This is a genomic window from Pseudomonas sp. Pse1 (genome assembly GCF_024519635.1).
GTDB lineage: Bacteria > Pseudomonadota > Gammaproteobacteria > Pseudomonadales > Pseudomonadaceae > Aquipseudomonas.
In genome coordinates this window covers 57,672-173,014 of the sequence record NZ_JALJRO010000001.1, presented here as the reverse complement: position 1 = coordinate 173,014, position 115,343 = coordinate 57,672, and the positions used below count along the sequence as shown (strand labels likewise).

98 protein-coding genes and 1 pseudogene (1 of these 99 only partly in view) are annotated in these 115,343 nt (G+C 62.6%); 49 read left to right on the top strand and 50 right to left on the bottom strand.

What is annotated here, in order from left to right; all coding sequences use genetic code 11:
* The 3 genes from NR126_RS00740 to NR126_RS00730 form a co-directional block, all read left to right on the top strand.
* Positions 1-1,060, top strand: the 3' portion of a protein-coding gene (locus NR126_RS00740) for a UDP-glucose/GDP-mannose dehydrogenase family protein (protein WP_105754221.1). The gene continues 317 nt to the left of window position 1, outside the view; 1,060 of the gene's 1,377 nt are visible here — the last part of the coding sequence; the start codon falls outside the window, past its left edge; it ends in the stop codon at positions 1,058-1,060.
* Positions 1,061-1,069: 9 nt separating this feature from the next.
* Positions 1,070-2,704 (top strand): phospholipid carrier-dependent glycosyltransferase, encoded by a 1,635-nt coding sequence (locus tag NR126_RS00735; RefSeq protein WP_256829446.1) that lies wholly within the window; start codon positions 1,070-1,072, stop codon positions 2,702-2,704.
* Between the two features lie 140 nt (positions 2,705-2,844).
* Positions 2,845-3,546 carry an HPP family protein gene (locus tag NR126_RS00730; RefSeq protein ID WP_027618901.1) on the top strand — a complete coding sequence of 234 codons (702 nt, stop codon included), beginning with the start codon at positions 2,845-2,847 and terminating at the stop codon, positions 3,544-3,546.
* 9 nt (positions 3,547-3,555) lie between these two features.
* Here NR126_RS00730 and NR126_RS00725 read toward each other — a convergent pair whose 3' ends face one another.
* A complete protein-coding gene (locus tag NR126_RS00725) occupies positions 3,556-4,032 on the bottom strand; it encodes an Lrp/AsnC family transcriptional regulator (RefSeq protein ID WP_027618902.1) in 477 nt (158 codons plus the stop codon).
* 395 nt (positions 4,033-4,427) lie between these two features.
* On the opposite strand from NR126_RS00725, the gene NR126_RS00720 reads away from it, so the two are divergent.
* Together NR126_RS00720 and NR126_RS00715 are read left to right on the top strand one after the other, a co-directional pair.
* Positions 4,428-5,534: an enoyl-CoA hydratase/isomerase family protein gene (locus NR126_RS00720; RefSeq protein WP_256829445.1), complete on the top strand. Its 1,107-nt coding sequence runs from the start codon at positions 4,428-4,430 to the stop codon at positions 5,532-5,534.
* Positions 5,535-5,537: 3 nt separating this feature from the next.
* Entirely contained in the window at positions 5,538-6,689 is a 1,152-nt protein-coding gene (locus NR126_RS00715; protein ID WP_256829444.1) for an acyl-CoA dehydrogenase family protein, read from the top strand.
* A gap of 70 nt (positions 6,690-6,759) precedes the next feature.
* Here the strand turns inward: NR126_RS00715 and NR126_RS00710 are convergent, their stop codons facing one another.
* The 6 genes from NR126_RS00710 to NR126_RS00685 all read right to left on the bottom strand — a co-directional run bounded on the left by NR126_RS00710 (position 6,760) and on the right by NR126_RS00685 (position 13,531).
* On the bottom strand, positions 6,760-7,533 hold the full coding sequence (locus NR126_RS00710) for an enoyl-CoA hydratase (protein ID WP_027618905.1): 774 nt from the start codon (positions 7,531-7,533) through the stop codon (positions 6,760-6,762).
* 15 nt (positions 7,534-7,548) lie between these two features.
* Positions 7,549-8,676: an acyl-CoA dehydrogenase gene (locus NR126_RS00705; RefSeq protein ID WP_105754230.1), complete on the bottom strand. Its 1,128-nt coding sequence runs from the start codon at positions 8,674-8,676 to the stop codon at positions 7,549-7,551.
* A 21-nt stretch (positions 8,677-8,697) separates the two neighbouring features.
* Entirely contained in the window at positions 8,698-9,891 is a 1,194-nt protein-coding gene (locus tag NR126_RS00700) for an acetyl-CoA C-acyltransferase (RefSeq protein WP_027618907.1), read from the bottom strand.
* A gap of 12 nt (positions 9,892-9,903) precedes the next feature.
* On the bottom strand, positions 9,904-10,665 hold the full coding sequence (locus tag NR126_RS00695; RefSeq protein ID WP_027618908.1) for an SDR family NAD(P)-dependent oxidoreductase: 762 nt from the start codon (positions 10,663-10,665) through the stop codon (positions 9,904-9,906).
* 15 nt (positions 10,666-10,680) lie between these two features.
* Positions 10,681-12,345: an AMP-binding protein gene (locus NR126_RS00690; protein WP_105754232.1), complete on the bottom strand. Its 1,665-nt coding sequence runs from the start codon at positions 12,343-12,345 to the stop codon at positions 10,681-10,683.
* Positions 12,346-12,517: 172 nt separating this feature from the next.
* A complete protein-coding gene (locus NR126_RS00685) occupies positions 12,518-13,531 on the bottom strand; it encodes an AraC family transcriptional regulator (RefSeq protein WP_027618910.1) in 1,014 nt (337 codons plus the stop codon).
* Positions 13,532-13,737: 206 nt separating this feature from the next.
* Between NR126_RS00685 and efeU the strand changes: the two genes are divergently transcribed.
* The 5 genes from efeU (at position 13,738) to NR126_RS00660 (ending at position 19,327) form a co-directional block, all read left to right on the top strand.
* On the top strand, positions 13,738-14,601 hold the full coding sequence (gene efeU, locus NR126_RS00680; protein WP_256829443.1) for an iron uptake transporter permease EfeU: 864 nt from the start codon (positions 13,738-13,740) through the stop codon (positions 14,599-14,601).
* Positions 14,598-15,797 carry an iron uptake system protein EfeO gene (gene efeO, locus NR126_RS00675; protein WP_105754234.1) on the top strand — a complete coding sequence of 400 codons (1,200 nt, stop codon included), beginning with the start codon at positions 14,598-14,600 and terminating at the stop codon, positions 15,795-15,797. The genes efeU and efeO (NR126_RS00675) overlap by 4 nt, the downstream gene beginning before the upstream one ends.
* A 16-nt stretch (positions 15,798-15,813) precedes the next feature.
* On the top strand, positions 15,814-17,112 hold the full coding sequence (efeB, locus tag NR126_RS00670; RefSeq protein WP_256829442.1) for an iron uptake transporter deferrochelatase/peroxidase subunit: 1,299 nt from the start codon (positions 15,814-15,816) through the stop codon (positions 17,110-17,112).
* Positions 17,113-17,177: 65 nt separating this feature from the next.
* Positions 17,178-18,002 carry an iron uptake system protein EfeO gene (gene efeO / locus NR126_RS00665; protein WP_256829441.1) on the top strand — a complete coding sequence of 275 codons (825 nt, stop codon included), beginning with the start codon at positions 17,178-17,180 and terminating at the stop codon, positions 18,000-18,002.
* A gap of 134 nt (positions 18,003-18,136) precedes the next feature.
* Positions 18,137-19,327 (top strand): MFS transporter, encoded by a 1,191-nt coding sequence (locus tag NR126_RS00660; protein ID WP_027618915.1) that lies wholly within the window; start codon positions 18,137-18,139, stop codon positions 19,325-19,327.
* A 15-nt stretch (positions 19,328-19,342) separates the two neighbouring features.
* Here the strand turns inward: NR126_RS00660 and NR126_RS00655 are convergent, their stop codons facing one another.
* Together NR126_RS00655 and NR126_RS00650 are read right to left on the bottom strand one after the other, a co-directional pair.
* Positions 19,343-21,259: a PAS domain-containing sensor histidine kinase gene (locus NR126_RS00655; protein WP_256829440.1), complete on the bottom strand. Its 1,917-nt coding sequence runs from the start codon at positions 21,257-21,259 to the stop codon at positions 19,343-19,345.
* A gap of 52 nt (positions 21,260-21,311) precedes the next feature.
* Positions 21,312-21,586, bottom strand: a pseudogene (locus NR126_RS00650) (SDR family oxidoreductase); the annotation flags it as partial.
* A gap of 171 nt (positions 21,587-21,757) precedes the next feature.
* On the opposite strand from NR126_RS00650, the gene NR126_RS00645 reads away from it, so the two are divergent.
* The 4 genes from NR126_RS00645 to NR126_RS00630 are packed head-to-tail and all read left to right on the top strand — an operon-like array spanning position 21,758 to position 24,808.
* On the top strand, positions 21,758-22,795 hold the full coding sequence (locus NR126_RS00645; protein ID WP_155953811.1) for an acyl-CoA dehydrogenase: 1,038 nt from the start codon (positions 21,758-21,760) through the stop codon (positions 22,793-22,795).
* Positions 22,792-23,559 carry a PIG-L deacetylase family protein gene (locus tag NR126_RS00640; protein WP_256829439.1) on the top strand — a complete coding sequence of 256 codons (768 nt, stop codon included), beginning with the start codon at positions 22,792-22,794 and terminating at the stop codon, positions 23,557-23,559. The genes NR126_RS00645 and NR126_RS00640 overlap by 4 nt, the downstream gene beginning before the upstream one ends.
* On the top strand, positions 23,556-24,155 hold the full coding sequence (locus NR126_RS00635) for a class I SAM-dependent methyltransferase (protein WP_256829438.1): 600 nt from the start codon (positions 23,556-23,558) through the stop codon (positions 24,153-24,155). Before NR126_RS00640 ends, NR126_RS00635 begins: the two co-directional genes overlap by 4 nt.
* A complete protein-coding gene (locus tag NR126_RS00630) occupies positions 24,152-24,808 on the top strand; it encodes a glycosyltransferase family 2 protein (RefSeq protein ID WP_105754241.1) in 657 nt (218 codons plus the stop codon). The genes NR126_RS00635 and NR126_RS00630 overlap by 4 nt, the downstream gene beginning before the upstream one ends.
* Before the next feature lie 14 nt (positions 24,809-24,822).
* Here NR126_RS00630 and NR126_RS00625 read toward each other — a convergent pair whose 3' ends face one another.
* From NR126_RS00625 to NR126_RS00585, 9 genes are all read right to left on the bottom strand, one after another.
* Entirely contained in the window at positions 24,823-25,449 is a 627-nt protein-coding gene (locus NR126_RS00625; protein ID WP_256829437.1) for a DUF5074 domain-containing protein, read from the bottom strand.
* Positions 25,450-25,481: 32 nt separating this feature from the next.
* A complete protein-coding gene (locus tag NR126_RS00620; RefSeq protein ID WP_256829436.1) occupies positions 25,482-26,702 on the bottom strand; it encodes a helix-turn-helix domain-containing protein in 1,221 nt (406 codons plus the stop codon).
* Between the two features lie 68 nt (positions 26,703-26,770).
* Positions 26,771-28,183 carry an amino acid permease gene (locus NR126_RS00615; RefSeq protein WP_027618924.1) on the bottom strand — a complete coding sequence of 471 codons (1,413 nt, stop codon included), beginning with the start codon at positions 28,181-28,183 and terminating at the stop codon, positions 26,771-26,773.
* A gap of 151 nt (positions 28,184-28,334) precedes the next feature.
* A complete protein-coding gene (locus NR126_RS00610; RefSeq protein WP_105754244.1) occupies positions 28,335-30,590 on the bottom strand; it encodes an ATP-binding protein in 2,256 nt (751 codons plus the stop codon).
* Complete coding sequence (locus tag NR126_RS00605) at positions 30,587-31,360, bottom strand: ABC transporter substrate-binding protein (RefSeq protein WP_027618926.1); 774 nt, start codon at positions 31,358-31,360, stop codon at positions 30,587-30,589. The genes NR126_RS00610 and NR126_RS00605 overlap by 4 nt, the downstream gene beginning before the upstream one ends.
* 5 nt (positions 31,361-31,365) lie before the next feature.
* Positions 31,366-32,082 carry a response regulator gene (locus NR126_RS00600; RefSeq protein ID WP_027618927.1) on the bottom strand — a complete coding sequence of 239 codons (717 nt, stop codon included), beginning with the start codon at positions 32,080-32,082 and terminating at the stop codon, positions 31,366-31,368.
* A 90-nt stretch (positions 32,083-32,172) separates the two neighbouring features.
* Entirely contained in the window at positions 32,173-32,820 is a 648-nt protein-coding gene (gene betI, locus NR126_RS00595; RefSeq protein WP_027618928.1) for a transcriptional regulator BetI, read from the bottom strand.
* 206 nt (positions 32,821-33,026) lie between these two features.
* A complete protein-coding gene (locus tag NR126_RS00590) occupies positions 33,027-33,788 on the bottom strand; it encodes a class II aldolase/adducin family protein (protein WP_256829435.1) in 762 nt (253 codons plus the stop codon).
* Positions 33,789-33,858: 70 nt separating this feature from the next.
* Positions 33,859-34,908, bottom strand: coding sequence for an ABC transporter substrate-binding protein (locus NR126_RS00585; RefSeq protein WP_105754246.1), 1,050 nt, complete (start codon positions 34,906-34,908; stop codon positions 33,859-33,861).
* 335 nt (positions 34,909-35,243) lie between these two features.
* Between NR126_RS00585 and NR126_RS00580 the strand changes: the two genes are divergently transcribed.
* Positions 35,244-37,199 carry an FAD-dependent oxidoreductase gene (locus NR126_RS00580; protein WP_033866197.1) on the top strand — a complete coding sequence of 652 codons (1,956 nt, stop codon included), beginning with the start codon at positions 35,244-35,246 and terminating at the stop codon, positions 37,197-37,199.
* Between the two features lie 120 nt (positions 37,200-37,319).
* Positions 37,320-37,916 carry a cupin domain-containing protein gene (locus NR126_RS00575; protein WP_105754248.1) on the top strand — a complete coding sequence of 199 codons (597 nt, stop codon included), beginning with the start codon at positions 37,320-37,322 and terminating at the stop codon, positions 37,914-37,916.
* On the opposite strand, the gene NR126_RS00570 is transcribed toward NR126_RS00575, so the two are convergent.
* A complete protein-coding gene (locus NR126_RS00570; RefSeq protein WP_256829434.1) occupies positions 37,913-38,845 on the bottom strand; it encodes a helix-turn-helix domain-containing protein in 933 nt (310 codons plus the stop codon). The genes NR126_RS00575 and NR126_RS00570 overlap by 4 nt on opposite strands.
* Positions 38,846-39,007: 162 nt before the next feature.
* Here NR126_RS00570 and NR126_RS00565 point away from each other — a divergent pair, with 162 nt between their 5' ends.
* From NR126_RS00565 to NR126_RS00555, 3 genes are all read left to right on the top strand, one after another.
* Positions 39,008-40,366, top strand: coding sequence for a glutamine synthetase family protein (locus NR126_RS00565; RefSeq protein WP_027618933.1), 1,359 nt, complete (start codon positions 39,008-39,010; stop codon positions 40,364-40,366).
* Positions 40,367-40,518: 152 nt separating this feature from the next.
* Positions 40,519-41,607 carry a polyamine ABC transporter substrate-binding protein gene (locus NR126_RS00560; RefSeq protein WP_027618934.1) on the top strand — a complete coding sequence of 363 codons (1,089 nt, stop codon included), beginning with the start codon at positions 40,519-40,521 and terminating at the stop codon, positions 41,605-41,607.
* Positions 41,604-42,917, top strand: a complete 1,314-nt coding sequence (locus NR126_RS00555; RefSeq protein ID WP_256829433.1) for an FAD-binding oxidoreductase — start codon at positions 41,604-41,606, stop codon at positions 42,915-42,917. Before NR126_RS00560 ends, NR126_RS00555 begins: the two co-directional genes overlap by 4 nt.
* Positions 42,918-42,974: 57 nt before the next feature.
* Here NR126_RS00555 and NR126_RS00550 read toward each other — a convergent pair whose 3' ends face one another.
* Positions 42,975-45,236, bottom strand: coding sequence for an ATP-dependent DNA helicase (locus tag NR126_RS00550; protein WP_256829432.1), 2,262 nt, complete (start codon positions 45,234-45,236; stop codon positions 42,975-42,977).
* The gene (locus NR126_RS00545; protein ID WP_372825449.1) at positions 45,233-46,885 is read right to left on the bottom strand and encodes a VRR-NUC domain-containing protein; all 1,653 of its coding nucleotides are present in this window, start codon (positions 46,883-46,885) and stop codon (positions 45,233-45,235) included. Before NR126_RS00545 ends, NR126_RS00550 begins: the two co-directional genes overlap by 4 nt.
* A gap of 185 nt (positions 46,886-47,070) precedes the next feature.
* Between NR126_RS00545 and NR126_RS00540 the strand changes: the two genes are divergently transcribed.
* Positions 47,071-47,295 (top strand): YgdI/YgdR family lipoprotein, encoded by a 225-nt coding sequence (locus tag NR126_RS00540; protein ID WP_027618938.1) that lies wholly within the window; start codon positions 47,071-47,073, stop codon positions 47,293-47,295.
* A gap of 7 nt (positions 47,296-47,302) precedes the next feature.
* On the opposite strand, the gene NR126_RS00535 is transcribed toward NR126_RS00540, so the two are convergent.
* The 4 genes from NR126_RS00535 to NR126_RS00520 are packed head-to-tail and all read right to left on the bottom strand — an operon-like array spanning position 47,303 to position 51,093.
* Positions 47,303-48,397, bottom strand: a complete 1,095-nt coding sequence (locus NR126_RS00535) for a polyamine ABC transporter substrate-binding protein (RefSeq protein WP_027618939.1) — start codon at positions 48,395-48,397, stop codon at positions 47,303-47,305.
* 52 nt (positions 48,398-48,449) lie between these two features.
* Positions 48,450-48,791, bottom strand: coding sequence for a cupin domain-containing protein (locus NR126_RS00530; RefSeq protein ID WP_105754250.1), 342 nt, complete (start codon positions 48,789-48,791; stop codon positions 48,450-48,452).
* Between the two features lie 29 nt (positions 48,792-48,820).
* Positions 48,821-50,227, bottom strand: a complete 1,407-nt coding sequence (locus NR126_RS00525; RefSeq protein WP_256829430.1) for an FAD-binding oxidoreductase — start codon at positions 50,225-50,227, stop codon at positions 48,821-48,823.
* Positions 50,228-50,277: 50 nt separating this feature from the next.
* Entirely contained in the window at positions 50,278-51,093 is an 816-nt protein-coding gene (locus tag NR126_RS00520) for an AraC family transcriptional regulator (protein WP_105754252.1), read from the bottom strand.
* 220 nt (positions 51,094-51,313) lie between these two features.
* Between NR126_RS00520 and NR126_RS00515 the strand changes: the two genes are divergently transcribed.
* The gene (locus NR126_RS00515) at positions 51,314-51,589 is read left to right on the top strand and encodes a DUF1652 domain-containing protein (RefSeq protein WP_027618943.1); all 276 of its coding nucleotides are present in this window, start codon (positions 51,314-51,316) and stop codon (positions 51,587-51,589) included.
* Between the two features lie 3 nt (positions 51,590-51,592).
* Here the strand turns inward: NR126_RS00515 and NR126_RS00510 are convergent, their stop codons facing one another.
* The gene (locus NR126_RS00510) at positions 51,593-54,088 is read right to left on the bottom strand and encodes a UvrD-helicase domain-containing protein (protein ID WP_256829429.1); all 2,496 of its coding nucleotides are present in this window, start codon (positions 54,086-54,088) and stop codon (positions 51,593-51,595) included.
* A gap of 254 nt (positions 54,089-54,342) precedes the next feature.
* Here NR126_RS00510 and NR126_RS00505 point away from each other — a divergent pair, with 254 nt between their 5' ends.
* Complete coding sequence (locus tag NR126_RS00505; protein WP_027618945.1) at positions 54,343-55,038, top strand: pirin family protein; 696 nt, start codon at positions 54,343-54,345, stop codon at positions 55,036-55,038.
* Between the two features lie 111 nt (positions 55,039-55,149).
* Here NR126_RS00505 and NR126_RS00500 read toward each other — a convergent pair whose 3' ends face one another.
* The 6 genes from NR126_RS00500 to tpx all read right to left on the bottom strand — a co-directional run bounded on the left by NR126_RS00500 (position 55,150) and on the right by tpx (position 67,160).
* Positions 55,150-57,231: a bifunctional diguanylate cyclase/phosphodiesterase gene (locus NR126_RS00500; protein WP_256829428.1), complete on the bottom strand. Its 2,082-nt coding sequence runs from the start codon at positions 57,229-57,231 to the stop codon at positions 55,150-55,152.
* 260 nt (positions 57,232-57,491) lie between these two features.
* Positions 57,492-58,964 carry an efflux transporter outer membrane subunit gene (locus NR126_RS00495; protein WP_256829427.1) on the bottom strand — a complete coding sequence of 491 codons (1,473 nt, stop codon included), beginning with the start codon at positions 58,962-58,964 and terminating at the stop codon, positions 57,492-57,494.
* On the bottom strand, positions 58,961-62,068 hold the full coding sequence (locus tag NR126_RS00490; protein ID WP_256829426.1) for an efflux RND transporter permease subunit: 3,108 nt from the start codon (positions 62,066-62,068) through the stop codon (positions 58,961-58,963). Before NR126_RS00490 ends, NR126_RS00495 begins: the two co-directional genes overlap by 4 nt.
* Positions 62,065-65,169, bottom strand: coding sequence for an MdtB/MuxB family multidrug efflux RND transporter permease subunit (locus NR126_RS00485; protein WP_027618949.1), 3,105 nt, complete (start codon positions 65,167-65,169; stop codon positions 62,065-62,067). The genes NR126_RS00490 and NR126_RS00485 overlap by 4 nt, the downstream gene beginning before the upstream one ends.
* Complete coding sequence (locus NR126_RS00480; protein ID WP_105754256.1) at positions 65,166-66,482, bottom strand: MdtA/MuxA family multidrug efflux RND transporter periplasmic adaptor subunit; 1,317 nt, start codon at positions 66,480-66,482, stop codon at positions 65,166-65,168. Before NR126_RS00480 ends, NR126_RS00485 begins: the two co-directional genes overlap by 4 nt.
* Positions 66,483-66,659: 177 nt before the next feature.
* Positions 66,660-67,160 (bottom strand): thiol peroxidase, encoded by a 501-nt coding sequence (gene tpx, locus NR126_RS00475; protein ID WP_027618951.1) that lies wholly within the window; start codon positions 67,158-67,160, stop codon positions 66,660-66,662.
* A gap of 276 nt (positions 67,161-67,436) precedes the next feature.
* Between tpx and NR126_RS00470 the strand changes: the two genes are divergently transcribed.
* The 10 genes from NR126_RS00470 (at position 67,437) to NR126_RS00425 (ending at position 81,456) form a co-directional block, all read left to right on the top strand.
* Positions 67,437-68,840 carry a DUF1254 domain-containing protein gene (locus NR126_RS00470; protein ID WP_256829425.1) on the top strand — a complete coding sequence of 468 codons (1,404 nt, stop codon included), beginning with the start codon at positions 67,437-67,439 and terminating at the stop codon, positions 68,838-68,840.
* A gap of 26 nt (positions 68,841-68,866) precedes the next feature.
* On the top strand, positions 68,867-69,847 hold the full coding sequence (locus NR126_RS00465; protein WP_105754258.1) for a MoxR family ATPase: 981 nt from the start codon (positions 68,867-68,869) through the stop codon (positions 69,845-69,847).
* Between the two features lie 10 nt (positions 69,848-69,857).
* Positions 69,858-70,802 (top strand): DUF58 domain-containing protein, encoded by a 945-nt coding sequence (locus tag NR126_RS00460; protein ID WP_256829424.1) that lies wholly within the window; start codon positions 69,858-69,860, stop codon positions 70,800-70,802.
* Positions 70,799-71,455: a DUF4381 domain-containing protein gene (locus NR126_RS00455; RefSeq protein WP_256829423.1), complete on the top strand. Its 657-nt coding sequence runs from the start codon at positions 70,799-70,801 to the stop codon at positions 71,453-71,455. Before NR126_RS00460 ends, NR126_RS00455 begins: the two co-directional genes overlap by 4 nt.
* Positions 71,442-72,434: a VWA domain-containing protein gene (locus NR126_RS00450; protein WP_105754261.1), complete on the top strand. Its 993-nt coding sequence runs from the start codon at positions 71,442-71,444 to the stop codon at positions 72,432-72,434. The genes NR126_RS00455 and NR126_RS00450 overlap by 14 nt, the downstream gene beginning before the upstream one ends.
* 1 nt (position 72,435) lies before the next feature.
* On the top strand, positions 72,436-74,013 hold the full coding sequence (locus NR126_RS00445; protein WP_256829422.1) for a VWA domain-containing protein: 1,578 nt from the start codon (positions 72,436-72,438) through the stop codon (positions 74,011-74,013).
* Positions 74,010-75,326 carry a BatD family protein gene (locus NR126_RS00440; protein ID WP_256829421.1) on the top strand — a complete coding sequence of 439 codons (1,317 nt, stop codon included), beginning with the start codon at positions 74,010-74,012 and terminating at the stop codon, positions 75,324-75,326. Before NR126_RS00445 ends, NR126_RS00440 begins: the two co-directional genes overlap by 4 nt.
* A complete protein-coding gene (locus NR126_RS00435) occupies positions 75,323-76,342 on the top strand; it encodes an HAD family phosphatase (protein ID WP_256829420.1) in 1,020 nt (339 codons plus the stop codon). Before NR126_RS00440 ends, NR126_RS00435 begins: the two co-directional genes overlap by 4 nt.
* A gap of 54 nt (positions 76,343-76,396) precedes the next feature.
* The gene (locus NR126_RS00430) at positions 76,397-78,916 is read left to right on the top strand and encodes a fused MFS/spermidine synthase (RefSeq protein WP_027618958.1); all 2,520 of its coding nucleotides are present in this window, start codon (positions 76,397-76,399) and stop codon (positions 78,914-78,916) included.
* 179 nt (positions 78,917-79,095) lie between these two features.
* The gene (locus tag NR126_RS00425) at positions 79,096-81,456 is read left to right on the top strand and encodes a tetratricopeptide repeat protein (protein ID WP_256829419.1); all 2,361 of its coding nucleotides are present in this window, start codon (positions 79,096-79,098) and stop codon (positions 81,454-81,456) included.
* 108 nt (positions 81,457-81,564) lie between these two features.
* On the opposite strand, the gene NR126_RS00420 is transcribed toward NR126_RS00425, so the two are convergent.
* Positions 81,565-82,068 (bottom strand): DUF934 domain-containing protein, encoded by a 504-nt coding sequence (locus tag NR126_RS00420; protein ID WP_256829418.1) that lies wholly within the window; start codon positions 82,066-82,068, stop codon positions 81,565-81,567.
* A complete protein-coding gene (locus tag NR126_RS00415; RefSeq protein WP_256829417.1) occupies positions 82,065-83,738 on the bottom strand; it encodes a nitrite/sulfite reductase in 1,674 nt (557 codons plus the stop codon). The genes NR126_RS00420 and NR126_RS00415 overlap by 4 nt, the downstream gene beginning before the upstream one ends.
* A 264-nt stretch (positions 83,739-84,002) precedes the next feature.
* On the opposite strand from NR126_RS00415, the gene ccoN reads away from it, so the two are divergent.
* The 3 genes from ccoN (at position 84,003) to NR126_RS00400 (ending at position 86,426) form a co-directional block, all read left to right on the top strand.
* On the top strand, positions 84,003-85,430 hold the full coding sequence (gene ccoN, locus NR126_RS00410) for a cytochrome-c oxidase, cbb3-type subunit I (RefSeq protein ID WP_105754269.1): 1,428 nt from the start codon (positions 84,003-84,005) through the stop codon (positions 85,428-85,430).
* 15 nt (positions 85,431-85,445) lie between these two features.
* Positions 85,446-85,655 (top strand): hypothetical protein, encoded by a 210-nt coding sequence (locus NR126_RS00405; RefSeq protein ID WP_027618963.1) that lies wholly within the window; start codon positions 85,446-85,448, stop codon positions 85,653-85,655.
* A 78-nt stretch (positions 85,656-85,733) separates the two neighbouring features.
* The gene (locus NR126_RS00400) at positions 85,734-86,426 is read left to right on the top strand and encodes an aspartate/glutamate racemase family protein (protein WP_256829416.1); all 693 of its coding nucleotides are present in this window, start codon (positions 85,734-85,736) and stop codon (positions 86,424-86,426) included.
* Position 86,427: 1 nt separating this feature from the next.
* Here the strand turns inward: NR126_RS00400 and NR126_RS00395 are convergent, their stop codons facing one another.
* Positions 86,428-86,949, bottom strand: a complete 522-nt coding sequence (locus NR126_RS00395; RefSeq protein WP_256829415.1) for a GNAT family N-acetyltransferase — start codon at positions 86,947-86,949, stop codon at positions 86,428-86,430.
* A gap of 150 nt (positions 86,950-87,099) precedes the next feature.
* Here NR126_RS00395 and NR126_RS00390 point away from each other — a divergent pair, with 150 nt between their 5' ends.
* The 5 genes from NR126_RS00390 (at position 87,100) to NR126_RS00370 (ending at position 91,406) form a co-directional block, all read left to right on the top strand.
* The gene (locus tag NR126_RS00390) at positions 87,100-88,533 is read left to right on the top strand and encodes a PLP-dependent aminotransferase family protein (RefSeq protein ID WP_256829414.1); all 1,434 of its coding nucleotides are present in this window, start codon (positions 87,100-87,102) and stop codon (positions 88,531-88,533) included.
* 132 nt (positions 88,534-88,665) lie between these two features.
* The gene (locus NR126_RS00385; protein ID WP_105754274.1) at positions 88,666-89,085 is read left to right on the top strand and encodes a cupin domain-containing protein; all 420 of its coding nucleotides are present in this window, start codon (positions 88,666-88,668) and stop codon (positions 89,083-89,085) included.
* Positions 89,086-89,180: 95 nt separating this feature from the next.
* Positions 89,181-89,630, top strand: a complete 450-nt coding sequence (locus NR126_RS00380; RefSeq protein WP_027618968.1) for a hypothetical protein — start codon at positions 89,181-89,183, stop codon at positions 89,628-89,630.
* Positions 89,631-89,632: 2 nt separating this feature from the next.
* Positions 89,633-90,316 carry a bifunctional 2-polyprenyl-6-hydroxyphenol methylase/3-demethylubiquinol 3-O-methyltransferase UbiG gene (locus NR126_RS00375; RefSeq protein ID WP_256829413.1) on the top strand — a complete coding sequence of 228 codons (684 nt, stop codon included), beginning with the start codon at positions 89,633-89,635 and terminating at the stop codon, positions 90,314-90,316.
* 58 nt (positions 90,317-90,374) lie between these two features.
* Positions 90,375-91,406 carry an NAD(P)-dependent alcohol dehydrogenase gene (locus tag NR126_RS00370; RefSeq protein WP_105754276.1) on the top strand — a complete coding sequence of 344 codons (1,032 nt, stop codon included), beginning with the start codon at positions 90,375-90,377 and terminating at the stop codon, positions 91,404-91,406.
* Positions 91,407-91,420: 14 nt separating this feature from the next.
* Here the strand turns inward: NR126_RS00370 and NR126_RS00365 are convergent, their stop codons facing one another.
* Complete coding sequence (locus NR126_RS00365; RefSeq protein ID WP_256829412.1) at positions 91,421-91,813, bottom strand: GFA family protein; 393 nt, start codon at positions 91,811-91,813, stop codon at positions 91,421-91,423.
* Between the two features lie 145 nt (positions 91,814-91,958).
* Here NR126_RS00365 and NR126_RS00360 point away from each other — a divergent pair, with 145 nt between their 5' ends.
* Positions 91,959-92,852: a LysR family transcriptional regulator gene (locus NR126_RS00360; RefSeq protein WP_256829411.1), complete on the top strand. Its 894-nt coding sequence runs from the start codon at positions 91,959-91,961 to the stop codon at positions 92,850-92,852.
* Between the two features lie 7 nt (positions 92,853-92,859).
* On the opposite strand, the gene NR126_RS00355 is transcribed toward NR126_RS00360, so the two are convergent.
* Complete coding sequence (locus NR126_RS00355) at positions 92,860-94,005, bottom strand: carboxymuconolactone decarboxylase family protein (protein ID WP_256829410.1); 1,146 nt, start codon at positions 94,003-94,005, stop codon at positions 92,860-92,862.
* Between the two features lie 231 nt (positions 94,006-94,236).
* Here NR126_RS00355 and NR126_RS00350 point away from each other — a divergent pair, with 231 nt between their 5' ends.
* Both NR126_RS00350 and yghX read left to right on the top strand, forming a co-directional pair.
* Positions 94,237-95,817, top strand: a complete 1,581-nt coding sequence (locus tag NR126_RS00350; protein WP_372825604.1) for a mechanosensitive ion channel family protein — start codon at positions 94,237-94,239, stop codon at positions 95,815-95,817.
* Between the two features lie 91 nt (positions 95,818-95,908).
* On the top strand, positions 95,909-96,796 hold the full coding sequence (yghX, locus tag NR126_RS00345; RefSeq protein WP_027618975.1) for a YghX family hydrolase: 888 nt from the start codon (positions 95,909-95,911) through the stop codon (positions 96,794-96,796).
* A 422-nt stretch (positions 96,797-97,218) separates the two neighbouring features.
* On the opposite strand, the gene mqo is transcribed toward yghX, so the two are convergent.
* Together mqo and NR126_RS00335 are read right to left on the bottom strand one after the other, a co-directional pair.
* Entirely contained in the window at positions 97,219-98,865 is a 1,647-nt protein-coding gene (gene mqo, locus NR126_RS00340; protein WP_027618976.1) for a malate dehydrogenase (quinone), read from the bottom strand.
* Positions 98,866-99,217: 352 nt separating this feature from the next.
* Positions 99,218-99,838, bottom strand: coding sequence for a cell wall hydrolase (locus NR126_RS00335; protein WP_027618977.1), 621 nt, complete (start codon positions 99,836-99,838; stop codon positions 99,218-99,220).
* A gap of 197 nt (positions 99,839-100,035) precedes the next feature.
* Between NR126_RS00335 and NR126_RS00330 the strand changes: the two genes are divergently transcribed.
* Positions 100,036-100,890, top strand: coding sequence for a CAP domain-containing protein (locus NR126_RS00330; protein WP_256829408.1), 855 nt, complete (start codon positions 100,036-100,038; stop codon positions 100,888-100,890).
* Positions 100,891-100,895: 5 nt separating this feature from the next.
* Here the strand turns inward: NR126_RS00330 and NR126_RS00325 are convergent, their stop codons facing one another.
* Positions 100,896-101,099 carry a hypothetical protein gene (locus NR126_RS00325; RefSeq protein WP_033866201.1) on the bottom strand — a complete coding sequence of 68 codons (204 nt, stop codon included), beginning with the start codon at positions 101,097-101,099 and terminating at the stop codon, positions 100,896-100,898.
* A gap of 67 nt (positions 101,100-101,166) precedes the next feature.
* The gene (locus NR126_RS00320; protein ID WP_105754283.1) at positions 101,167-101,379 is read right to left on the bottom strand and encodes a hypothetical protein; all 213 of its coding nucleotides are present in this window, start codon (positions 101,377-101,379) and stop codon (positions 101,167-101,169) included.
* Between the two features lie 182 nt (positions 101,380-101,561).
* On the opposite strand from NR126_RS00320, the gene NR126_RS00315 reads away from it, so the two are divergent.
* From NR126_RS00315 to NR126_RS00305, 3 genes are all read left to right on the top strand, one after another.
* Positions 101,562-102,119, top strand: coding sequence for an ATP-dependent Clp protease proteolytic subunit (locus NR126_RS00315; protein WP_027618981.1), 558 nt, complete (start codon positions 101,562-101,564; stop codon positions 102,117-102,119).
* 114 nt (positions 102,120-102,233) lie between these two features.
* Positions 102,234-102,416 carry a general stress protein gene (locus tag NR126_RS00310; protein ID WP_027618982.1) on the top strand — a complete coding sequence of 61 codons (183 nt, stop codon included), beginning with the start codon at positions 102,234-102,236 and terminating at the stop codon, positions 102,414-102,416.
* 120 nt (positions 102,417-102,536) lie between these two features.
* Entirely contained in the window at positions 102,537-103,190 is a 654-nt protein-coding gene (locus tag NR126_RS00305) for a peroxiredoxin (protein WP_256829407.1), read from the top strand.
* 51 nt (positions 103,191-103,241) lie between these two features.
* Here the strand turns inward: NR126_RS00305 and NR126_RS00300 are convergent, their stop codons facing one another.
* The 5 genes from NR126_RS00300 to NR126_RS00280 form a co-directional block, all read right to left on the bottom strand.
* Positions 103,242-104,600, bottom strand: coding sequence for an MATE family efflux transporter (locus NR126_RS00300; RefSeq protein WP_256829406.1), 1,359 nt, complete (start codon positions 104,598-104,600; stop codon positions 103,242-103,244).
* Positions 104,601-104,817: 217 nt separating this feature from the next.
* Positions 104,818-105,270, bottom strand: coding sequence for an N-acetyltransferase (locus tag NR126_RS00295; RefSeq protein WP_256829405.1), 453 nt, complete (start codon positions 105,268-105,270; stop codon positions 104,818-104,820).
* Between the two features lie 211 nt (positions 105,271-105,481).
* Positions 105,482-106,270, bottom strand: coding sequence for a type I methionyl aminopeptidase (gene map, locus NR126_RS00290; RefSeq protein WP_256829404.1), 789 nt, complete (start codon positions 106,268-106,270; stop codon positions 105,482-105,484).
* Positions 106,267-106,506 carry a ParD-like family protein gene (locus NR126_RS00285; protein ID WP_027618296.1) on the bottom strand — a complete coding sequence of 80 codons (240 nt, stop codon included), beginning with the start codon at positions 106,504-106,506 and terminating at the stop codon, positions 106,267-106,269. The genes map and NR126_RS00285 overlap by 4 nt, the downstream gene beginning before the upstream one ends.
* Positions 106,507-106,579: 73 nt before the next feature.
* On the bottom strand, positions 106,580-107,011 hold the full coding sequence (locus tag NR126_RS00280) for an HIT family protein (RefSeq protein ID WP_027618295.1): 432 nt from the start codon (positions 107,009-107,011) through the stop codon (positions 106,580-106,582).
* A 275-nt stretch (positions 107,012-107,286) separates the two neighbouring features.
* Between NR126_RS00280 and NR126_RS00275 the strand changes: the two genes are divergently transcribed.
* Positions 107,287-109,008: an amidase gene (locus NR126_RS00275; RefSeq protein ID WP_027618294.1), complete on the top strand. Its 1,722-nt coding sequence runs from the start codon at positions 107,287-107,289 to the stop codon at positions 109,006-109,008.
* Positions 109,009-109,058: 50 nt separating this feature from the next.
* Here the strand turns inward: NR126_RS00275 and NR126_RS00270 are convergent, their stop codons facing one another.
* The 4 genes from NR126_RS00270 to NR126_RS00255 form a co-directional block, all read right to left on the bottom strand.
* Entirely contained in the window at positions 109,059-110,312 is a 1,254-nt protein-coding gene (locus NR126_RS00270; protein WP_027618293.1) for an OprD family porin, read from the bottom strand.
* A gap of 92 nt (positions 110,313-110,404) precedes the next feature.
* On the bottom strand, positions 110,405-111,709 hold the full coding sequence (locus NR126_RS00265; RefSeq protein WP_256829403.1) for a CitMHS family transporter: 1,305 nt from the start codon (positions 111,707-111,709) through the stop codon (positions 110,405-110,407).
* A 125-nt stretch (positions 111,710-111,834) separates the two neighbouring features.
* The gene (locus NR126_RS00260; RefSeq protein WP_256829402.1) at positions 111,835-113,169 is read right to left on the bottom strand and encodes a dicarboxylate/amino acid:cation symporter; all 1,335 of its coding nucleotides are present in this window, start codon (positions 113,167-113,169) and stop codon (positions 111,835-111,837) included.
* Between the two features lie 41 nt (positions 113,170-113,210).
* Positions 113,211-114,293, bottom strand: coding sequence for a 4-oxalomesaconate tautomerase (locus NR126_RS00255; protein ID WP_105755468.1), 1,083 nt, complete (start codon positions 114,291-114,293; stop codon positions 113,211-113,213).
* 159 nt (positions 114,294-114,452) lie between these two features.
* Here NR126_RS00255 and NR126_RS00250 point away from each other — a divergent pair, with 159 nt between their 5' ends.
* Complete coding sequence (locus NR126_RS00250) at positions 114,453-115,343, top strand: LysR family transcriptional regulator (RefSeq protein ID WP_027618290.1); 891 nt, start codon at positions 114,453-114,455, stop codon at positions 115,341-115,343.

Sequence of the window (115,343 nt, the reverse complement as noted above, 5' to 3'; positions counted from 1 at the left end):
GGCTCGTTATCGCGAGCAGCCGCTGATTCTCGCGGAAAAATCCACGGTCCCGGTGGGTACCGGCGACACCTTGCGCGCTCATATCGACGGCAAGCTGCAAGCGGCTGGCCGTAGCCTGCAATTCGACATTGTCTCGAACCCGGAATTTCTCAAGGAAGGTTCCGCGGTAGCCGACTGCCGGCGTCCTGACCGGATTATCATCGGTTGCGAAAATGAAGAAGTGCGCGAGGTCATGCGTGACCTGTACGCGCCCTTCAACCGCAACCACGACCGCATCCTGTACATGGACCTGCGCAGCGCCGAGCTGACCAAGTACGCCGCCAACTGCATGCTCGCAACCAAGATCAGCTTCATCAATCAGATATCCGAGCTGGCCGAGCACCTGGGGGCCGACATCGAATCGGTGCGCCTGGGCATCGGCGCCGACCAGCGCATCGGCTATCACTTCATCTATCCCGGCTGCGGCTACGGCGGCTCGTGCTTCCCCAAAGATATGCGGGCGTTGATCCACAGCGCCGAGCAGGCCAACTGCTCCAGCGATCTGTTGCAGGCGGTTGAGGCAATCAACGAGCGGCAGAAACACAAGCTGTTCGAGCGGATCAAGGCGTTCTACAACGGTGACCTCAAGGGCCGCACCTTCGCCCTGTGGGGCCTGGCGTTCAAACCCAACACCGATGACATGCGCGACGCACCGAGCCGGGTGCTGCTGGAATCGCTGTGGGCGGCCGGTGCGTCGGTCAGCGCGTTTGACCCCGAGGCCATGCAGGAAACCCAGCGCCTCTACCCGGACCAAAGCCAGCTGCTGCTGATGGGCACGCCAGAGTCGGTGCTCAAGGATGCCGATGCGCTGATCATCTGCACCGAGTGGCAGCAGTTCAAGGCCCCGGATTTCGACCTGATCCGGCAACGTCTCAAGGCCCCGGTAGTCTTCGACGGGCGCAACCTGTACGACGCCGACCGCCTGGCTCGCGCGGGCTTCAAGTACTTCCCGATGGGACGTGGCGAGTCGCGCAGCCTGCCCATCTCGCAACACCCGCGCGCCAACACTGACGCCGCCTGAGTCGGCGGCGTGCCTTGCTCAACGATACGCCAACAGTCCCTGGGCCTGGGACTGTTGGCCTTGCTGCTGTTCTGCGCAGGCGTCTATCAACAGAGCGCCATTGGCTTCGATAGCCGCTTTGTGTTGTTCGCCGAAGAAATGCTGCGCCATGGGCCGGGGTTCTTCCCCACCACCTATGGCCAGCCTTACCCCGACTACTGGGCCACGTCGACGATCTTCACCTGGCTGCTGTCGCTGCCGTTCGGCCAGGTCAATGCGATGACCGCCTGGTTGCCCAGCGCCCTCGCCTCGGCCGTCATAGTCACCTTGGTCTATCGCCTGCTGGCGCCCTGCTCCCGCACCTGGGCCCTGTGCAGCATCGCCCTGTTGCTGCTGAGCAATACCTTCATCAGCGAAACCCGTGCCGTGTCCCTCGACCAGATGATCGCGGCGCTGACATTCGCGGTGTTCTACCTAGGGTACGCCCACGACCACTATCAGGCACCCCGGCGCCTGCCGCTGATACTCGGGCTGGTGCTGCTGGGGTTTGCCATTCGGGGACCGATTGGCCTGGTCGTGCCCACCGGCGTGTTGTGCAGTTACTGCCTGCTCAGCCGCCAGTGGCGGCGGATGATTGGGTTTGGCGCAATGGCCGCCGTGTTGCTGGCGCTGGGCATCGGTTTGCTGCTGTGGCTGGCCTATATCAGTGGCGGGCCGGACTTCGTCCAGGACGTGATCCGCATGCAGTTCATGGGCCGAATGGATGGCAGCGAAGGCGCCAGCGAGCCGCTGTATTACTTCACCAGTTCCCTGGGTAACTATGCGTTGGCCTATCCCCTGGCCGTGCTGGTGCTGGTTGCCCTGGTGTTTAGCCGTCGCGAGCACGGTCCGGCCCGGCGCCTGCTGATGTATTGCCTGGGAGCCGGGCTGCTGGTGATGATCGGCCTGTCGATTCCCATGGCGAAGAAAGCTCGGTACATGCTGCCCATGCTGCCGATGGCGGCGATCATTGGCGCCTATCCGTTCCAGGGCAGTTCGCTGCCGGTGTGGCGTTGGATTCGTGGCGTGATACAGGGCCTGTGGTTGATCATCCCGGGCGTGTTGATGGTCGGTGTGCTGGTGGCCAGGCGGCGCTTCCCGGAACTGCTCGGCTCGCCGGGTTGGATCCTCGGGCTACTGGCGTTCCTGCAAGTGCTTGCCCTGGTCCTGCTGTTCCAGCCGCGGGCGCGCACGGTCGGGTTGGCCTTCAGCGCAGTGCTGGCGGTGTGGTCGAGCTACATCATGGTGATCGAGCCTGCGCAGCGCTCGCTATACGACACGCGCACGTTCAGCCGCGCCGCCTTCGCGTTGATCCAGCAGGATCCTGCGCCGGTGCTGCTGCATGGCATGGGCAAGGATGCCAAGGCGATCAAGTTCATGGTCAACCTCGATCAGGACCTGTTGCCTGAATTCACCCATTCCGAGGAGCAAGTGCTGCATCGGGACGGCCCGGCCTGGCTGATGATCGACAGCAGTGATTTTGCCGCCTTGAAAGATTCCCGCCTGACGTCCCTGAAACCGGTGCTTAGCGGCACTTTCGACAAGGCCCCGTACCTGCTGCTGCGCCTTCCGGCGGCCCCCTTAATCAGCAATCACATCAAAATTAATGCACTGAAACTGCACTAATATGAATTTGTCAGCACCGATACAGGGCGGCACACTGTGCCGGTTCCTCCCCCAATATGTTGGAACCCTTGAAGGGCTTTGCGGTGCTCCGTACAAGCCCTTGTTTTTTGCCCGCCCTTTGTCACTGGACCGATCTGCCCATGCTTGCTCGCTGGATTCCCGCCGCCATCAATACCCGTCCCACCGAATGGAGCCGCGCCGCCATCGGCATGTCGCTGGGCACGCTGCTCAGTGTCTGGGTGTGCGCACAAGTATTCGGCATGCAGGTGGCCATGCATCTGATCGGCCCCTTGGGCGCTTCGGCGGTGTTGCTGTTTGCAGTGGCTTCCGGTGCCTTGGCCCAACCCTGGTCGATCATCGGTGGCTATCTCTGCGCCACCGTGGTCGCGCTGCTGGCGGCACACGTGCTCGGCCGCAGCCTGGGCAGCGCGTGCCTGGCAGCGGGCCTCGGCTTGCTGCTGATGTGCTGGCTGCGTTGCCTGCATCCGCCGGCTGGGGCCCTGGCATTGCTGATGGTGCTGGCCGACCCGGCGACCATCGCCCTCGACTGGAAAGCCCTGGGTCCGGTCATGCTCGGTGCCTCGACCCTGCTGCTGTTTGCCCTGGCCTACAACAACCTGACCCGTGTGCACTACCCCAAGCGTGCCGCCGAGCCGGTGCCCGAGGTGCTGCGTTCACCCACCGACAATCAGGCGATCAATGCCGAGGACCTGAAAGCTGCGTTGGCCGATCTTGAAGCCTTCTTCGACGTTACCCCTGAAGACCTCGAACAACTGATCCATGCCAGCGAACGTCACGCCAAACGCCGCAGCATCGGTGAGGTACTCAGCCGTAGCGCCTGACACAAGCCCTTAGCTCGAGGTTTTGACCATGGCCAGTTCCGGGTGGCTGACCAACTTGTCGATGTGCAGTTCCGGGTCGTCGAACCAGACTTCCGTCAGCACCCGGTAGTGCTCCATGTCGCGACAGCGCATGCGCACGCTGTAGTCGAAAGCCCCACTGATCAAATGACATTCGAGTACCTGGGGGCAGGCGCGCATCGTCGCCTCGAAGGCTTTTTGCGCCGCCCGCCCGCTCTGGTTGGACAAGGCCACCAACACCAGCAGAGACAAGCCCGGGGTCAGTTTCTTTTCATCGAGAATGGCCCCGTAGCCACGAATGACGCCCAACTGCTCCAGCTTGCGCACCCGCTCCAGGCACGGTCGGGGTGTCAGGTGCACCTGCTCGGAGAGTTTTTGATAGGTAATGCGCCCGTCGTGGCGCAGCACCTCGATAATCGCCTGATCGATGCGATCAAGCACAATCGTCAGATCGCGGATATCCGCCATGTATGTCCTGCCTCCCTTTCAAGCGACCCGATGGAAATGACGCCACACGTTTATGCTGTGGCCGATGGTTCATTCGAGCATTGTCACCAACGGCCCTGTAACCTTCAACCCGTATACGACACCGGATGATGTGGCCGGGAAGAATGCCAATGGATGCGAACGACGAGGTGTCGTTACCGACGTATTTAACAGCACAAACAGGCTGACATCTGCTGCCTGTCAGCCGAATCTGTCGCGAAGGGTTCGTCGACTCAAAGGTAACCGTTGGATACTGCAAAAATGCATACCAGACCTGCATTCTTCGAGGTTGTACATCGCAAATTTGCACTGTTACGATCGACCATCGCCCGCGCGCGGGTTTGTCTATAAAGAACAATAAAAGCAGGGAGTTACTGATGACTGCTCAGGTTACATCTCCGGCAACCCAGTCCATGGACGCCACGCAGAACGAAGTCCTCGCCGAGGTCCGCAACCACATCGGTCATCTGACCCTCAATCGTCCCGCCGGTCTCAATGCCTTGACCCTGGACATGGTGCGCAATCTGCACCGGCAACTCGATGCCTGGGCCGCCGATACCCAGGTGCATGCCGTGGTCCTGCGCGGCGCCGGCGAGAAAGCTTTTTGTGCCGGTGGCGATATCCGCTCGCTGCATGACAGCTTCAAGACCGGCGATACCCTGCACGAAGACTTCTTCGTCGAGGAATACGCCCTCGACCTGGCCATCCACCACTACCGCAAACCGGTGCTCGCACTGATGGACGGTTTTGTTCTCGGCGGCGGCATGGGCCTGGTCCAGGGCGCCGACTTGCGCGTGGTCACCGAGCGCAGCCGCCTGGCGATGCCGGAAGTGGGCATCGGCTACTTCCCGGATGTCGGCGGCAGCTATTTCCTGTCGCGGATTCCTGGCGAGCTGGGGATCTACCTCGGCGTCAGCGGCGTGCAGATTCGTGCCGCCGACGCGCTGTACTGCGGCCTGGCCGACTGGTGCCTGGACAGCGCCAAACTGGCTGAACTGGACCAGCGTCTCGATCAACTGCAATGGCACGACACCCCGCTCAAGGACCTGCAAGGGCTGCTCGCCCAACTGGCCGTGCAGCAGTTGCCCGATGCACCGCTGCAGGCCCTGCGCCCGGCCATCGATCATTTCTTTGCCTTGCCCGACGTCGCGAGCATCATCGAGCAGTTGCGCGCGGTCACGGTCGCTGACAGTCGCGAGTGGGCACTGGCCACCGCCGACCTGCTGCAGACCCGCTCGCCCCTGGCCATGGCCGTGACCCTGGAAATGCTCCGTCGTGGCCGTGAACTGAGCCTGGAGCAGTGTTTTGCCCTGGAGTTGCACCTGGACCGTCAGTGGTTTGAACGCGGTGACCTGATCGAAGGCGTACGCGCGCTGCTGATCGACAAAGACAAGAACCCTCGCTGGAATCCACCGACCGTGCAGGCGCTGGATGCCGCGCACGTGGCGAGTTTCTTCAGCGGTTTTGCCCAGAGCGGGAGCTGAGACATGCACGATATTGAATTGACCGAAGAACAGGTGATGATCCGCGACATGGCTCGGGACTTTGCCCGCGGCGAAATCGCCCCCCATGCCCAGGCCTGGGAAAAAGCCGGCTGGATCGATGACGCCCTGGTGGCGAAGATGGGTGAACTGGGCCTGTTGGGCATGGTGGTCCCTGAAGAATGGGGCGGCACCTACGTCGACTACGTGGCCTACGCGCTGGCGGTGGAAGAGATTTCCGCCGGCGATGGCGCCACCGGTGCGCTGATGAGCATTCACAACTCGGTGGGCTGCGGCCCGGTGCTCAACTACGGCACTGAAGAGCAGAAACAGACCTGGCTGGCCGGCCTCGCCAGCGGCCAGACCATCGGCTGCTTCTGCCTGACCGAACCCCAGGCCGGTTCCGAAGCCAACAATCTGCGCACCCGCGCCGAGTTGCGCGACGGCCAGTGGGTGATCAATGGCGCCAAGCAATTTGTCAGCAACGGCAAGCGGGCGAAACTGGCGATCGTGTTCGCCGTCACCGACCCGGAGCTGGGCAAGAAAGGTCTGTCGGCGTTCCTGGTGCCCACTGATAATCCGGGTTTCATCGTCGATCGCAGCGAGCACAAGATGGGCATCCGCGCCTCCGATACCTGCGCGGTGACCCTGAACAATTGCGTGATCCCCGAGGCGAACCTGCTGGGCGAACGCGGTAAGGGCCTGGCGATTGCTCTGTCCAACCTTGAAGGCGGGCGCATCGGCATCGCCGCCCAGTCCTTGGGCATCGCCCGCGCCGCTTTCGAAGCAGCCCTGGCCTATGCCCGCGACCGAGTGCAGTTCGACAAGCCGATCATTGAGCACCAGAGCATCGCCAACATGCTCGCCGACATGCACACCCGCCTCAACGCCGCCCGCCTGCTGATTCTCCATGCCGCCCGCCTGCGCAGTGCCGGCAAGCCGTGCCTGTCGGAAGCTTCCCAGGCCAAGCTGTTCGCCTCGGAAATGGCCGAAAAGGTTTGCTCCTCGGCGATTCAGATTCACGGGGGTTATGGGTATCTGGAAGATTATCCGGTGGAGCGCTATTACCGCGATGCGCGGATCACGCAGATCTACGAGGGGTCGAGCGAGATTCAGCGGATGGTGATTGCGCGGGAGCTGAAGAACTACCTGGTGTAAACCGATTGTGTGGGAGCTGGCTTGCCGGCAAGCCGGCTCCCACAGTTTATTTATTGCGCATCAAAAGGGTTTATTTACCCACAAACTCCGGCGCACGCTTGGCGATGAACGCGGCCATGCCTTCTTTCTGATCCTGGGTGGCGAACGCGGCGTGGAATACCCGGCGTTCGAAGCGCACGCCTTCGGACAGGCTGACTTCAAAGGCGCGGTTCACGCTTTCCTTGGTCATCATGGCAATCGGCAGCGACTTGCTGGCAATGACCGCAGCAACTTTCAGCGCTTCGTCCAGCAGTTCATCCGACGGCACGATGCGCGCGACGATGCCGCAACGCTCGGCTTCGACCGCATCGATCAAGCGCCCGCTCAGGCACATTTCCATGGCCTTGGCCTTGCCCACCGCACGGGTCAGGCGCTGGGTGCCGCCCATGCCCGGCAGTACGCCCAGGTTGATTTCCGGCTGGCCGAACTTGGCGTTGTCACCGGCCAGAATGAAGTCGCACATCAGCGCCAGTTCGCAACCACCGCCCAACGCAAAACCGTTCACCGCGGCAATAATCGGCTTGCGGCGGTTGGCCACACGGTCACTGTCACTGAACAGGTCGTCGAGGTAGATCTGCGGGTAGCTCAGCTCGGCCATTTCCTTGATGTCGGCGCCGGCGGCGAAGGCTTTCTTCGAGCCGGTGATGACGATGCAACCGATCTGCGAATCAGCTTCCAGGCCGTCCAGCGCATGGTTCAGCTCACTGACAATCTGCGCGTTCAAGGCGTTCAGCGCTTGCGGGCGATTGAGAGTGATCAGGCCGACCCGACCCTGGACGTCCAACAAAATCGTTTCGTAACTCATGCAAGGGTTCCTTGTTCAAAGATTGCGCGAAATGACCATGCGCTGAATATCGCTGGTGCCTTCATAGATCTGGCAGACCCGCACGTCGCGATAGATGCGCTCCAGCGGGAAGTCGCTCAGGTAACCGTAACCGCCGAGGGTTTGCAAGGCGGATGAGCAGACTTTCTCGGCCATTTCCGAGGCAAACAGCTTGGCCATCGAGGCTTCCACCAGCGCCGGCTGGCCGCTGTCACGCAGGGCGGCGGCGTAATGCACCATCTGCCGGGCGACGGCGATCTGCGTGGCCATGTCCGCCAGACGGAACGCCACCGCCTGGTGTTCGATGATCGGCTTGCCGAAACTGTCCCGCTCGCGGGCGTAGTCACGGGCGGCTTCGAACGCGGCGCGGGCCATGCCCACTGATTGCGAGGCAATGCCGACGCGTCCGCCTTCGAGGTTGGCCAGGGCGATCCGGTAACCTTCACCCTCCTCCCCCAGACGATTGGCCACCGGCACCTTCACATCCTCGAAGAGGATCTGGCAGGTGTCGGAGGCGTGCTGGCCGAGCTTGTCCTCGACCCGCGCGACTTTGTAGCCCGGTGAGTCGGTGGGCACGATAAACGCGCTGATACCACGCTTGCCGGCACTCGGGTCGGTCACCGCGAACACAATCACCACCCCGGCGTTCTGCCCGGAGGTGATGAACTGCTTGCAGCCATTGAGTACGTAGTGATCGCCGTTCAGCCGGGCGCGGGTTTTCAGGCCGCTGGCGTCGGAGCCGGCCTGGGGTTCGGTCAGCGCAAAGGCGCCAAGCATGGCGCCGCTGGCCAAAGGTGTAAGGAAGCGTTCTTTCTGTTCATCCGTGCCGTACTTGAGGATCGGCACGCAGCCCACCGAGTTGTGCACGCTCATGATGGTCGAGCAGGCGCCATCGCCGGCGGCGATTTCTTCCAGGGCCATGGCGTAGGCCAGGTAACCGGTGTCGCAACCGCCCCACTGTTCCGGCACCAGCATGCCGAAAAAGCCCAGCTCGGCCATTTCACCGATGGCCTCTTTGGGAAAGCGATGCTCGCGGTCCCACTCGGCGGCAAAGGGTTTCAAGCGTTCCTGGGCAAACTGCCGGGCGGCTTCGCGGATTTGCAGTTGTTCGTCATTGGGTAGCATGGACAGCTCCTGGATCGGCCGTTAGTACAGGCATTCAACGGCCATCGCCGTGGCTTCGCCGCCGCCGATGCAGATCGCCGCAACGCCGCGTTTCAGACCTTTCTGGCGCAGGGCCGAGAGCAGGGTCACGAGTATCCGCGCGCCCGATGCGCCGATCGGATGGCCGAGGGCGCAGGCGCCGCCGTGGACGTTGACCTTGTCATGGGGAATTTCCAGCTTGGTCATGGTGACCAGGCTGACCACGGCGAAGGCTTCGTTGATTTCGAACAGCTCGACGTCGTCGATGTTCCAGCCGGTTTTCTTCATCAACTTCTGAATAGCCCCCACCGGTGCCACCGGGAACAACCCCGGAGTATCCGCAAACGCCGCATGCCCGTGGATCACTGCCAGCGGTTGCAAGCCACGCTTTTGCGCCTCGCTGCGACGCATCAGCAGCAAGGCCGCGGCGCCATCGGAAATCGAACTGGAGTTGGCGGCGGTCACCGTGCCACCGTCGCGAAACGCCGGCTTCAGGCTGCTGATCTTGTCCAGCTTGGCCTTGGGCGGTTGCTCGTCATGGCTGATGGTTTTCTGCTCTTTGCCAACCATCACCTGCAACGGCACGATCTCGGCGTTGAAGCTGCCATCGGCGATCGCCTGTTGGGCGCGGGTGGTCGAGGCGATGGCAAAGGCGTCCTGGGCTTCCCGGGTGAAACCGTGCTCCTGAGCGCAATCTTCGGCAAAGGTGCCCATCAGGCGGCCCTTGTCGTAGGCATCTTCGAGGCCATCGAGGAACATGTGGTCGATCACGCTGCCGTGGCCCATGCGGTAGCCGCTGCGGGCACGGTCCAGCAGGTACGGGGCGTTGGACATGCTTTCCATGCCGCCGGCGACCACCACCTCGGCACTGCCGGCGAGCAGCATGTCGTGGGCGAGAATCGCCGCTTCCATGCCCGAACCGCACATTTTATTGAGGGTGGTGCAACGGGTCGACTTGTCCAGACCGGCGCCGAGGGCTGCCTGGCGCGCCGGCGCCTGGCCGAGGCCGGCGGGCAGTACGCAGCCGAACAGCACTTCTTCCACCGCATCGCTGGCGACACCGGCACGCTCGACTGCCGCGCGGATTGCCGCGGCGCCCAGTTGCGGCGCGGTCAGGCTTTTCAGCTCGCCCTGGAACCCGCCCATCGGCGTGCGCACCGCGCTGACAATGACAATTGGATCGTTCTGAGTGGTCATGTTCATGACTCCTTATTTGGCGGCCATGCGCAAGGCACCGTCGAGACGGATCACCTCGCCATTGAGCATGCTGTTTTCAATGATGTGGCGTGCCAGCGCCGCGTATTCGGCAGGTTTGCCCAGGCGTGGCGGGAATGGCACACCGGCGGCCAGCGAATCACGCACTTCCTGGGTCATGCCGGCCATCATCGGTGTTTCGAAAATCCCTGGGGCTATGGTCATCACGCGGATGCCGAAGCGCGCCAGTTCGCGCGCAGCCGGCAAGGTCAGGCTGGCAATCGCCCCTTTGGAGGCGGCGTAGGCCGCCTGGCCGATCTGCCCGTCAAAGGCAGCGGCCGAGGCGGTATTGATGATCACACCGCGCTCGCCATTGGCATCGGGCGCGGTTTCGGCGATGGCGGCAGCGGCCAGGCGCAGCATATTGAAGCTACCGATCAGGTTGACGTTGATCACCTGGCTGAAACTTGAAAGCAGATGCGGACCGTTTTTGCCCAGGATCTTCTCGCCACGCACGATACCGGCGCAGTTGACCAGCCCGTTGACCGCGCCGAAGGCCTCGACCGTGGCCTGTACCGCCGCCTGGGCCGCGTCTTCGTTGCTGATATCGGCCACCACACTGTGTGCTCCCAAGCGCTGGGCCTGAGCGGCAACGGCTTCGGCGTTCATGTCCACCAGCATGACCTTGGCGCCGGCGCCCACCAACAGTTCGGCGGTGGCCGCACCCAGTCCGGATGCGCCGCCGGTGACGATAAATACCTTGTTCTCGATCTGCATCATGGTTTCCTTAAATCAAGCTGTAGCCTTGTTAACCGCGGCCTCTTGAGCCTTGGCGATTTCCTGGTTGCGCAAGATAAAGCGCTGCAATTTACCGCTTGGGGTTTTCGGTAGATCGCTGACAAATTCGATTTCACGGGGGTACGAGTGCGCGGCCAAGCGCTTGCGCACGTGTTGGCGCAGCTCTTCGGCGAGCGCTGGCGAGCCCAGGTATTGGGCGCTGAGCACGACGAAGGCCTTGACCAGTTCGGTGCGCTCCGGATCGGGCTTGCCGACCACTGCCGCCTCGATCACCGCCGGGTGCTCGATCAGCGCGCTTTCGACGTCGAACGGACCGACCCGGTAGCCCGAGGTGGTGATCACGTCGTCGCTGCGTCCGACAAAGCTGATGCTGCCGTCCGGATTGAGCTCGACGGTGTCGCCGCTCAGGTAGTAATTGCCGACAAAGGCCTTGGTCGGTGCGCCTTCGTAGCCCGGGAACCAACACATCGGCGACTGGCTGCGGTCGATGGCCAGGATCCCCGGCTGGCCGACCGACAATTCATTGTAGTTGTCGTCCAGCACCACGATGCGGTGGCCCGGCGAAGCAAAGCCGGCGGCGCCGACATGCACCGGATGCTCAAGGCCATGGTGGTTGCACAGCACCATGCCCAGCTCGGTCTGGCCATAGTGGTCATGAATGACGACATCGAGGTTGTCGGCGAACCAGCGGATCACTTCCGGGTTCAGCGGCTCGCCGGCACTGCTGACGATCCGCAGCTTGCCCTTGATGCTCTTGGCGAATTCATCGCCGCCGGCGATCAGCAAGCGGTAAGCGGTCGGCGAGCCGGTCAGGTTGGTGATCCCGTACTTGTTGATCACCCGGCAGGTGCTTTCGAGGGTAAACGGACCGTCGTAGAAGGTAATCGGGTGGCCCATGTTCAAAGGACCGGTGACACCGAAGTAGATGCCGTAGGCCCAGCCCGGATCGGCGACGTTCCAGAACGCGTCTTCCGGGCGCAGGTCCACGGCGTCGCGGGTGTAGCTCTGGAACGCGACCATGGCCTTGAGCGGCACGTAGAGCGCTTTCGACGGCCCGGTGGTGCCCGAGGTGAACATCAACAGGAACGGGTCTTCGCCGTTCATCAGCAGCGGTTCACACTGATTGGAATGGTTGGCCAGTTCGGCCCAGAAACTGAAATCGCCACGCACCAGGCCCTGGCCCTTGGCGCCCGTGACGGTGACCGTGGTCGGGCAGTCCGGTACTTCGAGGAGTTTCGGCCGGTTCACCGCATCGGTGACCACCACGGCCGCGCCTGAGCTGCCGAGGCGATGTTCCAGGGCCTTGGGCCCGAAGGCGGTAAACAGCGGCTGGTACACCGCGCCGATGCGCCAGGTCGCCAGCACCACAATCAGCAGCTCGACGTTACGCGGCAGCAGGCCGGCGACCTTGTCGCCCTTCTTCACGCCCTGGGCCTGGAGGAAGTTGGCAAAGCGCGCGGCTTTGTCCTGCAAGTCACTGAAGGTGTAGGTCGCGCTGGAACCGTCGCGCCCCTCCCAGAACAGGGCGATACGCCCGGGCAACGCATGCCGGTCGCAGCATTCGACACAGGCATTGAGCGCCGTCAGCGAGCCGTGCAGCGCCGCATCGACAGTCTGTTGGTAGTTGAACTGAGAAGTTGCAGACAGGTAGTCGCGCATTAGCAGAATCCCTCTTTACTTTTTATTGGTTGGGGGAACCTCGAAAATCCACGAAATACTCGCTCTGAGCGGCGCGCGCGACAATGGTCAAAGCTTTCAAGTTGCGTGACTGCTTTGGCCAACTCCACGCCTCGCGCAAAACCTGGCGGCAGGTGTCTGGTTCGGGCCTCCCTCAGTGGGCTTCGCTGAGAATCAGGCTGCGGTAATGCCCAGGATTGGAGCCTGACCATTTGCGAAAGGCTTTATAGAACGAACTGGTATCGGCAAACCCGAGTCGCTCGGCGATCTCGGTGAAACTGATTGCCGGTTCAGCCAGCCAGGCAATGGCCAACTCCTTGCGCACACTGTCTTTCAAGCCCTGATAGGTCTGGCCCTCTTCGGCCAGGCGACGGCGCAGGGTCGAGGCGGACATGCACAGCTGCTGGGCCAGGCTCTCGGTTTCCGGCCAGCGCTCGGCGGGCAGTTGCCGCAGGTCGAGCTTGATCCGGCTGGCCAGGCTTTGCGGGTCGCGGTACTTGACCAGGATGTTGGCCGGGGCCAGGGCGAGGAAGCGTTTGAGCTCCTCGGCGCTGCGTTTGATCGGCAGGTCGAGGCAGTCGGCGGAAAAAATCATCCGCGTGCGTGGCCGGTCGAATCGCAGGTTCTGCGAGAACATCACCTGATAGTCGTCGCAAAAATCCGGCTCGGCGCAACGCAGCTCGATGGCGAGGATCGGGATCCGCCGCCCCGCCAGCCAGCACGCCACGCCGTGGACGATCATCCAATAAGTGAAATAGGTGAAAGCGCGCCGGGGCGGATGGTCGTCTTCCATCAGGACGATTTCCGCCAGGGTTTGTTGATGCACCAGTTGAGCCGGCATGCGCTCCAGCATTAACGACAGGAAACCCAATCCGGCGTTCAGGCCGGACGCCAGCGTTGGCTGGGCCATGGCGCATTGACAGAGAAAGGCCAGGCTGCCGGATTTCAACTGGCGCGGGTCCATGCCAAAGAACTCGTCGTCGCCGCGCCGCGCCAGCAGACGCCACAGCCGCGCATAGGCGCTGGCCGGGACGCGCGCGTCAGGCTGTTGCAACCCTTGCGGATCGATACCGACCTTGAGCAGGACTTCGGCGGTGGCCTCGGGCGTGCAGCTTTGCAGCAGCGCTTCGCGTACCAGTTGCATGGAGATGGTGTCTTTTTCCGACATTACGCGTGCAAGGCTCCTGTTGTTGTTTGCTCGCCATCTTAACGGATGGTCGGGGGAATCCACAGGCGGCTAAAGGCTAAGGGCTCGGGGTCATGACGATTTAGGGGCTGTTCAGCATTGGTTCAGATAAATGCCAATTATCCGTGTTTAGCAATGAGTATCATTAAGTTACAAATTTTTCTTCCTCCTGCAAGATGCGGTGCTCAATGCTGGTTCCCTTTCTGATCATGCTGCGCGAAGGCATCGAGGCGGCGCTCATCGTCGGCATCATTGCCAGTTACCTCAAGCAAACCGGGCGTGGGCAATGGCTGCCGGCGGTGTGGATCGGCGTGTTTCTCGCCGCCGCGCTGGCGCTGCTGGTGGGTGGTGGCCTGGAACTGCTCAGCGCTGAATTCCCGCAGAAACAGCAGGAGTTGTTCGAAGGAGTGATCGGGCTGGTGGCGGTGGCCATCCTCAGTTCGATGGTGTTCTGGATGCGCAAGGTCGCGCGTTCGATCAAGCATTCACTGCAGCTTTCGCTGGAAGCGGCCATGACCGGCTCGCGGCATCAGGTCACCGCGCTGATCGCCATGGTGTTTTTCGCCGTGGCCCGCGAAGGCCTGGAAACCGTGTTCTTCCTCCTGGCCGTGTTCCAGCAGAGCGAAGGCCCCGGCGCACCGATCGGCGCCCTGCTCGGCCTGCTGCTGGCGATTCTCATCGGCTGGCTGATCTACAGCGGCAGCCTGCGCCTGAATCTTTCAGCGTTCTTTCGCTGGACCGGACTGTTCATCCTGGTGGTGGCCGCCGGGATTCTCGCCAGTTCGGTCCAGGCCCTGCATGAGGCCGGGGTCTGGAACGACCTGCAGGATGTGGTGTTCGACATCAGCGCCAGCCTGCCCGTGGACGGCCCGCTGGGCTCGGTGCTGGCCGGCATGTTCGGCTATCAGGACGCGCCGACCGTCAGCACCCTGGGTGCCTACCTGATGTACCTGGTCGTGGCGTTGCTGATGTTTTTCCTGCCAGCCGGCTCTGGCGACAAACCGGTCACCACCCCGACTTCTTCCGTTTCCCGTCAACAAGGGCACTCATGACCAGTCAGCCACCGTTTTCCCCACCGCCGGCGCGTGCCTTGCGCTGGGCCCTGGCCGGCTCGGTGATCGTGATGATCGCTGCTGGCGGGTTGTTCTACTACGCCTCGAACATGGCCGCCGCCAAGCGTCAGGCCCATCTCGGCGAGATCACCGTCAACATTGACGCCCACAGCTGCGAGCCCAACGCCCTCACGGTCGCGGCGGGACACAGCAGCTTTCGCATCGTCAACCGCTCCGAACGGGCGGTGGAGTGGGAAATCCTCGACGGCGTGCTGGTGCTTGAAGAACGGGAAAATATCGCCCCAGGCTTGAGCCAGGTGATTAATGCGAATCTGCAGCCGGGTGACTACAGCATTACCTGTGGCCTGCTGAGCAACCCACGCGGCATCTTGCACGTAACCCCGACCGCTGCCTCTAATGCTGCGGCCAAGGCCCGACCGTCACTGATAGCCTTTGTGGGCCCGTTGTCGGAGTTCCGCGTTTACCTCAATGGCCAAAGCAATGCGCTGATCAAGGCGGTTGGCGCCTTGCAACAGGCCATTGATGCCGGCGATCTCAACCAGGCGCAGGCACTGTACCTGACGGCACGGGTGGCCTATCAGCGCCTGGCACCGGCGGCGCAACGCCTGTCGGAGCTGGACAACGCGATCAATGCTCGCGCCGATTACTTCGAGCAGCGCGAGCAGGATCCACAGTTTGTCGGCTTCCACCGCATCGAATACGGCCTGTTCCAGCAGCGCAGCACGACAGGCCTGAACAGCATCGCGGCGCGCTTGCTGGCTGACGTCAGCCAGCTCAAGCCACAACTGTTGGCGCAATCGCTGCCACCCGAACAACTGGTCAGCAGTGTGGTGCGCAACCTGCGCAGCCTGGCTGATGTGCGAGCAACCAGTGGCGAGGAGGAACGCTACAGCCACCTCGACCTCAACGGTTTTGCCGCCAATCTCGAGGCTGCCCGCAAAGTCTTTGAGCTGTTGCGTCCGTTGCTGAGCAAGGGCAACGGCCCGTTGCTGGAGCAGATCGATCGCAGCGCCACGGCCCTTGATGCCGAACTCGACAGCCTGCGGCTGAAGGATGGCTACCGCCATTACGACAGCGTCGACCCTGACAGGCGCAAACGCATCGCCGACCAAGCCAGGACATTGGCCGACGCACTCGACGCAATCGATCCCGCCCTTGGCCTTTCCGGCCTGTAAGCAGAAGACCCCACTGATGAACGATCCAGATCAAATCAACGCCCAACGCCGCCGCGTCTTGCTTGGCATGGGTGCCGCCGGCGTCGCACTCGCCGGCAGCAGCTTGAGTTGCCCGGCCATGGCCGCCAATCCGGCGCCCGTCACCGTGGCCCCCAGCAGTGAGAAAACCCACGAGCGCCAGGCCTTTCATGGCCTGCACCAGAGCGGCATTGTCACACCGCGACCGACCTCGGGCATGCTGGTGTCGTTCGATGTGCTGGCCACTGACCGCAAGGATCTGGAGCGCCTGTTCCGCACCCTCGATCAACGCATCGCCTTTCTCATGCACGGCGGACCGGTGGCCGAGGTCGACCCGAAACTGCCGCCCGTGGACTCCGGAATTCTTGGCCCGGTGGTGACCCCGGACAACCTGACCATCACCGTGTCGGTGGGTGAGTCGCTGTTCGACGAACGCTTCGGCCTGGCCGCGGCCAAGCCCGGACGGTTGATCCGCATGGTCGGATTTCCCAACGATGCGCTGCAGCCGGACTATTGCCATGGCGACTTGAGCCTGCAGTTTTGTGCCAACAGCATCGACACCAATATTCATGCCCTGCGCGACATCCTGAAAAACCTGCCGGACCTGCTGGCGGTGCGCTGGAAACAGGAAGGCAGTGTGCCGCCGCAGGCCCCGCGCAAGCCCGGCGAACCGGCGCAAAGTGCGCGCAATTACCTGGGTTTTCGCGACGGCTCGGCCAACCCGGACTCCAACGACCCGCCGTTGATGAATCAGCTGGTGTGGGTCCAGCCCGGCGGCGACGAACCGGCCTGGGCCAGCCATGGCAGCTATCAGGCGGTGCGGATCATCCGCAACCTGGTGGAGCGCTGGGACCGGACGCCGCTGCAGGAGCAGGAAAGTATTCTGGGCCGGGTGAAAACCAGCGGCGCACCGATTGGCGGTCAGCATGAAAGCCAGGTCCCGGATTACGCCAAAGATCCCCAGGGCAAGCTGACCAAACTCGATGCCCACATCCGCCTGGCCAACCCGCGCACCGCGCAGACCCAGGCCAACCGGATCCTGCGCCGGCCGTTCAACTACTCCAACGGCGTGAGCAAGAACGGCCAACTGGAGATGGGCCTACTGTTCATCTGTTACCAGGCTGACCTGCACAAGGGCTTTATCACCGTGCAGAACCGGCTCAATGGCGAGCCTCTGGAGGAGTACCTGAAGCCGATTGGCGGTGGGTATTTCTTCACGCTGCCTGGGGTCACCGATGACAAGGATTTCATTGGTCGTTCGCTGCTTGATGCCACGCAGCCGAAAACCTCGGTTTGATCGTCATCTCCCGCTCCTACAAAGATCGGCACTTTGATTTTCCCACCCACCCGCGGAACAGTCCCATGAAAAAGTCGTCTCTCGCTTTGCTGGTCGCCCTTGGTTTGCTGCACGCCCCCGCTTCGGTCTTCGCCGCCACCGCGCCGCTGGACCTGGTGGGGCCGATTTCTGACTACAAGATCTACGTCACCGAACAGCTTGATGAACTGGCCAGTCATACCCAGGCCTTCACCACGGCGGTGAAGCAAGGCGATCTGGCTACCGCGCAAAAGCTCTACGCGCCGACGCGGGTGTACTACGAGTCGATCGAACCGATCGCTGAGTTGTTCAGCGATCTCGACGCCTCTATCGACTCGCGGGTCGATGACCACGAGCAAGGCGTCAAGGCCGAAGATTTCACTGGTTTCCACCGTATCGAATACTCGTTGTTTTCCGAGAAAAGCACTCAGGGACTGGACGCCCTGGCCGATGGCCTGGACAAGGACGTCAAGGACCTGCAAGCACGGGTTGCCGGCCTGACCTTCCCGCCTGAGAAAGTCGTCGGCGGCGCTGCAGCGTTGCTCGAAGAAGTGGCCGCGACCAAGATCTCCGGTGAGGAAGACCGCTACAGTCACACTGACCTCTACGACTTCCAGGGCAACATCGACGGAGCGAAGAAAATCGTCGAGCTGTTCCGCCCGCAACTGGAACAGCAGGACAAGGCTTTTGTGGCCAAGGTCGACAAGAACTTTGCCAGCGTCAACACGATCCTCGCCAAGTACAAAACCGCTGACGGTGGCTTTGAGACGTACGACAAGGTCAAGCCGAACGATCGCAAGGCGCTGGTCGGACCGGTCAACACCCTGGCTGAGGATCTGTCGACGCTGCGGGGCAAGCTGGGCTTGAACTGAGTCCGGTTCATCCAGTCGAGGGCGCTGCTCCACAGCCTCTCGACTGGGCTGGTCGAAAAAACCGTTAGCCTGCTTCCTTTTGCCCCCGTCCCGCGCCATGATGCGGCTTACCGCCCGCCCGCGAATGAGCCACCATGTCTGCGCAGCAAGCCCCCCACGTCAGCTCCATGGCGATCACCCTGCAGATCGTCTCCATCGTCTTCTATACCTTCATTGCCTTCATCTGCATCGGCCTGCCGATCGCGGTGCTGCCCGGCTACGTGCATGAGCATCTGGGCTTCAGTGCCGTGGTTGCCGGTCTGACCATCGGTTCGCAATACCTGGCCACCCTCCTTAGCCGGCCCATGGCCGGACGCACCTGCGACACGGTCGGCACCAAGCGCGCCATTGTCTATGGCCTGACGGGGATTTTCCTCAGCGGACTGCTGACCCTGTTCAGCACGTTTCTGGAGAACTGGCCGTTACTGAGCCTCGGCGTACTGATCGCTGGGCGACTGCTATTGGGGGTAGCCCAGGGGCTGATTGGGGTGGGCACCATCAGTTGGTGCATGGGCAAGGTCGGCGCCGAGCACACCGCGCGTTCGATCTCCTGGAACGGCATTGCATCCTACGGCGCCATCGCCATTGGTGCGCCACTCGGCGTGGTGATGATCGATGCCTGGGGGTTTGCCAGCCTGGGGATCGCCCTTTCGGTCCTGGCGGCGGGTGCCCTGCTGTTGATCCGCAACAAACCTGCAGTGCCGGTGATTCGCGGTGAGCGGATGCCGTTCTGGTCGGTGTTCGGCCGGATAGCGCCCTTTGGTGCCAGCCTGTGCCTGGCCTCGATTGGTTACGGGACACTGACCACCTTTATCGCGCTGTATTACGTCAACCGTGGCTGGGCCGGTGCCGCTTATTGCCTGACGGTGTTTGGCGTGTGTTTCATCGTGGCGCGGCTGTTGTTTATTTCCAGCATCAATCGCTTTGGCGGTTACCGATCGGCCATTGCCTGCATGAGTATTGAGGCAGTGGGGTTGACGCTGTTGTGGTTAGCGCCCTCGACCGGCTTCGCTCTGATTGGCGCCGGGCTGACCGGTTTTGGTCTGTCGCTGGTGTATCCGGCGTTGGGCGTAGAAGCGATTAAGCAAGTGCCTGGCAGCAGCCGGGGGGCCGGCTTGAGTGCCTATGCGGTGTTTTTTGACCTGGCACTGGCCATTGCTGGGCCGTTGATGGGGGCGGTGGCGTTGAATCTGGGCTATTCGTGGATTTTCTTTTGGGCGGCGGCGTTGTCGGTGGGTGGGTTGGGCTTGACGGTGTGGTTGAAGCAGCGTGGCCAGGGAGTTTGATGAGCGCCCGGAAGTTCACCCCATCGCCTTGTTGAGGATTTCCATCAGGCCCAACTGATTGAACGGTTTGGCCAGTCGCGGCAGGTCGGCGACAAAGCCATCGAGGCGCTGGGCGAAGCCGGTGGCGAGGATGATCGGGAAGTCCGGGCGCAGTGCGCGAATCGCCTGCGCCAGTTGCGCGCCATCCACCAGCGGCATGGCCATGTCAGTAATCAGCAGGTCGATATCGTCGCGTTTCTTGAACACTTGCAACGCCTCGGTGGCAGAGGTGACACAGATCACCTGATGACCGAGGTCTTCCAGCAGCAGTGAGGTGCTGATCAGGACCAGGTTGTCGTCGTCCACCAGCAACACACACAAGCGCCTCGGTGCCGACACCTCCGGCTGGGCCGCCGGGGTGACCGCAGACGCCGCCGCAATCGCCTGCGGCAACCAGAGTTCGGCGCAGGTGCCCTGCCCCGGTTCGCTTTTGAGCACCAGGCAACCCCCCAGTTGCTCGGCCAGGCCATGCACCATCGATAAGCCCAGGCCCGTGCCCTTGCCTACCCCTTTGGTGGTGAAAAACGGATCGGTAGCCTGGGCCAGGGTGGCGTCATCCATGCCCTGGCCGTTGTCGCTGATCGACAGGCAGACATAGGGTTTGTTGGGCAAACCAGTGGGCAGGCTCTGGCCCCTTTGCGAGTCGACAGCCTGGATCAGAATCCGCCCGCCCTGGGGCATGGCATCGCGGGCATTGGTCGCCAGGTTGAGGATCGCCAGTTCCAATTGGTTGACGTCGGCCAGGATCGGCGGCAGGTCCGGCGGCAAGTCACACTGGATGGTCACCAGATGCCCGAGGGAGCTGCGCAGCAGCCCGGTGATGTTTTCCAGCAGCCGCGGCAAGGCCACTGACTCGGTCTTGAGTTCCTGGCGGCGGGCGAAGGCCAGCATGCGCTGGGTCAGGGACACGCCGCGCTGGGCGCCGAGGGCGGCATTGTCCAGCAGTTGCAGGACCTTGGGATCGTCGCCGGCACGTTTGCGCAGCAACTCCAGGTTGCCGAGAATCACCGTCAGCAGGTTGTTGAAGTCGTGGGCGATGCCGCCACTGAGTTGGCCGATGGCCTGGAGTTTCTGCGACTGGAACAGCGCTTCGCGGGCCTTTTCCAGTTCGCGCTGGGTCTGGACCGATTCGCTGATGTCGCGGGTGATCTTGGCAAAGCCGAGCAGTTTGCCGGTCTCGCCGCGAATCGGATCAATGATCACATGGGCGAGGAATCGAGTGCCGTCCTTGCGCACACGCCAGCCCTGCTTTTCGAAGCGGCCATCGCGGATCGCCACCTCCAGCGCCCGCTGCGGCTCGCCGTTCTCGCGGTCCTCGGGGGTGTAGAACAGGGAAAAATGCTGGCCGACCACCTCATGGGGCATGTAACCCTTGATCCGCTGCGCTCCCAGGTTCCAGTTGCTGACCCGGCCTTCGGGGTCAAGCATGTAGATCGCGTAGTCGGTGACGCTCTGTACCAGCAGGCGGAACTGCTGCTCGCTCTGCTTGAGGGTTTCCTCGGCAGCCTTGCGCTCGGTGAGATCGCGGGTGATCTTGGCAAATCCGAGCAAAACGCCCTCGGGACTGCGGATCGGGTCGATCACCACGTGGGACCAGAACGGCGTGCCGTCCTTGCGCAGCCGCCAGCCTTCGCCTTCGAACCGACCTTCCTCGATCGCCGTGCGCAAGGCTCGCTGCGGCAGGCCGTTGCGTCGGTCTTCGGGGGTGTAGAAGCAGGAAAAATTGGCGCCGAGGATTTCCGCCTCGGTGTAGCCCTTGATCCGTGCCGCGCCGGCGTTCCAGCTGGATACCACGCCTTGCGGGTCGATCATGTAGATGGCGTAGTCCACCACCGAGTCAATCAACAGTTTCAGGCGCGATTGTTCCAGCGGGTTTTTCGGTTCTTTGCTCATGGCAGGTCGCATGCAGGCTTCCGAGGTGTTGAGAATAGATGACAAGCCATGGCTACGGCAGCGGATTGCCCCCGGTCACACCAAATACTTCGCCGGTGATGTAACTGGACTCCTGGAGGCCAGAAACACATAGAGTGGTGCGCATTCTGCGGGCTGGCCGGGGCGCTTCATAGGGGGGTGACCGCCGAAGTCGGCGATTTTCTCCCGGGGCTGGCCGCCGCTGGGTTGCAACACGTTCCAGATCGGCCCCGGCGCCACCGCATTAACCCAAATGCCGTGTTCGATTACCTGCTTGGTCAGAGCCTTGGTCATGGCGACGATGAAAACAAAGCCTGTACAGGTAGAAAGCAAGGTCGTGTGGAAGGTTTGGAATTTTTCCTCGATGGCCGACAGACGGGGCGGCCAGCCCGCTGCAAAGAATTTGAACTCCGGAAAAAACCGTCTCTCACAATGCATATGCAGGCACAGCCGCCGCGCAGATATTGGGGGAGAAGGATGATGGACGTATCGACTGTGCAGGACTCCATGAGCCAGTTGCTCGCTGAATTCGCCGGGCGTGGGGCCCCTCTCGAACTGGACCGACGCCTGCCCGAGTTATTGCAAGCTTGCATCGAGGCAGGCCACACCGACCTGCCGCTGCCCGGTCACGGCCAGACGTTGCAACGCTGGCGCAGTCTGGCCCAGGTTGCCGGTGCCGACCTGGCGCTGCTCAAGCTGTACGAAGGCCACACCGATGCCCAGGCGATACTTGCTGAATTGCACGCGCAGGCATTGAACCAACCGGGTATCTGGGGGGTGTGGGCCGCTGAACCGCCGAATGCCAAAGTACAGATTGTTGCTCGTGAGCAAGGTCGGGTACGCCTCAGTGGGACCAAGGCCTGGTGCTCTGGCGCACTGCAAATCGAGCACGCCTTGCTCACCGCCTGGGATGAACAACAACGGCCGCAATTGGTCGCGCTGACCCTGGCGCAACCGGGTGTCAAACTGCGCAGTGACGACTGGCAGGCACGCGGCATGGCGCTGACCGCCAGCGCGAATGTCGAGCTGGATCACGTGTTAGCGGACTGCGTCGGCATCAGCGGCGCTTATGTTCAGCGCCCGGGTTTCTGGCAGGGCGGCGCGGGGATCGCCGCCTGCTGGTATGGCGCGGCCCAGGCGCTGGCCGAGCGTCTGCGCAAGCAGTGCAGCGGCCCGCGCGAGGATCCCCACGCCCAGGCCCATCTGGGTGCCGTCGATGCAGCCCTGCAGGGCGCCGCCGACAGCCTGCGCCAGTGCGCGGCATGGATTGACCAGCAGCCTGACGCCGATGTCGAGTTGATCGTGCGTCGCACCCGGGCCCAGGTCGAAGCGTCGGTGGAACAGGTGCTCTGGCATGTCGGTCGGGCATTGGGCGCCACACCTTTTTGTCGTGATCCGCAGTTCGCCCGCTTGAGCGCCGACTTGCCGGTGTTCATCCGTCAAAGCCACGCCGAGCGTGACCTGGCGGAACTGGGGCGGCAACTGGCTGCCGATGCGCGCCAGGGCTGGTGCCTATGAGCGCGGATGCGGAAAAATCTTTTCACGGCACCGGTACCACCCTCGCCCAGTGGCAAGCCTCTCGGGCCTTGCAATCAGTGCCGACGATTTCCCGCGATCTGCTACTGCCCGCCGGCCACCGGCTGGTGGTGGTGGCGCCGCACCCGGATGACGAGGTGCTGATGTGTGGCGGCCTGCTGGCCAATCTGGCGGTGGACGACAACGAGTTGCTGCTGATTTCCGTGACTGACGGCACCGGCAGTCATCCGGGCTCGACCCTGTGGCCGGTGGAACGGCTGCGCAGAGAGCGTCCTCGGGAAAGTGCCGAGGCCCTGTCGCGCCTTGGCTTCGATCCGCGCACGGTTGAATGGCGGCGCCTGGAGCTGGCCGACAGTGCCGTCGCCGACAGTCACGAAACCCTGCTTCAACAACTCTGTGCAGTCCTGCGCAGCGGCGACCGCGTGCTCACCACCTGGCGCCATGACGGCCACTGCGATCACGAAGCCGTGGGCCGCGCCTGCGCCAGTGCCTCCAGGCGATGCCAGGCGCAGTTGCTGGAGGTTCCCGTCTGGGCCTGGCACTGGGCACATCCCGAGGATCCGCGTCTGCCCTGGCTAAGGGCACGCAAGCTGGCAGTGCCGGCCCATACCCTCGAACGCAAGCGCGCTGCCCTCGCCGCCCACCGCAGCCAAGTGCTGGCCGACCCGAGTACCGGGCGTCCGGCGATTCTTTCTACGGCGACCCTGGAGCGCCTGCTGCAACCTTTCGAACTGGTATTCCTGTGAGCCTGGACGCGACCTACTTCGAGCAGCTGTTCACCGCCGCCCCCGACCCCTGGGCCTTGGGCAATCGCTGGTACGAGCAGCGCAAGCGCGCCCTGACTCTCGCGGCGCTGCCCCGGCAACGTTATACGCGGGCGTTCGAACCGGCCTGCGCCAATGGCGACCTGAGTGCCCTGCTCGCCCCCCGTTGCGAGCACTTGCTGTGCATGGACGCCAGTGCCACCGCCACGCAACTGACCTGCCAGCGCTTGCAGTGCCAGCCGCAGGTCGAAGTGCGGCAGGGGCATTTGCCCGCCGACTGGCCCGAGGGTGAGTTCGAACTGATCGTCCTCAGCGAGTTTGGCTACTACCTCGACAGCAGCGACTGGGCTCAGGTAATCGACCAGGCGCAAGCCAGCCTCAGCCCCCAGGGTTCACTGCTGGCCTGCCACTTCTTGCGGCCAATGGCCGAGTGTCCGCAAACCGGGCAACAGGTGCACGAGCAGTTGCAGGCGCGGCTGGACCTGGTGCGTGTGATGCAGCACCGGGAAGCGGATTTCCTGCTCGAACTCTGGTGCCGCGAACCTGGCGGCCTGGACCTTGAGGAGCCGTGCTTATGATCGGTGTCGTCGTTCCTGCCCATAATGAACAAGCGCTGCTCAAGGACTGCCTGGAGGCACTGCGGTGTGCGGCCGATGAGGCCGGCGAAGAGGTGCGAATCCTCGTAGTGCTCGACGCCTGCACCGACCGTTCCCGGGAAATTGCCCAAGCCTGCGGGGTGCAGACCCTGGAGATTGAGGCCGGCAATGTCGGCTATGCGCGGCGCGCCGGTGCCGCCCATCTGCTGGATCAGGGAGCGCGCTGGCTGGCCTGCACCGACGCCGACAGTCGAGTGCCAGGCAATTGGTTACGCCAGCAACTGGCGTTCAACGCCGATGCGGTGTGCGGCACGGTGAGTATCGAGGAGTGGGATCCGCTGCATTCACCCGAAGTACGCCAGCGCTACCAGAGCCTGTACCAGTCCCATGAGGGCCACCGGCACATCCACGGCGCCAACCTGGGGGTCTGCGCCGAAGCCTATCGGCGCGTGGGTGGCTTCCAACCGCTGGCGGTGCACGAGGACCGCTACTTGATCGAAGATCTGCAGCGTAGCGGCGCGAGCATCGTCTGGACCGCGCTCAACGGTGTGCGCACCAGCAGCCGTCTGGATTGCCGGGCCCAGGGTGGTTTCGGCGATTACCTGAAGGCGCTGGCGCGGGAGGGCGAAGCTTGAAGGGTTGAGCCGCGTCAACGGCGGCGTACTACCCTCACCCGGCCACTGTTGCCACCGCCACAGAAAAACCGCTCGCCGCCATCCGACTCCAGCCCCGACACGCCAATGCCGGCGGGCATGCGCAAGGTTTCGAGGACTTCTGCGGTTTGCGGATCGATCCGGCGGATCTCGCTTTCCTCACCTTCCCAAGTGCCGTGCCAGAACTCACCGTCGACCCAGGTCACCCCGGTGACAAAGCGGTTCGATTCCAGGGTGCGAAGGATCTTCCCGGTCTGCGGGTCGAGTTGGTGAATCTTGCGGCCCTGGTACTGACCGACCCACAGCGAGCCCTCGGCCCAGGTCAGCCCTGAATCGCTGTCGCCTGGCGCCGGGACAGTGCTGAGTATGTCTCCGGTCTGTGGGTCGATTTTTTGAATCGAACTCTCGGCGATCTGGTACAGGTAACGGCCATCGAAGGCGGTGCCGGCATCGGCGGGCATGGCGAAGTTGCGCTGGGTCTTGCCGTCCTGTGGGTCGAATGCAGTGAGTCCCTGATTGTTGGCGAACCACACACGCTCACCGTCCCAGGTCACGCCGTGGACACTCTGCACACCCTCGAAGGGGCCGTATTCCTGCACGATGGTTGCGGCTGACTGTTTCATCTGGACATCCTCATCTGGGCTGAGTCTGCAGCCTAATCACTGGGCAGCGTCGGCGTGAGTAACAATGCCGTCGCGAATCCGGGCAGCGGCGGAATCAGCCAGCGCGCTGCTCGACCCCGGCCGAACGCCTGTACTTTGCCGGCGCTGGCCAGGCTCTCGAGTGCGCGCTGCACGCTGCGCTGGCTGATGCCCAGGGCCAGCGCCAGAGCTGAGCTGGACCAGGCCTGGCCATCCATCAGCAAGGCCAGGACGTCACCGTAGTGAGTGTCCTGTGGCCACGCCAGTACCGCCACCCCGGGTTGACCGCGAGCGATCAAGGCATAGCCATCGGCAGTAGCGCTGACCTCGGCAAGGGGTTTAAGCAGCACCCGCAGGCGGCCGATTTCTACGCGCAGGCGGGCGCGATGGGACTCATCGCTGAGCTTGAGATTGAATGCACGGGCAATCAAGGTCGCCCGGTCCACTGCGGCCGGCCAGGCTTCGCCAAGGCTGCGCAGCAACGCCATCAACACCGGGCGCCCGGCCAGGGAGACTTGTTTATGAGCATCCTGCAGCAACTGCCGGCGGTCATCGATCACCAGCATCGGCGAATCCAGTAGCGCCTGTATCTGCTCCAGCAGCAACAGGCGTTCGTCGCCAGGACCGGTGATGCGCGCCGCCGGGGTGTCGAGCACCTGCCAGGCGTCCTGCACTTCGGCGCTGAGGGCCGGGATATGGGCCTGGTGCGCGGCATCGCTGGCATGGGTAAGCGCGCTGTGGGCGGTGGCGATGTCCAGCTTGCGGATCGCCAGGCCGGCGCGGGCCAAGCCATGAATCGCCTGCAGCGAAGCAGGTAAACGGGTGGGATCGATTTCGTTGAGTTGTGCCTCGGCCTGGTCGAGGGCACCGAGCAACGACAGTCGACGAATCGCCACGAAACGAGCATGGGCGGCATTGGCCCAGTCGCCCTGCTGTTCGAGCACGGCGCGGGCTGCTTCCAGAGGTTTGTCGGGTTGACCGAGATCCCGGGCGGCAAAGGCGATCTCCGCCTCGGCCACCACACAACGGGCCCGAGCCAGGGTCTGCCGCGGACTGAAGGCCCGGGCGGCACTGCGCAACAGTGTACGGGCACGGGCAAAATCACCCAGTTGCGCCATGGCGATGCCACGCAGGGCCAGCGCCGGTGGATCATCGCGCAAGGCCACGCGGTCCAGCGCACCCAGCGGATCGCCGGCCGCCAGTGCGCGGGCGGCGGCCGTGATCAGTGCGTCCATGTCGAACCCGGCACGGCGGGCACTCCTTGGATTGAGGGGGTGCCGTGCAGTCTAGCTGGCGTCTGCCGTCACGCCGCCGGCAGGCTCGGCGCCAACACGCCCTGGCGTTTGCGGTGGATCAGGAAGTACGCGCCGTAGCACAGGGCAATGAAGCCAAAGCCCCAGTACAACGACGGCCGCTGGGTTTCATCCAGCGCGAGGAACACGAACAGCGAGCAGCACAGGGCGATGCAGGTCAGCGGTAGCACCGGGAACCAGGGCGCACGGTATTTCAAGTCGCTGAGCTGGCCGCCATCGCGCAGATAGGCCTTGCGGAACCGGTACTGGGCCAGGGCAATGACGATCCAGGTCACGGTGCCGGACATGCCGCTGACCGCCATCAGCACCATGAACAGGGTGTCGGCGGCGATGAAGCTGGTCATTAGCGACACCAGGGCAAAGCACAGGGTAATGCTCAGGGCGCGCAAGGGAACGCCACGTTTGCTCAGCGGCGACAGGCTTTTCGGCGCCATGCCGGTTTTCGACATGGCCCAGAGGATCCGCGTCGAGGCATAGAGGCCGGAGTTGCCCACCGATAGAATCGCGGTGAGGATGACGAAGTTCATCAGGTCTGCGGCGTAGGGAATGCCAACCATGTCGAACACCTGGACGAACGGGCTTTCCATCAGGCCCGCCTGCTGCCACGGGACGATGGCCGAGAGCACGACGATCGCCAGCACGTAGAAAATCAGCACGCGGAACACCACGTTGCGCACCGCACGGGGGATGCTTTTTTCCGGCTGGTCGGTTTCACCTGCTGCCACGCCCATGATCTCGCAACCCTGGAAGGCGTAGACCACAGTCATCATCACCGCGAACACTGCCGACAGGCCGTTGGGGAACAGCGAGTCGCCGATCAGGTTGTTCATCATCGGCGCCGGTTCGCCGCTGGTCAGCGGGATTGCGCCGAAAATCACCAGTACACCGACCACGATAAAACCGAGAATCGCCGCCACCTTGATCCCCGAAAACCAGTACTCGGCTTCACCAAAGGCGCGGGTCGCCAGAGCATTGAGGCCGAACAACACCACCACGAACAGCGCCGACCAATACCAGATCGGCACCTCGGGGAACCAGCGCGTCATCAGCATGCCGGCGGCGGTGAATTCCAGGCCGACGGTGGTGGCCCAGCTCATCCAGTAGACCCAGCCGATCATGAAGCCGGTGGCCGGGCCGATGAATTGGGTGGCGTGGGTCTGGAACGAGCCGGAGACCGGCATCTGCACCGACAGTTCGCCGAGGCAGACCATCACCAGGTACATCAGGAATCCCGCCACCAGGTACGCCAGAATCGCCCCCACCGGCCCGCCCTGATTGATCGTCACCCCCGAGCCCATGAACAACCCGGTGCCAATCACACCGCCCAGGGACAACATGAAAATGTGCCGGCTTTTCAGGGCGCGGGTCAGGTGGATGCCGTTGCGTTCGTTTGCTTCGCTCATGTCGGCTTTGCGGCCATTCATTATTATTATCTCCAATAAGCTTCGAAGACCGCGCCAGGGCGGTTGCCTCGATTATTGGAAGGTCATGTAAGGTGCTGTTGACCCTGAAGATCGAAGTTGTGCGAAGTCGTAACAAAGATGTAGGGGGCGTTTACATCAACCCCTCCAACACCCCCAACGCCCGCTCCATCTGCTCATCCACCCCAACCGCCAACCCTCGAACCCGAGCCTCGGCATTGGCCAGTGCCGCTTCCTCCAGCTTGCGCAGAACCCCAGCCAACCCACGCAGCCCCAGGGAATCACTGCTACCCGCCAAACGATGGGCCAAGTGCGCGACCTCGGTGCAATCATCGGCAGCAATCGCTTCACCGAGCGCCGCGCGATGGGCAATGATCGAAGTGTGCAACACCCGCAACAGGCCCTGGACCTTCTGCTCGCCGAGCAACAGCCGATGGTTATTCAACAGCGGCCAGTCAACGGCCGAGTCAGTCGCTTCGACAATCGCTGCGCGAGACTCGCCGGCCAGTGCCCGACGCAGATCGTCCAGCCGCAAGGGCTTGGCGAGCACGCCGTCCATCCCGGCTTCCAGATAGCCACGCACCGCCGCCGGTTGCACACTGGCGGTCAGGGCGAAAATCCGCGTGGTCGCGTTCGGACCGCCGCCATCGCGGATCCGTTGACACAGCTCGACGCCACTGAGCCCCGGCAAATGCACGTCCAGCAGCATCACATCGAAGACCTGGGCGGCACACTCGGCCAAGGCCTGGACAGCCTCTTCGGCCAACCACACCTGATGCCCGTCGCGTTGCAGCAAACCACTGACCACCTCGCGATTGAGCGCGACGTCCTCGACCACCAGAATCTTTAATGACGGGCCCGGCGTAAATACCGGATGGACGTCGGCGACAGCAGCAGCCGGCTGCAACTCGAGTTCGAACCAGAAGCAACTGCCACGCCCCGGCTGGCTGTCGACGCCAATCACTCCGCCCATTTTCTCCACCAGATGTTTGCAGATCGCCAGGCCCAGCCCGGTGCCGCCAAACCGTTGCGCCACCTCCTCACTGGCCTGGGTAAAGCGCTCGAAAATCTTCGCCTGCATGTCTTCGGCAATACCTATGCCGTTGTCCGTGATGCTGATCCGCAAACGCTGCCCGCCTTGCAACGGAACAGGCGCCAACCCCTGCACCCGCACACTGACCTGCCCGCCTTCGGTGAACTTGATCGCATTGGCCAGCAGATTACTCAGCACTTGTCGCAGGAATTGCTCGGCGCCCTGATGGCGTTGGCCAACCGCTGGATCGACCTGCCAATCCAGCCGGGTGTGGTTGCTTAGGGCCCGGGGTTCGAGCAGGGTCAGCACTTCATCGAGCAACTGGCGAATCGAGAAATTCACCGGCTCGGGATGGCTTTCGCCCTCCTCCAGCCGGGCGAAGTACAGCACTTCGTTGAGAATTGCCAACAAGCCTTCGCCAGCCTTGTACAGCGCATCCAGGCGCTTGCCGTCGCGCTCGTCCAGACTGGCCCCGCGCAGCAGTTGTGCCATGCCGAGAATGCCATTGAGCGGCGTGCGCAGTTCATGGCTCATGGTTGCCAGGAACCGCGACTTCGCCAGGTTGGCCGCCTCGGCCTCCTCCTTCGCGTGCATCAGGCTGGCGGTCCGCCGCTCGACCATGCGCAGCAGTTCGTCACGTTTGTCCTGCAGGGCCAGGCGATCGGTTTCGCGGCGATCGATGTCGCTGAGAATCGCCCGGCGCATGTCATCCAGGGCATGGGCCACGGTATCGATTTCGTCGGCGACGCCGCTGCGACTCTTGTCCAGGCGCAAGGGCTCCTGCCATTCGCCGGCCGCGATGCGCCGGGCAAACTCGGCCATCACTTGCAGGTGGCGGGTGACCAGGCGATAGAACAACCCCGACAACGCTACCGCCAGGCCGCACAGAAACACACTCATCCACAGCAGGCTGGTCAGGCCGGTGGCGTACAGGCGTTGATGCACGGCCCCCAGATCCGTGCTGACTTCCAGCTCACCGAGGTGACGAATCCCACCGCTGGGAGGCTGGTAATTAAGCGCGAAGCGTTCGATACGCAGCGGACCGACCGGCGCCGGATTGCCCTGCAGCAGATCGAAGTCAGGGCTGTTCAGGCGGACCCGAGCCACATCGGAGAAATCCACCAGGCCCCGCAGTTGCACATTCAACTGCTCCTGGTTGAGGTCCCACAGACTGCGCTCGAGGCTGGCCAGGTAGCCGGCGCGGATCAGTTCCATGCGCGCATCAATGTCGCGCATCTCCCGGCGGTACTCGATATACAACTGCACACTGCTGGCGAGCACGGTGAAACACAGACTGAACAGCAGGATAAACAGCAGCAGCCGACGCAGCAGGCCACCGGGTTTGGCGCGGATCATCGGGCGTCCGCCGGCAGGCTGACCATGTCGCGGTAGGTGACCTCGCTTTCATTGAGCCAACGCTCGATATCACCGGCATCGACCATACGCTGCAGTTGCGCATCGATCCTTGGCATCTGGCTGGCCAGCGGCGAGCGGCGCGACACCGCGACCCGCAGGTAGTCCACGTTCAAGGCCTTGGGCAAGGCGACGATGTCCTGCGCCCCGGCCAGGTGCTCAACGTAGAGCTCGCCCGTACGTCGTTCCTGGGTGATGAAGTCGATGCGTCCGCGAATCAACTTGCCGAAATTTTGCCGGCTGTCCGAGACCCACTCGATGTTGTCGTGAGCCGCCACCATGCGATCGAACGCCACGCCGTAGCTTTCGCCGAACAACAGGCCGCCGCGATAACGCGTCAAATCCTCCAGGCGTTCGAACTGCACCGGGTGCTGGCGATTGATGAACAGTGCAACTTCTTCGCGCAGCACCGGCACCCTGGAAAACAGCAGGGTTTGTTCGCGTTGCGCGGTACTGTAGGCCAGCACCACGTCGACCCGGCCTTCGGCGGCGTCCAGCAGGCAACGCTTCCAATTGCCGAGCACGACAATTTCGACCTGATACCCCAGCTCGGCAAACAGCTGCTTGACCACACTGGGTGCAAGACCGCGCACCTGTTTGCCGTCGCTCCAGGAAATTGGCGGGTACACCGGGTAATCGCAATAGCGTACGGTCTGTTGCGCCACGGCATTGCCGGCCAGCAGCGCCAGCCACAGGCCAAACAGGCAACGCATGGGAATCAGGCCGCCACGCTGGCGGTAAACAGGTAGCCGGCGCCGTGGATGGTGATGATCAGTTGCGGTTCGGCCGGGTCGTCATGCAGCTTGCGCCGCAGGCGGCCAACCAGCACGTCGATCGAGCGATCGTTGGGCACCCATTCGCGGTTGCGGATCTGGTCCATCAACTGGTCGCGGCTCAGGGTGTGGCCGCTGTTGCGCAGGAACACGCTGAGCAGTTGATACTCGCCGTGGGTCAACAGCGTCTCGCCGCCGTCGGGGTCGATCAGGCGGCGGCGGTCGGTGTCCAGGGCCCAGGCGGCGAACTGCTTGACCGGCTTGATGGTGGCGACGGGCGCTTGCGGGGTTTGCGCGTGACGCACCCGGCGAATCAGGTTTTTCGCCCGAGATACCAGTTCCCGAGGGTTGAGGGGTTTGATCACGTAGTCGTCGGCACCGCATTCGAGGCCGACAATGCGGTCGATCTCGTCGTTGCGCCCGGTGATCAGAATGATCCCGACTTCCGAACGCACCCGCAGTTCGCGGGTCAGGGTCAGGCCGTCCTTGCCGGGCAGACGGATGTCGAGCATCACCAGGTCGACCGCCTGGTTCGCCAGGAAAGTCTCCGCCAGTTCCGCCGTGGCGGCGCAGTGGACGTCGTAGCCTTCCTGGGAGAGGTAGGCGTGCAGCAGTTCGCGAATCAGCGGATCGTCATCGACGATCAGTACCCGAGGAGTCATCGCCTGGTGTCCTGCGTGTGGCCGTAGGCCTGTTTCTTATTAGAGGGTGAAGCGTGCTGCGCTAGATCCTATCTATTGCTGAACAAGTGATCAACAGCTAACGATCGGCAGGCAGTAACGTTTCCTGCCTCCGGCCTGCAGACCGTCAACCCACGCCTCGCAGATCTGGATGCCCTGCTCCGGGCTGAAGGTTCCCGGATTGAGCCCGGACTCCAGCCACAAGCCATCGAGCAAGGCACTCAGGCCAATCGCCGCGAGGTCGGCGTCGAACTGCTCCCAGCCCTCTTCCTCGGCCAACTCGGTCAGGACCTTGCGCAGGATGCTGCGGTATTCGCCATAGGAGTGTTCGTGGGCCTGGTTGATCGCCTCGGCGGTTTTTACCGCGCCCCAGAAGGCCAGCCAGGCATCGATCAGTTGCGGATCGAGCAATTCGGCGGAAAACGAGCCACGGAAAAACGCCGACAGCCGTTCGCGAGCATTCGGCGCCGCCTCGGCCATGGCGTCGCGCAGCAAATTCATGACCCGTGCGGTGATCGAGCGATAGGCTTCGGCGACCAGTTCGTCCTTGCCGGAGTAGTGATGGCTGATCAGCCCCACCGACACCCCGGCCTCGGCGCAGATCTTGCGGATCGACGCGCCCTGGAAGCCGTGTTGCTGCAGGCACACCAGCGTCGCTTCGATCAGCTTGGCCTTGCGCAGCTCCGGCTCCATGCGAGAAAAACGGGCTTCCTGATTCATCCGCGACACGCTCCTGGTTGCAATCGTAGGGCTCGCGATGAGTTGGCGAGCTGAACGACTGTACAGCAGGATGAGCGGTTTGTGGGCGGTAAAAAAACTGCGCCTCACCCAAAATCTGAAGGAGCTGGCTTGCCAGCGAACCCTGCACCGCGGTGTGTCTGATACACCGCCTTCGCCGGCAATTTCAGCGCACTTCAGAATAACGGTTAATCCCGATACCCCGGCGCCACCCGATCCAGCAGCCGCAACATGGCCGCCCACGCCAGCTGCATACCATCCGGATCACTCAACTGCCCCTCTTCCAGTGGCCGCCCAGGGTCGTTGAACTGACGCTCGGTGTGGGCGCACACCTCATGGGGTGGCAGTACCAGTTCACCGGCCGCCTGAGCCGCCAATTGAATCTCGCAGGCCTTTTCAAGGTAATACATGCGCAGAAACGCCTGGCTGACCGTCTCGCCCAGTGTCAGCAGGCCATGGTTACGCAGCATCAACACCGACTTGTCGCCCAAGTCCCGCACCAGTCGCTGCTGTTCGCTCAGGTCCAGCGCCACGCCTTCATAGTCGTGGTAGGCGACGCGGCCGTAGAACTCCATGGAGATCTGGTTCACCGGCAGCAATCCACACTGCAAGGCGGCCACCGCACAACCGGCTTTGGTGTGAGTATGCAGCACGCACTGGGCATCATGCCGGGCACCGTGGATCGCGCTGTGGATCACGAAACCGGCGGGATTGACCAGGTACGGCGTCGGCTCAACCGCACGGCCTTGAAGGTCGATCTTGACCAGATTGGACGCGCTGATTTCGTCGAACATCAAACCGTAGGGGTTGATCAGGAAGTGATGTTCCGGCCCCGGCAGGCGCACCGAGATGTGGGTGAAGATCAGGTCGGTCATGCGAAAGTGCGCGATCAGGCGATAGCAGGCGGCCAATTCCTCGCGCAGTTGTTGCTCAGTTGCATTGCTATTCATTGTGCTCCCCAGGCTGAACGGTAGACGCAGACACTAAGGCTGGACGCCACACACGTCCAGCCTGGCGGGCTTACTTGCTGGCCCAGGCGTTGAAGCGCTCTTCCAGCTCTTCGCCGTGATCGACCCAGAACGCCACGTCCATCGACAACGCGCCTTTGAGATTCTGCGGCGCCGTGGGCACCCAGCGTGCGAGTTTGTCGTCCAGGCGTGCGGCGGCTTCGGTGTTGGTCGGGCCGTAGGGGATCTGCTGCACGTAGTTGACCTGGGCCTGGGGCTGGTTGGCGAAGGCAATGAAGCGCTTGGCCTGATCGACGTGTTTCGAGCCCTTGATGATCGCCCAGTAGTCCATGCCGTACAGGCTGCCCGGCCAGACCAGGCCGAGGTGACTGCCACTCTGCGCGGCGGCGGCGATCCGGCCGCTGTAGGTCGAGGTCATCACCACATCGCCGGCAGCCAGCCACTGCGCCGGTTGCGCCCCGGCTTCCCACCACTGGATATTCGGCTTGAGCTCGGTGAGTTTGGCGAAGGCGCGGTCAACGCCTTGCGGCGTGCTCAGCACCTTGTACACGTCCTCGACCTTGACCCCGTCGGCCAGTAGCGCGAATTCAAGGTTGTACACCGCACGCTTGCGCAGCCCGCGCTTGCCGGGGGTCTTCTGCACATCCCAGAAATCCGCCCAGGAAGTCGGCGCCTGGGCCAGTTTGTCGGTGTCATAGGCGATCGCCACGCTCCACACCAGCGCAGCCGAGCCGCACTCCTGCGCAGCCTCGGGAATCAGTTGCGCGGCATGGCCGAGGGCGCTCCAGTCGAGGCGCTCGTACATGCCCTCTTCGCAGCCGCGCATCAGGTCAGGACCTTCGATCTGCACCACGTCCCAATCGACGTTGCCGGTGTCGACCATCACCTTGATCCGCGCCATCTCGCCGTTGTATTCGCTCTGGATCAGCTTGCTCTGGTCTGCTGCGCTGAACGGTTGGAAAAACGCCACGTCCTGGGCTTTCTGTCCAGCTCCGCCGTAACCGACCACCACCATGTCCGGTGCTGCCTGGGCACTGCCCAGGCCCATGGCCAGGGAGACAACCAAGGGATAAAAACCGTGCTTGAGCGTATTCGATTTCATCATGGGTTCCTCGTGCAGGTGCCCGCCGGATGAATGCCGGCGTGACCCTTTTTTATTGTTGTGAGGGTGCCCCGGGGGTGGGGGCGGATTGAAAGTACTTCAGACACCAGTAAAAAAACAAGTTGATTTTTTACTGGCAGTAAATTTCTATAGGCGCAAATAACAACAACCTGATGCGTCTGCCGCTGTTGCTTTTTGTAGGAGCGAGCCTGCTCGCGATGAACGTTAACGATTACGCGTGCTGCCTGGTTAAACACGTCGTCTGGGAGTTCTTCGCGAGCAGGCTCGCTCCCACAAGGGATAGTGGGGATTAGCCTGACTGGAGTATGCGCACCATGTCGTCCACCGCCTTCGCCCACCTGTTCGAACCGCTGCAGATCCGTGGCAAGCGCCTGAAAAACCGGATCATGTCCAGCGGTCATGACACCTCGATGCCCACCGACAACCTGGTCAACGAGCAGTTGATTGCCTATCACCGGGCGCGCGCCGAGGGCGGTGTGGGGTTGATTGTGTTGCAGGTGGCCGGGGTGCATGACAGTGCGCGCTACACCTCCCATGTGCTGATGGCCACTGACGATGCGTGCATTGCCGGCTATCGCGCGCTGGCCGAGACCTGCCATGCCCACGGCACCGTGGTGCTGTCGCAGATTTTTCACCCGGGCCGGGAAATCATGGAATCCAGCGACGGCTTGCTGGCGGTCGCCTACTCGCCGTCGGCGGTGCCCAATGAGCGCTTCCGGGTGATGCCTCGTGCCCTTGACCAGGGGATGATCGATGAGATCGTTGGCGGTTACGGCGCGGCGGCGCGACGCCTGCATCAGGCCGGAATCGATGGCGTCGAAGTGGTCGCCAGCCACGGCTATCTGCCGGCGCAATTCATCAATCCACGGGTTAACCGCCGTACCGATGGCTACAACGGCGACCTCGAACAGCGTCTGCGTTTCTTGCGTGAAGTGATCGCCTGCGTGCGTGCCAACACCGACGAACAGTTCATCATCGGTCTGCGGATTTCCGCCGACGAGCGCGACCCCGAAGGCCTGACCGAAGACGAATCGCTGCTCGCCGTGCAAGCGCTGCAAGGCGAACTGGATTACGTGCACATCGTCGCCGGCACCTCGGCGTCCTTGGGTGGCGCGGTGCACATTGTGCCGCCGATGGCCATCGAAGCGGCGTACCTGGCCCGGGAAGCCGGGACTTTCAAGGCCGGTTTGTCGATTCCGCTGTTCGTCACCGGCCGCATCAATCAGCCCCAGGAGGCCGAGCTGATCCTCGCCCGTGGTCAGGCCGACGTGTGCGGGATGACCCGCGCGCTGATCTGCGATCCACAGATGCCGAACAAGACCGACGCCGGCCGCGCCGAAGATGTGCGCGCCTGCATTGCCTGCAACCAGGCGTGCATCGGCCACTTCCACAAAGGCCTGCCGATCTCCTGCATCCAGCACCCGGAGACCGGCCGCGAGCTGATCTACGCGCAACGCCAGCCGGCGCAACAGCGCAAGCGAGTCATGATTGCCGGCGGTGGTCCGGCAGGGATGAAAGCCGCCGCCGTGGCCGCTCAACGTGGGCATGAGGTGACGCTGTACGAAGCCAGCGCGCAACTCGGCGGCCAGGTGCTGCTGGCACAATTGCTGCCGCGCCGGGCCGAATTCGGTGGCGCCAGCACCAACCTCCAACGCGAGATGGAGTTGGCCGGGGTGCGTGTGGTGCGCAACACCCGGGTCGACCGCGCCCTGGTGGAACAGCAGAAACCCGATGTGTTGATCGTCGCCACCGGCGCCCAACCCTACTGGCCTCCCTTCGAACGCGGCGGTGAATTGCAGGTGGTGGATGCCTGGCAGGTGCTGCGCGACGAGGTACAGGTCGGCCGCTCGGTGGTGGTGGTCGACTGGCGTTGCGACTGGATCGGCCCCGGCATCGCCGAACGCCTGGTTCGCGCCGGGCATCAGGTGCAACTGGCGGTCAACGGCACCCATTGCGGGGAAAATTTGCCGCTGTACGTGCGCGATCACCTGGCCGGTGAGCTGCACAAGCTCGGGGTGCCAATCACCCCCTACGCCCGTCTCTATGGCTGCGACGACAACACGGTGTACCTGCAACACACCGCCAGTGGCGAGCCGATGCTGCTGGAAAACATTGACACCTTGGTACTGTGCCAGGGCCATCAGCCAGTCGACAGCCTTGGCGCTGAGGTACAGGACCTGGTGGAGATCCGCCGGATCGGCGACTGCCTGGCCCCGCGCACTGCCGAGGAAGCGATTTATGAAGGACTGAAAGTCGCCTGGGAGCTTTGAGGCTGTTTATACTCCGGGGCTTTAGGTTTTGGCGTGAGCGCAAATCCGCGATTTTAACTGTAGGAGCGAGCTTGCTCCTGCAGGGACCGCGCCCAAGCCCCTCCCGGTCTGGAATTCGCCATGAGCAACAACAACATGCCTGCGCCCGACACCGCCAGCGCCTCACCGCATTTCCTCGGCACCCGCATCCGTGGCCTGCGCAAGCGCCGGGGCATGACCCTGGCGCAGTTGGCGCAGCTGAGTGAATTGACTGCCGGCTACATCAGCCAGCTGGAGCGCAACCTCGCCTACCCGTCGATCCCGGCGTTGTTCAACATCGCCCGCAGCCTGGGCGTGACCATCCAGTGGTTTTTCGCCAGTGAAGCCAATACCGCCCCCGAAGACGACGGCGTGGTGGTGCGCAAGAACAGCCGCCTGAGCGTGCATTACGAAGACGGCATCGTCGACCAGTTGCTCACCCCGCAACCCAACCGCCAACTGGAAATGCTCCATTCACGCTTCCCGCCCGGCACCTACAGCCAGCAAAGCTACAGCCACGAAGGCGACGAAGCCGGCTACCTACTGTCCGGCACTTTCGAGTTGTGGGTCGGCGAGCGGCATTTCCAGCTCAACGAGGGCGACAGCTTCAGCTTCCCCAGCCAGCAGCCGCATCGCTACGGTAATCCCGGCGAGGTCGATGCCGTGGTGATCTGGGTGATTACGCCGCCGACGTTCTAACGCCGCCCTCGTCCCACAACCTGCACCACCGGCGCGCGCTTGAGGGTGTCGCTGGGCAGCTCCTGGAACAAGGCGCGGTAACTGCTGGAAAAGCGCCCCAAATGCCAGAACGACCAGTGCATCGCCACTTCGGCGACGGTGGTCTGCTCGGGGTCGCGGCTGAGCAAATCGCGGCGCGCGCTGTTGAGGCGGCGCAGGCGCAGCCATTGGCTCGGGGCCATGCCGGTGAACGTCTTGAAGGCGTGCTGCAACTGGCGCAGGGACACCCCGGCGACATTCGCCAGCTCCAGCAGGTTGAGGTTTTCTTCCGGGGTGTCGGCCGCCCACTCGCCGACGCGCTGCATGATCACCCGCTCCCCGGCACGACGCTGCAGCGCGCCCGGGTCGAGACGTACGCAGGCGTTGTCGAGGATGAACAGACAGTCGTCCAGCAGTTGCTCGGTGAGGGCTTCGCGGCTGGGTGGATCGAGGGTCTCGGACAATCGGGTCAGGGTGCCGCTGAGCCAACGACTGAACAGCGCGTTCTGCTGGGAATTGAGCGGCGCGAGGAACAATCCCTCAAGGCGTTCGCTGGACAACCCATGACGCTGCACGAACTCGGGACCGAACACCACGGCCACTTCCTGATAGTTCTCCGGGGTGATCCAGATGTTGCGGCTTTCACCGTTCAGCACATACAGCGCGTTATCACTGCGATCGAAACAGAACGCCAGCGCCCCCGGCGGCGCGCTGAAATTCTGCTCGACCCGGGTGTTCATGCACTCCTCGTAGATCTCCACCCCCTGCAGGTCGAGATAGCGCACCCGGCCGGCGAAATGCCCCGGCGACATCTGCTGGTAATGCTGCACCCAGCCAGGGGTGGCACGGATCTGGTCGGCGACATCGGCGGTGTTGAAAGCCTGCACGTGCAACGGGTTTGGCGCTGTCATGAGAAAGTCCGCGCACTCTTTTGGTGCGCTTTGCGGCTGCGGAAAGTGGATAGATAAGGACCATAACTGTCGCCCAAGATAGACCTCAACGCGCTTCAGGGGAAGCCTCTGTGCAAAGCCTGCCGGACCCTGGCGCGGTATAAAACCAATAACGAGGTCTTTATGAACGCCCCTTTCGATCAGCTCTCCACCTGGCTGAAAGATCACAAGATTACCGAAGTCGAATGCGTGGTCAGTGACCTGACCGGTATCGCTCGCGGCAAGATAGCGCCCACCAACAAGTTCCTGCATGAGCGAGGCATGCGCCTGCCGGAAAGTGTGCTGTTGCAAACGGTAACCGGGGATTTTGTCGACGACGACATCTACTACGACCTGCTCGACCCGGCCGACATCGACATGGTCTGCAAGCCGGTGGCGGACTCGGTGTACGTAATACCTTGGGCGATCGAACCGACCGCCATCGTGATCCACGACACCTTCGACAAGTTCGGCAACCCGATCGAGCTATCGCCGCGCAACGTGCTGAAGAAAGTCCTGCAGCTGTACACCGACAAAGGCTGGCAGCCGATTGTCGCGCCGGAAATGGAGTTCTACCTGACCCAGCGTTGCGAAGACCCGGACTTGCCGCTCAAGGCGCCGCTGGGTCGCTCGGGTCGCGCGGAAAGTGGTCGGCAGTCGTTTTCAATCGACGCTGCCAACGAATTCGATCCGCTGTTCGAAGACGTCTACGACTGGTGCGAAGCCCAGGGCCTGGACCTCGATACGCTGATCCACGAAGACGGCCCGGCGCAGATGGAAATCAACTTCCGTCACGGCGACGCCCTCGACCTCGCCGACCAAATCACCGTGTTCAAGCGCACCCTGCGCGAAGCGGCGCTCAAGCACAACGTTGCCGCGACCTTCATGGCCAAGCCGATTGGTGACGAGCCGGGCAGCGCCATGCACTTGCACCAGAGCGTGGTGGACATCGTCACCGGCAAGCCGATCTTCGCCAATGCCGACGGCAGCATGAGCGAGCTGTTCCTGCACCACATCGGCGGCCTGCAAAAATACATTCCGAAACTGCTGCCGATGTTCGCCCCTAACGTGAACTCGTTCCGCCGCTTCCTGCCGGACACCTCGGCCCCGGTCAACGTCGAATGGGGCATGGAAAACCGCACCGTCGGCCTGCGGGTCCCGACCTCCAGCCCGGAAGCGATGCGCGTGGAGAACCGCCTGCCCGGTGCTGACGCCAACCCGTACCTGGCCATCGCCGCCAGCCTGCTCTGCGGCTACCTGGGGATGATCGAACAGATCGAACCGAGCGCGGCCGTCGAAGGCCGCGCCTACGAACGCCGCAACCTGCGCCTGCCGATCACCATCGAGGACGCCCTGGCGCATATGGAAGATTGCGCAACCATCGAGCGCTACCTGGGCAGCAAATTCGTGCGCGGCTACGTCGCCGTCAAACGCGCCGAGCATGAGAACTTCAAGCGGGTGATCAGTTCGTGGGAGCGTGAGTTCCTGATGCTCAGCGTCTAAGTCCTGCAGCGGCCTTATTACCGTTTTCGCGAGCAGGCTCGCTCCCACAGGGCCAGATGCAAAACCTGTGGGAGCGAGCCTGCTCGCGAAGACGGCCGATCAAACACCAGAGATCCACCTGAATAAATTCAATAATTCCAAGAGGTGTCGTTATGCGTCTATTGAAAACCCTGGTTCCCGCCACCCTCGCGCTGTTGTGCAGCGCAATGGCCCAGGCCCAGCCCAGTGTCAGCGTGTACAACTGGACCGATTACATTGGTGAAACCACCCTCGCCGACTTCACCGCGAAAACCGGGGTCAAGGTGATTTATGACGTGTTCGACTCCAATGAAACCCTGGAAGGCAAGCTGCTCGCCGGCCGCACCGGATATGACGTGGTGGTGCCTTCCAACCACTTCCTCGCGCGCCAAGTGAAGGCCGGGGCGTTCCTCAAGCTCGACCGCGAACAGTTGCCGAACTGGAAGAACCTCGACCCGAAACTGCTGACCCTGCTGGAAAAAAACGACCCGGGCAACGCACACTCGGTGCCGTACCTGTGGGGCACCAATGGCATCGGCTACAACGTCGACAAGATCAAGCAGGTGCTGGGGGTTGACCATATCGACTCGTGGGCGGTGATGTTCGAGCCGGAAAACCTGAAGAAACTCAGCCAGTGCGGCGTGTCGATGATGGACTCGGCCGACGAGGTCTACCCGGCGATCCTCAACTACATGGGCATGGACCCGCGCAGCGAGAAGGTCGAAGACTATAAGAAAGCCGAAGCCAAGCTGTTGACCCTGCGCCCATACATCACCTACTTCCACTCCTCCAAGTACGTCTCGGACCTGGCCAACGGTGATATCTGCATCGCCTTCGGTTACTCGGGCGATGTGTTCCAGGCCGCCAACCGCGCCAAGGAAGCCAAGAACGGGGTGAACATCGCCTACGCAATTCCCAAGGAAGGCAGCAACCTGTGGTTCGACCTGCTGGCGGTCCCGGCCGACGCCGGCAACCCACAGCAGGCCTATCAGTTCATCAACTACCTGCTCGAACCTGAGGTGATCGCCAAGGTCAGCGCCACGGTCGGCTACGCCAACCCGAACCCGGCGGCCAAGCCGTTCATGGATCAGGAGCTGGTGAACAACCCCGAGGTCTATCCGCCCCAGGCCGTGCTCGACAAACTCTACATCTCGACCACCCCGACTCCGGAAATCATGCGGCTGATGACCCGTTCCTGGAGCAAAGTGAAGTCCAACAAATGAATCAGTTCACTGACCTCAACCCGGCCCAGGAGCACGCCCGCTCCTACTACGCCGCAACCGCCAACGGCTTGCAGTCGCGCCCGGCGCTGAGCGGCGATCTGGATGCCGATGTCTGCGTGATTGGCGGCGGTTTTACCGGCGTCAACACCGCCATTGAATTGGCCCAGCGCGGGCTCTCGGTGATCCTGCTGGAAGCCAGGCGCATCGGCTGGGGCGCCAGTGGACGCAACGGTGGGCAGTTGATCCGCGGAATCGGCCATGACGTCTCGGGCTTCAGCCGCTATGTCGGTGACGAGGGCGTGCGCTATCTGGAGCGCGCCGGCATCGAGTCGGTGCAAGTGGTGGCCGATCGTATCAATGCCCACGACATCGATTGCGACTTGCGCTGGGGTTTCTGCGAGCTGGCCAACACCCCTGCCCAGTTCGCCGCCTTCAAGGACGAACAGGACAGCCTGCAGGCCCAGGGTTATGCCCACGAAACCCGCCTGGTAGCCCCGCAGGATATGCGCCAGGTGGTGAATTCGTCGGTGTATGCCGGCGGCCTGGTGGACATGGGCTCGGGGCATCTGCATCCGCTCAATCTGGTGTTGGCTGAAGCCCAGGTGGCCGAAGCGCTGGGCGTGCGGATCTTCGAGCAGAGCCCGGTGCTGGAGATTATCCATGGCACTGCGGTGCAGGTGCGTTGTGCCGCGGGGACGGTGCGCGCCGGGCATTTGGTGCTGGCTTGCAACGCGCATTTGGAAGAGCTGGAGCCAAAGCTCAGCGGCAAGGTGCTGCCGGCCGGCAGTTACATCATCGCCACCGAGCCGCTGTCGCAGCAGCAAGCCGATGAGTTGATCCCGCAGAATCTGGCGCTGTGCGACCAGAAAGTCGGCCTTGATTATTACCGGCTCTCGGCGGACCGGCGCTTGCTGTTCGGCGGCGCTTGCCACTATTCCGGTCGCGATCCGGCGGATATCGCTGCGTACATGCGTCCGCAGATGCTCAAGGTCTTCCCGCAGTTGGCCAATACGCGGATCGACTACCAATGGGGCGGACGCATCGGCATTTCCGCCAACCGTTTTCCTCAGGTCGGACGCCTGCAGGCGCACCCCAATGTGTATTACGCCCAGGGCTATTCCGGCCACGGCCTGAACGTCACCCACTGGTGCGCACGCCTGCTCGGCGAGGCCATCCACGCCGGCCACAGCCAGGGCCTGGATGTGTTCAGCGCGGTGCCGCACCTGACCTTTCCTGGCGGGCGGGCGTTGCGTACACCGCTGTTGGCGTTGGGTATGGCCTGGTATCGGGTGAAGGAGATGTTGGGCTGATTGCAGACTCAAAGAACAACCCGCAGGAGCTGGCTTGCCGGCGATGGTGGCATCCCGTCAACCACCGCTAACCGACCACCACCCCGGCAACAGCCGCTGCACCTTCGGCTCGGCAAAACGATCATCGATCAACATCACCACGCCTTGGTCCTGCTGGGTGCGGATCACCCGCCCGGCGGCCTGCACCACTTTCTGCAGGCCCGGGTAGAGGTAGGTGTAGTCATAGCCAGCACCGAACATCGTCGCCATGCGCTGCTTGAGCTGTTCGTTGACCGGGTTCAGTTGCGCCAGCCCGAGGGTCGCAATAAACGCACCAATCAGCCGCGCCCCAGGCAAATCGATACCCTCGCCAAACGCCCCGCCGAGCACGGCAAAACCGATGCCCTGACTGGAGTCGGTGAATTGATCGAGAAACACCTGGCGACTGCCTTCATCCATACCCCGCGACTGCGGCCACAGGCGGATGTGCGGATAACGCTGGGCGAACAGCTGCGCCACTTGCTGCAGGTAATCGAAGCTGCTGAAGAACGCCAGGTAGTTGCCCGCACGTTCCTCGAACTGCCGCGCCATCAACTCGACGATCGGCGCCAGCGACGCCTGGCGATGGACGAAGCGCGTGGAGATCTGACTGACCACCTGGACCTGCAGTTGCTCGGCACGAAACGGCGACTCGACGTCAATCCATACCGTTTCCGCCGGCAGCCCCAGCAGGTCGGCGTAGTAGCGTTGCGGATTGAGGGTCGCGGAAAACATCACCACGCTGCGCGCTGCCGTCAGCCGTGGGCGGATGAAGCCGGCCGGGATCACATTACGCAGGCACAGCTGCGACAGGCTGCGACCGGCCTTTAGCTCGCGCTTGCTGATATCGAACAGAAACTGCTGGTCGAACAACTCGGCGACCCGGCTGAACTGCAGCGCATCGAAGTAGAAGCGCTGCACTTCGCCGTCCAGGCCCTGGGGGTGATCGTTGAGGTAATCACCGATGGCTGCGGTGCACAGCGACAGGGCCTGCAGCAGCTTGTCCGGTAATTTGGCGTAGGCCTGATACGCCGCAACCTGCTCCTTGTGCACGGCATTCCATTCGCGATTGAGCCGTTGCAGGCTCTTTTTCAACGCTTCGGGAGCGAGCTTGCGCATGCCATTGAAACTGCCTTGATCGAGGCTCGCGCTGTACATCTGCCGCCCGCGCTCCACCAGGTTGTGGGCTTCATCCACCAGCACCGCGACCTTCCACTGGTTGGCCTGGCCGAGGCCGAACAGCAGCGCACTGAAATCGAAGTAATAGTTGTAGTCGGCGACCACCAGGTCGACCCAGCGGGCCATTTCCTGGCTCAGGTAATACGGACAGACCTGATGCGCCAGGGCGATCTCGCGCAGCGCCGCCTGATTCAGCAGCGTGACCTGGCTGGCGGCTTGGCGGGCGGCGGGCAAGCGGTCGTAGAAGCCCTTGGCCAATGGACAGGATTCGCCGTGACAGGCCTTGTCCAGGTGCTCGCAGCTTTTGTCCCGGGCAACCATTTCCAGCACCCGCAACGGTAGCGTCTCGGCGCTGTCGATCAGCACCTGGGCGGCGTCCAGGGCCAATTTGCGCCCCGGGGTCTTGGCCGTGAGAAACCACAGCTTGTCCAGTTGCTGCGGCGCCAGGGCCTTGAGCATTGGAAACAGGGTACCGAGGGTTTTGCCGATGCCGGTGGTGGCCTGGGCCATCAGGCAGCGCCCGGTGCTGACCGCCTTGAATACCGATTCCGCCAGGTGACGCTGACCGCGCCGGAAGTCCGGGTGCGGAAAGCGCAAGCCCTGCGCCGCCTGGTCGCGCGCCGTACGGTGGGCCATTTCCTGCGTAGCCCAGCTCAGGAACAGCTCACATTGTTGCTGGAAAAATGCCTGCAGGTCGGCGGCGCTCCAGGTCTCGACCAGGCTGGTTTCCTTTTCACTGACGATGTCGAAGTACACCAACGCCAGATTGACCGCCGGTAACTGCAGGGTCTGGCACAGCAGAGCACCGTAAATCTTCGCCTGGGCCCAGTGCAGGTGGCGGTGGTTGGCCGGCATGCGCTGCAGGTCGCCACGGTAGGTCTTGATTTCCTCCAGGCGATTTTGCTCAGGGTCGTAGCCATCCGCCCTGCCCTTGACCGTCAGCTCGCGGTACTCACCCTGCAAGGGCATTTCGCTCTGATAACTGGCGCTGCGCCGCGAGGCCACCGTGCGATGCCCGGCGATGCCCTCCAGGGCGGTGGGCGACGGGGTGAAGCGCAGGTCGAGGTCGCCGGCCTTGGCGGTGAACTCGCAGAGCGCCCGCACGGCGATGCGGTACGTCACGCGGCGAGTTCCGCCCACTGCACGTAGCACACGGCAATCGGCATCTGATGCTCCTGGCAGAACTCCAGCCAGCGCAACTGGTTGTCCTGCAGGCGATCGCCCGGGCCTTTGACCTCAATCATCCGGTAGCGGCGTTGCTCGGGCCAGAACTGGATCAGGTCGGGCATTCCGGCGCGATTGGCCTTGATGTCCAGCAGCAGGCGCTCGAACCAGTGTTTGAGGTGTTCGGCGGGCAGGCAAAGCATCGCCTGCTCCAGCAGTTCTTCGGTCAATACGCCCCAGAACACGAAAGGCGATTGCACCCCGGCTTTTTCACGAAAGCGCTGGCGCAGGGTGTCGCGGTAGCGGCCATCGTCCAGCTCCGCCAGGCACACCTGGAACAGCTCGCTGCGGCGGGTCTGGAAATCCTCGCTCAACAGGTCCACCGGACCGCGCTGGAACGGGTGGAAAAAGGCCCCGGGCAACGGGGCGAAGATCGCCGGCCAGCACAACAGGCCGAACAGCGAGTTGATCAGGCTGTTCTCGACGTAGTGCACCGGGGCATCCGGCTGATGAAGGTGCGCCTGCACATGAAACTCCACCGACAGCGCCGGATCGGCCCGCAGCAGCTCGAGATCCAGGCGTTCCATTTGCCGGGCCTTGGGCCGTGGTGTGGGCGGTCCGCCGAGCTTGCGCCGCAAGCGCGGCAACACGCGCGCCAACTGTTGCAGCTCGGCGGCGCTCTGCGGCGCCCGCTCGGCCTCGGTCGCCAGCTCCAGCGCCAATTCGTATTCGGCGCAACGCTCCAGCACCCGGATCAACCGCCCCCGCGCGCCGGGGTAACCACTCTGGCGATAGAGGCCCAGCGCCCCAGGCCAATCGGCCACCCGCTCACAATGCTGGCCCAGCTGGAACAGCAGTTTGCCGCGACGCCGCTCCAGCCAGGGGTTGGCGGTGTCCAGCGCAATAATCTGCGCCACCACCTCTTCCAGCGCCTCGCCGGCCTCGAAAGCCTGCTGGCATTGATGCAGATAGAGGAACGCGTCGACGTCATCGCGACTGCGCAAGCCCCGGGACTCGCTGCAGATCTCGACCTTTTCGTAGGTGAAGATACCGAGGTCGGCCAGCACGAACTCCGACCAATCCTGGTAGAGGTTGCCGAAGAACATCAGCCGCAGGCGATCGCACAGCGCCATGATGGTCAGGCTGAACAAGCGATCGTCCAGTTCCGGGTACCAGGCTTTCAGCGCCTGCGGCGGATCCAGGCGCAAACGCAGCGCTTCCAACCATTGGCTTTTCTTCGCCTTGGGTTGCTCGATGGCCGTGCCGAAGCAAGCGAGAATTTCCGCCTTCAACAGCACTTCGAACACCTGATCGAGGCTCAATAGCGCCTGTTCGTCGACCCAGCCCAGCGCCATCAAGGGTTCGACTGCCAATGCTGGATCGCCGATTTCCGTGTACTGCAGCTTGCCCAGGCGAAAATGCTCGCCCTTGCGCATGACCATCCGCACCAGCAGCGCCTGGGAGGCGCGTGGCAACTCGGCAAAACTGTCGATGAAGGCTTGTTCCTGCGGACTCAGCACGTCGGCATAGCGCTGCTCCAGCCAGGCAAGCACCTGCCGGAAGTTATTCAGGTAGTAGAACGGATCTTCGAGCGGATTGGCGGTCACAAGTAGAAAGGGCCATGGCGAAAATGGATACTGGTTATGCATACAGATATCAGTTTTGCCACGGCGCTGGCAACCGTAAAGGGATCAATGGCGGTTTCACCCGCATTTTCAGGGGCTAAGCGAACTTTTCTGGATAACACAGGACCAACCCGTCAGAAACTTTTCAGGCAACGAGAGATGACGACATGACCATCCGCACACTCAGCATGCCCCTGGCCATCACCGCCCTGCTGGCGCTGGCAGGTTGCTCGACACCCACGGTGGTGACCCTGCAGAACGGCACCCAATACCTCACCGAGGACATGCCCAAGACCAGCGACGATACGGGCTTCGTCGAGTTCCGGGACATATCCGGGGCGAAGGTCAAGGTCAAGGCGGATGATGTCGCCACCGTCCGCAAGGAGGACTGATCCTGACTTAGCTGCCGGTACGGATCTTGTTCCACAAGCGCGTCCGAATCCGGTCGATATTCAGCGGCATAGCCTCCAGGGCAAACAACTTGCCCATCATCTCCGGGCTTGGGTAGACCTTGGTGTCATGCTTGATCGCCGGATCGACCAGGCTGTCAGCGGCCTGATTGCCATTGGCGTAATGCACGTGATTGCTGATGCTGGCCATCACGTCCGGGCGCAATAGGTAGTTCATGAAGGCATAACCGGCCTTCTCGTCAGGCGCGTCTGCCGGCATTGCCACCATGTCGAACCAGATCGCCGCGCCTTCCTTGGGAATGGCGTAGCCGATGTCGACGCCGTTGTTGGCCTCTTTGGCGCGGCTTTCAGCTTGCAGGATGTCACCGGAGAAACCTACAGCGACGCAGATATCGCCATTGGCCAAGTCGCTGGTGTACTTGGATGAATGGAAATAGCTGACATACGGCCGCACCTTCATCAGCAAGGCTTCGGCTTTTTTGTAGTCCGCGGGGTCCTTGCTGTGATGCGGCAGCCCCAGGTAATTCAACGCTGCCGGTAACAGTTCAGGACCGTTGTCGAGAATCGCCACCCCGCATTTCTGCAACTTCTGCATATTCTCCGGCTTGAAGATCAGGTCCCAGGAGTCCACGGGCGCATTGTCCCCCAGTACCGCCTTGACCTTGGCCACGTTGTAGCCAATCCCGGTGCTGCCCCACAGGTACGGGAAGCCATGTTCGTTGCCCGGGTCGTTGTTTTGCAGGGCCTTGAGCAGCACCGGGTTTAGGTTCTGCCAATTCGGCAACTGGCTCTTGTCGAGTTTCTTCAACGCCCCGCCGGCAATCTGCCGCGCCATGAAGTGGTTGGAGGGAAACACCACGTCATAGCCCGACTTACCTGTCATGAGCTTGCCATCCAGGGTTTCGTTGCTGTCGTAGACGTCGTAGCTGAAACCGACTCCGGTTTCTTTCTGGAAGTTTTTCATCGTGTCTGGCGCGATGTAGTCCGACCAGTTGTAGACCTTCACGGTCTCGGCCGCCTGGCTGAAAGTGGCGGCCAGGGTCAAGGGCGCAAGGAACAAGGCTGCGTAGGGCAAGCGGATCATGATTCGAGTCCTGTATGGCGTTGTTATTGGCAGGTTTCGGGTGATCAGAGGATCAGAAAATCAAGACGTAGGTCTTGCGCACGGTTTCCTGGATGTCCCAGATACCGGTGCTGTTGGCGGGCAACATCAGTGCATCGCCCGCTTCTATATGCAGGGTTTCGCCGTTATCCGGGGTGAAGGTGCAGCGACCCTGGATAAAATGGCAGAACTCCTGGGCGACGATCTGCCGCCGCCAACGGCCCGGGGTGCACTCCCAGATGCCGGTTTCGACGCCATCGCTGCGTTCGACACTGGTGCTCGAGGTCATGGCGACCGGCTCGCCCAGCGGCACGGCAACCGGCGCCGATTCATCCAGGCTAACGTGGGAGGTGTTCTTGAACTGGGTAATACTCATGCTGATACCTGTCGGTGATTTGAACGCGTTTAGTGCATGAAACCTTCCATAAACCCCGCCACCTGCATCGCCAACTTGCGCCGCCACGGCGCACTGTCGGGATTGGCCAGCACTTGGTCTTCATGGATGAAGCTGCGGATGATTGCGTTGTAGCCCAGCCAGCGCAGCGGCTCGGGCTCCCAGGCACGTAGTGCGTCAAGACCTCCCTGAGGAATGACCCACGGCTGGCGGATCAAGTCGCTGTCGCGGCCAAGGATCAGATCGGCCAGGGTGCGCCCGCCGAGGTTACTGGCGCCGACACCCTCACCCCCATACCCGCCCGACAGCGCAATGCCAGTGCGTTGGTCACACAACATGTGCGGCTTGAAGCGCCGCGACATGCCCAGGTTGCCGCCCCAGGAATGGGTGATTTGAACATCCTTCAACTGCGGGAACAGCTCACCAAACAAATAGCGGCGTAACTCGACTTCGCTGCGCGTCAGGTCGAAGTCGTGGCGCAATTTGCCGCCAAACTGGTACCCCCCGCGCGCACCAAACACCAGGCGATTGTCGGCAGTGCGTTGGCCGTAGGTGACCTGGCGGCTGCTCTCGCTGAACGCCTGGCCTCGCTCGAGGCCGATGCTTTCCCAAGTCGCCGCCGAGAGCGGCTCGGTGGCCACCAACAGGCTTTGCACCGGCAACTGATAGCGCCCCAAGGGCGCCAAGGTGGCCGCATAGCCCTCCACCGCCGGCACCAGCCAACGGCTGCGCACGCTGGCCTTGGCCGTGCTCAGACTGCCCGACTGCCAGGCCGTCACCGGACTGTTTTCATAGATTTTCACCCCCATGCGCTCGACCGTGCGGGCCAGGCCGCGTACCAGTTTCGCCGGGTGAATGGTCGCGCAATGGGGGGCATAGATGGCGCCGTAGGGCCTGGCGAGGCGAATCTGCTGATTCAGTTGCTCGGGGCTCAGCCAGCGGTAATCAGCTTCATTCAGTCCTTGGGCATAAAGACCGTCCAGATACCTGCGCAGGCTGTGCTCCTGCTCCGGGTAGCGCGCTGCGCAATACAGCACCCCACCCTTGCGGTAATCACAGTCAATGCCTTCACGTTCGATGACGATCTCTACTTCATCGGGAATGCTGTGCAGCAAGTCGAAGGACCCGCGGCGCTGTTCGGCAGGCAGGCCGGCCAGCAGGCGGTCTTCGCCCAGCAGGTTACCCATCAGCCAGCCGCCGTTGCGTCCCGAGGCGCCGAAGCCGGCCATTTGTGCCTCGATGATGGCGATGCTCAGCTCAGGTGCCTGACGCTTGAGGTAATAGGCGGTCCAGAGCCCGGTGTAACCGGCGCCAATGATCGCCACATCGACGTCCAGGTCGTGCTCCAGCGCCGGGCGCGGCAGCAGTGGCTCTTCGAGCTGGTCCATCCATAAACTGATCGTGCGCCACGCTGGCATGCAAGTCTCCGCCACTCAAGTTTCGATGGCGTCGATCCTAGTGCCTGGCCTCAGGGCGTGTCTTGCGCGCGTGCACGCAAGGAAATTTGCCGCACGTAAGCCTTGGGCGACAGACCGGTGTGCTGACGGAAACAGCTGTAGAACGCTGACAACGAGTTAAAGCCCGCAGCGAACGCCAATTCATCGGTACGCACCGGCGGGATAGCCCGTTCCAGCGCCGCCAGCAAATGGCGCAAGCGCGCCTGATTGACGTAGCGGTAGAAACTCTGACCCAGCACCTGGTTGAGCAGGTAGGAGATCTGGTTGCGGCTGTAACCGCACTCCTCGGCCACCCGCTGCAGGTCCAGTTGCGGATCGAGATAGGGCTGCTGGCGCTCGAAGTACTGCTGCAGGTCCTGGGCCATGAAGCTCAGTTGCCGTGGCGACAGCCCAAGGCGACTGGCTGCCGGACGACTGCCGGCCTGAGTCTGGCACCCTGGCTGCTCATGGACCAGCGAGGCGTATTCATTGACCCGCCAGATCAGCCCGTCGCGCACGGTAATGGCTTCACTCGAACGAAACGACACCAGACCCTCGCCACCGCGCAGGGTCATGCGGTACTGGATAAAGGCGGTGTCGCCATCGAGGCGAATCCGGTCCGAGTGTTCCAGCGCCTCTTCGGGATCGCGCGGCATGCTGCTGCGCACGTACTCGCGCAACTCGCTCAGACCCAGGACGCGGTTCTGGAAAAAGTCGTGGTACTGGATATCCGGGTGATACAGCGCCATGACGCCGTCCAGATCGCGGTGCTTCCAGCACAGGTGATAGCGCAGCACGGTTTCGCCGGTGGCCTGGGTCAATAACGGGCCGTCGTCAGGGACAGACATGGGGTTCTCGGAAGTAGTGGCAAGCGCGCCGGGGCTCAATGACATCACGGAACGTGATGCAGCGCAAAAAACTGCAATCTATCGCCAATCGGCCTGAAAAACCCGGTAACCGGATTAAAATTGAATGCTATTTTTAATCACTCAAACGGTTGGGCCATTGACGGCACTACTCTCCTCCCATGAGCTGACGGAACGGCTCGATGTCGAAGGTGGGCAACACATGAACAGGGCTTCGTTCAGCAAGGTTACATTTCCCAATGCCTGCCAGCTGATGCGCTGGCATTTTCATCCGATGGGCTTTGAAGGCCACATGGATGCACCGAGCAGCATGATCGCCCGGCTATTCGACCGTGTCAGCGGTGAAACCCTGATTGCCATCGCCGGCATCCCCTGCGCCACGGTGATGAATGCCGCCGATGTCGAGCGCATCATCGAGGCCGTCGAGGACGAACTGGAAGCCTTCATCCCCTCTGTGGCGCTCCGGCATATTGCCTGAGCGCTAGCGTTGCCGCCCCTGCCGCGCCGGCTCACTGCCAGCATTGCGTAGATCAGCAAAAAACGGTTTGCCGGCAGGGATTCGATCAGAGGCCCTCGGCATGTTCACTGCTGTGCCCTCCTGAGCGTCAACGTACCAATGGCAATGTTTCACTGCCCGGGTGATCCCGACATAGGCCAGGCGCAGGATCTCGTCTTTCTGTGCGCTGTCGTATGGCTCGGCATCACCGTCCTTGCCCAATCCCGCCATGCGATAGACCTGGTTTTTGTAGGGCGAACTGGTCAGGTGCTGGCAATCCCCCAGCAGGAACACCGCATCGGCCTGCAGGCCCTTGGCGCTGTGATAGGTCAACTGCTTGAGGCGGCGCTGCGGGTACGGCAAGCTAGAATCAACATTAACTACAGATGAAATATGTTTTTCTATCAATAGCTTATCGCTGCTTTTTCGATACAACATCAAGATTGAATCGCCATTTCGGTAGTGCTCGGCCAGGCGCTTGCCCAGGGCTTCCTCGTCCCTGTCGTGAATGTTGACCGGCCACAGCTCACTGAAGTCGCCGCACGCCTTGGCTTTCTTGCCGGAGATCGCCGGCGCAGCGCGCACGATGTGTTCGGCGGCGTCAATGATGTGCTGGTGACTACGGTAGTTATCGCTGAGCATCACCCGGGTGGTGCTCGGTGACGGGAATTCCTTGTTGAACTCCATGAAGTACTTCGGCGAGCTGCCGCGCCAGCCGTAGATCGATTGCCAGTCATCGCCGACGCATAGGAGGGATGAGCGCTGGGCCCCGCGGCCGACATGCATGGACGGCCCGCGCCGGCGGATCTCGCTCAGGGTGGCGCGGATCCAGGAAACGATTTGCGGCGAAACGTCCTGGAATTCGTCGATCATCAAGTGCGCCATCGGCCGCAGCAGGTCGTCCGACAGCAGTTTGAGGTTTTCCGGCGAGTGCTCGCTGAACAGCGCGAACATGCGGTTATAAGTCATGACTGGCGGCGACTGGTCTAGCAGATGATCCTCGAAGGCACGCCAGAACAGACTCAACGCCTCGAAGAAAAACCGGTCCGGATCGTCCTTGGCGAAGGCCATCTGGCCGACTGCCGCGGGCACATCCAGGCCGAGGTTCTCGATAAAGCTTGCCGCCGCGACAAAACAATCGAGCAACGGCGCGCTGGCCAGCTCACCCTTGACCTTGTAATCGAAGCCCGGACCGGCGCTGGCATCTGCGGCCAGTGTACCGAGAACTCGCTTCGACGAATCGTAACTATCCAGCCATATCAATGGCTTACGACAGAAAGCTTGAAACAGGGTGCGCTTGACCGCCCATTCTGCGCGCACGGTCAGCTTGGCATTGGGACGGCTGAGCTGGGGGTTTTCCCTTGGATCAAAACCCAGCACTACCCAGGCATCCAGGGTGGGGATGTAGCCGTGGCAATGGAAGGTCGCACCATTGATCTCGAAGGTCTGGCGGTTCGGCTCGATGCCCTTGATCGGCCAGGCACCGGCACGCAGCCATAGATCCTCGACGGTATCGCAGAGTTCTTCGTCACGCTTGGCCGCCAACTCGGTCACCGCCATGCGCTTTTGCACGTCCGGGTGGTCGCGCTCCAGCTCCTTGAGTTGCAGGGCATGGCGCGATAACGGGGTGATCAGCTCCCGAAAGCGCTGATTGTCGGTAAACAAGCGATGAAAGCAGGCGTTAAGTCGCCGACGCTGGGCGTCGTTGATGCGCAGGTCAAAGGGGTTGCTGTCACCTTCGGCATCGTCGAACAAGGTACGCTCGCTAAGGTTTTCGAAGGCTTGCAGGCGCTCGAAACCCGGCAGGCTGCGGACCATCGGCAGGATCCGCGAATGGAAGGTGCGCACCAGTTCCCGCGCTGCTTTCTGGTCCAGCGGGCGCTGCCACAGGGCAAACAGATCGATCAGCTTATTGATGAAATCCTTGCGCGATTCGCGGGTGAACGTCACCACGGTCAGCGAGTCCAGCTCGAAACCGAGGTAGTGCACCAGTAATACAATGCGTAGCGCCAGCGTGGTGGACTTGCCCGCGCCTGCTCCGGCGATCACCGAGGTTGACGGGGTATCGCTGAAGATCATCTTCCATTGCGCCGCACTCGGCTGCCCGTTCGCTGGCAGCAGGCGCGCCACGTCGGCTTTCATTCGCTTCTTGATGTCGGCCGTCAATGGCAACCGCCAATCGTCGAAGAGGTGTTCATCGACCTTGGGCGCCGGGTGCTCGGTGCAACGGCTGTCGCGAATCAGTAGCACCTGCCGCCCTTCTTCCAGACCTTCGGCCTTGCCTTCCTTGAATCCGTAATCGACGCCGGCGGTATGCCCGCTGCGGAAACCGTCGGCCTGGCCATGCAGCCACGACGCGCGGTGCTGGGCGCGCAGGCGTGTCAGGCCATGACCGAAGAAACGCGCGGCCAGGCGCTTGAACCAGGGCATCTCGGACAGGGGCAAAAGCTCGGGAGGAAGATCGGGGATGTGACGCGGCACGCTGACTCCAGGGTGTGAGGCTGTTGTTGGCTATGGTGTCTGCATTTGCCATTGAGTTCTAGTCAAATGCTTGTCGATCATTGGTTTAAGGGATGAAGTGAAAGTGTATTGCCATATTGACGGCGGCGTTATAAATCGAACAATTTGATTGGATTGACGCAGTTTTTACGCTTTTTATCGATCATTTGTTGATAGATGATGCTCGCCATCAACCACGGTTCTCGATTAGTGACGAACCTTTTCAGGAGACGATCATGCTTGAACTCAGGCCCTTTGCTTCCCTGGGCGGCGCCAACCACGGCTGGCTGGATGCCCACCACCACTTTTCGTTCGCCGAGTACTACGACCCAAAACGCATGAACTGGGGCAACCTGCGGGTGTGGAACGACGACGTGATCGCCCCCGGCACCGGTTTTCCAACCCACCCCCACCGCGACATGGAAATCATTACCTATGTTCGCGAAGGGGCCATCAGCCATGCCGACAACCTCGGCAACAAGGGTCGTACCGAGGCTGGCGACGTACAGGTGATGAGTGCCGGCACCGGGATTGCCCACAGCGAGTACAACCTGGAATCGACAGCGACGCGAATTTTCCAGATCTGGATTGTGCCGAACGAGTCTGGCCTGGCGCCTTCCTGGGGTGCGAAACCCTTTCCAAAAGGCCAGCGCGAGGGTTTTGTGACCCTGGCCAGCGGTAAGGCCGGCGATGACCAGAGCCTGCGGATCCGCGCCGACGCCCGTTTGGTGGCGGCCAATCTGAAGGCAGGGGAAACCGCCGAGTATTCACTGGATGCCGGACGGCGCGCCTACCTGGTGCCTGCCACCGGGGTGATCGAGGTCAACGGCCTGCGGGCGGAGGCTCGGGATGGGGTGGCGGTGGCTGAAGAGCGGCTGCTGCGGGTGACGGCGATTGAGGACAGTGAGATTGTCCTGGTGGATTTGGCATAAATCACAGTAGGAGCGAGCCTGCTCGCGATGGCGGCCGAATATTCAGCAGTGAATCTTCTGACCCCATCGCGAGCAGGCTCGCTCCTACAAAATTCGCTGTCCTACAGTGTTCTATCCAACCAGCGACGGCTGCACACGATTGATATTGGCCATAAAGCCCTCTGCCGGCAACGGATGCCCCAACAGATAACCCTGCAGCGAATCGCAGCCCAGTTTCGTCAGAAAATCCTGCTGCACCCCGGTTTCCACACCTTCGGCCACAATCCGCAAGCCCAATGCCTGACCGAGGGCGACGATGGCAGAGACGATCGCCGCGTCATCGCTGTCGCGTTCCAGGTCACGAACGAAACCACGATCAATCTTCAGTTCGTTGGCTGGCAAGCGCTTGAGGTACATCAGGCTGGAATAGCCGGTACCGAAGTCATCAATCGACAAGTCCACGCCCATATCCGACAACTGCTGCAACACCGCCATACTGGCATCGGCATCGCTCATGGCAGTGGTTTCGGTGATTTCCAGGGTCAGGCTGTTGGCCGGTAGACCATGGGTGGCCAGGGCCATGGCCACGCTCTGTACCAGTCCCGCATGGCAGAACTGCAAGGCCGACAGGTTCACCGCAATTCGCCAGTGGCTGAAACCCTGCTGGTGCCAGATGCGCATCTGCCGACAGGCTTCGTTGAGTACCCATTCGCCCATCGGGATGATCAACCCGGTTTTTTCCGCCAGTTCAATGAACTTGTCCGGCATCAGCAGCCCCTGAATCGGGTGTTCCCAGCGTAGCAAGGCCTCGGCTCCGACCGGCTGGCCGTTGCTGGCATCGAACTTGGGCTGGTAATGCAGGCGGAACTGCTGCTGCTCGACCGCGCTGCGCAGGTCCTGCAGCAACTGCAGGTGACGCCGCGCATCCGTGTTCATCGACGCATCGAAGAAACGATAGCCGTTCTTGCCGGTGCCCTTGGCGTGGTACATCGCCGCGTCGGCGTTCATCAGCAGTTCTTGCGGAGTCAGGCCGTTGCCCGGGAAAACCGCAATGCCGATGCTCGCGGAAATCTGCAGGTCATGTTCGCCGACCCGGAATGCCTGGGAGATCAAGCCGACCTGGCGCGCCGCCAGGCGCAAGGCATCGGTGGGCTCATTGAGCTGCACCAGCAGCACGAACTCGTCACCGCCGATCCGCGCCAGGGTGTCGTGGCTGCGCAGGTCCTCGCGCAGGCGCAGGCTGACTTCGCGCAGCAACTGGTCGCCCATGTGGTGGCCAAAGGCATCGTTGACCGGCTTGAAACCATCCAGATCGATGAACATCAGCGCGAAGCAACCGCCCTGCTCCTGGGTCAGGTGCATCGCCTGGTCGATGCGGTCAGCCAGCAAGATGCGGTTCGGCAGCCCGGTGAGGGTGTCGTGCAGGGCCAATTGGGTCAGTTCGCGGTTGGCCAGGGTCAGGGAATTGGCCAGCTCGGCGGTACGCGCTTCGAGGCGCGCGTCGAGAATCGAGGTCAGCAAGGCAATGCTCAATACCGCCAGGGTGGTGACCAGTACCAAGTTGTCCAGGCCCTTGCCGCTCAAGCCATTGAGCGCCGCGCCACAGAAGCTGCCATCGGCAAAGCGCGCCGCGGCCATCCCGGTGTAGTGCATGCCGACGATCGCGATGCCCATGATCACCGCCGCGCCGCCTCGGGCGAAACGTACGTAGGGGGTGTTTTGCCGCAGGCGGAAGGCGATCCACAGCGCCGCAGCCGAGGCGCCGACGGCGATCAGCAGCGAGGCGCCGAACAGGCTCGGGTCGTAGTCGATCCCCGGGGTCATGCGCATCGCGGCCATGCCGGTGTAGTGCATGGCGCTGATGCCCGCGCCCATGACCAAGGCGCCAAAGCCCAATTGCCACGCCGGCAACTCGGGCTGGCTGACCAGCCACAGGGCAAAGCCGCAGGAACCGATAGCGATCAGCAGCGACAAGGCGGTGATGCCGAAGTCGTAGCCCAGGTCGATGGGCAGGCTGAAGGCCAGCATGCCGATAAAGTGCATGGACCAGACGCCAACGCCCATGGCCAAGGCGCCGCCGGCCGTCCATACATGCACCGCCCGCCCCTTGGCAGTGGCGATGCGCCCGGTCAGGTCCAGAGCTGTGTAGGAGGCGAGGATGGCCACGCAGAGCGAAATCAAAACCAGGGCGGGTGAATAGTTACCGATGAGCATCAAACTTCTCGACTATGCCTTGCCGTACTGCGTCCGTGCGGGTGGGCGAAAGCCGTCGATTGTACTGATTCCAATGGCGAACGCACCTGCTAACTGAGCAAAAGGCCATTAGTGCGTGGGAAAGATGTAACAGGGCGGTGGACTGGCACCCACCGCAAACCCTGTAGGAGCCAGCTTGCTGGCGAAGGCGCAGGGACAGCCGACATCATCGCTAGCAGCGGAGCGCCGCCCGGGCAGCGCCTACAGAGGCGAGGTCGGTCCTACAGGTCCGCAGGTTCCAGCTTGCCATCCCAGCCACCACCCAAGGCCGCAATCAGATTGACGCTGGCAATCAGCCGGCTTTGTTGCAGGCTCAGCACGCTGCGTTCGTTGCTCAAGGCCGTGGCCTGGACCACCACCACGTCGAGGTAGGCAATCAGCCCGGCCTTGTACTGGTTCTGGATCAGCCGCAGGGATTCGCGGGCGGCGTCCAGGGCCTGTTGGCGAACGACGGCTTCGTCGCCCAGCACCTTGAGCTGCACCAGATAGTTCTCCACTTCACGGAAACCATCGAGCACAGTCTGACGATAGGTGGCGACGGTCTGGTCATACAACGCTTCGTTGCGGTCAACTTCCGCCGAACGCTGGCCGCCGTCGAACAGCGGCAGGTTGAGTTTGGGTCCCACCGACCAGAAGCGGTTGGGCAGGCTGATCAAGTCGGTCGAGGTACTGCTGCTGTAGCCGCCGGACATGCTCAGGGTCAGGTCCGGGTAATACGCGGCCTTGGCGACGCCTATGTTGGCATTGGCGGCGATCACCGAACGCTCCGCCGAAGCGATGTCCGGACGGCGCTCCAACAGTTGCGACGGCAGACTCACCGGCACTTCAGGCAATACCGGAATGTCCTGGGTTTCCGCCAGGTTGAATGCAGCCGGGGCCTGCCCCATGAGCACGGCAATCGCGTTTTCGAACTGCGCACGCTGCCAGATCAGGTCGATCATGTCGGCCTGGGTGCTTTTCAGCTGGGTCTGCGCCTGGGCCACCGCATCCTTGCCCGAGACACCGGCGCGGTACTGGTTCTCGGTCATTTTCAGCGAGCGCTGGTAGTTCTCCACGGTGGCTTGCAGCAGGCGCTTCTGCTGGTCGATCACCCGCAGTTGCAGGTAGTTCTGCACCAACTCCGATTGCTGGCTCAGGCGCATCGCCGCGAGGTCGGCAAAACTTGCTTCGGCACTGGCTTCGTTAGCCTCCAGGCCACGGCGCAACTTGCCCCAGATGTCCGCCTCCCAGCTCACCCCGAGCTGTGCGTTATAGGTGTCGCGAATACCGCTGCTGGAACTGCTCAGGCTCGAACTGCTGCTGCCGGTGCCTTGGCTGGATCGGGTCTTGCCGACGCTCAGGTCCACCGATGGATAGAACGCCCCGCGCGCGCTGGCCACCAGCGCCTGGGCCTGACGGTACTGGGCCTCGGCCTGGGCGACAGACTGGTTGGAGCTGTTCAGTTGCTCCACCAGGGCATTCAGCTGACGATCACCATACAACTCCCACCAGGCACCGCGGGCCAGGGAGTCGCTGGGGTTGGCCTGGCGCCAGCCTTCGGCCTGCTTGTACTGCGCCGGTTCTGCCACCGTTGGCCGCTGGTAATCCGGGCCGACCGCGCAGGCGCTGAGCAGCAACGCGCTGAGGGACAGGCTCAGCAGCCGCGAACCACGGGCCGCGAGCACTCGCTGGTTGAGGGGATAACGGTCAGTCATAGCGCAGTTTCCAGAGCAGCATCGGTACGAACCCCACGCCAGCGGTTGACCCGATGGCGCAGACGGTCGAGATAGAGGTAAACCACCGGGGTGGTGTAAAGCGTCAGCACCTGGCTGAAGATCAGCCCGCCGATAATGGTCAGTCCCAGTGGCTGGCGCATTTCCGCGCCTTCAGCACTGCCGAGCAGCAACGGCAAGGCACCGAGGATCGCCGCCAGGGTGGTCATCAGGATCGGCCGCAGACGCAACAGGCAGGCGCTGCGGATCGACTCCAGCGGCGCCATGCCCTGGTGCCGTTCCAGCTCCAGCGCCAGGTCGATCATCAAGATGGCGTTTTTCTTCACCACGCCGATCAGCAGGAACAGACCGAGCAAGGAAATCAGGCTGAACTCACCGCCCAGGGCATAGATCGACAGCAAGGCACCGACCCCGGCCGAGGGCAAGGTCGAGAGGATGGTCAGCGGGTGCACGTAGCTTTCATACAACACCCCGAGCACCAGGTACACCGCGAGCAAGGCGCCGAGAATCATGAACGGTTGGCTCTTTTGAGTCGCGGCAAACGCATCGGCAGTGCCGGCCATCTTGGCGATCACTTCCTCGGGCAGGCCGAGCTTGGCAATCGCCCGCTCGATGGCCGCACCGCCCTGCTCCACCGTCACCCCTTCGGCCATGTCGAAGGAAATACTCTCCGAAGCGAACTGCCCTTCGTGGCTGACCCGGTCGTTTTCCAGGCTGTTTTCGTAATGGGCGATGGTCGACAGCGGCACCCGCGCGCCATCGGCGGTGATGACCTGCACCTGATTGAGGGTGATCGGGTCGCGGGCGTATTTCGGATTGACCTCCATCACCACCTGATACTGGTTGAGGCTGTCGTAGATGGTGGAAATCTGCCGTTGGCTGTAGGCGTTGTTCAGCACCGACGTGACCATCGCCATGTCGATCCCCAGGCGCTTGGCCTGGTCGCGGTCGACCACCAGCGTCACTTGCGCCGCGCCGCTGCCTTCGCGGGCATCGATGGCAGTCAGCTCCGGCAGTGCCTTGAGTGCGGTGACCACCTTCGGGTACCACTCGCGCAGCGCCGATAGATCGCCACTTTGCAGAATGTAGCTGTACTGCGACGACTGCTGCTCGCGACCGCCGCCAAACTGCAGGTCCTGGTCAGCCATCAGCATCAGTTGCGCGCCGGGCACCTTGGGCATTTCCTTGCGCAGGCGCTCGATCACTTTCTGCGCAGAAATGTTGCGCTCCTTGATCGGTTTGAGGCGTACCAGCATGAAGGCGTTGTTGGTGCCGTTACTGCCGCCGATAAAGCCGGCGACGCTTTCCACGGCCGCATCCTTCAGCACCGCTCGGCGGAAGGTTTCCATTTTCGGTTGCATCACACTGAACGAAAGGCCGTCGTCACCGCGCACGAAGCCGATCAACTGGCCGGTGTCCTGCTGCGGCAGGAAGGTCTTGGGCACGACCACGTACAGCGCGACGTTGACGCCAATGGTGATGAACAGGCTGAACAGGGTCAGGCGCGGATGGCGCAGCACCCAGTCGAGGCTGCTGGAGTAATGCTTGACCATCCAGTCGTTGGCCTTGCGGCTGCCGCGTTGCAGGCGGTTTTCCTGGCCCGGGACATGGGGTTTCAGCCAGCGTGCGCAGAGCATCGGGGTCAGGGTCAGGGACACCACCAGCGACACCACGATCGACGCCGCGAGGGTGATGGAGAACTCGCGGAACAGGCTCTCGATGATCCCGCCCATGAACAGGATCGACAGGAACACCGCCACCAGCGAGACGTTCATCGACAGCAACGTAAAGCCGACCTCCTTGGCCCCCAGGTACGCCGCCTTCATCGGCGCGATGCCTTCGTCGATATGCCGGGAGATGTTCTCCAGCACCACGATGGCATCGTCCACCACCAAACCGGTGGCGAGAATCAGCGCCATCAGCGACAGGTTATTCAGCGAGAACCCGTAGAGGTACATCACCGCGAAAGTACCGACCAGCGACACCGGCACCGCCAGAGTCGGAATCAGCGAAGCACGGAAGTTGCCGAGGAACAGGAACACCACCAGGATCACCAGGGCCACGGCAATCAGCAGGGTCATTTCCGCTTCGTGCAAGGTGGCCTTGATCACCGGCGAGCGGTCCATGGCCAGGTTGAGCTTGACGCTGGCCGGCAGCACCGCCTGCAACGCCGGTAACTGCGCCTTGATCTCGTTGACCGTCTCAATGATGTTGGCGCCGGCCTGGCGGTTGATCACCAGCAGCACCGCCGAGTCGTCGTTGAAGAAGCCGCTGTTGTAGCGATCCTCGACGCCGTCGCTGACCTTGGCCACGTCACTCAGGCGCAACGCCGAGCCGTTCTGGTAGCGAATGATCAGCGGTTCGTAGTCCTTGGCCTTTTCCAACTGATCGTTGGCCTGCACCTGCCACATCCGCTGATCGTCCTCGATCGAGCCCTTGGGCCGGCGCACGTTGGCGTTGGCAATGGTGGTGCGCACTTCATCGAGGGCCACGCCGTACTGGTTGAGCAGTTGCGGTTCAAGCTCGATGCGCACCGCCGGCAGGGAGCTGCCGCCGATCTGCACTTCACCCACGCCCGGCACCTGAGACAGGCTTTGGGACAGGATGGTCGAGGCCAGGTCATAGAGCTGACCCTTTTCCAACACATCGGAGGTCAGCGACAGCACCATGATCGGCGCCTGGGACGGGTTGACCTTCTTGTAAGTGGGCATGCTGCGCATGCCGCTGGGCAGCAGATTGCGCGAGGCGTTGATCGCCGCCTGCACTTCCCGCGCCGCACCGTTGATGTCGCGATCGAGGTCGAACTGCAGGATCACCCGGGTCGATCCCTGGCTGGAACGGCTGCTCATGGTGTTGACCCCGGCGATCGCACCGAAGGACCGCTCCAGAGGCGTCGCCACGGTGGACGCCATGACCTCGGGGCTGGCGCCGGGCAAGCTGGCCTGGACCACGATCACCGGAAAATCCATCTGCGGCAGCGGCGACACTGGCAGCAAGCCAAAGCTCACCCCGCCCAGCAACATGATCGCCAGGCTCAGCAGCATGGTGGCTACCGGGCGCTTGATAAAGGGTCCGGAGAGGTTCATGGCTGTTCTACCGACTCCAGCGTCCGCGGCGCAGGCCGCCAGCGCCGTCCCAACCGATCAAAGTACAGATAGATCACCGGTGTAGTGAACAAGGTCAGCACCTGGCTGACCAGCAGCCCGCCGACCATTACCAGGCCCAGCGGCTGGCGCAGCTCGGCGCCGGAGCCGCTGGCGAGCATCAATGGCACCGCACCGAACAGCGCCGCCAGAGTGGTCATCAGGATCGGTCGGAAGCGCAGCAAGGCCGCCTGGTAGATCGCCGTCGCCGGGTCCATGCCCTGGTTGCGCTCGGCTTCAAGGGCGAAGTCGATCATCATGATCGCGTTCTTCTTAACGATGCCGATCAGCAGGATGATGCCGATGATCGCAATCATCCCCAGGTCATTGCCGCTGAGCAGCAACGCCAGCAAGGCGCCGACCGCTGCCGAGGGCAAGGTTGAGAGAATGGTGATTGGGTGGATGTAACTCTCGTAGAGCACCCCGAGCACGATGTACATGGTCACCACTGCCGCCAGGATCAGCAGCAAGGTGCTCGACAGCGACGCCTGGAACGCCTGGGCCGCGCCCTGGAACTGGGTTTGCACGCCCACCGGCATGCCGATGTCTTTCTGCACCTGTTCGATCAGTTCCACCGCGTGCCCCAGGGCAACGCCGGGGGCCAGGTTGAACGACATCATCACCGCCGGGAACTGGCCGATATGGGCAATCGACAGCTGTGCCTGACGCTCTTCGATGCGCGCCAGACTCGACAGCCGCACCTGGCCGCCATCGGTGGTCTTGACGTAGATCTGCTGCAGCGCCTGCGGACCGATCTTCTCACCGTCCTTGGCCTGCAGCACCACCCGATACTGGCTGGCCTGGGTGTAGATGGTGGAGATCTGCCGCTGGCCGAAGGCGTCGTACAGGGCGTCGGTGATATTGGCCACCGACACGCCGATGCGCGAGGCAGCGTCACGGTCGATCACCAGGTACACTTGCAGGCCCTTGTCCTGCAGGTCGCTGGCGACGTCGGTGAGTTGCGGTTGCTGCTGCAGGGCCTCGACCAGACGACCGCTCCACTCGCTGAGCAAGGCGGCATCCGGCGAGGACATGCTGAACTGGTACTGGGTGCGACTGACCCGGTCTTCGATGGTCAAGTCCTGCACCGGCTGCATGAACAGGCGGATGCCCACCAGTTTGTCCAGTTGCGGCTGCAGGCGTGCGATCACCTCGGCGGCGCTCAGGTCGCGCTCTTTGTGGGGCTTGAGGTTGATCAGCAAGCGGCCGCTGTTGAGCGTGGCGTTGTCGCCGTCGACGCCGATGTAGGACGACAGGCTTTGCACCGCCGGGTCCTGCAGGATGATGCTCGCCAGTTCCTGCTGGCGCTGGCTCATGGCGGCGAAGGACACCGATTGCGGTGCCTCGGAAATACCCTGGATGACCCCGGTGTCCTGCACCGGGAAGAAACCCTTGGGCACGATCATGTAGAGGAACACGGTGAGGCCGAGGGTGGCGATGGCCACCATCAGGGTCAGCGGCTGGTGCTTGAGCACCCACTGCAACTGACGCCCGTAGGCCGCGATCAACCAGTCGATCCAGGCGCCGCTGGCCCGATAGAAACGCCCCTGCTCTTGCGCCTTTGGCTCGCGCTTGAGCAAGCGCGCGCACATCATCGGCGTCAGGGTCAGCGAGACCACCAGGGAAATCAGGATCGCCACCGCCAGGGTAATGGCGAATTCGCGGAACAGCCGCCCCACCACATCAGCCATGAACAGCAGTGGAATCAATACCGCGATCAACGACAGGGTCAGGGAAATCAGGGTGAAACCGATCTGCTTGGCGCCCTTGAGTGCCGCCTGCAACGGACTGTCGCCCTCCTCGATGTAGCGCGAGATGTTCTCCAGCATGACGATGGCGTCGTCGACCACAAAGCCGGTGGCGATGGTCAGGGCCATCAGGGTCAGGTTGTTGACCGAGAAGCCGGCCAGGTACATCACGCCGAAGGTGCCGATCAGCGACAGCGGCACGGCAATCGACGGGATGATGGTGGCGCTGGCCCGGCGCAGGAACAGGAACGTCACCATCACCACCAGGGCAATGGCGATCAGCAGTTCGTGCTGCACATCGGTGACCGAGGCGCGGATGGTCTGGGTGCGGTCGGTGAGGACCGTGACGTCGAGGCCGGCTGGCAAGTTGTCGGTGATGCTCGGCAACAGTGCCTTGATCCGGTCGACCACTTCGATCACGTTGGCCCCGGGCTGGCGCTGGATGTTCAGCAGCACCGCCTGGTTTTCATTGGCCCAGGCCGCCAGCCGCTCGTTCTCGGCGCCGTCGACGATGGTCGCGACGTCCTTGAGCCGCAGCGGCGCGCCGTTGTTGTAGGCGAGGATCAGTTCGGCGTAGTCCTTGGGCGAGGTCAACTGGTCGTTGGCGTCGAGCATCGAGACCCGGGTCGGGCCGTCGAAGTTGCCCTTGGGCTGGTTGACGTTGGACGCGGCAATCAGGGTGCGCACGTCCGCCAGGTTCAAGCCGTTGGCTGCCAGGGCCTCCGGGTTAACCTTGATCCGCACTGCCTGGCGCTGCCCGCCAGCGATGCTGACCATGCCGACGCCGCTGATCTGGGCGATTTTCTGCGCCATGCGTGTGTCGACCAGGTCATTGAGCTTGGGCAGCAGCATGGTTTTCGAGGTGATCGCCAGGGTCAGGACTGGGGTGTCCGCCGGATTGACCTTGTTGTACACCGGCGGTGCCGGCAGGTCGCTGGGCAGCAGGTTGCTGGCGGCGTTGATCGCGGCCTGCACCTGCTGTTCGGCGACGTCCATATTGATGTCGAGGTTGAAACGCAGGGTCAGTACCGAAGCGCCGCCGGAACTGGTGGAGGCCATCTGGGTCAAGCCGGGCATCTGCCCGAACTGGCGTTCCAACGGCGCGGTGACCGCGCTGGTCATCACGTCCGGACTGGCACCGGGGTACAGGGTCATGACCCGGATGGTCGGGTAGTCCACCTGCGGCAGTGCCGAGACCGGCAACAAGCGATAGGCAATCAGGCCGGCCAGGACAATGGCCAGCATACTCAGGGTGGTCGCGACCGGTCGCAGGATGAACAGGCGGGAGATGTTCATGCGCCGCCCTTATGCGCCTTGCCGTTGGCCTTGGCCGCAGGGTCGGTATCGCCGGCCTGGCTGTGCAAGTTGTCGGCCGGGGTGGCCGGGACCTGGTTGCTGTCGTTGACCACTTCGACTTCACTGCCCTCCTTCAGGCGATCGGTGCCTTCCAGCACCACGCGGTCGCCGGGCTTGAGGCCTTCGGTGATCACCGTGTTGTCACCGTCGCTGGCGCCGATTTTCAGCGGGCGGATGGTGACTTTCTTGTCACCGTCCATGGCGTAGACGAAGGTGCCGTTGGTGCCGAACTGAATCGCCGCCGATGGCGCGAGGATCACCGATTTCAGGGTGTCGGCCAGCAAGCGCACGTTGACGAACTGATTGGGGAACAGCGCCTGGTCGCGGTTGTCGTAGCGGGCCTTGAATTTCAGGGTCCCGGTGGTGGTGTCGATCTGGTTGTCGAGGCTTTGCAGGACCCCGTTGGCTTGCAGCTTGGTATCGCCACGGTCCCAGGCTTCGACCGGTAATTTAGCGCCGCTGCGATAACGGGCGAGGACTACATCCAGGCTGTTTTCCGGCAGGGTGAAGGCCACGCTGATCGGCTGGGTCTGAGTGATGATCGCCAGGGCGGTGGTGTCGTTGGCTGCTACCAGGTTGCCGATGTCCAATTGGCGCAGGCCGACGCGGCCGGTGATCGGCGCGCGGATTTTGGTGAACTCAAGGTTGAGCTTGGCGTCGTTGACCGCCGCCTGATTGGTTTTCACCGTGCCCTGGTATTGCCCTACCAGCGCTGCGGCGGTGTCCAGGGTCTGCTTGGCGATGCTGTCTTCGGCGTAAAGGCCGCGATAACGCTCAAGGTCGACGAGGGCGTTTTTCAGTTGCGCCTGATTTTGCAGCAGGGTGCCTTCGGCCTGGAGCAAGGCGTTCTGATACGGACGCGGGTCGATCTCGGCCAGCAGGTCGCCGGCCTTGACCATCTGCCCTTCTTCAAAACTGATCTTCATCAGTTCACCGCCGACCCGGCTGCGCACATTGATGGTGTTCAACGCCGTTACGGTGCCGAGGGCCTTGTAGTACAGCGGGAAGTCCCCCACGACCGCCGGCGCCACACGCACCGGCACCGCGCCCGCCGCGCCACCGAAACCGGGGCGCATGCTCCCCGAACGGCCGACGTGACCGCTCGCCGCCTTTTGTGCGGGAGCGTCCTTGCTGGCGCTGCCGGCCGGCCAAAATTTCCAGCACAGGCCAGCAATGATCAACAGGACCAGCAGGCCGAACAGCCAGCGACGAGAGTGACGGGAAGCGGAAGATTGCATGGAGTGATTAACCATTGGGCGCGTGGGCATCTTTATACGGGAGGCTGAACGATAAGCACTGACGGTCAATTAGCAAAGCGCCTTTACCGGCAATTTACCTTCAGCCTGTTTTTCGCGAGTGATTGCTAAATGACTGAAGCACAAATGAAAACGGCCTGGACAGAGCCAGGCCGTTAATAATTGTAATGCCTGTTACTTGAGCACGGCCAACGCTGCTTCGTAGTTCGGCTCCTCAGCGATTTCCGCGACCAGCTCGCTGTGCAGCACTTTGTCGTTTTCGTCCAGTACGACGACCGCGCGAGCGGTCAGGCCCTTGAGTGGACCGTCGGCAATGGCCACGCCGTAGTTCTCGAGGAACTCGGTGCCACGCAGGGTCGACAGGTTCTGGACGTTTTCCAGGCCTTCGGCGCCGCAGAAACGCGCCTGGGCGAATGGCAGGTCGGCGGAAATGCACAGCACCACGGTGTTGGCGATGTCATTGGCCTGGGCGTTGAACTTGCGAACCGAAGTGGCGCAGGTCGGGGTATCGACGCTTGGGAAGATGTTCAGGACTTTGCGCTTGCCAGCGAAGTCTTTCAGGGTAACGTCGGACAGGTTGCCTGCGACCAGGGAAAAGGCTGGCGCCTGGGAACCGGCTTTAGGCAGTTCGCCGTTGACTTGAACCGGACCGCCTTTAAGAGTGACTTGAGCCATGATCAGTGTCCTTATTAGTAGTGGGTGTAATGAACCATCGAAGGATCTCGCAAGGAGGCGAAGTTAACCACGAATGGGCGGTCGAGCCTATCTCGACGTATCGATAGATTTTTCCGAATCCATTGAAATAATTAACCTTCTGACTGGCCGTAACCGTGCTGACTGCTAACTTGCTTAGTTGAACCTTACAGCGCAGAGGGGTATATCCCACAGCGCATTCGTCGATTTCTGACGATCAGTTCACGCCATACCCACGCTCACCCACAGGATTGTGCAATGACCCGATTGACCCCGACTCGCCTGCTACTGGGCGGCCTTTGCCTGTTATTGAGCGCCACCAGCTGGGCGGACTTTACCGCCAGCCCCGCAGAAGCCCGCAGCATCGCCAAGGAAGCCTACCTGTACGGTTATCCGGTCGTTGAGATGTACAAGACCCTGTATGCACAAACCGTGGACAAAGGCGGACCGAACTTCAAGGCGCCGTTCAACCATATCGGCAATACCGCCAGGGTGTTCACGCCCAAGGACACGGCGATCATCACGCCCAATTCCGACACGCCCTACTCCTTCGTCTGGATGGACTTGCGCGCCGAGCCGGTAGTGTTGACCCTGCCGCAGATTGCCGAGGAACGTTACTACTCGGTGCAGTTGATTGACCTCTACACGCAGAATTTCGCCTATCTGGGCACCCGCAGCACCGGTAATAAAGGTGGGCGGTTCATGATCGTCGGTCCGGACTGGAAAGGTCAGCAGCCGGTCAATATCGATCGCCTGGTGCGCAGCGAAAGTAACATCGCCTACGCGCTGTATCGCACCCAACTGTTCGACGACAAGGACCTGGAGAAGGTCAAACGCATCCAGAACGGCTACAAGGTCCAGCCCCTCAGCCAGTACCTCAAGCAACCGCCAGCGCCGGCGGCGGCGAAGATCAACTGGCCCAAGCCCAGCGCCCATATGAGCGACAGCCCGGAGCTGTTCAAGTACCTGAACTTCATGCTGGCCTTCGCCCCGGCCGTTGATTCGGAGCGGGAGGCCCTCGCGCGCTTCGGCAAAATCGGGGTCGTCGCCGGCCAGCCGTTCGAACTCAAGACCCTGAGCAACGAACAGCGCCAGGCCCTGGAAGACGGGATCAGCGATGCCCAGGCCGAGTTTGCGGCGCTCAAGAAGGAAAAAATCGATACCCACCAGCTCAGCAGCGGTGACTTCTTCGGCACCCGTGAGCACCTGCAGAACAATTACCTGTACCGCTACGCCGGCGCCAACATCGGGATTTTCGGCAACTCTGCCGATGAAGCTGCGTACATGGGCTATTTCGTCGACAGCACCGGCAAGCCACTGAATGGCGCCAAGCGCAGCTACAGCCTGCACTTCGCCAAGGACCAGTTGCCACCGGCGGAGGCGTTCTGGTCGCTGACGATGTACGACGGCAAGACCAAACTGTTGGTGCCCAATCACCAGAATCGCTACCTTATTAATTCCCGAATGTTGCCTAAGCTCAAACGCGACGCCGATGGCGGACTGACCCTGTACCTGCAGCACTCGGTGCCGATCAAGGACCAGCGCAGCAACTGGCTGCCAGCGCCCCACGGCCCGTTCTATGCGGTATTGCGCCTGTATCTGCCCAAACCCGAGGTCGCCAATGGCCAGTGGAAACTGCCCGCGCTGACCCCGATCAACTGATCGTCCCACTGCAAAGGATCGCCCCCATGACCGCACTGACTGATATCAATGCCCTGCAAGCGAACATCGCCGAGGCGGTACTCGGTCAGGATCAGGTGATCCGGCAGATCATGCTTGGCCTGCTGGCCAACGGGCATTTGCTCCTCGAAAGCTTGCCGGGGCTGGCCAAGACCCGCACGGTCAAAGCCCTGGCCAAGCACCTCGATGCAAAAATGCGCCGGATCCAGTTCACCCCCGACTTGCTGCCCTCGGACATCACCGGCGCCGAGGTACTGCACCAGGTCGACGGACAGAATCAGATCCTGTTCCAGCCGGGACCGTTGTTCGGCAACCTGATCCTCGCCGACGAAATCAATCGCGCGCCGGCCAAGGTCCAGGCGGCGCTGCTCGAGGCCATGGAAGAACGGCAAATTACCGTGGCCGGCAACAGCCATGCACTGCCGCAGTTGTTCATTGTGGTGGCCACGCAAAACCCGATCGAACAGGAAGGCACCTACCCCCTGCCGGAGGCGCAGATGGACCGCTTCCTGATGAAAGTGCTGCTGGATTACCCCAGCGCTGAAAACGAAAGCCAGGTGTTGCGCCTGTTACGCGACGAAGAGCAGGCCCAGGCCGGCACAGCCGCGACCGCCCCCGGCTTTCAGCTACCTCAGGAAGTGATCTTCAATGCACGCCGTGAAGTCAGTGCGGTCAGTGTCGCGCCGGCCATTGACCGTTACCTGATCGATCTGATCAACGCCACCCGCCACCCTGCCGACTACGATGCCGACCTGGCGCGCTGGATCACCATCGGCGCCAGCCCCCGTGGCGGGATTGGCCTGGACCGCTGCGCGCGCGCCGACGCCTGGCTGCAGGGCCAGGATTTCGTCACCCCCGATAACGTGCGCAGCGTGGTTCACCCGGTGCTGCGTCATCGCCTGCAATTGAGTTATGACGCGGTGGCCGACGGGGTCAACGCAGACCAGGTGCTTGACCGCCTGCTCGACACTGTCGCGATTCCCGCCTGAGGCCATGCCGATGAACACTCAGGAACTGGATGGCCTGGTGTACGTATCGCTGAAGCAACTGATGTCCCTCGAGTTCAAGGCCCGTGACCTGAGCTTCACCGCGCGCCAGCCCCAGGGCAGCATCCTTGCCGGCAATCATGCATCGCGCCTGCGCGGACGCGGCTTGAACTTCGATGAGCTGCGCCGCTATCAACCCGGCGATGACCTGCGCCATCTCGACTGGCGGGCCTCGCTGCGCACCGGCAAGCCGGTGGTGCGCACCTTCACCGAGGAGCGCGACCGCCCGGCGTTAATCCTGGTGGACCAGCGCATGTCGATGTTCTTTGGCTCGCAGCGCAGCTTCAAGTCGGCGCTGGCCGCTGAGCTGGGCGCACTGGCGGCGTGGATGGTGTTCAACGCCGGCGACCGGGTCGGCGGCCTGGTGTTTGACGATCGGAATATCGACAGCGTCGCCCCGCTGCGCAGCCGCAAACGCCTGGAAGCGTTGTGCACGCGAATTGCACGGCAGAATCAGGCACTCAGTGCGCGCAACCCGGATCACGAAGGCGAGGATCAACTGGACAAGGTCCTGCAACGGACCCTGGCCGTGGCCAGGCACGACCATCTGATTTGCATAATCAGTGATTTCGCCGGCGCCGGTCCGCGTACGCTGCAACTGATGCGCCAGCTCAGTGCGCACAACGATGTGATCGCCATGCAGGTTTACGATCCGCTGGCCCTCAAGCTGCCGAACAACGGCCAGGTGCTGGTGACCCAAGGACAATTGCAGGTCGAATTGGCGGTGGGCCAGCGCCAGGTGCACCAACCGCTGGGGGATTTTCTCAGTGGCCGCTTGAAAGACGTCGCCACGTTGCTGCGGCGCAGCCGGGTGCCGGTGATGATGTTCAGTACCGCGCTTGCGGCCCATGAGCAATTGCGTGCGGAGCTAGGCAAGCTCGTCGGGGGGCGGCGATGAGCAGCCATGTGCCGAGTATCGATCAGCTCAAGGAAATGGCCCTGCCGACGCCCGTCAGTTACATGCCGCAGACCTGGGGCTGGTGGTGTCTGCTGGGGCTGCTGCTCGTGGGATTGCTGGTGTGGGCGGCGCGGCGTTATTGGCAGTGGCGGCGGGATGCCTATCGGCGTGAAGCCCTGGAACGGCTGGCGCTGTTGCAACGGCGCAGCAGTGATTTGAATGCGTTGCGTGAGTTGCCGGAGTTGCTCAAGCGTGCGGCGCTCTCGATGCCAGTACCACACTCCCCAACTGTGGGAGCGAGCCTGCTTGCGAAAGCAATCTTCCATTCAACATCGCGAGTGCCTGACATGCCGCCATCGCGAGCAGGCTCGCTCCTACAGGGTGGTGTTTCAGATTCAACATCGGCAGGGGCTGACACACCGCCATCGCGAGCAGGCTCGCTCCTACAGGGGCCGGGTGCGCTGGCGAATGATGATTGGCAGGCATTTTTACAGTGCCACAGCCCCACCCCACTGCCGGAGGATTTCAGCCGGCAATTGGCAACGCTGGCCTACGCCCCGCAAGCGACGCTATTGGCGATACCGGACGAGCAGCGCCAGGCGCTGTTCGCAACCTGCAAGCAATGGCTGGAGCAGCATCATGTGGCAGTTTGACTACCCCTGGCTGTTGCTCCTGCTGCCGCTGGTGTGGCTGGGTTATCACTACTTGGCGGATTACCGCGAAGCGCGCAGTGCGCTGCGGGTGCCGTTTTTTGCCGCCATGAGTCGAGCAATAGGACAAACGCCGAGCCAGTCCGGGGGGCGTGGCAATCGCTTGCAGTTGTTGCTCAATCTGCTGGTCTGGGCCTTGCTGGTCGTGGCCGTGGCGCGGCCGGTGCTGGTGGAAAAACCCATCGAACGCCAGCAGCCCGTGCGCGACCTGATGCTCGCCATCGACATCTCGCAATCCATGGAAACTCCCGACTACACCGACAGCAACGGGCAGAAGATCAATCGCCTGGCTGCGGTCAAGGCAGTGGTCCAGGGCTTTATCGAGCGGCGCAAGGACGATCGCCTGGGCCTGATCGTGTTCGGCAGCGGCGCCTACCCGCAAGCGCCCTTGACCCTCGACCACACCAGCCTGTCGCTGTTGCTGGACGACACCGGGATCGGCATGGCCGGACCCAATACCGCGATTGGCGACGCCATCGGCCTGGCGTTGAAAATGCTCGACCAGGCCCATGAGCAGGAAAAAGTGCTGATCCTGCTCACCGACGGCAACGACACCAGCAGTGCCATCACCCCCGAGCACGCCGCGAGCATGGCCGCCGCCAAGGGCGTAGTGATTCACACCATCGGCATCGGTGACCCGGGCGCCAGCGGTGAGTCCAAGGTCAATCTGCAAGGGCTCGAGCAAATCGCCACGGCCACCGGCGGACGCTTCTTCCGCGCCGAAGACCGCCAGGCCCTGGACCAGGTCTATGCCACCCTCGACCAGATCACCCCGCACCGGGTCCAGACGTTCAGTCACCAACCCAAGCGCGAGCTGTTCTGGCTGCCGTTGGGCGCGGCCATCGGCCTGCTCGCGTTGTATCACCTGATCGCCCTGCTGTGGCCACGGCTGCACGCAGGTCGCCAACCCGAGGAGGCTTGAGATGGAGATCAACCTCAGTGACTTTCACTTTCTGCGCCCGGCCTGGCTGCTGCTGGCGCTGTTCGGCGCGCTGCTGCCCTGGCTCTGGCGGCGCAGTCGCGACCTGCAACGGCACCTGCGCGGGACCATCGCCCCGCATCTGTTGCCACACCTGCTGATCACTCCCGACGATCCCCATCGCTGGCGCCCGGTGCACCTGACCTGCGCGCTGCTGGTGCTTGGCGCGGTAGCCGCCGCCGGGCCGACCTGGGAACAGGATCGCCCGGACTTTCTGGAAAACCGTGCGCCGCTGATAGTCGCGGTCGACCTGTCGCCGTCGATGGACGCCAGCGATGTCGCCCCCACCCGCCTCGAAGCCGCCAAGCACAAGCTCCACGATCTGCTGCAACGGCGCAGTGGCGCGCGCACTGCGTTGCTCGCCTATGCCGGCAGTGCGCACCTGGTGTTGCCGCCTACCGATGACCCGGCGCTGCTCGACAGCTTTATCCAGGCCCTCGCTACCCAACTGTTGCAGAAACCCGGCAAGAACGTCGCGGCGGTGATCGACCAGGCCAAAACCCTGCTGCACGCGGAGAAGACCCCGGGCACCCTGCTGCTGATCACCGACGGCGCCGACACCGGGCAACTGGCGGAGCTGGATAAACACCTGGACGACAGCCCGCTGCAAGTGCTGGTGCTGGCCGTGGGCAACAGCGCCGGCGGCGTGATCACCGACGCCAACGGCCAACCCCGAACCGACAGCAATGGTCGGCCGGTGCTGGGCAGTTTCGATCAGGCAGCACTCAAGCAACTGGCCGCGACACTCGACGCCCCACTGGGCAGCCTGACCCTTAACGACGACGATCTGGACTGGATCGAACTGCATGCCCAGCAGCATTTCCAGAGCGCCAGCGCCGAGCAGCAGCAACTGCACTGGAAAGACGCCGGCTACTGGCTGTGCTGGCCGCTGCTGCTGTTGGCCTTCCTCGCGGTGCGGCGCGGCTGGAGTCTGAACTGGACCGCCGCCCTGCTGCTCGGGGTCGGCCTGGCCGGACAGCCGGCAGACGCCGAGGCCAATGCTCTGACCGATGCTTTTTTCAGCGCCGACCAGCAGGGTCGCTGGGCCTTCGAACATCAGCATTTTCCGCAGGCGGCGGCGCTGTTCGAGGATCCGTACTGGAAAGGCATTGCCGCCTACAACGCCGCTGACTTTGACCTGGCGCTGGCTACATTCGCCCGCCTCGATACACCGCAAGCCTACTTCTACCTGGGCAATATTTACGTGCGCCGCTTCAAGTTCGACGCCGCTATCGCCGCCTATACCCAGGCCCTGAAACTGCAACCGCAGTTCCCCGAGGCCACTGCCAACCTCGCACTGGCCCAGGCGTTGCTCAAAGACACTGAAAGCGCCGAACAGAACGCGCCCGAAGTCAAACCCGACGAGGTCAAGTACGACAAACCGGCCGGCAAGGGCCAGAGCAAGGCGGTGCAGACGCCACAGGCGGCATCCGATGCGCAATGGCTGCAGAACCTGACGACCTCGCCGGCGAAGTTTCTCCAACAGAAATTCCGTATCCAGGATCAGGAGGGCCAACCATGAAAACCCTATTGATCACTGGCGGTCTGCTGCTCGTTCTATCGGCGACTTCGGCCACGGCGGCCGAACCTGATCTGCGGGTGCAGGCAAGCCTGCAACCCGCCAAGCCGGTGATAGTCGGCGGTCTGGTGAGGTTGCAGGTGGAAGTGCTGACCGACACCTGGTTCACCAGCGCCCCCAGCCTGCCGGAACTCAAACTCGACGGCGCGCTGGTCATGCCCCCCAACGGCGAGTCCGAGCACACCACGCAGACCCTCGACGGCAAATCCTACTCGGGCATGCGTTACAGCTACCTGATCACCCCCAATCAGGCCCAGGCGTTCGACATTCCGGCGTTGACCGTACGGGCGACGCCGGGCCAGGCCAGCCAGGCACTCAGCGCGCAAAGCCAGCCCCTGCAGTTTCGCGCCGAGCAGCCGCCGGGATTCGCCCCGGGAGAACCGGTGCTGGTCGCCCAGGGCCTGCGCCTGACCCAGGTGATCCAACCGTCGACCACCCCACTCAAGGCCGGTGACAGTCTGACCCGGCAGCTCACCTTGCAGGCCGACGGTGCCCTGGCCATGGCCTTGCCGGCGCCGCAGCTGGGTGACGTCGAGGGCCTCAAGCGTTACCTGAAAACCCCGCAGGTCAGCAATCTCGACGATGGCCGTGGGCATCTGAATGGCGGGCAGCGCATCGACGCTGCGACCTATCAGGTCCAGCGCCAGGGCCATTACAGCCTGCCGGCGATTCAACTGCGTTGGTGGGATGCGGCGGCTGGGCAAATACGGGTGGCCGAAGTGCCGGCGGTGACCTTCGAGGCCGCGGCCAATCCCGGCTATAAACCGGTATTCTCGATTGCCGAAGACCTTGAGCGACTGGGCCAGAAGGGTCGCCTGCACCTGTCCCGGCACGGGCTACTGTGGACGGCAGGACTGTTGCTGGTGGTGATTGCCGGTTACCTGCTCAGGCCCTTGTGCCAACGCGGCTGGCGCGCATGGCGGGCGCGCCGTCAAGCCCGGCATGCCGCCTGGCTGTTGTCCGCCGACTATGCCTGGGAGCAGATTCCCGAACAACTGCAAGGCCAGCCGCCGCAGTTAAGTGCCCTGTATCTGTGGGCGCGCCGTAGCGGAAAAGGGCTGGGCATCGGCGTTCTCGGCGGTTCGGTACAACAGCTGCTGCGCCGCCGATACACGCGCGAAGCCGACGATCAGCAAGCACTGACGCAGTTCAAGCCAACGTTGACTACGCTACAGACTCAGGTCGCCGCACAGCGCGCAACCGAGCCCCAGGCCTTGCGTCCACTCAATCCACGTCACGAGAAGGATCACTCATGAACTCACTGAACGTCCGCTACCAGCGTCACGGCCTGAAGTTGCTGCTGGCCTTGGCGCTGAGCCTGCCGTTGCTGGCCAGCGCGGCCGATGTTTTGCCTTCGTGGAACGACGGGCCGACGAAAAAGAACCTCATCGAATTCGTCGAGGCGGTGACCACCCAAGGCTCGAAGGACTACGTCAAGCCAGAGGAACGGATTGCCGTGTTCGATAACGACGGCACCCTGTGGAGCGAGCAACCGATGTACTTCCAGGTGCTGTTCGCCCTGGAAGAGGTCAAGCGCATGGCGCCCCAGCATCCGCAATGGAAAACCGAGCAGCCCTTCAAGGCGGTACTGGAAAACGACCATCAGGCACTGGCCGCCAGCGGCATGGACGGCCTGATGAAGATCATCGGCGCGACCCACACCGGGATCACCACCGCCGCCTTCATGGACAACGCCAAGACCTGGCTGAGCCAGGCCCGTCACCCGAAAACCGGCAAACCCTACACCGAGATGATCTTCCAGCCGATGCTGGAAATGCTCGACTACCTGCGCAGCCAGGACTTCAAGACCTACATCGTCTCCGGCGGCGAAGTCGAGTTCATGCGCGCCTTCGCCGAGCAGGTCTACGGCATCCCGCCGGAGCAGGTGATCGGCACCACCTTCGCCACTCAGTTCCAGCTCAACGGCAACGACGCCTCGATCCTGCGCCTGCCCAAGCTCGCCCATAACGATGACGGGCCGGGCAAACCGGAGAGCATCCAGCAGGTAATCGGTCGCCGCCCGATCCTCGCCTTTGGTAACTCCGACGGTGACCTGCAGATGCTGCAGTGGACCGCAGCCGGGCCGGGTAAAAGCTTCATGGGCCTGGTGCATCACACCGACGCCAAGCGCGAATGGGCCTATGATCGACAGTCAAACATCGGCCGCCTGGACAAGGCGCTGGATGAAGCCAACAAGCGCGGCTGGAGCGTGGTCGACATGAGCAAAGAATGGAAGCGTATTTACCCATTCGACGCCCCTTCCACCGAGTAGCCGCAATAGTAGTATTCAGCAGCTCTCTTCCCGGTCCTGTACAAGGCAATGCCCATGTCTTCACGTGTCGCCAGCAAGTCGTCGGCCATTCCCGCCTCTCACACCCACGCCCCTGCCCTGTTGATCCCGGCCCTGCTGCTGGTGGTCTCGGGGGCAGCGGCGCTGGTCTATCAGGTGCTGTGGATCAAACAGTTGTCGTTGGTGGTCGGGGTCGAGGTGTACGCCATCACCACTGGCATCAGCGCCTTCTTCGCCGGCCTGGCCTTGGGTGGCTGGCTGTTCGGGCGCCTGGCCGACCGCTTGCAGCGGCCGGTGCTGCTATACGCCGGGCTGGAAGTGCTAGTGGCACTGCTGGGCGTCGGCGCAACGCTGGGGATGAGTCTGGCCGCCGCGCCATTCGCCTGGCTGGAACAGCAGATCGGCCTGGCGGCCTGGGGGCTGCCGTTTGCCCTGGTGGGTTTGCCGGCGGTGCTGATGGGCGGCACCCTGCCGGTGCTGGTGCGCGCGCTGGCGACGGATCCCCGGCATTCGGGCAAGGCCGGCGGCCAGTTGTATGCGGCGAATACCTTGGGGGCCATCGCCGGAACCCTGCTGGCAGCCTTCCTGCTGATTGCCACCCTGGGGGTGCGCGGCAGTGCAATTTTCGCCGCCATGCTCAACCTGTTGGCGGCCGCCGGTGCGCTGCTGTGGTTTCAGCGCCAAGGCCCGGTACCCGCTGAATCAGCGTCAGCTGAAGTCGTAGCGCCTGCCGCGCCGGCGCGTCTGGCCCTTTGGCTGTACGCCATTGCCGGCGGCGTGGCGTTGGGCTATGAGGTGGTCTGGTCGCAGTCCATCGTGCAATTCATGAGCACCCGCACCTATGCCTTCGCCGTGGTGCTGGCGACTTACCTGCTCGGCCTGTTCCTCGGCAGCGTGTGGATGGCCCGTCGGGTTGAGCGGGTGCGTGATCCCTGGGGCTTGTTCGGCTTGTTGATCGCCGCTGCCGGGCTGCTGGCCTTGCTGGAGGTGGCGCTGCTCGGGCGCTGGCTGGTGTTGCTGCAAACCCAGGGCGAAGCCGTCGCGCTGGCCCTCGGCGCCAGCGAACTGGCGGCGATGAGCGTGCGTTTCGCCGTGGCCGCGCTGTGCATCGTGTTTGTCCCGACCTTGCTGCTAGGCGCAGCCTTTCCCTTGGCCCTGCGCCTGTGCGTGGGCCAGGATCGGGTGGGGCGGGATGTCGGGGCGGTCGTGGCGTTCAACACCCTGGGCGGCATCATCGGGGTCATGCTCTGCGGGTTCCTGTTGATTCCGCTGCTGGGGTTGGTGCGTACCCTCGGGCTGCTGGCGCTGATTGCTGCAGCGGTCGGGGTGATCGCCATCAGCCAAGGTCGGGCGCTCAATAAAGGCACGCGCCAAGGCGTGATCGCGGTCGCCGTCCTCTCGCTGGGCGTCGCCGTGCTGACTCCGGTCGACAAGCTGGCGAGCCTGCTGCCGGGCGCACGCAATGGTGAATTGGCGTTTTATCAGGAGGGCCGTGGCGGCACCGTTGCGGTGGTCACCCAGGGTAAACAGCCGCGTACCTTCCAGCGCCTGTATATCCAGGGCGTGTCAAACACCGGCGATGCCATGCCGTCACTGCGCTACATGCGCATTCAGGCCCTGCTGCCGCTGTTGATCCATAACGGCGAGCCGCGCTCGGCGCTGGTGATCGGCTTTGGCACCGGCATCACCGCCGGCGCCTTGCTGCAATACCCTGGACTCGAGCAACGAGTGGTCGCCGAACTGTTGCCGGCGGTGGTGCAGGCCGCGCCGCTGTTCAAGGGCAACTACAACGCCGGGGCCAACCCGGCCCTCGATGTGCGCCTGCGCGACGGTCGCCAGGAACTGCTGCGCAGCGAACAGCGTTACGACCTGATCACCCTGGAGCCTCCGCCGCCCTCGGCCGCGGGCGTAGTCAATCTGTACTCCCGGGACTTCTACCAATTGGCAGCGCGACGTCTCGAAGCCAAGGGGCTGGTCGCGCAGTGGCTGCCGTTGCCGACGCAGAACATCGACGACTCGCGAGCCCTGGTGCAGAGTTTTCTCCAGGTGTTCCCCTACGCCAACGTCTGGACCAGCGAGTTCCACGAAATGTTGCTGGTGGGCTCCCTCGAGCCGATTGAACTGGACGCCGCGCGCATCAGCCAGCGCTATGCCCAGGACAGCGTGCGCAACGCCTTGCAGGAAGTCGGTGTGAGTTCGGCGCCGGCGCTGCTGGCCACCTGGGTCACCGATCGCCAGGGTTTGCAGCAGTTTGCCGGCCAGGCGTTGGCGGTTACCGATGACCAGCCGCGCATTGAATACGCGCCCTGGGTGCGAGCCAAGGAGATCAGCCGGGTACTGCCCGCCCTGCTCGACCTGCATCGCCCGCCGCCACTGCTCAACGCCGATCCGGCCTTCAGCGAGCGAATGAACGTCCACCAGCAACGCCTGATGCAGTTCTATCGCGCCAGCCTGCATGCCTACGACGGCGACCGCCAGGCCTGGGCCCGGGATATCCGGGAGGTGATGCGTGGGGATTCGGCGAATCCGTATTATCGGTGGTTTGTCGGGGAGTAAGCGATGTGCAGTTGGTGCGGGGCTGAGACCGCGTCGATTTCTTCGCTGCGATGGGGCGTCCCGACAAGCCAGCGAAGGCGACCGCAAAGCCCCCACAAAAATCAGGATGACAGCGCCCCGCGCAACCGTTACAACCTCATGCTGTAGACGCTCATCGCCTCTGGACCATGGAAGTCGCAATGCCGATCACTAAAAACAAAAACACCCAGCCTGACCCTGATTCCCAACCAAACCCGATGTCCCGCTATCTGTTTCCCGCCACCGCCGCCCTGCTGTTGCTGATAATGGCCGGGCTGGGCTGGTTTCTGCTCGCCAGCAAACCCAGCCCCGCGCCCTACGTGGCGCCCAGCGTTGCCGTCGCTCCGGCGCCCAAGCCCGCGCCTGCAGCGGCACCCTTGCCACCCGCGAGCATGGTCGAGGAGCAGCAATGCCAGGGCTGCCACAGCGAACAGGCCAAGGACTGGCAAGGCTCCCATCACCAGTTGGCAATGCAGGTCGCCGATGCGCAGACAGTGCTGGCCGACTTCAATGACCGCAGCTTCAAGGCCGAGGGCGAGACAACCCGGTTTTTCCGCAAGGGCGATGCGTTCTGGGTCAACACCCCGGGCACCGATGGCAAAAATGCCGACTTCAAAGTGGCCTACACCTTCGGTGTCGCACCCTTGCAGCAGTATTTGATCGAAGTCGGCGAAGGCCGCCTGCAAGCCCTCGGCGTGGCCTGGGATACCGAGAAACACCGCTGGTTTCACCTCTATCCGGGTCAGGGCGTGACCTTCAAGAACCCGCTGCACTGGAGCAAGCCGAGCCAGAACGCCAATTTTATGTGCGTCGAGTGCCATACCACCGGCTTCAAGCGCAACTTCGATGCCGCCAGCAACAGCTTCGCCAGCCAGTGGAACAGCCTGGGGGTCGGCTGTCAGGCCTGCCACGGCCCGGCCTCGAATCACCTGCAATGGAGCGCGAAAAAAACCGACCTGATCCATGCCGGCTTCGACGTCGACCTCAAGGACCGTAACGCCACCACCGAAATCGAGACCTGCGCCCGCTGCCACTCCCGTCGCGCGCCGCTGGGGGATGGCTACACCGTCGGCAAGCGGCTGATGGACGACTACCTGCCCAGCGTGCTGACCCGCGAGCTGTATGCGCTGGACGGCAAGATCAAGGACGAAGTGTTCGAGCACGGCTCGTTCCTGCAGAGCAAAATGTTCGACAAGGGCGTGCGCTGCAGCGATTGCCACAACCCCCACAGCACTGAACTCAAGGCCTCCGGCAACGGCGTGTGCCTGCAGTGTCACAACACCGCGGGCAAGACGGCCGTCGAAGGTGTCGACGGCAAGGGCCTGCTAGCGAAAAACTACGATTCCATCGAGCACACCCGCCACACCATGGGCCAACCGGGTTCGCAGTGCGTCGATTGCCACATGCCCGGCAAGTTCTACATGGGCAACGACTTGCGCCATGACCACAGCTTCAGCATTCCCAACCCCGAACGAGCGAAAAAACTCGGCACCCCGGACGCCTGCCTGACCTGTCACCAGGGCAAGGCCGGCGACAAGGTCACCGAGCAGTTCAAGCTGTGGAACACCCACCCCGCCGCCCAGGCGCCCCGATACGACGAGAGTCTGTGGCAAGTGCGCGGGGGTCAGCCGGGTGCCGCGCAGGTGCTGTATGAACAGTTGCAGCGCAGTAACCTGCCGGCCATCCAGCGTGCCACCTTGCTCGGTGAACTGCCGCAGTACCCCAGCGAGCAGGCGCTCAAGCTGGCCAGCAAGGATCTGGCGCACCCTGAGCCGCTGGTCCGCGAAAGCGCGATCCGTGCGGTCAGCGCCTTCCTCCCGGCACCTGAGCGTGTGGCCCTGTACACGCCGCTGCTCAGTGATCCGGTCAAGGCCGTGCGGATCGCCGCCGCACGTGATCTGCTGAGTGCTGCCAACAACCTGGGCAGCGCGCGGGCCAATTGGCAGGCGGCAATCGACGAGTACGAACAGGTGCAGTTGAGCCTGGCCGAGCGCGCCGAGGCCAATCTCAACCTGGCGATGCTGTATCAGGCCAGTGGTCGCAGCACCGAGGTCGAGCCGCGTTTGCAGGCGGCGCTCAAGCGTGACGGCGATTTCTACCCGGCGCTGGTGACTCTGGTGCAGTGGCTGGAATCCCAGGGGCGTACCGCCGAGGCCCAGGCATTGCTGCTGCAAGGTCTCAAGGAGCATCCGGATGCGGCGCTGCTGCAGCATACCCAGGGCCTGGCGCTGATCCGCGCCGGGAATCGCGAGCAAGCCATGCAGGCCCTGCGAGCTGCGGTGAAGCTTGAGCCGCAGAACGCGCAGTACGGTTATGTGCTGGCCGTGGCCCTGCATGAGCAAGGCAAGCTCGACGAGGCCTGCGCCTTGCTGGAGAAACTGATCGAGCAACAGCCGACCAACCGCAGCGCGCGACTGGCGCTGATCCAGTACTACCTCAACAGCGGCCAGGAACCGAAGGCCCAGGTGTTGTTGCAGGGCTGGAAGAAGCTCAATCCGGGGGATCCGGCGTTGAAGGGGTAAACAACCTGTAGGAGCGAGCCTGTTCGCGATTAGGCCGGCACATTCAACATCTGCAGCGCCTGACACTCTGCAATCGCGAGCAGGCTCGCTCCAGGGTTTTGTGTTCGATCACAAGATCTTTGCGCCCTCCCCCCGCCGCCGAAACAGCGGCCGGGGTTCGATGACCGAGCGTCCGTACTGCACGCTCATCCCGGCCAGGCCCTTGAGCGCATCCTCGGGGCATTTGTCGGCGCGTACGACGAAGGCATCGAAGCCGCATTGGCGCATGTGGCTGAGCTGGTCGCGTAGCACGTCACCGATCGCCCGCAGCTCGCCGGTCCAGCCCAGGCGGGTGCGCAGCAGATAGGCCTGGCTATACGCGCGGCCATCGCGAAAGTCGGGGAACTGCAGGGCAATCAGCGGCAGTTGGGCGAGCCAGGGCATGAGGCTTTCGACCTCGTCATCCGGACCCAGCCACACCCCATGCTCGCTCGAAGCCTCCTGCAGCCACAGTGCCAACGGCAGCAGCAACGGCCCTTCGCTCCGCTGCGTCTCGGCCGTATCAATCATGGTCCAGCGATCCTCCCGGTCCAGCTCCGCCACTCCATGGCGCCAGCGCAGCAGATTATTCATGCCACACCCTCCACGGCTTTCGTGTAAACCCGCTCCTTGAATGGCTCCAGGCCAATGCGCTGCACGGTGTCGACAAACAACTCTTCCGGCTCGCGATAGCGCACGAAGGTGGCGATGATCTGCTCGATCACCTCTGGCACTTCGGCGGCACTGAACGAAGGGCCAATGACTTTGCCCAGCGCGCTGTGCTTGCCCTGGGCGCCGCCGAGGGTGATCTGGTACCACTCGCTGCCATTTTTATCGACGCCGAGGATGCCGATATTGCCGATGTGGTGATGACCGCAGGCATTCATGCAACCGGAGATATTCAGGCTGATATCCCCCAGGTCGTGCAGATAGTCGAGATCGTCGAAACGGGCCTGGATACCCTGGGCAATGGGGATCGATTTGGCATTGGCCAGGGCACAGAAATCGCCACCGGGACAGGCGATGATGTCCGTCAGCAGACCCGCATTGGAACTGCCCAGCCCGGCCTCGCAGGCCAGGCGCCACAAGGCATGGAGCTGGGCCTTGGGCACATCCGGCAAGATGACGTTCTGCTCGTGAGCTATGCGAATTTCGCCGAAACCGAACTGCTCCGACCAGGCCGCCACCGCGTCCATCTGCCGATCGCTGACATCACCCGGCGGCGCAGCACTGCCCGGTTTGGTCGACAGCACCACGCAGGCATAACCGGGCACCTTGTGCGGCTGCACGTTACGCGCCACCCAGCGGGCAAAGGCTGGGTTGTCCGCCAGGCGCGTGCCGTGCTCCAGGCAGGTGTCGGCGAGTGGCGCATAATTCGGCGCAACGAAGGCGCTGGCGACCCGCTGGAACTCCTCTTCGGTCAACTGCGCAGGACCGTCCTTGAGGTGCTGCCATTCCTGCTCCACTTCCCTGGCGAACGCGTCGATCCCCAGGGCCTTGACCAGAATTTTAATCCGCGCCTTGTACTTGTTGTCACGCCGCCCGTGGCGGTTGTACACCCGCAACACTGCCTCGACGTAGGACAGCAGGTGCTGCCAGGGCAGGTCCTGGCGAATCTGCAAACCAAGGATTGGCGTGCGTCCCAGGCCACCGCCGACAATCACCCGCAGCAGCATCTGCCCGCTGGCGTCGGGGTAAAGGTAGAGGCCGATGTCGTGCATCATGATCGCCGCGCGGTCCTGTTCGGCGCTGCAGATGGCGATCTTGAATTTGCGCGGCAGGAACAGGAATTCCGGGTTGATCGTCGACCATTGCCGGAGGATTTCCGCCAGCGGTCGCGGGTCGATCAACTCGTCTGCCGCCACGCCGGCGAAAGCCTCGGTGGTGATGTTGCGCACGCAGTTACCGGAGGTCTGGATCGCATGCATCTCGACCTCGGCCAGGCGCTCGAGGATGTCCGGAACCTCGGCCAGTTCGATCCAGTTGAATTGCAGGTTCTGGCGGGTGGTGAAGTGCCCGTAGCCACGGTCGTAGTCCCGGGCGATCGCCGCCAGGGTGCGCATCTGCCGCGCACTCAAGGTGCCGTAGGGAATCGCCACCCGCAGCATGTAGGCATGCTTTTGCAGGTACAGGCCGTTTTGCAGGCGCAGCGGCAGGAACTCCTCTTCGCTCAGTTCGCCCGCCAGGTAGCGCTGCACTTGATCGCGGAATTGCGCGACCCGTTCAAAGACCAGGGCCCGGTCATAGTCATCGTATTGATACATGTCGCTACCTCATCAGCAGGATCGGGCTCTACGGCGCGTTCAAAAGGACGCTGACTATGGCGCAACGGCTCAGTGCGTTACAGATTCAGCTAAATCCGAAAAAACCATATCAGCCGCCTCCGAGTCGCAGCCAGCAAGCGAAATATCTGATCTGCATTTATGGCGTTTTTCTGAGCCTGTTTTGTTTCCGTCGGGTTTCCTAGAGTGCGGCCCATGCCTGGCCGGGTGGCCTGGCAAGACTTTGCAACCGTGGAAGCAATGACCATGAGCACAGCTACAATCGGGCAGGCCTATAACTACAAGGTCGTCCGCCAATTCGTCATAGCAACAGTGGTATGGGGTGTGATCGGCATGGCCATGGGCGTGTGGATCGCCTCGCAACTGGTGTGGCCGGAAGCCAATCTCGACTTGCCGTGGACCACTTTCGGCCGGCTCCGGCCGCTGCACACCAGCCTGGTGATTTTCGGCTTTGCCGGCAGCGCGCAGTTTGCCGCCAGCTATTACGCAGTGCAGCGCACCTGTCAGGTACGGCTGTACAGCGACAAACTCGCGGCCTTTACCTTCTGGGGCTGGCAATCAGTGATCGTGATCATGCTGGTGACCCTGCCGCTGGGCTACACCACCACCAAGGAATACGCCGAGATCGAGTTCAGCGGGGCGGTGTGGATGACCGTGGTCTGGGTGGCCTACGCCATCGTTTTTTTCACCACCGTGGTGCAGCGCAAGACCAAACACATCTACGTCGGCAACTGGTTCTTCGGCGCCTTCATCGTGGTGATCGCCATGCTGCACGTGGTCAATCACCTGTCGATTCCGGTGGACTGGTTCAAGTCGTACCCGGTGTATTCCGGGGCCACCGATGCCATGGTCCAGTGGTGGTATGGACACAACGCCGTGGGCTTCTTCCTCACCACCGGCTTCCTCGGGATGATGTATTACTTCGTGCCGAAACAGGTCGGGCGGCCGGTCTACTCCTATCGCCTGTCGATCGTGCACTTCTGGGCGCTGATCACCCTGTACATCTGGGCCGGCCCGCACCACCTGCACTACACCGCCCTGCCCGATTGGGCGCAGTCGCTGGGCATGGCGATGTCGCTGATCCTCCTGGCGCCGAGCTGGGGCGGGATGATCAACGGCATGATGACCCTCTCCGGCGCCTGGCATAAGCTGCGCACCGATCCGATCCTGCGCTTCCTGGTGCTGTCGCTGGCGTTTTATGGCATGTCGACCTTCGAGGGGCCGATGATGGCGATCAAGACGGTCAACGCCCTCTCCCACTACACCGACTGGACCATCGGCCACGTGCACGCCGGCGCCCTCGGTTGGGTGGCGATGATCACCTTTGGCGCTACCTACCACATGGTGCCGAAGATCTTCGGCCGCGAGCAGATGCACAGCATCGGCCTGATCAATGCGCACTTCTGGCTGGCGACCATCGGCACTGTGCTCTACATCGCTTCGATGTGGGTCAACGGCATCACCCAGGGCCTGATGTGGCGTGCGATCAATGACGACGGCACCCTCACCTACTCTTTCGTCGAAGCCCTGCAGGCCAGTCATCCGGGGTTCATCGTGCGTTTTGTGGGCGGGGTGTTCTTCCTCAGCGGCATGCTGTTGATGGCCTACAACACCTGGCGCACGGTGCGGGTTGCCGACGTGCGCCTGGCCGAACGTGAAGCGCAGATCGCCTGAGGCAAGGAGCCGAACATGATCGACATGCTGATGCTCGGATTCCTCTGGCTGGCCATCGAGTGCTGCCTGCGCCACCAGACCGGCGAAAGCCTGGACGACGCCAGCCTGATTCCGTTTGCCGATGATCCCGAGGTCGCACGGCGGGTGGAGCAGGCCACTGGCAAGCGCATCGATGCGGTGGCGCCGGAGGTGGCGAAACCGGGTTGGGGGAATGTCGAGGCCTGAGCCTGGCCCTTGCGCATGGCAGGTTGACGGGCGACAGTGTGTGTCGCTCGTCAACCATCCAATCCAGGGAAGAATCGCATGCGCACCATCGGCCTTATCGGCGGCATGAGCTGGGAATCCAGCGCCGAGTATTACCGTTTGATCAACCAGCAGGTACGCGACCGCCTCGGCCCGCTGCGTTCTGCGCAACTGTTGATGCACAGCGTCGATTTCGGCCCGGTGGAACAGGCCCAGCACGCCGGGCGCTGGGACGATGCAGCGCAGATCCTGGTGGATGCCGCCCGTAGCCTGGAGGCCGGCGGCGCCGAGTGCGTGGTGCTCTGTACCAACACCATGCACAAGGTGGCCGGACAGATTCAGGCAGCGATATCCGTGCCGTTCCTGCACATTGCCGAGCCCGCCGGCGAGGCTGCGCTGGCCATCGATGCACGCACCGTTGGCCTGTTGGGCACAGCGTTTACCATGGAGCAGGACTTCCTCAAGGAGCGGCTGACTGCCCAGGGCTTGCAGGTGCTGGTGCCCGAGACTGAAGACCGGCTAGCCGTGCACCGGATCATCTACGACGAACTCTGCGTCGGCGTCATCAGCGATGCTTCGCGTGAGCGTTACCAGCAGGTGATCGAGGCCTTGGCCGCCCGCGGTGCCCAGGCAATCATTCTTGGCTGCACGGAAATCAGCCTGCTGATCAAACCCGAGCACAGCGAGTTGCCGCTGCTCGACACCACCGAGCTGCATGCTCGTGCGGCCGTGGCCTTTGCCCTCGGCGATTGACTCAACCCGCTTCTGAACCATGGCGCAGACGCGCCATGGCCAGGGCGTCGACATGCCGGCCATCGCGCACCGCGTACTGGCGCAACAGACCTTCCGTCTCGAAGCCGAATTTGCGGTACAGGGCAATCGCCGCCTGGTTATCGGCATACACGGTCAATTCGACGCGACTGACATTCATCCAGTTGTCCGCCAGATCCAGCGCAGTCGCCAGTAACCGCGAGCCCAGCCCCTGACCCTGCCACGCCTGAGCTACGCCCATGCCGATGTGGGCGCAGTGGCTGCGGCGGATTCGGCTGAATTGTTCCAGGCCAATGTTGCCGATCACTTGTCCCTGATGCAGCGCCACCAGTTGCACCGCGTGTTCGTTATCCGGGGCCAGGCGCTTGCGCCACACGGCACTGGACTGAAAGGGCATTTGCAGGACCTGACGAGCCACGGCGGGATCGTTATAGAGGGCGGTGACGCCTTCGACGTGGGCTTCGGCGAAACGCTCGATGATGATGCTCGGCTCGTCTGAGGCCATGAACTCTCTTCCTTGATGGTGACCGGGCTTGCGAGTCTAACCCGTTGTGCGTGAGCTGCGCACAGGAGGGTGTCATTCACTCAAGAGCATCGATACCCGACGATCACTGGAGTAATCTGGCGCTTCCCATCGGTACAGGAACTGGCGACCTTGGAACTCCATGTTGTGATCAACGGCCGCAAGGACCTCGCCGGCCAGTTGTACCGGCAATTGCGCGAAGCCATCGAGTCGGGACGGCTGGCTGCCGGTACGCAACTGCCCCCCAGTCGCCTGCTGGCCGAACAATTGGGGGTGTCGCGCAAGACCGTCTCCGACACCTATGCGCAATTGACCTACGACACCTACCTGACCGGCATGATCGGCAAGGGCACTTTCGTCAATGCGCGCCCGCCAGGCAGCGTGCGCAAGCAGCATCACTCACAACTGGCGAGCGCCAACAGCGTCGAACGCTGGCGCACACTGCCGGTGTTCCTGCGCCATCCGAGCCTGCAGGGGTCGTTGCGTTATGACTTCATTGGCGGCGCCACCACCAAGGGTCTGTTTCCCCAGGACGAATGGCGTCGCTGCACCGCTTTTGCCCTGCGCCAGATGGCCGGCTCCAAGGGTTTCTACAGCGAGCCTGCAGGCTTGCCAGCATTGCGTTCGGCGATTGCCGGGCATATCGCCTTTTCCCGAGGCGTGGTCTGCGAGGACACCGACGTGGTGGTCTGCAACGGTGCCCAGCAAGCGCTGGACTTGATCGCCAGGGTCTTGATCGAGCCCGGTTGCCGGGTGGCGATGGAGGACCCCGGTTACCCGCCGGCACGCCTGTTGTTTGCTTCTCATGGCGCCGAGGTGGTCGGGGTGCCGGTGGATGAGCACGGGATCCAGGTCGAGCTGATTCCCGAAGGCACCCGGCTGATCTACGTCACCCCCTCGCACCAGTTCCCGCTCGGCCTGGCCATGGCCCAGGCGCGTCGCGAAGCCCTGTTGGAGCGCGCTTACGCCCTGGGGGCGATCATCATCGAGGACGACTACGACAGCGAATTCCGCTACGAAGGCCGGCCCACCGACTCCCTGCAAAGCATGGACGAGCACGGGGTCGTCGCCTACGTCGCGACCTTCTCGAAAACCCTGCTGCCGGAGCTGCGCCTGGGCTACGCCATTCTGCCGCCGGCGATCCTCGAAGCGGTGCTGCGGGCCAAGCAGTTGACCGACCTGCACACCTCGACCCTGCCGCAGTGGGCGTTGGCCAGGTTCATCAGCCAAGGCTGCCTGCTGCGGCACATTCGTCGCTGTCACACGGTGTATGCCGGACGCCGGGAGCGCATTCTCAGCCGGGTAGCCGCAGACTTGTCGCCCTGGTTCGAAGCGATCCCCAGTTCCGCCGGGTTTCACCTGGTGCTGATGTTCAAGGTCAAAGTCGACGTGCCTCTGGTCATCGATTTGGCGAAGAAAGTCGAAGTCGGGCTGTACGCGCTCGACGATTTTTTCTATCGCCAGACACCGCGCAATGGGCTGCTGATGGGCTTCGGCGCGATCGAGACGTTGGACATCGATATCGCCCTCGACCGCCTGCGTGAGATTCTCCGGCAAGTTGCCTGAGGCCGGCGTGGTCTTGAGCGTCACCTATTGGTCTCCTCGCCTTCCTTGGGATTGGCTGTTTGTTGTCTCAGGCATCGGGCTTACCGTAACGCCTGAGCCTCAACCCTGATCAACACTCTCGAAGGTGCCCCCATGAAACCCCTGACACTGTTCGCCTCCACCCTCACCGCCCTCAGCCTGCTGGTCTCGGCAGGCGTCTTCGCCCATGAGACTGGCGCCCCCACGGAAACCGTCAAGGTGCTGCAGGACCAGATGCTGCTCAATGCACCGGGTAAAAAAGCCCTGATGATCGAAGTCGACTATCAACCCGGCCAGGCCTCGGTCGCCCACAAGCACCAGGGCACAGCCATGGCCTATGTGCTGTCCGGGCAAATCACCTCCCAGGTCAAGGGTGGTGAAGCGATCACCTACAAGACCGGCGAGTTCTGGTATGAACCGGCCGGCTCCGAGCATCTGATCTCGAAAAACGCCAGCAGCACCGCGCCGGCGAAGCTGCTGGTGTTCATGGTCCTGGCGCCGGATGAGCAGATATTGATTCCATTGCAGCAGTGACAACACGCTCGCTCCCACAGGTTTTCAGCGAGCACTTGCACCAATGAGCTATACCCTCTATTCCCCTGATAACCCTTCCTCCCCGGAGGTCGCCCATGAAATCTGGCCACGCCATCGCTACGCTGCTGCTCGTTGCCAGCCTCTTTGGCTGCACCCGCTCCAGCGAACCGGGCACATCGATCACGCTGCAGGCCACCCGGCACAACACCGGGCAGATCGGCAGCACCACCCTCGCCAGTTGGGATCATCAGACCGGTTTCAACTTCTTCATCAGCGGCGTGCCTACCGGCACCGTACTACCCCTGCGTGTCTCCACCTTTATCTACAAGGGCAGTTGCGCGCAGCCGGGAGAGGTGGCGTTTGCCATGAATGACCGGGTCAACACCGAACGCGCGGCCATCGCCGGCTGGACCTTCTCCCGCAGCGCGCCGATTGCCCTGTCCGAATTGCTCGCTGGCGACTACTCGATCGTGGTGCGCTCAGCCGCCACCGATGGCAATCTCGATCTGTTTTGCGGTGACATCAAGTCAACCAAGGCGCAATAACCATGACGGATGACGATCCCGAAGCCGCCCTGCTGCGCAGCTGGCAGCACAACGCCCAGGCCTGGACCGACGCGGTGCGCAGCGGCGCCATCGAGAGTCGGCGCCAGGTGACGGATCAAGCGATCCTGCTGGCGATCATGGCTCGTCAGCCCGAGCGGGTGCTCGACCTCGGTTGTGGCGAAGGCTGGCTATTGCGCGTCCTCACCGAGCGCGGCATCGAAGCCATTGGCGTCGACGGTGACGGTTCATTAGTGGAGGCCGCACGTGCGGCGGGATCGAAGACAGTCTTTCACGCAAGCTATGCCGAACTGGCAGCAGCCAAGGTCGAGATTGGCCACGACTACCCGCTGATCTGCACCAATTTCGCCCTGCTGCACCAGGACATCATTCCCCTGCTCGCGGCGATGCAGGCGCTGCTCGCCCCCGGTGGCACGCTGCTGATCCAGACTCTGCACCCCTGGAGCGTGGCCGCCGGTGAGTATCAGGATGGCTGGCGCAGCGAGGCCTTTACCGGCTTCGAGGGCCACTGGCAGCCCATGCCCTGGTACTACCGCACCCTGTCGAGCTGGCTGCGGGCGCTGGACATGGCCGGTTTGCGCCTGCTCGAGTTGCAGGAACCGCAGCACCCGCAAAGCCCGCAACCGCAGTCACTGTTGCTGGTGGCCGAGCGGAAAAGCCCGGCCTGAACCCTGAGCTACACTCCTGAGCTGCGCCATTCCTGTCTGCCGATCCGGAGGTAACCCCATGACCGATAGCACCGAATTGACCACCTTCACCGGCTGGGCCGCCACCGCCGCCGGCGCGCCATTGGAGCGCTACAGTTACGACCCGGGACCGCTGGGCGAGGAAGAAGTGGAAGTGGCCGTGGAATACTGCGGCGTCTGCCATTCCGACCAGTCGCTGATCGATAACGACTGGGGGATCAGCCATTACCCGTTCATCCCCGGCCATGAAGTGGTCGGCAAGATCGTGCGCACCGGCAGCCGGGTGCATGGCCTGCAGGTCGGGCAACGGGTGGGGATCGGCTGGTACAAGGGCAGTTGCATGCATTGCGCGTCGTGCATCGGCGGCGCGCACAACCTGTGCGGCACCGCCCAGCCGACCATTATTGGCAGCAACGGCGGTTTCGCCGACCGCCTGCGCTCGCACTGGGCCTGGGCCCTGCCGATTCCCGGGGGCATCGACCCGGCCCTTGCCGGACCGTTGTTCTGCGCCGGCTCGACGGTGTTCAACCCGCTGCTGGAATTTGGCGTCAAGCCCACCGACCGGGTCGGCGTGGTCGGCATCGGCGGCCTCGGTCACCTGGCGCTGCGCTTTCTCAATGCCTGGGGTTGTGAAGTCACCGCCTTTACCTCGTCACTGAGCAAGAAGGACGAAGCGCGGCGTCTCGGTGCACACAACGTCGTCGCCTCCACCGACAGTGAGGCGCTCAAGGCGATCGCCGGAACCCTGGACTTCCTGCTGGTCACCGCCAACGCCAACCTCGACTGGTCGGCCATGCTCGCCACGCTGCAAGGCAAGGGGCGCCTGCATTTTGTCGGGATCGTTCCCGACGCGATTCCGGTGCACGTGTTCGACCTGATCCCGCAGCAGAAAAGCCTCTCCGCTTCGCCCGTCGGCTCGCCAACCACCACCGCGCGCATGCTCGAATTCTGCGCCCGGCACCAGATTGTGCCGCAGGTCGAGCACTTCCCCATGAGCCGGGTCAACGAGGCCATCGAGCACCTGCGCAGCGGCAAGGCGCGTTATCGGGTGGTGCTCGACGCCAGCCAGTAACTGCCTGGGCGCCTCTAGGGTTCGAGGCGCCCTTCACCCTCGCGGTCGTGGACGTAGTGGTGGCCCACGGCAAACGCCGGCAACCAGGCCTCGCGGCGCACCATCCAGATTTCGTAGGTAGGGATCAGTTGATCAGGGGCATCGAGGGAGCCGAGGTTGATTTCGATCTCATCGGCGCTGCGGCCAAACACCGACGAACCGCAATGCCGACAGAAATGCCGTCCGCGATACTCGCCTGTTTCGCCGCTGATCGTCACTGCCTCCTCGGCAAATATCGCGCTGGCATTGAACAGCGCGCCGTGAAACTTGCGACAGTCCAGGCAATGGCAAAGCCCCACTCGATAGGGCTGACCCGCCGCCTCGAAACGCACCTGGCCGCACAGGCAACCGCCCTTGAATCGTTGCATGCTGCACCTCCTTGAAGGGCTCGATGACCCACTGAAACTAGCAGCCTGGCAGCGAACTCAACGCGGTGACTGACGACAGGTCGTCACCCGCGATTAGCTCTCATCGGTGGCATAATCGCAGCGGGTTCATATCAGGGGCGTATCAATGAGCGTCGACAGCTACGATCAACTGGCGATTTTTTCCGCCGTCGCTCAGGCGCGCAGCTTCACCCGCGCCGCCGCCAAACTGGGCATGTCGCAGCCCGCCTTGAGCCGGGCGATGCGTCAGCTGGAAGAACGCCTGGGCGTGCGCCTGCTTTCGCGCACCACCCGCAGCGTCAAGCCGACCGAGGCCGGCGAGCATCTGTTGCGGGTGATCGCTCCGCGCTTCGAGGAAATCGACAGCGAACTCGCGTTGCTCAGCCAGTACCGCGACAAGCCCGCCGGCAAGCTGCGCATCACCGCTGGCGAGCACTCGGCGATCACCCTGCTGCAACCAGTGCTCGGAAAGCTGCTGCCGGACAACCCCGATTTGCATATCGAAATCATCGTCGACTACGGCCTCACCGACATCGTCGCCGAGGGCTTCGACGCCGGCGTGCGCCTCGGCGAGCAGGTGGCCAAGGACATGATCGCCATGCGCATCGGCCCGGACATGTGCATGGCGGTGGTCGGCTCGCCGGCCTACTTTGCGCGCCACCCGCAGCCCAGCGAACCCTCCGAGCTGATGCAGCACAATTGCATCACCCTGCGCATGCCGACTTACGGCGGCCTGCTGCCCTGGGAGTTCGAGAAGAACGGCCAGACCCTGAATGTGCGCATCGAAGGGCAGATGGTCTTCAACAACATTTCAATGCGCCTCGAAGCGGTGCTCCAGGGCCTGGGCCTGGCGTGCATGCCCGAAGACCTGGTGCGCGAACATGTCGCCGCCGGCCGCTTGATTCGGGTGCTCGCCGATTGGTGCGAGCCGTTTTCCGGTTATCACCTGTACTACCCGAGCCGGCGCCAGAGTTCGCCGGCCTTCACCTTGCTGCGTGAAGCCCTGCGCTATCCGGGCTGAAGCAGACTCAGGAACGCGCCGCCGCCAACTGCTGCTCCAGCGCATCGCCGGCGCGCCGGGAAGCATCGACGGCGCCATGTTCGGCCAGCAACTGCGCCAGTTGCCGCAACTGCCCGGCGCTCAAGCCGACCCGCAGACTGGCGGCAACGTGCGAGCGCAATTGCGATTCGACACCCGGCGTCGCAGCCAATGCAGCGACTGTGGCCAGTTCGCGGCTGTGCCAGTCGAGGTTGTCGCGCTCGAAGATGTCGCCGAACAAATGCGTCTGCAGGTATTGATTGATCAGCGGAACGAAGTCGAACAGTGGGCCCTGCACCGGTCCACCGGCAATCCGCGATTGATTGGCTTTGCCCGCCGCCAGCAGTTCGTTGCCCGTGGGGATGACGCGACCCGGCTCTACGCCTTGATTGTCCTGAATGCCGCGCTGCTGGCGGTCCCGGGTGACGTTCATCAATTCGCCAAGGGCGTTGAGGCTGCGCGGAAAACCGCTGTAAGCGTAGAGCTGCACCAGAATTTCCTTGGCCTCGCTGACGCTCAGACCCGCGTCCAGTCCCTGATTCAAGGCAGCATTTAACCTGGGCATATCACTCACCGCCATGGCGGCGGCAATCAACGGGATCGCTTGCTGTTTCGTCGATAACGTCTCGGAGGCGGCAGCGGGTGCCGCCGCGGCAGGACGGTCGGCGTTGTATTGGGCATCCGTGACCTTCTCCAGCCACTCGACGTTTTTGCCGTCCACACTGCCGGTCACCGCCAGATGGGTCATGGCGCTCGCCGGGGCCGCACCGTGCCAATGCTTGACCCCTGGCGGGCAGACAATCACATCGCCCGGACGGATCTGCTGCACCGGCTTACCCCACTCCTGCACCAGGCCGATGCCCGAGGTCACCACCAGCCGCTGACCCGCAGGGTGGGTGTGCCAAGCCGAGCGGGCGCCGGCCTCAAAGCTGACGTAAGCGGCGGACGCATTGAGTTCGTCGCTGGCGGCAAATAACGGATCGACCCGCACCTGCCCGGTGAAATAATCCGCCGGGCCAGCCATCGAGGCCTGACTACCGGCGCGGTTGATCTGTTGTTCACTGCGGGTTTCAGCGGCCGCCTCGACAAAGGGTGCGGCGGCGCAGACGGCGAGGCCGATCAGGGTATTTTTCATGGGCAGGTGTCCGTTCAGGTCAATGTCCTGACACGTTACCCCTGCAGAATTGATCGATAAACCGTACGAATTTGATAGCACTCATACCAAATTCACATAGATCTGCTGGCATCTGACAACCGTTCATCGCTGGACTACGCTGCGATACGTAGCCTTTTATCTAAAGCCGTTGGTGGAAGGAATCCCAGCATGCGCAGGACGTTGTCCGCTGTAATGATGGTCGTGCTGGGCATGTGGCTGGCGATGCCCTCCTGGGCTGACGACGGTGCAAAAGCCGACCCACCGGCCAGCGCCGAACTGAAGATCGCCAATCGCAACGTCGTGGTATTTCGCAGCACCCTGCTGGGTGAAGCGCCCGAGTCCCGGGTTAAACGCGCACGCGCGGTGATCACCGATGCGCTGGATGAAAACGACGAGCCCCGGGTATCCATCGACGCGGTCCAGGACAATTACCTGGTGCTGATCGGCACCAAGCGCGCGTTTATCGTCGCGCCAGGGGATGTCGACAGCGTCGAGTTCGAGTCGGTGCGCCAGGCCGCCGAAGCCGCCGCCGACAAGCTGCGCCAGGTAGTCGCGGAAACCCGCGAGGCGCGCAGCCTGCACTTGATACTGCGAGCGCTGCTGGCGGTGGCCGTGGCGACCGCCATCTACCTCGCCCTGCTGTGGGGCATGGGTTACCTGCGCCGCCGACTGCTGGGAATATTGCCGGGGCTGATGCACCGGCACACCCAGGCGCTGAAGGTCGGGCGGGTCCAGGTGATCGATGCCAACTACCTGTACCCGCTGGTCAGCCGCCTGCTCGAAGGCTTGCGCTGGGTGGTGGTGTTGCTGCTCACCTACGAATGGCTGGGCTTTGTCCTGTCGCGCTTCCCTTACACCCGGCCCTGGGGTGAAAGCCTGAACAACTACCTGGTCGAACTCGCCAGCTATTTGCTGCAAGCGATTGTCGACGCCATACCTGGCTTGGGCGTCGCCCTGGCGATCTTTTTCATTGCCCGTGGCGCCACGGCGTTCACCCGGCGCATTCTGCGGCGCATGGCGATTCCCGGGACCCTCAACTGGCTCAACCAGGAAACCCTGCAACCGACCCAGCGCCTGACCTCGCTGGCGATCTGGCTGTTCGCCCTGGCCATGGCCTATCCCTACCTGCCGGGAGCTGGCACCGATGCGTTCAAGGGCTTGTCGGTGTTGATCGGCTTGATGATTTCCCTGGGCGCCAGCAGCGTCGTCGGCCAGGCGGCGGCCGGGTTGATCCTGACCTATACCCGGACTCTGCGCCCCGGCGAGTTTGTGCGCATCGGCGAATACGAAGGCACGGTCACCGAGTTGGGGATGTTCACCACCCGCATCCGCACCGGCCTGGGTGAGGTGCTGACCCTGCCCAACTCACTGATCACCGGCACCGTCACCAAGAATTACTCGCGCACCGTTAAGGGCGCTGGCTATGTGGTGGATACAGTGGTGACCATCGGCTATGACACGCCGTGGCGCCAGGTCGAGGCGATGTTACTGGAGGCGGCGCGACGCACGCCGGGGATTCTCGAAGACCCGCCGGCGCAAGTGTTCCAGACTGCGCTGTCGGACTTCTATCCTGAGTACCGCCTGGTGGCCCAGGCCATCCCCAGCCAGCCGCGTCCACGAGCAGTGCTGCTGAGCATGCTGCACGCCAACATTCAGGACGTGTTCAACGAGTACGACGTGCAGATCATGTCGCCGCACTACCTGGGCGATCCCGAGCAGGAAAAACGCGTACCCAAAGATCAGTGGTACAGCGCGCCGGCGCAACCCCCCAGGGAAATCGACCCCCGGTAATAGGCTGCGCGTCCGCCCTGCTATGCTGCCCTGATGTCACCGCGGGCCGACGCCCGCACATCCTGCCGAACGATTGCACGGGAGCGCACTGATGAGCCGACTCACCGCCAAAGACTTTGCCCCGGAACTGCTGGAGCTCTACGACTACTACGCCCATGGCCGGATCAACCGTCGTGAGTTTCTCGACCGCGCCGCGCTGTTCACCTTCGGCGGTCTCACCGCCAGCGCCCTGCTCGCCGCCTTGAGCCCCAACTATGCGCTGGCTGAACAGGTGTCCTTTACCGATCCGGAGATCTTCGCCGAGTACGTCACTTATCCGTCGCCCGAAGGTCACGGCCAGGTTCGCGGCTATCTGGTGCGTCCGGCCAAGGTCACCGGCAAGCTACCGGCAGTGGTCGTGGTGCATGAGAATCGCGGGCTCAATCCTTACATCGAAGACGTTGCGCGGCGTCTGGGCAAAGCCGGTTTTATCGCCCTGGCGCCCGACGGCCTGACGTCGGTGGGCGGCTATCCGGGCAACGATGAATTGGGCAAGGAGCTACAGGCCAAAGTCGATCCGGGCAAGCTGATGAACGACTTCTTCGCCGCCATCGAATGGATGAAAAAACACTCGGATGCCACGGGCAAGGTCGGGATCACCGGTTTCTGTTATGGCGGCGGTGTGTCGAATGCCGCCGCCGTCGCCTACCCGGAACTGGCCGCTGCCGTACCTTTCTATGGCCGCCAGCCGGACGCCAAGGACGTGCCACGCATCAAGGCACCGTTGCTGCTGCACTACGGCGAACTGGACAAAGCCATCAACGAAGGCTGGCCGGCGTATGAGCAAGCGTTGAAAGCCAATGGCAAGACCTACGAGGCCTACATCTACCCCGGCGTCAACCACGGCTTCCATAACGACTCGACCCCGCGTTATGACAAGGCTGCCGCAGAGCTGGCGTGGAGCCGGACGCTGGAGTGGTTCAGGCGGTATTTGGGGTGATTGTCCCCACTAATGAAATGGTTACCCCCGCCGCCCCTTGCGATAGCTCACTAAACTTTCGCAAGATAGATGAAAGCAAGCCAAACACGACATCAGAAACAGTATTGCAGAAAAGGGGGTAACCATAGATGTAGGAGCGAGCCTGCTCGCGATAGCGGTCAATCAGGTACACCGTGGCGCCTGAATCGCGAGCAGGCTCGCTCCCACAGGTTCTGTGGCCGATCACAAGATCTGCATCCACCGCAAACCCTGTGGGAGCTGGCCTGCCAGCGATGAGGCCTTCAGCAACACCGCATCAACTTCATCGCGAGCAGGCTCGCTCACAGTGTTATGTGGCGTACTCGGATTTTTTGATCAAGGCCACAGTGATTTTCAGCACAAAAAAACCCAGCACTTGGCTGGGTTTTTTTATGCGACTTAGCTTACAACGCCATATCCGCAGCAGGATTGCTCGGGATCGGCTTGGCCGGGGCCGCCGGGGTTGCCGCTGGAGCCAGGTCCGGGTTGATGGCCGGTGGTGGGTCCAGTTGCAGCACCTTGCTGGTGTACGCCCATTCCTCGGCCACACGGGCCGGGTCGTCGTTCAGCTTGGTGCCATAGCTCGGCACGATCTGGTGCAGTTTTTCCTGCCAGGCCGGGCTGGCGACTTTGTCCTTGAAGACTTTTTCCAGCACGCTGAGCATAATCGGCGCAGCAGTCGATGCACCTGGCGATGCGCCCAGCAGGCCGGCAATGCTGCCGTCTTGCGAAGCAACGATCTCGGTGCCCAGTTTCAGCACGCCGCCCTTCTCTTCGTCACGCTTGATGATCTGCACGCGCTGACCGGCTTGCCACAGGCGCCAGTCTTCATCCTTGGCGTTCGGGAAGTACTCTTTCAGCGCGTTCATGCGGTCCTTGTCCGACAGCATCAACTGGCCGGCCAGGTATTCCACCAGCGGGTACTGCTCGATGCCCACTTTGGTCATCGGCCACACGTTGTGGGTGGTGGTGCTGGTCAGCAGATCAAAGTACGAGCCTTCTTTCAGGAACTTGGTCGAGAAGGTCGCGAACGGGCCAAACAGGATCACGCGCTTGCCATCCAGCACGCGGGTGTCCAGGTGCGGTACCGACATCGGCGGTGCACCCACCGAAGCCTTGCCGTAGGCCTTGGCCAGGTGTTGCTGGGCCACGGTTGGGTTCTCGGTTACCAGGAACGAGCCACCTACCGGGAAACCGGCGTATTCGCGGGCTTCAGGGATCCCCGACTTCTGCAGCAGGTGCAGGGCACCGCCGCCAGCGCCGATGAACACGAACTTGGCGTCGGTCTGGGTCTCGCTACCGTCTTTCAAGTTCTTGTAGGAAACACGCCAGGTGCCGTCTTCGTTGCGCGCGATGTCTTCGACTTCGCTCGACAGTTTCAGCGAGAAGTTCGGCTTGGTTTGCAGGTAACCGGCGAACTGGCGGGTGATCTCGCCGAAGTTCACGTCGGTGCCCAGCGGCGACCAGGTGGCGGCGATCTTCTGCTTCGGATCGCGGCCTTCCATCATCAATGGCACCCATTGCTTGATCTGCGCCGGGTCTTCGGAGTACTGCATGCCGGCGAACAGCGGGCTGGCCTGCAGGGCTTCGTAGCGTTTTTTCAGGAACTTGATGTTGTCATCGCCCCACACGAAGCTCATGTGCGGTGTGGAGTTGATGAACGAACGCGGGTCTTTCAGGACGCCGTTCTTGACCTGCCAGGCCCAGAACTGACGGGAGATCTGGAAGGCTTCATTGATTTCAATGGCCTTGGGAATCTCGACCTTGCCGTTCTTGTCTTCCGGGGTGTAGTTCAGCTCGGCCAGGGCGGAGTGGCCGGTACCGGCGTTGTTCCAGCCGTTGGAGCTTTCCAGGGCGACGCCGTCGAGACGTTCAACCATCTCCATCGACATGCCCGGCTCGAGTTCGTTGAGCCACACGCCCAGGGTCGAACTCATGATGCCGCCGCCGATCAACACGACGTCGACTTTCTTTGTCTCAGCTGCATGCACAGGCATAAAGACCATCGACATGGCCAGGCCGAGTAGCCCCTTGTTCATTTTTTTTAACATTCGGTATTACCTAGGATAGAACGCCATTCACCCGCACTGGTGATCCCAAGGCGCCCTGGCTGACGGCACACTGGCCGTCGAACCCCGCACTCAAGAAGACTGATGGGTGAACATATAAAGCCGACACACACTGCCGACCTCACGTTTAGGCCCCTCCCGCGCTGACTTTTTATTGGTCATTGGCTTCAGCAACTTGGGTGACGCTAATTCTCGTATACAACTTGGAGCGCACGATTAGACAGATTAGACCCGCCAGTTGGAACACGCTCGTAAAACCGCTTCGCGGCGCTGTGCCGCGAGCTTCCGTGCTGCGGCATTCTACCTCAGGTGTCGCGGTCAACGAACTGCAACCTTATTGCGCAGTGCCATTACGCGGTTTATAGAACATGAACTTGCCGGTCTCAGCGGTCTTGATGTACTGCTTCGCCCAGGCCGGCTTGACGTTGCGGTCATGGAAATACAGGGCACCGTGGGTACGGTCCTTGAGTTGCTGGTTCAACGCCTTGCGCGCGATTTCCTTGGCCTCGGTGTACTCGCCCTCCTCCTGGACCTGATCGGAGCGTCCGTCGCACCACCAGGAAAACTGACAGGCGCGGGTTTCGACGCCCTGCTTGACCACACCGCACACGGTATCGGGAAAGCCCTCATGCCCCAGGCGATTCATCACCACGCTGGCCACAGCCTCCATGTCGGCAGCGGTAATACCCTTGGCCTCCCAGTAAATGCTGCGCGACAGACAGGTAATGGGGTCGTCCAGCGGCGCCTTGCCAGCCGGGTCGACTTTCTGCACTTCGCTCGGGGTGATGGTCTCGACCTTGGGCACGGGCGCAGCGCCCGCCTTGTCCGCGACCTTCTGTTCCAGCACCTCGGCCTTGTTCTCCACCGCCGCCGCTTTCGGCTCGGGGTCGGCCGCGAACGCCGGACCACCGAGCAACACCATCAAGACACCACCGACCACCAACAAAAGGCGCATGGCTGTACCCTGCTGTGACTGCCCTCGCGACGCTGCGACGGGCCCTGAGCAGTGGACACTGGTCGACGGAAAAAATTTCCGGGATTTCGGGCAGACTGCACGATAGCCTTTTGCACACTTGGATAAACGTATAAAGCCTTGCATGACACCGGGGGATATCGCGCATCATGCGCACAGTCATTCCTGGGGAGAAATCCATGCGCGTCCTGTCATCCGTCCTGCGTCTCGCCACCCTGACCGTGGCCATCGGCTGCGCCAACAGCGCCCTGGCCAGTGAAGAAAGCCAACTGGTGGACGCCATCAACGCCTATCGCAGCCAGATCCAGCGTTGCGCCGACCAGGCTTCCGGCGAACTGCCACCGCTGGCGGCCGATCCGCGCCTGGTGCTGGCGCCGGACCGCAATGTCGGCGATCTGCAGCAGGCGATGGCCCAAGCCAAATATCCGATGGTCAATGTGCAGGCGATCACCCTCAAGGGTCCGCTGAATGCCCAGGCGGCGATGAAAGCGGTGCAGGAAAGTTTCTGCCACGTGGTGCTCGACCCGCAGTTCATCGATATCGGCGTCAGCCACGCCGGACCGGCCTGGCGCATCGTCCTGGCGCGCCCGCTGCTGACGGGCGGCCTGGGGGATTGGCAGACCGAAGGCCAGAAGCTGCTGGAGCTGATCAACGGCGCCCGCAGCCAGGCACGCCAATGCGGCACCCAGGCGTTCACCGCGACCAACCCGCTGACCTGGAACGCAACGTTGGCCAGCGCCGCTGAAGCCCATACCCGCAGCATGGCCAACAACAATTTCTTCGATCACAAGGACCGCGACGGTCGCACCCCCGGCGACCGTGCGGAATTGGCCGGCTACAGCGGCCAGGGCGTCGGCGAGAACATCGCCGCTGGCCAGGACACGCCGCGCAAAGTGCTCGACGGCTGGCTGGCCAGCCCCGGGCACTGCGCCAACCTGATGAACCCCTCGTTCAGCGAACTGGGCAGCGCCTACGCGACCGATCCGAAAAGCGACGCCGGGATCTACTGGACCGCAATGTTCGGCACGCCTTGAACCGACTAGCGGCGGTCATCGGACAACGGGCCAGGCTCATTGGCCGGTGGCACCTGGGGGTTGGCGCCCGGAGCATCCGGGTCCGTCGGACGTTCGACATCACTGTGGTCGCGGCGACCGGGATCGCGCACATTCGGGTCGGTCACCGGGTCGTGCTGGCGGGAGGGATCGGGCGGATCGCTGGGGCTCGGTTCATTAGGACTATGCATGATGCACCTCAATCAAGCTTGGTTTGATTGGAAAACCCCGCCCAATGCGAGGTTCGAACACAGGTACTCAATCATTGGGCAGCGGCATGTCCTTGTCGCCGGGAATGCCATCGCCCTCGCTGGGCTCGTTCCACTTTTCCTCATGCTTGCGCGGGATCACATCCGGGCGCGCCAGCGGGTCGTCACGCAGGGGATTGTCCAGATCCACATCGGGATCGGGCTCTGCTGCACGCGGATCGTCTTCAAGGGGTTTGTCGTCGAAACTTGAGTCAGTGGACATAGGCACCTCGGGGGTCGAGGTCCGGAGAATCCGGGCCGTACTCATTGGAAGGTGACCATCGACGGCCGTGCGGACGAGATGACCAACGGTGCAGTTGTTGGGCCGGGAAACTTCCAGCGCGCTTTTACACTCAACTGACTGATAGCCAACACGCCTGTGCAGCTCAACCAGGGAGGTCTTCCATGACCGAGCACATCGTGCATTTCCATTGCCAAATCGACCAGGGCACCACCGAACGCTTCCGCGACTGCTGCCTGGAAGCCATCGACCAGGGCGCCAGTTCGCTGCTGCTGAACCTGTCGACCATCGGCGGCAGCACCAACTTCGGTTTCACCCTCTACACCTTTCTCAAGTCCTTGCCGGTGCCGTTGTGTGCGATCAACGCGGGCAACATCGAGTCCATGGGCATCATCATGTTCCTCGCCGCCAACCACCGGATCACCGCTCCCCATTCGCGCTTTCTGATCCACCCGATGAACTGGTACTTCAGCCAGAACTCGGTGGACCATCAGCGCTTGCGCGAGTACCTGTCGAGCCTCGATAACGACCTGGCGCGCTACGTGAAAATCTACGAGATCGAAACCGCCGAGGCCGACACCCAACTGGATATTTTCAAGTGCCTGTCGGCCGAGGAAAAAGTCATTGCCGCCCACGAGTCGCTGGCCTATGGGATTGCCCATGAGGTGAAGCAGGTAGTGTTCGCCGAAGACATCAAACACTGGAAGGTCAGTGGCGGTTGAATGCCATTCGTCGCGTCAACCGCGAACTTTTTTCAACTTCCGCGATGCCGGGTTCTCTCAAGTAATGCTTGCAGCAGTTCGCAAGCACACCCACTGATCGAGAGGTAGAGAATCATGGCTAACACCGGAAATTCCAACCCAGGCAACATGTCCAAGGATCAAGGAAAAGCCAGCGACGCCGGGAAAAAAGGCGGACAAGCCTCCGGCGGCAATGATCGGCAGAAAACCAACGATGCCAACAAGGACAGCAGCAAGAAAGGTGGACAGCAACCCAGCGGCGGCGGTCGTCGCAGCTAGGCATAACCCGACCGGCAAGGGCTTCGGCCCTTGCCCTCGACAGGTCAACCCACACGCTGGCAAATCCCGACTAGGCTGTTTCAGGCTCACCCGTTCCTGAAACCCTCCAAGGAGATTGCCATGGCACTGCGTATCAACGACCTCGTCCCCGACTTCAGCGCCGAGACCGACCAGGGTCCGCTGCACTTCCACGATTGGATCGGCTCGGGCTGGGCCATTCTCTTCTCCCACCCCAAGGATTTCACCCCGGTGTGCACCACCGAATTCGGTGCCGTGGCGCAACTGGCGGATCAATGGGCCAGCCGCGGCACCAAAGTGATTGGCGTGTCAGTCGACAACGCCGACTCCCACACCCGCTGGAAGGCCGACATTGAAAAAGTCTGCAGCGCCAAGGCCGGCTTCCCGATCATTGCCGACGAAAGCCTGGCCGTGTCCAAGGCCTTCGACATGCTGCCGGCCGAAGCCTACCTGCCCGATGGCCGCACGGCTGCCGACACGGCCACGGTGCGCTCAGTGTTCATCATCGGCCCGGACAAGAAGCTCAAGCTGTCGATGACTTATCCGATGTCGGTGGGTCGCAACTTTGCCGAGGTGCTGCGCGCCCTCGATGCCCTGCAACTGACGTATAACGTACCGCTGGCAACTCCAGCCAATTGGTCGGCGGGCCAGGACGTGATCGTCGCCCTCGCCCTCAACGACGACCAGGCTCGGGAGAAATACGGCAGCCTCGAGATCAAGCTGCCGTACCTGCGCACCACCCCGGCGCCGAAGTAGAGCCGGGAAGACCAAACGCCCGGGCCGAGGTTCCAGTCCGGGCGTTTTGCGTTACACCAGGCGTTCGATTTTCTGGTGCCGCCAGACGAACGTGTAGTACGCCGATTGCAGCGCCAGCATGCTCAGGTAGGCCACGGGAAACGCCATCCAAACGCCCGGCAGGCCGAAGTGCGCGTCCAGTAGATAGGCCATGGGCAACTCGACGCCTAGGATGCAGAACACCGAAATCGCCACCGGCATCAGCACCGTGCCGCTGGCGCGCATGATCCCGCCGATCACCGACTGGAAGCCGAACACCAGCATGCTCCAGAGCATAATGTGCAGCAGGTGCTCGGCTTGCGCTTGGGTCGCCGCCTCGGTGATGAACAGGCCCAGCAGCCAGTGCGAAAGCAAATACCCCAACAGCACCAGGCTGCCCGTCAGGCAGACGTTGATCAGCAGACCGGTGCGCAGGATCGGCCCGATGCGCTCGATGCGTCCGGCACCGATGGCCTGGGCGCCGAGGATCGAGGCCGTGATCGCAATCGACAGTGCCGGGAACTGCACGTAGTTGACGATCTGTGTGACCGCGCCATAGGCCGCCGTGGCCTGGGAGCCGTGCTGGTTGACCAGCGCCAGGATCACCAGCTCCGACAGCGAAATCACCACCATCTGCAGCCCGGTCGGCAGGCCGATACGCAGCACCTTGCCGAGAATCACCCGGTCCAGGCGCATGGCCGCCAGCAGCGCGCGATCCGGGGCCAGCACGTGGCCCTTGCGGATCAAGCGCCAGGCCAGCATCAGCATCGCCAGCAGGTTACCCAGCAGGCCGGCGAAGGCCGCGCTCTGGATGCCAATCGGCGGCAAACCGAACCAGCCACGGATCAACGCCGGGGTCAGCAGCAAACCGATGCAGGTCGAGACAATCAACGCCAGCAGCGGTGACAAGGTATCGCTAACCCCGCGCAGCAATTGAGTGAACAGCACGAACACCAGCAGCAGCGGCATGGTCCACATCATCACTCGGGCGTAGGCCACCGCGTCTTCCAGCACATCCGCCGGTGTTCCCAGGCCCTGCAGGGCCTGATGGGCGAATACGCTGCCGAGTACCGCCGCCAGCAGCCCGATCAGCGCCCCCAGCAGCAAGGTGGTGCCGGCGATTGCCTTGACCGTCGCCGGCTCCCGCGCGCCCCAGGCCTGACCGATCAGCACCCCGGCACCGGCGCCCAGGCCGATGACCAGGGCAATGAAGAAGAACACGATGGGAAACATCCCCGACACCGCCGCCAGCGCCTGGGTCCCAAGCATCTGGCCGATGTAGATGCTGTTGACCGTGCCGGACATTGACTGGAGAAAGTTCGACAGCACCATCGGCGCCAGGAACAGCAGGTAGGTTTTCCAGAGCGGACGCGGGGTGGCGGGGTTTTGCATGAAAGGTCCATTTTTCCGGGGTATCGGGTGTATGCAGGATACCTTGCTCTACTCTGGGAGCGAGCCTGCTCGCGAAGGCTATTCGTCGGTGTACATATCCATTCCTGCGGTAACGGCCGCTTATGATTTCGCCCTTACGGCGACTCCCTTTTTTACAAGCTCCGGAATGCCGGCCCAGCAAAATCAAGAGCGGGAGGCGAGCTAACGCTCGGCCTGTTTAACGCAAATCCAGGCAATAGGTGTAGTACCCGCTGTCCCGTTTGTACCCCAACGATTCATACAACCGCTGTGCCGTGTGGTTATTAATCGCAGTCTCCAGCACCATGCCCTTGGCCCCCGTCGACAAGGCAAAGTCGCGGGCGGCGTTCATCAGCAGCGTGCCAACCCCCTGGCCACGGGCGCCGGAGTCGGTGAATAGATCGCTGAGCAGCCAGGTGCGATGGGCGTCGATTGAGGAGAACGTGGGGTATAGCTGGACGAAGCCCAGGGCCTGACCTTCAGCGTTCTGCACATAGAAAATCACCGATTCGTTGGCAGACAGACGCTCGGCAAGGAACGCCCAGGACTGCGGCAGGTTCGAGGGTTGCTCGTAGAAGACGCGATAGGCATCGAACAGGCCGGCGATTTTATCGAGGCTGCCGAGGTCGGCGCGTTGAACTTGATGGGGCATGGGATGCACTCGGTTTGATTCTCTGTAGGAGCGAGCCTGCTCCGGGCGGCGTTCCGACGAAAAACCAGAGGGCGCCGCGTACCTTCTGGATGCACGCGTTATCGTTGATGTCTTTCGCGAGCAGGCTCGCTCCTACAATGGATTGTCGTGAACCAAACAGCCTTTGATTCATCCCTGCAGCCTAGCAACACATCAAGGTTTCAGCCCGCGCTTAAACCGGTAAATACCCCGCCACCCCATCCGGCCACGGACTCAACACTTCAAACCCGTCCTCGGTCACCGCCACCATGTGCTCCCACTGCGCCGACAGCGATTGATCACGGGTCACCACCGTCCAGCGGTCGCTCAGGGTGCGGGTTTGGGCCTTGCCGGCGTTGAGCATCGGTTCGATGGTGAAGATCATCCCGGCCTTGAGCTTCATGCCCTGCCCCGGCTGACCGTAATGCAAAACCTGCGGCTCATCGTGATAAACCTTGCCGATGCCATGCCCGCAGTACTCGCGCACCACGCTGTAGCCTTCGCGCTGGGCCACGCTCTGGATTGCATGGCCGATGTCACCCAGGGTCGCACCGGGACGTACGCTGCGGATCCCGGCGCACATCGCTTCGTAGGTGGTGTCCACCAGGCGTCGGGCCTCGGCGCTGGGTTCTCCGACGAAGTACATGCGGCTGGTGTCGCCGTACCAACCATCCTTGACCACCGCGATATCGATGTTGACGATATCGCCGTCACGCAGCGCCTTGCCCGAGGGAATGCCGTGGCAGACCACCTCGTTGACCGAGGCGCAGATGGTTTTCGGGAAGCCGTGGTAGCCGACGTTACCGGGAATGGCTTGCTGCACATTGACGATGTAGTCGTGGCAGAGCTTGTCCAACTGATCGGTGGTGACCCCGGCCTTGACGTGCGGGGCGATCATCGCCAGCACCTCGGCGGCCAGCATGCCGGCGATACGCGACTGGGCGATCTGCGCCGGGCTGTTCAACGGAACCTTCGCACTCATGCCCGTGCTCCCGTCGCCAGGTCCGCGGCACACAGCCGACTCAAGTCCAGCCCGCCATCCTGCTCGGCACGAATCAGCAAGCGGCAGATGTCGCGGTGATCCAGATTGGGATGCAACTCGGTGAGCATGCCAATACGCATCCAGTGCTCAGCCTGGGCATTGATCGAACGGTTCAGGGCCGTGCTCGCGAGTCGCAGACTCTCGTGCATGCCCTCGGAAATTTTCACGATACCCACTGCAATTACCTACTATGAAATATATACGTTTCGTATATTAATCGATAAACGGGTGATGCAGCAAACCGGGCGCTCAGGCCTGTAGCAATCGGGCAATTTCCCGGCGCAGTGCGCCATGGACGTCCTCGCTGTAAGGCGTGGCGTTTTTCCAGTCATAGAACCACACCGGCATCCTGCGCTTGTCCTCCGGCTCCGAGGCGTAGCGCGCAAACAGATGACAATGCAGTTCCGGCTCAGAATTGCCGAGGATTTCGTAATTCATGCGCAGCGCATCGGTGGCCTGCAACACCGCATCGCCGAGGCGCGTCATGTCCAGCAGGTAGAGGGATCGGGCGTCGGCATCCAGGTCGTTGAGGCTGGGCACCACCGGATCGGGCAGCAGCAGGCAGTAGCCGGGCAGAAACTGCACATCGCCCATGACCGCCCAGCCAGAGGCCATTTTGCAGATGACTTTATCGTTGGCACCCTTGCGGGCGAGGGCTACGCGTTGCGAAATCAGCGACATGGTTCTTCCTTGAGGTTGGATGGGCAGTCGGTTGCCACCCCTGTGTCCGTCGAAAGCGTCGATGATATCGTGAGTGGCGCCAGCCTGCTGGCGATGGCGGTGATTCAGGCAAACTGCGGGGCTGCAAATCGCGGGCAAGCCGGCTCCAACATCCGAGGGTACGCAGCCCCACCAACACACCCCACTGCTTCTTTTGCCGTGCACATGGTGTTAAATACAGCCCCCAGGGTGCGAGCCCGAACCCTGTCGGGTATTACAGTGCAACGAGAACCGATATGAAAAAGCATTTTGAGGTCACCGAGGTTTCCATCGCGCAACTGCGTGCGGCGCTCGAGTCCGGGGCGACCACGGCGGTCGAGCTGGTGGAGGCTTATCTTGCGCGGATCAATGCCTACGATGGCGCCGATACCCCTACCGCCTTGAATGCGCTGGTGGTGGCCAACCCCGAGGCGCTGGCCGAAGCGCGGGCCAGTGATGACCGTCGCGCCAAGGGCCAGACCCTCGGGCCGCTGGACGGGATCCCCTACACCGCCAAGGACAGCTATCTGGTCAAGGGCCTCACCGCCGCGTCCGGCAGCCCGGCGTTCGTCAAACTGGTCGCCCAGCGCGATGCCTTCACCGTCGAGCGTCTGCGGGCCGGCGGGGCGATCTGCCTGGGCAAGACCAACATGCCGCCGATGGCCAACGGCGGCATGCAGCGTGGGGTCTACGGTCGCGCCGAAAGCCCGTATAACGCCGCCTACCTCACCGCGCCCTTCGCTTCCGGTTCCTCCAATGGCGCCGGCACCGCCACCGCCGCCAGCTTTGCCGCGTTCGGCCTGGCCGAGGAAACCTGGTCGAGCGGTCGTGGACCGGCCTCGAACAATGGCCTGTGCGCCTACACCCCATCGCGCGGGGTGATCTCGGTACGCGGCAACTGGCCGCTGACCCCGACCATGGACGTGGTCGTGCCCTTCGCCCGGACCATGGCCGACCTGTTGGAAGTCCTCGATGTGGTGGTCGCCCCCGACCCGGACAAACGCGGCGACCTCTGGCGCCTGCAACCCTGGGTGCCGATCCCGGATGTCGATGCGGTGCGCCCGGCCTCCTACGCCGCGCTGGCGAATGGCACCGCCGCATTGGCGGGCAAGCGTTTCGGTGTGCCGCGCATGTACATCAATGCCGACCCTGACGCCGGCACCAGCGAGGCCCCAGGCATCGGCGGTCCGACCGGCCAGCGCATCGTCACCCGCGACTCGGTGATCGATCTGTGGAAGGACGCACGCCAAGCCCTCGAAGCCGCTGGCGCCGAAGTCATCGAAGTGGATTTCCCGCTGGTGTCCAACTGCGAAGGCGATCGCCCCGGCGCGCCGACCGTGTTCACCCGTGGCCTGGTGACCAAGGACTTCCTCCACCACGAACTGTGGGACCTGACCGCCTGGGCCTTCGACGATTTCCTCCAGGCCAACGGCGATCCGGCACTGAACCGCCTGGTGGACGTCGACGGCGCACTGATCTTCCCCCACGACCCGGGCACCTTGCCCAACCGCGAAGGCGACCTGGTGGCCGGCATGGACGAATACGTGCGCATGGCCGAGCGCGGCATCACCCCATGGGACCAGATCAGCAGCGTGCCGGACGGCCTGCGTGGTCTGGAACAGACGCGACGTATCGACCTGGAGGAATGGATGGACCGCCTCGGCCTCGACGCCGTGCTGTTCCCCACCGTTGCCGACGTCGCACCGGCCAATGCCGATATCGATCCAGCGGCAGCGGACATCGCCTGGAGCAATGGGGTCTGGGTAGCCAACGGCAACCTGGCGATCCGGCACCTCGGCGTGCCCACCGTCAGCGTGCCGATGGGCGTGATGGCGGACATCGGCATGCCGGTCGGCCTGACCTTCGCCGGTCGCGCCTACGATGACTCGGCACTGTTGCAGTTCGCCGCGGCCTTCGAGTCCACTGGCAGCAAACGCCTGATCCCGCCTCGTACGCCGGCGTTGTCCGACGTCAAGTAAGCCGCACTGCAAGGGCGCTCACTCAGCGCCCTTGCAAGGTCATCCGCCACCTACCAAAGCGCAATGTCGTAAGTGAAATAGATCCGGTTGCTATCACGTCCCCGGGCGAAGTCCGAGCGATACACGTAGTTGCGTACTTTCACCCCCAGCCCCTTGAAAGTGCCGTCCTGCACCACGTAGGCGATCTCGGCATCGCGCTCCCATTCTTTGACCGTACTGTCGGACTTGCCATCGTTGCCACTCAGGTAACGGGTGGAAAAGGTCAATCCGGGTACGCCCAGTCGGGCAAAGTCGTAGCCGTAGCCGAGCATCCAGGTCTTTTCGTCTTCTTCGATGAACTTGCCGATGCCGACGTTACTGAAGGAATACACGGTCGCGCCACTGATGTACGGCAGGCCGGCATCGCCGCTGAGGGTCTGGTAGCCGCCACTGACGGTGTGGCCCAGCACGGCGTAGCTGAGCAGGCCGCTGAGCATCTGGTTATCGATCTTGCCGCCGTGGGCAGCGCCCGAATCGGCACTGTTGAAGTAGCGCAGGTCGCTGGTCAGGACGCCCGGCCCCAAGGGCAAGTCATGCTGGATACCGGCGAAGTTCTGTCGGTAGAAATTCTCCAGTTCGCCGTAGAAGTAGCTCAGGCGAATGTTCTTGCCCAGCTTGTAATCGGCGCCGGCGTAGCTGAAATCCCCTGACTGATCACCGCTGTAGCCATCGGGCACGATCGGCATGCTGTTGCTCGAGTCGCGCAGCTTGAAGCGATCCAGGTAACCGCCGGTGAGCGTCAGATTGGCGATGTCATTACTGGTGAACTGTCCGCCCTCGTAGGTCTGTGGCAGCAGCCGCGCATCGTTGTAGATCAGCACCGGGGTCTTGGGCAGCAAGGTGCCGTACTTGACCGTGGTCTTGGCCAGGCGTGCCTTGGCGGTGACGCCAGCGCTGGAGAACTCACTGGCGGCGCGACCATCGCTGTCAACCGGGAGCAAGCCGGTACCACTGCGCCCGCGCCCGGAATCGAGCCGCACGCCGAGCAGGCCCAGGGCATCCACGCCAAAACCGACGGTGCCCTGAGTGAAGCCGGACTGGTAGTCCAGCAGGAAGCCCTGGGCCCACTCGGTGCGCTCGCTCTTGGCGGTGCGCGCCGCGCGAGCGCTCATGCCGTGCTCGTCGCGAAAGTTTTCGTTGAAGTAGACATTGCGCAATTGCAGCTTGAGCTTGCTGTCGTCGATGAACCCTTCGGCACTGGCGCTGGCCAAGGGCAGCAAGCCCAGCAGGGAAAACACAGTGCCACGGGAAAGCAAATTGCTCATATCAAACCACTCATTGTTGTTATTGAGAGTGCAGGTCGGCGCACGCCTCGATGGCGAGGCGCGTGCAATGTCGGCAGCAGGTGTCGGGTGGATCAGGAGAAGAGGCTGATGGCTCCGGTCAGCAGCGCCAGCGCGGTCACCACCAGGGAGGTGAGCACCGCCCATTTGACGGTGGCCTTCTGGAAGTCACCGATGTCGCGGTCGACCATCCCCACCAACAGCAGGGTCGAGGCCACCAGCGGGCTCATCAAGTGCACCGGTTGACCAAGGACCGAGGCCCGGGCGATTTCCACCGGATCGATGCCGTAGGCGGCCGCGGCGTTGGCCAGGATCGGCACCACGCCAAAGTAGTAGGCATCGTTGGACAGCACGAAGGTCAGCGGCATGCTGGTAATCGCCACCACCAGCGGGAACAGATGGCCCCAGGACGGCGGGATCCAGTCCACCAGGGTCTGCGCCAGCGCGTCAACCATCTTGGTGCCGGAGAAGATCCCGGCAAAGATCCCGGCGGCGAACACCAGCAGCACCACGGTCATCGCATTGCCGGAGTGAGCGAGAATGCGCTCCTTCTGGATGTCCAGTTGCGGGTAGTTGATCATCAGAGCGATGACGAAACCGATCAGGAACAGGATCGCCGAGTGCGCCAGGCCCATCACCAGCGCCACCATCACGGCAATCACCAGCAGCAGGTTGATGTAGGCCAGTTTTGGCCGTTTGTGCGGGGTGTCTTCCAGAATCGCCTTGATATAGCAGTCACCACCGCCGCTTTGCAGTTGGATATTACCAATGCGCTTGCGCTCGGCACGCCCCAGCAGGAACGCAGTGAACACCACCCACGCCGCACCACCGATCATGGTCGGCAGCAGGGGCACGAAGTAGTCCCCGGCATCCAGGCCCAGGGCAGCGATTGCCCGGGTTGCCGGCCCGCCCCATGGGGTCATGCCACTCATGATGCTCAAAGACAACATGGCGATGGTCGCGAGGATCATCGGGTTCATGCCGATGCGCTTGTACAGGGGCAACATCGCCGCACAGGTAATCATGTACGTCGTAGTGCCGTCGCCATCGAGCGCCACCAGCAGCGACAACAATGCGGTGCCGATGGCGATTTTCATCGGGTCGCCATTAACGCGTTTGAGGATCTTGCGGATCAGCGGGTCAAACAACCCGGCATCGATCATCAGGCCGAAGAACAGAATCGCAAACAGCAGCAGTGCGGCAGATGGCGCGACCATTTTCAGGCCGTCGAGCATCATTTTGCCGGTGGTCCCACCAAAGCCACCGATGACGGCAAAAACGATCGGCACCACCGTCAGGGCGACAATCGGTGACAGACGCTTGGACATTATCAGGTAGGTGAAAACCACCACCATGGCCAGTCCGAGGAAAGCGAGCATAGATTTTCTCTCTTGTTGTTATCAGTAGAATGGCTGCCGTTCAGGCACACGCTCCCCGCTCCGCCAGGCGGCACCTTTCAGGGTGCCGCCTGGCGGTGGGAGTGAGCGAGAACGGGGGGGTGGGTTCAGCGGTTATCGGCGAGAGGCGCCTTGTCGTGGGGCAGTTGATCCCAAGTGGAACTGACGGGTGTTTCCAGCGGCGCATGCCCCTCGAGGGTGCGCAGCAGGACTTCACGGTCGCAGGCTTTTTCCGAGATGGAGATCACCACCGTGGCCACCGCATTGCTCGCCAGACTGGTCAGCGCGCGGGCTTCGGACATGAAGCGATCGATGCCGATCAACAGCGCCAGGCCGGCCAGGGGAATGTCGTGGATCACCGTGAGGGTCGAGGCCAGGGCGACGAAACCACTGCCAGTGACACCCGCCGCGCCCTTGGACGACAACAGCATGATCGCCAGCATGGTCACCGTTTGCCCCAGTGTCAGGTCGATGTTGCAGGCCTGGGCAATGAAGATGGCCGCCAGCGACAGGTAGATCGCCGTGCCGTCGAGGTTGAACGAGTAGCCCGTCGGCAGCACCAGCCCGACCACGCCCTTCTTGCAGCCCAGCGCCTGGAGTTTTTCCAGCATGCGCGGCATCACCGGCTCGGTGGACGAGGTCCCCAGCACCACCAGGAATTCTTCGCGCAGGTAGCGCAACAGCTTCCACAGGCTGAAGCCGTGGGCGCGGCAAATACCGCCCAGCACCACGAAGACGAAGAACGCGCAAGCGATGTACAGGGTCATGATCAGCTTGGCCAACGAGCCCAGCGAGGTGATCCCGTACTGCCCCACAGTAAATGCCAGGGCACCGAAGGCTCCGATCGGGGCGAAGCGCATCAGGTAGGAGAAAATCTTGAAGACCATGTGCGAGGCCGCTTCCAGCACGTCCAGCACCGGCTTGCCGCGTTCGCCCAGGGACGACAGGGCGAAACCGCAGAGCACCGCGATAAACAGCACCGGCAACACTTCGCCTTTATTGAAGGCGCCGATAAAGGTGTCGGGGATGATGTGCATGAAGAACTCGACCACCCCCAGCTTCGCCGCCGAGTCGGTGTATTGCGTCAGGCCCTGGGTGCTCAACTGCGATGGGTCGATATTCATTCCCGCCCCCGGCTTGAACACGTACACCGCCACCAGGCCGATGATCAGGCTGATCACGGTCAGGCCGAGGAACAGCAACATGGTCTTGCTCAACAGGCGGCCCAGGGAGCGTTTGTCACTCATGCCGGCGATCCCGGTGACGATGGTGCAGAACACCACCGGGGCGATCATCATCTTGATCAGTTTGATGAAGGCATCACCCAGCGGCTTCAAGGCGATCGCCTGTTGCCCCCAGAAGTGGCCGACGACCACGCCCAGCACCACGGCGCAGATGATCTGGAAGTAGAGCGACTTTACAACTTTCATGGCATCACCCATTTTTGGAATTGTTCTGATGCGGCAACCAAGGCGACGTCTGGCTAGCCAGCACGTCGACGTGTGGACCGGGCGTAGACGAAACCGGAAAACAAGCGGCGGGCAGTCCGCACGACCGAGGCACGGATAGTGTCGCCGTTGTCGCCGGTGTAGGACAGAACTACATCAATCCCACCGCCAGGGTGTTCAATTCGTACATGTTCCAGTCGGGGCTCACTGACCCCGCCCAGCAGTTTCGCCACCACACTGCCTTCAGTGACACAGGCGGTGGCCAGGCCGATCGAACCGGTGATGGCCAGGGCGCGGTGGCAGTTGTGCGGCATGAAGTAACGCACCTCGAGGGTCCCGCCATTGCGGGCCGGGGACACCAGCACCGGCTTGGGGATCACCTTGTCACGCACATCGCCCAGGCCCATGGCCAGCCCGGCCTTGAGGCGCAAGGACTCCAGGCGACGGAGAAATTCGCCATCGGCATCCAGCTCGGCCGGGCTTTCGTCGCCGCGTTTACCCAACTGGCCGGCCTCGACAATCATCATTGGCATGGCCATGTCGATGCAGGTCACGGCAATGCCGTCGATCAGATTCTGCGGCTGCCCCGTCGGGAACAGCTTGCCGGTCTTGCTGCCCACCGCGTCGAGGAAGGTCAGTTGCACCGGTGCGGCGGTGCCAGGTACGCCGTCGATGGCGGTGTCGCCGTCATAGCTGACCTTGCCCCGCGGGGTCTGCACTTCGGAGTGAATCAGGGTGCCCGTATTGAGATTGCGGATGCGAACCTGGGTGGTACCGACCTTGGCCTTGACCAGGCCCTGCTCGATGGCGAATGGGCCGACCGCACAGAGCATGTTGCCGCAGTTCGGGGCGGTGTCGACCCGGCGCTGGGAAACCATGACCTGGACGAACAGGTAGTCAACGTCGGCGTCAGGGTGCAGCGACGGGCTGACAATCGCCACTTTGCTGGTCTGCGGGCTGCCACCGCCGATGCCGTCGATCTCCAGTTCGTGGCCGGAACCCATCAGGTTCAGCAGCAGCTCGTCACGTTCGGCAATGGCCACTGGCAGATCCCATGCGAGAAACACCGGACCCTTGGAGGTACCACCGCGCATTAACACACAAGGAATTTGTTGCATGAACTCTGACTCTTGTTGATCAATCGGGATAATTGATGTTCTGGACACAAGAGTGACAAAGATTGAAAAGTGTTTCCAATGCAAAGATCAGAGCTATTATTGCGTTTGACGAATGAATTAAACCGACTGGCGTATCAGGCCCTACAGGTATGACTGCACATGGATTACGAACTTCAAGATATCCGTTCCTTCGTAAAAATCGCCGAGCTGGGCAGTTTTCACGAAGCGGCTGACGCACTGCACCTGTCCCAACCCGCCTTGAGCCGGCGCATCAAGAAGCTCGAAGAAGGCCTCGGCACCGCCCTGCTCGACCGCACAACACGCAAGGTCAGCCTGACCAGCGTTGGCCGGGATTTCCTGCCCAAGGCACGGCGCCTGCTGGATGACTTCGACGATTCGATTTTGAATATCCGCGAACTGGCCGAGCGCCAGATTGGCCGGGTGACACTGGCCTGCATCCCCACTGCGGCGTTCTACTTTCTGCCGTCAGTGATTCGCCTGTACAACGAGCGCTACCCGAAAATCCGCATCCGTCTGCTCGACCTCAGCGCCAATGAAGGCCTGGAAGCGGTGCTGCGGGGCGAAGCCGATTTCGGCATCAACATGATGAGCGGACAGCACCCGGACATCGAATTCGTGCCCCTGGTCAACGAACCCTTCGTCCTCGCCTGCCGGCGCGATCACGAGTTGGCCGGGCGCAGTGCGGTGACCTGGTCGGAACTCAGCGATTACCGGTTGATCGGGGTCGGTCGCCTGAGCGGCAACCGCATGTTGCTCGACCACGCACTGTCGGGCTTGAGCTGGCGTCCGCAGTGGTTCTACGAGGTGCAGCACTTGTCGACGTCGCTGGGTCTGGTGGAGGCTGGTCTCGGCGTTTCGGCGATGCCCAGCCTGGCGATGCCGACGGTGGATCACCCGACCCTGGTCAGCGTTCCGTTGATCGAACCGGTGGTCAATCGCTCACTCGGACTGGTCTACCGCCGTGGTGCATCGCTGTCTCCGGCTGCCGAAAAATTCGTATCGATCCTGCTGGAACAGTGGCCGCAGTGA

Bases quoted from the DNA above. Each gene is read 5' to 3' on its own strand.
- NR126_RS00730 (WP_027618901.1), top strand. From the start codon at position 2,845: ATGCTTGCTCGCTGGATTCCCGCCGCCATCAATACCCGTCCCACCGAA.
- NR126_RS00725 (WP_027618902.1), bottom strand. From the start codon at position 4,032: ATGGCGGATATCCGCGATCTGACGATTGTGCTTGATCGCATCGATCAG.
- NR126_RS00720 (WP_256829445.1), top strand. From the start codon at position 4,428: ATGACTGCTCAGGTTACATCTCCGGCAACCCAGTCCATGGACGCCACG.
- NR126_RS00715 (WP_256829444.1), top strand. From the start codon at position 5,538: ATGCACGATATTGAATTGACCGAAGAACAGGTGATGATCCGCGACATG.
- NR126_RS00710 (WP_027618905.1), bottom strand. From the start codon at position 7,533: ATGAGTTACGAAACGATTTTGTTGGACGTCCAGGGTCGGGTCGGCCTG.
- NR126_RS00705 (WP_105754230.1), bottom strand. From the start codon at position 8,676: ATGCTACCCAATGACGAACAACTGCAAATCCGCGAAGCCGCCCGGCAG.
- NR126_RS00700 (WP_027618907.1), bottom strand. From the start codon at position 9,891: ATGACCACTCAGAACGATCCAATTGTCATTGTCAGCGCGGTGCGCACG.
- NR126_RS00695 (WP_027618908.1), bottom strand. From the start codon at position 10,665: ATGCAGATCGAGAACAAGGTATTTATCGTCACCGGCGGCGCATCCGGA.
- NR126_RS00690 (WP_105754232.1), bottom strand. From the start codon at position 12,345: ATGCGCGACTACCTGTCTGCAACTTCTCAGTTCAACTACCAACAGACT.
- NR126_RS00685 (WP_027618910.1), bottom strand. From the start codon at position 13,531: ATGTCGGAAAAAGACACCATCTCCATGCAACTGGTACGCGAAGCGCTG.
- efeU (WP_256829443.1), top strand. From the start codon at position 13,738: ATGCTGGTTCCCTTTCTGATCATGCTGCGCGAAGGCATCGAGGCGGCG.
- efeO (WP_105754234.1), top strand. From the start codon at position 14,598: ATGACCAGTCAGCCACCGTTTTCCCCACCGCCGGCGCGTGCCTTGCGC.
- efeB (WP_256829442.1), top strand. From the start codon at position 15,814: ATGAACGATCCAGATCAAATCAACGCCCAACGCCGCCGCGTCTTGCTT.
- efeO (WP_256829441.1), top strand. From the start codon at position 17,178: ATGAAAAAGTCGTCTCTCGCTTTGCTGGTCGCCCTTGGTTTGCTGCAC.
- NR126_RS00660 (WP_027618915.1), top strand. From the start codon at position 18,137: ATGTCTGCGCAGCAAGCCCCCCACGTCAGCTCCATGGCGATCACCCTG.
- NR126_RS00655 (WP_256829440.1), bottom strand. From the start codon at position 21,259: ATGAGCAAAGAACCGAAAAACCCGCTGGAACAATCGCGCCTGAAACTG.
- NR126_RS00645 (WP_155953811.1), top strand. From the start codon at position 21,758: ATGGACGTATCGACTGTGCAGGACTCCATGAGCCAGTTGCTCGCTGAA.
- NR126_RS00640 (WP_256829439.1), top strand. From the start codon at position 22,792: ATGAGCGCGGATGCGGAAAAATCTTTTCACGGCACCGGTACCACCCTC.
- NR126_RS00630 (WP_105754241.1), top strand. From the start codon at position 24,152: ATGATCGGTGTCGTCGTTCCTGCCCATAATGAACAAGCGCTGCTCAAG.
- NR126_RS00625 (WP_256829437.1), bottom strand. From the start codon at position 25,449: ATGAAACAGTCAGCCGCAACCATCGTGCAGGAATACGGCCCCTTCGAG.
- NR126_RS00620 (WP_256829436.1), bottom strand. From the start codon at position 26,702: ATGGACGCACTGATCACGGCCGCCGCCCGCGCACTGGCGGCCGGCGAT.
- NR126_RS00615 (WP_027618924.1), bottom strand. From the start codon at position 28,183: ATGAGCGAAGCAAACGAACGCAACGGCATCCACCTGACCCGCGCCCTG.
- NR126_RS00610 (WP_105754244.1), bottom strand. From the start codon at position 30,590: ATGATCCGCGCCAAACCCGGTGGCCTGCTGCGTCGGCTGCTGCTGTTT.
- NR126_RS00605 (WP_027618926.1), bottom strand. From the start codon at position 31,360: ATGCGTTGCCTGTTTGGCCTGTGGCTGGCGCTGCTGGCCGGCAATGCC.
- NR126_RS00600 (WP_027618927.1), bottom strand. From the start codon at position 32,082: ATGACTCCTCGGGTACTGATCGTCGATGACGATCCGCTGATTCGCGAA.
- betI (WP_027618928.1), bottom strand. From the start codon at position 32,820: ATGAATCAGGAAGCCCGTTTTTCTCGCATGGAGCCGGAGCTGCGCAAG.
- NR126_RS00590 (WP_256829435.1), bottom strand. From the start codon at position 33,788: ATGAATAGCAATGCAACTGAGCAACAACTGCGCGAGGAATTGGCCGCC.
- NR126_RS00585 (WP_105754246.1), bottom strand. From the start codon at position 34,908: ATGAAATCGAATACGCTCAAGCACGGTTTTTATCCCTTGGTTGTCTCC.
- NR126_RS00580 (WP_033866197.1), top strand. From the start codon at position 35,244: ATGTCGTCCACCGCCTTCGCCCACCTGTTCGAACCGCTGCAGATCCGT.
- NR126_RS00575 (WP_105754248.1), top strand. From the start codon at position 37,320: ATGAGCAACAACAACATGCCTGCGCCCGACACCGCCAGCGCCTCACCG.
- NR126_RS00570 (WP_256829434.1), bottom strand. From the start codon at position 38,845: ATGACAGCGCCAAACCCGTTGCACGTGCAGGCTTTCAACACCGCCGAT.
- NR126_RS00565 (WP_027618933.1), top strand. From the start codon at position 39,008: ATGAACGCCCCTTTCGATCAGCTCTCCACCTGGCTGAAAGATCACAAG.
- NR126_RS00560 (WP_027618934.1), top strand. From the start codon at position 40,519: ATGCGTCTATTGAAAACCCTGGTTCCCGCCACCCTCGCGCTGTTGTGC.
- NR126_RS00555 (WP_256829433.1), top strand. From the start codon at position 41,604: ATGAATCAGTTCACTGACCTCAACCCGGCCCAGGAGCACGCCCGCTCC.
- NR126_RS00540 (WP_027618938.1), top strand. From the start codon at position 47,071: ATGACCATCCGCACACTCAGCATGCCCCTGGCCATCACCGCCCTGCTG.
- NR126_RS00535 (WP_027618939.1), bottom strand. From the start codon at position 48,397: ATGATCCGCTTGCCCTACGCAGCCTTGTTCCTTGCGCCCTTGACCCTG.
- NR126_RS00530 (WP_105754250.1), bottom strand. From the start codon at position 48,791: ATGAGTATTACCCAGTTCAAGAACACCTCCCACGTTAGCCTGGATGAA.
- NR126_RS00525 (WP_256829430.1), bottom strand. From the start codon at position 50,227: ATGCCAGCGTGGCGCACGATCAGTTTATGGATGGACCAGCTCGAAGAG.
- NR126_RS00520 (WP_105754252.1), bottom strand. From the start codon at position 51,093: ATGTCTGTCCCTGACGACGGCCCGTTATTGACCCAGGCCACCGGCGAA.
- NR126_RS00515 (WP_027618943.1), top strand. From the start codon at position 51,314: ATGAACAGGGCTTCGTTCAGCAAGGTTACATTTCCCAATGCCTGCCAG.
- NR126_RS00505 (WP_027618945.1), top strand. From the start codon at position 54,343: ATGCTTGAACTCAGGCCCTTTGCTTCCCTGGGCGGCGCCAACCACGGC.
- NR126_RS00500 (WP_256829428.1), bottom strand. From the start codon at position 57,231: ATGCTCATCGGTAACTATTCACCCGCCCTGGTTTTGATTTCGCTCTGC.
- NR126_RS00495 (WP_256829427.1), bottom strand. From the start codon at position 58,964: ATGACTGACCGTTATCCCCTCAACCAGCGAGTGCTCGCGGCCCGTGGT.
- NR126_RS00490 (WP_256829426.1), bottom strand. From the start codon at position 62,068: ATGAACCTCTCCGGACCCTTTATCAAGCGCCCGGTAGCCACCATGCTG.
- NR126_RS00485 (WP_027618949.1), bottom strand. From the start codon at position 65,169: ATGAACATCTCCCGCCTGTTCATCCTGCGACCGGTCGCGACCACCCTG.
- NR126_RS00480 (WP_105754256.1), bottom strand. From the start codon at position 66,482: ATGGTTAATCACTCCATGCAATCTTCCGCTTCCCGTCACTCTCGTCGC.
- tpx (WP_027618951.1), bottom strand. From the start codon at position 67,160: ATGGCTCAAGTCACTCTTAAAGGCGGTCCGGTTCAAGTCAACGGCGAA.
- NR126_RS00470 (WP_256829425.1), top strand. From the start codon at position 67,437: ATGACCCGATTGACCCCGACTCGCCTGCTACTGGGCGGCCTTTGCCTG.
- NR126_RS00465 (WP_105754258.1), top strand. From the start codon at position 68,867: ATGACCGCACTGACTGATATCAATGCCCTGCAAGCGAACATCGCCGAG.
- NR126_RS00460 (WP_256829424.1), top strand. From the start codon at position 69,858: ATGAACACTCAGGAACTGGATGGCCTGGTGTACGTATCGCTGAAGCAA.
- NR126_RS00455 (WP_256829423.1), top strand. From the start codon at position 70,799: ATGAGCAGCCATGTGCCGAGTATCGATCAGCTCAAGGAAATGGCCCTG.
- NR126_RS00450 (WP_105754261.1), top strand. From the start codon at position 71,442: ATGTGGCAGTTTGACTACCCCTGGCTGTTGCTCCTGCTGCCGCTGGTG.
- NR126_RS00445 (WP_256829422.1), top strand. From the start codon at position 72,436: ATGGAGATCAACCTCAGTGACTTTCACTTTCTGCGCCCGGCCTGGCTG.
- NR126_RS00440 (WP_256829421.1), top strand. From the start codon at position 74,010: ATGAAAACCCTATTGATCACTGGCGGTCTGCTGCTCGTTCTATCGGCG.
- NR126_RS00435 (WP_256829420.1), top strand. From the start codon at position 75,323: ATGAACTCACTGAACGTCCGCTACCAGCGTCACGGCCTGAAGTTGCTG.
- NR126_RS00430 (WP_027618958.1), top strand. From the start codon at position 76,397: ATGTCTTCACGTGTCGCCAGCAAGTCGTCGGCCATTCCCGCCTCTCAC.
- NR126_RS00425 (WP_256829419.1), top strand. From the start codon at position 79,096: ATGCCGATCACTAAAAACAAAAACACCCAGCCTGACCCTGATTCCCAA.
- NR126_RS00420 (WP_256829418.1), bottom strand. From the start codon at position 82,068: ATGAATAATCTGCTGCGCTGGCGCCATGGAGTGGCGGAGCTGGACCGG.
- NR126_RS00415 (WP_256829417.1), bottom strand. From the start codon at position 83,738: ATGTATCAATACGATGACTATGACCGGGCCCTGGTCTTTGAACGGGTC.
- ccoN (WP_105754269.1), top strand. From the start codon at position 84,003: ATGAGCACAGCTACAATCGGGCAGGCCTATAACTACAAGGTCGTCCGC.
- NR126_RS00405 (WP_027618963.1), top strand. From the start codon at position 85,446: ATGATCGACATGCTGATGCTCGGATTCCTCTGGCTGGCCATCGAGTGC.
- NR126_RS00400 (WP_256829416.1), top strand. From the start codon at position 85,734: ATGCGCACCATCGGCCTTATCGGCGGCATGAGCTGGGAATCCAGCGCC.
- NR126_RS00395 (WP_256829415.1), bottom strand. From the start codon at position 86,949: ATGGCCTCAGACGAGCCGAGCATCATCATCGAGCGTTTCGCCGAAGCC.
- NR126_RS00385 (WP_105754274.1), top strand. From the start codon at position 88,666: ATGAAACCCCTGACACTGTTCGCCTCCACCCTCACCGCCCTCAGCCTG.
- NR126_RS00380 (WP_027618968.1), top strand. From the start codon at position 89,181: ATGAAATCTGGCCACGCCATCGCTACGCTGCTGCTCGTTGCCAGCCTC.
- NR126_RS00375 (WP_256829413.1), top strand. From the start codon at position 89,633: ATGACGGATGACGATCCCGAAGCCGCCCTGCTGCGCAGCTGGCAGCAC.
- NR126_RS00370 (WP_105754276.1), top strand. From the start codon at position 90,375: ATGACCGATAGCACCGAATTGACCACCTTCACCGGCTGGGCCGCCACC.
- NR126_RS00365 (WP_256829412.1), bottom strand. From the start codon at position 91,813: ATGCAACGATTCAAGGGCGGTTGCCTGTGCGGCCAGGTGCGTTTCGAG.
- NR126_RS00360 (WP_256829411.1), top strand. From the start codon at position 91,959: ATGAGCGTCGACAGCTACGATCAACTGGCGATTTTTTCCGCCGTCGCT.
- NR126_RS00355 (WP_256829410.1), bottom strand. From the start codon at position 94,005: ATGAAAAATACCCTGATCGGCCTCGCCGTCTGCGCCGCCGCACCCTTT.
- NR126_RS00350 (WP_372825604.1), top strand. From the start codon at position 94,237: ATGTGGCTGGCGATGCCCTCCTGGGCTGACGACGGTGCAAAAGCCGAC.
- yghX (WP_027618975.1), top strand. From the start codon at position 95,909: ATGAGCCGACTCACCGCCAAAGACTTTGCCCCGGAACTGCTGGAGCTC.
- mqo (WP_027618976.1), bottom strand. From the start codon at position 98,865: ATGTTAAAAAAAATGAACAAGGGGCTACTCGGCCTGGCCATGTCGATG.
- NR126_RS00335 (WP_027618977.1), bottom strand. From the start codon at position 99,838: ATGCGCCTTTTGTTGGTGGTCGGTGGTGTCTTGATGGTGTTGCTCGGT.
- NR126_RS00330 (WP_256829408.1), top strand. From the start codon at position 100,036: ATGCGCGTCCTGTCATCCGTCCTGCGTCTCGCCACCCTGACCGTGGCC.
- NR126_RS00325 (WP_033866201.1), bottom strand. From the start codon at position 101,099: ATGCATAGTCCTAATGAACCGAGCCCCAGCGATCCGCCCGATCCCTCC.
- NR126_RS00320 (WP_105754283.1), bottom strand. From the start codon at position 101,379: ATGTCCACTGACTCAAGTTTCGACGACAAACCCCTTGAAGACGATCCG.
- NR126_RS00315 (WP_027618981.1), top strand. From the start codon at position 101,562: ATGACCGAGCACATCGTGCATTTCCATTGCCAAATCGACCAGGGCACC.
- NR126_RS00310 (WP_027618982.1), top strand. From the start codon at position 102,234: ATGGCTAACACCGGAAATTCCAACCCAGGCAACATGTCCAAGGATCAA.
- NR126_RS00305 (WP_256829407.1), top strand. From the start codon at position 102,537: ATGGCACTGCGTATCAACGACCTCGTCCCCGACTTCAGCGCCGAGACC.
- NR126_RS00300 (WP_256829406.1), bottom strand. From the start codon at position 104,600: ATGCAAAACCCCGCCACCCCGCGTCCGCTCTGGAAAACCTACCTGCTG.
- NR126_RS00295 (WP_256829405.1), bottom strand. From the start codon at position 105,270: ATGCCCCATCAAGTTCAACGCGCCGACCTCGGCAGCCTCGATAAAATC.
- map (WP_256829404.1), bottom strand. From the start codon at position 106,270: ATGAGTGCGAAGGTTCCGTTGAACAGCCCGGCGCAGATCGCCCAGTCG.
- NR126_RS00280 (WP_027618295.1), bottom strand. From the start codon at position 107,011: ATGTCGCTGATTTCGCAACGCGTAGCCCTCGCCCGCAAGGGTGCCAAC.
- NR126_RS00275 (WP_027618294.1), top strand. From the start codon at position 107,287: ATGAAAAAGCATTTTGAGGTCACCGAGGTTTCCATCGCGCAACTGCGT.
- NR126_RS00270 (WP_027618293.1), bottom strand. From the start codon at position 110,312: ATGAGCAATTTGCTTTCCCGTGGCACTGTGTTTTCCCTGCTGGGCTTG.
- NR126_RS00265 (WP_256829403.1), bottom strand. From the start codon at position 111,709: ATGCTCGCTTTCCTCGGACTGGCCATGGTGGTGGTTTTCACCTACCTG.
- NR126_RS00260 (WP_256829402.1), bottom strand. From the start codon at position 113,169: ATGGGTGATGCCATGAAAGTTGTAAAGTCGCTCTACTTCCAGATCATC.
- NR126_RS00255 (WP_105755468.1), bottom strand. From the start codon at position 114,293: ATGCAACAAATTCCTTGTGTGTTAATGCGCGGTGGTACCTCCAAGGGT.
- NR126_RS00250 (WP_027618290.1), top strand. From the start codon at position 114,453: ATGGATTACGAACTTCAAGATATCCGTTCCTTCGTAAAAATCGCCGAG.